Source organism: Nocardia sp. NPDC006630, from assembly GCF_040611495.1.
GTDB lineage: Bacteria > Actinomycetota > Actinomycetes > Mycobacteriales > Mycobacteriaceae > Nocardia.
Map to the genome: position 1 here is coordinate 460,244 of NZ_JBEXOK010000001.1, position 115,343 is coordinate 575,586.

The 115,343-nt window shown below is 67.5% G+C and carries 103 protein-coding genes, 1 tRNA gene and 1 pseudogene (2 of these 105 running past the window's edge); 44 read left to right on the forward strand and 61 right to left on the reverse strand.

All coding sequences use genetic code 11. The features are described 5' to 3' along the window. On the reverse strand, window positions 1-111 hold the start of the coding sequence (locus ABZX86_RS02085; protein WP_355119104.1) for a glycine betaine ABC transporter substrate-binding protein. 846 nt of this gene lie to the left of the window's left edge; the window shows 111 of its 957 coding nt (coding positions 1-111); its start codon is at window positions 109-111; its stop codon lies beyond the left edge, outside the window. Between the two features lie 314 nt (window positions 112-425). Here ABZX86_RS02085 and ABZX86_RS02090 point away from each other — a divergent pair, with 314 nt between their 5' ends. From ABZX86_RS02090 to ABZX86_RS02125, 8 genes are all read left to right on the forward strand, one after another. Then, entirely contained in the window at window positions 426-1,322 is an 897-nt protein-coding gene (locus ABZX86_RS02090) for an ABC transporter substrate-binding protein (RefSeq protein ID WP_355119809.1), read from the forward strand. 13 nt (window positions 1,323-1,335) lie between these two features. Continuing rightward, window positions 1,336-2,487, forward strand: a complete 1,152-nt coding sequence (locus ABZX86_RS02095) for an ABC transporter ATP-binding protein (RefSeq protein WP_355119106.1) — start codon at window positions 1,336-1,338, stop codon at window positions 2,485-2,487. Next, a complete protein-coding gene (locus ABZX86_RS02100; protein ID WP_355119108.1) occupies window positions 2,484-3,155 on the forward strand; it encodes an ABC transporter permease in 672 nt (223 codons plus the stop codon). The genes ABZX86_RS02095 and ABZX86_RS02100 overlap by 4 nt, the downstream gene beginning before the upstream one ends. After that, window positions 3,152-3,832 carry an ABC transporter permease gene (locus ABZX86_RS02105; RefSeq protein ID WP_355119110.1) on the forward strand — a complete coding sequence of 227 codons (681 nt, stop codon included), beginning with the start codon at window positions 3,152-3,154 and terminating at the stop codon, window positions 3,830-3,832. The genes ABZX86_RS02100 and ABZX86_RS02105 overlap by 4 nt, the downstream gene beginning before the upstream one ends. A gap of 77 nt (window positions 3,833-3,909) precedes the next feature. Further along, window positions 3,910-4,332, forward strand: coding sequence for a CBS domain-containing protein (locus tag ABZX86_RS02110; RefSeq protein ID WP_355119811.1), 423 nt, complete (start codon window positions 3,910-3,912; stop codon window positions 4,330-4,332). Between the two features lie 137 nt (window positions 4,333-4,469). Further along, window positions 4,470-5,144 (forward strand): response regulator transcription factor, encoded by a 675-nt coding sequence (locus ABZX86_RS02115; RefSeq protein WP_355119112.1) that lies wholly within the window; start codon window positions 4,470-4,472, stop codon window positions 5,142-5,144. Next, window positions 5,141-6,562: a HAMP domain-containing sensor histidine kinase gene (locus tag ABZX86_RS02120; RefSeq protein ID WP_355119114.1), complete on the forward strand. Its 1,422-nt coding sequence runs from the start codon at window positions 5,141-5,143 to the stop codon at window positions 6,560-6,562. The genes ABZX86_RS02115 and ABZX86_RS02120 overlap by 4 nt, the downstream gene beginning before the upstream one ends. A 378-nt stretch (window positions 6,563-6,940) precedes the next feature. Beyond that, window positions 6,941-7,267, forward strand: coding sequence for a hemophore-related protein (locus tag ABZX86_RS02125; RefSeq protein ID WP_327141919.1), 327 nt, complete (start codon window positions 6,941-6,943; stop codon window positions 7,265-7,267). 286 nt (window positions 7,268-7,553) lie between these two features. On the opposite strand, the gene ABZX86_RS02130 is transcribed toward ABZX86_RS02125, so the two are convergent. The 6 genes from ABZX86_RS02130 to ABZX86_RS02155 form a co-directional block, all read right to left on the reverse strand. After that, a complete protein-coding gene (locus ABZX86_RS02130) occupies window positions 7,554-8,258 on the reverse strand; it encodes a response regulator transcription factor (protein WP_355119116.1) in 705 nt (234 codons plus the stop codon). Beyond that, the gene (locus tag ABZX86_RS02135) at window positions 8,255-9,478 is read right to left on the reverse strand and encodes a histidine kinase (protein WP_355119118.1); all 1,224 of its coding nucleotides are present in this window, start codon (window positions 9,476-9,478) and stop codon (window positions 8,255-8,257) included. Before ABZX86_RS02135 ends, ABZX86_RS02130 begins: the two co-directional genes overlap by 4 nt. Window positions 9,479-9,957: 479 nt before the next feature. Continuing rightward, on the reverse strand, window positions 9,958-11,169 hold the full coding sequence (locus tag ABZX86_RS02140; RefSeq protein WP_355119120.1) for an NADP-dependent malic enzyme: 1,212 nt from the start codon (window positions 11,167-11,169) through the stop codon (window positions 9,958-9,960). A 672-nt stretch (window positions 11,170-11,841) separates the two neighbouring features. Beyond that, window positions 11,842-13,530: an FAD-binding protein gene (locus tag ABZX86_RS02145; RefSeq protein WP_355119121.1), complete on the reverse strand. Its 1,689-nt coding sequence runs from the start codon at window positions 13,528-13,530 to the stop codon at window positions 11,842-11,844. Window positions 13,531-13,581: 51 nt separating this feature from the next. Further along, the gene (locus ABZX86_RS02150; RefSeq protein WP_355119123.1) at window positions 13,582-13,848 is read right to left on the reverse strand and encodes a hypothetical protein; all 267 of its coding nucleotides are present in this window, start codon (window positions 13,846-13,848) and stop codon (window positions 13,582-13,584) included. Between the two features lie 76 nt (window positions 13,849-13,924). Then, window positions 13,925-14,779: a PHP domain-containing protein gene (locus ABZX86_RS02155; protein ID WP_355119125.1), complete on the reverse strand. Its 855-nt coding sequence runs from the start codon at window positions 14,777-14,779 to the stop codon at window positions 13,925-13,927. Window positions 14,780-14,857: 78 nt separating this feature from the next. Between ABZX86_RS02155 and ABZX86_RS02160 the strand changes: the two genes are divergently transcribed. After that, window positions 14,858-15,937: a magnesium and cobalt transport protein CorA gene (locus ABZX86_RS02160; RefSeq protein WP_355119127.1), complete on the forward strand. Its 1,080-nt coding sequence runs from the start codon at window positions 14,858-14,860 to the stop codon at window positions 15,935-15,937. 58 nt (window positions 15,938-15,995) lie between these two features. On the opposite strand, the gene ABZX86_RS02165 is transcribed toward ABZX86_RS02160, so the two are convergent. From ABZX86_RS02165 to ABZX86_RS02175, 3 genes are all read right to left on the reverse strand, one after another. Next, window positions 15,996-16,562 carry a suppressor of fused domain protein gene (locus ABZX86_RS02165; protein WP_355119813.1) on the reverse strand — a complete coding sequence of 189 codons (567 nt, stop codon included), beginning with the start codon at window positions 16,560-16,562 and terminating at the stop codon, window positions 15,996-15,998. 11 nt (window positions 16,563-16,573) lie between these two features. Next, a complete protein-coding gene (locus ABZX86_RS02170; RefSeq protein ID WP_297616525.1) occupies window positions 16,574-17,056 on the reverse strand; it encodes a general stress protein in 483 nt (160 codons plus the stop codon). A 72-nt stretch (window positions 17,057-17,128) separates the two neighbouring features. Next, window positions 17,129-18,055: a CoA ester lyase gene (locus tag ABZX86_RS02175; RefSeq protein ID WP_355119129.1), complete on the reverse strand. Its 927-nt coding sequence runs from the start codon at window positions 18,053-18,055 to the stop codon at window positions 17,129-17,131. Window positions 18,056-18,128: 73 nt separating this feature from the next. On the opposite strand from ABZX86_RS02175, the gene ABZX86_RS02180 reads away from it, so the two are divergent. The 9 genes and pseudogenes from ABZX86_RS02180 to ABZX86_RS02220 all read left to right on the forward strand — a co-directional run bounded on the left by ABZX86_RS02180 (window position 18,129) and on the right by ABZX86_RS02220 (window position 26,861). After that, entirely contained in the window at window positions 18,129-19,454 is a 1,326-nt protein-coding gene (locus ABZX86_RS02180) for a CBS domain-containing protein (protein ID WP_355119131.1), read from the forward strand. Beyond that, window positions 19,451-20,038, forward strand: a complete 588-nt coding sequence (locus ABZX86_RS02185; protein ID WP_355119133.1) for a DUF1003 domain-containing protein — start codon at window positions 19,451-19,453, stop codon at window positions 20,036-20,038. Before ABZX86_RS02180 ends, ABZX86_RS02185 begins: the two co-directional genes overlap by 4 nt. A 156-nt stretch (window positions 20,039-20,194) precedes the next feature. Beyond that, entirely contained in the window at window positions 20,195-21,598 is a 1,404-nt protein-coding gene (locus ABZX86_RS02190; protein ID WP_355119135.1) for a lytic murein transglycosylase, read from the forward strand. Window positions 21,599-21,962: 364 nt separating this feature from the next. After that, the gene (locus ABZX86_RS02195; protein ID WP_355119137.1) at window positions 21,963-22,799 is read left to right on the forward strand and encodes a lytic murein transglycosylase; all 837 of its coding nucleotides are present in this window, start codon (window positions 21,963-21,965) and stop codon (window positions 22,797-22,799) included. 56 nt (window positions 22,800-22,855) lie between these two features. Further along, window positions 22,856-23,992, forward strand: coding sequence for a P-loop NTPase (locus tag ABZX86_RS02200; protein WP_327141931.1), 1,137 nt, complete (start codon window positions 22,856-22,858; stop codon window positions 23,990-23,992). Between the two features lie 173 nt (window positions 23,993-24,165). Next, a pseudogene (locus ABZX86_RS02205) lies at window positions 24,166-24,435 on the forward strand (DivIVA domain-containing protein); the annotation flags it as partial. Window positions 24,436-24,836: 401 nt separating this feature from the next. Then, window positions 24,837-25,412: a DNA-3-methyladenine glycosylase I gene (locus tag ABZX86_RS02210; protein WP_355119139.1), complete on the forward strand. Its 576-nt coding sequence runs from the start codon at window positions 24,837-24,839 to the stop codon at window positions 25,410-25,412. A gap of 165 nt (window positions 25,413-25,577) precedes the next feature. Beyond that, complete coding sequence (locus ABZX86_RS02215) at window positions 25,578-25,745, forward strand: DUF3117 domain-containing protein (protein WP_006554284.1); 168 nt, start codon at window positions 25,578-25,580, stop codon at window positions 25,743-25,745. Window positions 25,746-25,766: 21 nt separating this feature from the next. Beyond that, on the forward strand, window positions 25,767-26,861 hold the full coding sequence (locus ABZX86_RS02220; protein ID WP_355119141.1) for a putative RNA methyltransferase: 1,095 nt from the start codon (window positions 25,767-25,769) through the stop codon (window positions 26,859-26,861). 1 nt (window position 26,862) lies between these two features. Here ABZX86_RS02220 and ABZX86_RS02225 read toward each other — a convergent pair whose 3' ends face one another. After that, window positions 26,863-27,759, reverse strand: coding sequence for a LysR substrate-binding domain-containing protein (locus ABZX86_RS02225; RefSeq protein WP_355119143.1), 897 nt, complete (start codon window positions 27,757-27,759; stop codon window positions 26,863-26,865). Window positions 27,760-27,828: 69 nt separating this feature from the next. On the opposite strand from ABZX86_RS02225, the gene ABZX86_RS02230 reads away from it, so the two are divergent. After that, entirely contained in the window at window positions 27,829-28,344 is a 516-nt protein-coding gene (locus ABZX86_RS02230) for a GNAT family N-acetyltransferase (RefSeq protein ID WP_355119145.1), read from the forward strand. On the opposite strand, the gene glgA is transcribed toward ABZX86_RS02230, so the two are convergent. Next, a complete protein-coding gene (glgA, locus tag ABZX86_RS02235; RefSeq protein WP_355119815.1) occupies window positions 28,341-29,498 on the reverse strand; it encodes a glycogen synthase in 1,158 nt (385 codons plus the stop codon). The genes ABZX86_RS02230 and glgA overlap by 4 nt on opposite strands. A 147-nt stretch (window positions 29,499-29,645) precedes the next feature. Between glgA and glgC the strand changes: the two genes are divergently transcribed. Both glgC and ABZX86_RS02245 read left to right on the forward strand, forming a co-directional pair. Continuing rightward, window positions 29,646-30,860: a glucose-1-phosphate adenylyltransferase gene (gene glgC, locus ABZX86_RS02240; protein WP_355119147.1), complete on the forward strand. Its 1,215-nt coding sequence runs from the start codon at window positions 29,646-29,648 to the stop codon at window positions 30,858-30,860. 133 nt (window positions 30,861-30,993) lie between these two features. Continuing rightward, window positions 30,994-32,193: a hypothetical protein gene (locus tag ABZX86_RS02245; protein ID WP_355119149.1), complete on the forward strand. Its 1,200-nt coding sequence runs from the start codon at window positions 30,994-30,996 to the stop codon at window positions 32,191-32,193. A 20-nt stretch (window positions 32,194-32,213) separates the two neighbouring features. Here the strand turns inward: ABZX86_RS02245 and ABZX86_RS02250 are convergent, their stop codons facing one another. The 6 genes from ABZX86_RS02250 to ABZX86_RS02275 all read right to left on the reverse strand — a co-directional run bounded on the left by ABZX86_RS02250 (window position 32,214) and on the right by ABZX86_RS02275 (window position 37,457). Then, complete coding sequence (locus tag ABZX86_RS02250) at window positions 32,214-32,690, reverse strand: hypothetical protein (RefSeq protein WP_355119150.1); 477 nt, start codon at window positions 32,688-32,690, stop codon at window positions 32,214-32,216. 60 nt (window positions 32,691-32,750) lie between these two features. Further along, on the reverse strand, window positions 32,751-32,960 hold the full coding sequence (locus ABZX86_RS02255) for a hypothetical protein (RefSeq protein WP_355119151.1): 210 nt from the start codon (window positions 32,958-32,960) through the stop codon (window positions 32,751-32,753). 319 nt (window positions 32,961-33,279) lie between these two features. Beyond that, entirely contained in the window at window positions 33,280-34,926 is a 1,647-nt protein-coding gene (locus ABZX86_RS02260) for an ABC transporter permease (protein WP_355119153.1), read from the reverse strand. Then, a complete protein-coding gene (locus ABZX86_RS02265) occupies window positions 34,923-35,897 on the reverse strand; it encodes an ABC transporter ATP-binding protein (protein ID WP_355119155.1) in 975 nt (324 codons plus the stop codon). Before ABZX86_RS02265 ends, ABZX86_RS02260 begins: the two co-directional genes overlap by 4 nt. A 40-nt stretch (window positions 35,898-35,937) precedes the next feature. Further along, a complete protein-coding gene (locus tag ABZX86_RS02270) occupies window positions 35,938-36,594 on the reverse strand; it encodes a TetR family transcriptional regulator (RefSeq protein ID WP_355119157.1) in 657 nt (218 codons plus the stop codon). A gap of 218 nt (window positions 36,595-36,812) precedes the next feature. Next, entirely contained in the window at window positions 36,813-37,457 is a 645-nt protein-coding gene (locus tag ABZX86_RS02275; protein WP_355119159.1) for an O-methyltransferase, read from the reverse strand. 236 nt (window positions 37,458-37,693) lie between these two features. Between ABZX86_RS02275 and sigE the strand changes: the two genes are divergently transcribed. The 5 genes from sigE (at window position 37,694) to ABZX86_RS02300 (ending at window position 41,746) form a co-directional block, all read left to right on the forward strand. Next, window positions 37,694-38,365, forward strand: a complete 672-nt coding sequence (sigE, locus tag ABZX86_RS02280; protein WP_355119161.1) for an RNA polymerase sigma factor SigE — start codon at window positions 37,694-37,696, stop codon at window positions 38,363-38,365. Window positions 38,366-38,436: 71 nt separating this feature from the next. Then, window positions 38,437-38,826 (forward strand): hypothetical protein, encoded by a 390-nt coding sequence (locus ABZX86_RS02285; protein WP_355119163.1) that lies wholly within the window; start codon window positions 38,437-38,439, stop codon window positions 38,824-38,826. Between the two features lie 70 nt (window positions 38,827-38,896). Continuing rightward, a complete protein-coding gene (locus ABZX86_RS02290) occupies window positions 38,897-40,414 on the forward strand; it encodes a trypsin-like peptidase domain-containing protein (protein ID WP_355119817.1) in 1,518 nt (505 codons plus the stop codon). Between the two features lie 13 nt (window positions 40,415-40,427). Beyond that, window positions 40,428-40,850 (forward strand): Sec-independent protein translocase protein TatB, encoded by a 423-nt coding sequence (gene tatB / locus ABZX86_RS02295; protein WP_355119165.1) that lies wholly within the window; start codon window positions 40,428-40,430, stop codon window positions 40,848-40,850. A gap of 59 nt (window positions 40,851-40,909) precedes the next feature. Then, complete coding sequence (locus ABZX86_RS02300) at window positions 40,910-41,746, forward strand: hypothetical protein (RefSeq protein WP_327141946.1); 837 nt, start codon at window positions 40,910-40,912, stop codon at window positions 41,744-41,746. A gap of 22 nt (window positions 41,747-41,768) precedes the next feature. On the opposite strand, the gene ABZX86_RS02305 is transcribed toward ABZX86_RS02300, so the two are convergent. From ABZX86_RS02305 to dapE, 6 genes are all read right to left on the reverse strand, one after another. Further along, window positions 41,769-42,692, reverse strand: a complete 924-nt coding sequence (locus ABZX86_RS02305; RefSeq protein WP_355119167.1) for a glucosyl-3-phosphoglycerate synthase — start codon at window positions 42,690-42,692, stop codon at window positions 41,769-41,771. Beyond that, complete coding sequence (gene folP, locus ABZX86_RS02310; RefSeq protein ID WP_355119168.1) at window positions 42,689-43,561, reverse strand: dihydropteroate synthase; 873 nt, start codon at window positions 43,559-43,561, stop codon at window positions 42,689-42,691. Before folP ends, ABZX86_RS02305 begins: the two co-directional genes overlap by 4 nt. A gap of 90 nt (window positions 43,562-43,651) precedes the next feature. Further along, complete coding sequence (locus tag ABZX86_RS02315; RefSeq protein ID WP_355119170.1) at window positions 43,652-45,421, reverse strand: long-chain-acyl-CoA synthetase; 1,770 nt, start codon at window positions 45,419-45,421, stop codon at window positions 43,652-43,654. A gap of 98 nt (window positions 45,422-45,519) precedes the next feature. Next, on the reverse strand, window positions 45,520-46,071 hold the full coding sequence (locus ABZX86_RS02320; RefSeq protein WP_355119172.1) for a TIGR00730 family Rossman fold protein: 552 nt from the start codon (window positions 46,069-46,071) through the stop codon (window positions 45,520-45,522). Further along, complete coding sequence (locus ABZX86_RS02325) at window positions 46,065-46,859, reverse strand: TIGR00730 family Rossman fold protein (RefSeq protein ID WP_355119174.1); 795 nt, start codon at window positions 46,857-46,859, stop codon at window positions 46,065-46,067. Before ABZX86_RS02325 ends, ABZX86_RS02320 begins: the two co-directional genes overlap by 7 nt. Window positions 46,860-47,046: 187 nt before the next feature. Next, on the reverse strand, window positions 47,047-48,150 hold the full coding sequence (gene dapE / locus ABZX86_RS02330) for a succinyl-diaminopimelate desuccinylase (protein ID WP_355119176.1): 1,104 nt from the start codon (window positions 48,148-48,150) through the stop codon (window positions 47,047-47,049). 61 nt (window positions 48,151-48,211) lie between these two features. On the opposite strand from dapE, the gene dapD reads away from it, so the two are divergent. Then, on the forward strand, window positions 48,212-49,168 hold the full coding sequence (gene dapD, locus ABZX86_RS02335; protein ID WP_355119178.1) for a 2,3,4,5-tetrahydropyridine-2,6-dicarboxylate N-succinyltransferase: 957 nt from the start codon (window positions 48,212-48,214) through the stop codon (window positions 49,166-49,168). Here the strand turns inward: dapD and ABZX86_RS02340 are convergent. The 4 genes from ABZX86_RS02340 to ABZX86_RS02355 form a co-directional block, all read right to left on the reverse strand. Beyond that, window positions 49,165-49,506, reverse strand: coding sequence for a hypothetical protein (locus ABZX86_RS02340; protein WP_355119180.1), 342 nt, complete (start codon window positions 49,504-49,506; stop codon window positions 49,165-49,167). The genes dapD and ABZX86_RS02340 overlap by 4 nt on opposite strands. Window positions 49,507-49,511: 5 nt before the next feature. Beyond that, complete coding sequence (locus tag ABZX86_RS02345) at window positions 49,512-50,240, reverse strand: hypothetical protein (protein ID WP_355119182.1); 729 nt, start codon at window positions 50,238-50,240, stop codon at window positions 49,512-49,514. 193 nt (window positions 50,241-50,433) lie between these two features. Continuing rightward, window positions 50,434-50,805 carry a PPOX class F420-dependent oxidoreductase gene (locus tag ABZX86_RS02350; protein WP_355119184.1) on the reverse strand — a complete coding sequence of 124 codons (372 nt, stop codon included), beginning with the start codon at window positions 50,803-50,805 and terminating at the stop codon, window positions 50,434-50,436. A 58-nt stretch (window positions 50,806-50,863) separates the two neighbouring features. Continuing rightward, window positions 50,864-52,291 (reverse strand): acyl-CoA synthetase, encoded by a 1,428-nt coding sequence (locus ABZX86_RS02355; protein WP_355119186.1) that lies wholly within the window; start codon window positions 52,289-52,291, stop codon window positions 50,864-50,866. 255 nt (window positions 52,292-52,546) lie between these two features. On the opposite strand from ABZX86_RS02355, the gene ABZX86_RS02360 reads away from it, so the two are divergent. Next, window positions 52,547-52,993 (forward strand): hypothetical protein, encoded by a 447-nt coding sequence (locus tag ABZX86_RS02360; RefSeq protein WP_355119187.1) that lies wholly within the window; start codon window positions 52,547-52,549, stop codon window positions 52,991-52,993. Window positions 52,994-53,224: 231 nt separating this feature from the next. Continuing rightward, window positions 53,225-54,082: an oxygenase MpaB family protein gene (locus ABZX86_RS02365; RefSeq protein WP_355119189.1), complete on the forward strand. Its 858-nt coding sequence runs from the start codon at window positions 53,225-53,227 to the stop codon at window positions 54,080-54,082. A 28-nt stretch (window positions 54,083-54,110) separates the two neighbouring features. Here the strand turns inward: ABZX86_RS02365 and ABZX86_RS02370 are convergent, their stop codons facing one another. Beyond that, window positions 54,111-54,743 (reverse strand): TetR/AcrR family transcriptional regulator, encoded by a 633-nt coding sequence (locus tag ABZX86_RS02370; protein WP_355119191.1) that lies wholly within the window; start codon window positions 54,741-54,743, stop codon window positions 54,111-54,113. Between the two features lie 145 nt (window positions 54,744-54,888). On the opposite strand from ABZX86_RS02370, the gene ABZX86_RS02375 reads away from it, so the two are divergent. Further along, the gene (locus ABZX86_RS02375; RefSeq protein WP_355119193.1) at window positions 54,889-55,755 is read left to right on the forward strand and encodes an oxygenase MpaB family protein; all 867 of its coding nucleotides are present in this window, start codon (window positions 54,889-54,891) and stop codon (window positions 55,753-55,755) included. 3 nt (window positions 55,756-55,758) lie between these two features. Here ABZX86_RS02375 and ABZX86_RS02380 read toward each other — a convergent pair whose 3' ends face one another. The 8 genes from ABZX86_RS02380 to ABZX86_RS02415 form a co-directional block, all read right to left on the reverse strand. Further along, window positions 55,759-63,255, reverse strand: a complete 7,497-nt coding sequence (locus ABZX86_RS02380) for an amino acid adenylation domain-containing protein (RefSeq protein ID WP_355119195.1) — start codon at window positions 63,253-63,255, stop codon at window positions 55,759-55,761. Window positions 63,256-63,374: 119 nt separating this feature from the next. After that, entirely contained in the window at window positions 63,375-64,394 is a 1,020-nt protein-coding gene (locus ABZX86_RS02385; protein ID WP_355119197.1) for a proline dehydrogenase family protein, read from the reverse strand. 31 nt (window positions 64,395-64,425) lie between these two features. Next, window positions 64,426-66,063: an L-glutamate gamma-semialdehyde dehydrogenase gene (gene pruA / locus ABZX86_RS02390; protein ID WP_355119818.1), complete on the reverse strand. Its 1,638-nt coding sequence runs from the start codon at window positions 66,061-66,063 to the stop codon at window positions 64,426-64,428. 60 nt (window positions 66,064-66,123) lie between these two features. After that, window positions 66,124-67,773 carry a GMC oxidoreductase gene (locus tag ABZX86_RS02395; protein WP_355119199.1) on the reverse strand — a complete coding sequence of 550 codons (1,650 nt, stop codon included), beginning with the start codon at window positions 67,771-67,773 and terminating at the stop codon, window positions 66,124-66,126. 291 nt (window positions 67,774-68,064) lie between these two features. Continuing rightward, window positions 68,065-68,138, reverse strand: a tRNA-Asp gene (locus ABZX86_RS02400). 76 nt (window positions 68,139-68,214) lie between these two features. Next, complete coding sequence (gene dapC, locus ABZX86_RS02405; RefSeq protein WP_355119201.1) at window positions 68,215-69,321, reverse strand: succinyldiaminopimelate transaminase; 1,107 nt, start codon at window positions 69,319-69,321, stop codon at window positions 68,215-68,217. Window positions 69,322-69,324: 3 nt separating this feature from the next. Next, window positions 69,325-69,648 carry a ferredoxin gene (gene fdxA / locus ABZX86_RS02410; RefSeq protein WP_327141967.1) on the reverse strand — a complete coding sequence of 108 codons (324 nt, stop codon included), beginning with the start codon at window positions 69,646-69,648 and terminating at the stop codon, window positions 69,325-69,327. 259 nt (window positions 69,649-69,907) lie between these two features. Continuing rightward, entirely contained in the window at window positions 69,908-72,511 is a 2,604-nt protein-coding gene (locus ABZX86_RS02415; RefSeq protein WP_355119203.1) for a bifunctional FO biosynthesis protein CofGH, read from the reverse strand. Window positions 72,512-72,755: 244 nt separating this feature from the next. Between ABZX86_RS02415 and ABZX86_RS02420 the strand changes: the two genes are divergently transcribed. From ABZX86_RS02420 to ABZX86_RS02430, 3 genes are all read left to right on the forward strand, one after another. After that, window positions 72,756-74,219 carry a hypothetical protein gene (locus ABZX86_RS02420; RefSeq protein WP_355119205.1) on the forward strand — a complete coding sequence of 488 codons (1,464 nt, stop codon included), beginning with the start codon at window positions 72,756-72,758 and terminating at the stop codon, window positions 74,217-74,219. A gap of 159 nt (window positions 74,220-74,378) precedes the next feature. After that, window positions 74,379-74,855, forward strand: a complete 477-nt coding sequence (locus tag ABZX86_RS02425; RefSeq protein WP_355119820.1) for a PH domain-containing protein — start codon at window positions 74,379-74,381, stop codon at window positions 74,853-74,855. A gap of 203 nt (window positions 74,856-75,058) precedes the next feature. Next, window positions 75,059-76,576: a PH domain-containing protein gene (locus tag ABZX86_RS02430; protein ID WP_355119822.1), complete on the forward strand. Its 1,518-nt coding sequence runs from the start codon at window positions 75,059-75,061 to the stop codon at window positions 76,574-76,576. Between the two features lie 96 nt (window positions 76,577-76,672). Here ABZX86_RS02430 and ABZX86_RS02435 read toward each other — a convergent pair whose 3' ends face one another. Continuing rightward, window positions 76,673-77,140, reverse strand: a complete 468-nt coding sequence (locus ABZX86_RS02435) for a carboxymuconolactone decarboxylase family protein (RefSeq protein WP_327141971.1) — start codon at window positions 77,138-77,140, stop codon at window positions 76,673-76,675. Between the two features lie 243 nt (window positions 77,141-77,383). Here ABZX86_RS02435 and ABZX86_RS02440 point away from each other — a divergent pair, with 243 nt between their 5' ends. Further along, window positions 77,384-79,339, forward strand: a complete 1,956-nt coding sequence (locus ABZX86_RS02440; protein ID WP_355119207.1) for a GMC family oxidoreductase — start codon at window positions 77,384-77,386, stop codon at window positions 79,337-79,339. A gap of 3 nt (window positions 79,340-79,342) precedes the next feature. Here ABZX86_RS02440 and ABZX86_RS02445 read toward each other — a convergent pair whose 3' ends face one another. The 9 genes from ABZX86_RS02445 to typA form a co-directional block, all read right to left on the reverse strand. Then, entirely contained in the window at window positions 79,343-79,717 is a 375-nt protein-coding gene (locus ABZX86_RS02445) for a DUF742 domain-containing protein (RefSeq protein WP_355119209.1), read from the reverse strand. Beyond that, entirely contained in the window at window positions 79,714-80,130 is a 417-nt protein-coding gene (locus ABZX86_RS02450) for a roadblock/LC7 domain-containing protein (RefSeq protein ID WP_355119211.1), read from the reverse strand. The genes ABZX86_RS02445 and ABZX86_RS02450 overlap by 4 nt, the downstream gene beginning before the upstream one ends. Then, window positions 80,127-82,487 carry a nitrate- and nitrite sensing domain-containing protein gene (locus ABZX86_RS02455; protein ID WP_355119213.1) on the reverse strand — a complete coding sequence of 787 codons (2,361 nt, stop codon included), beginning with the start codon at window positions 82,485-82,487 and terminating at the stop codon, window positions 80,127-80,129. The genes ABZX86_RS02450 and ABZX86_RS02455 overlap by 4 nt, the downstream gene beginning before the upstream one ends. A 224-nt stretch (window positions 82,488-82,711) precedes the next feature. Continuing rightward, window positions 82,712-84,016 (reverse strand): FAD-binding protein, encoded by a 1,305-nt coding sequence (locus tag ABZX86_RS02460; RefSeq protein WP_355119215.1) that lies wholly within the window; start codon window positions 84,014-84,016, stop codon window positions 82,712-82,714. A 125-nt stretch (window positions 84,017-84,141) separates the two neighbouring features. Next, window positions 84,142-84,657 carry a hypothetical protein gene (locus ABZX86_RS02465; RefSeq protein WP_355119217.1) on the reverse strand — a complete coding sequence of 172 codons (516 nt, stop codon included), beginning with the start codon at window positions 84,655-84,657 and terminating at the stop codon, window positions 84,142-84,144. Next, entirely contained in the window at window positions 84,654-84,812 is a 159-nt protein-coding gene (locus ABZX86_RS02470; RefSeq protein WP_327141978.1) for a hypothetical protein, read from the reverse strand. Before ABZX86_RS02470 ends, ABZX86_RS02465 begins: the two co-directional genes overlap by 4 nt. A 5-nt stretch (window positions 84,813-84,817) precedes the next feature. Continuing rightward, window positions 84,818-85,741, reverse strand: a complete 924-nt coding sequence (mshB, locus tag ABZX86_RS02475) for an N-acetyl-1-D-myo-inositol-2-amino-2-deoxy-alpha-D-glucopyranoside deacetylase (RefSeq protein WP_355119219.1) — start codon at window positions 85,739-85,741, stop codon at window positions 84,818-84,820. Then, a complete protein-coding gene (locus ABZX86_RS02480) occupies window positions 85,738-87,456 on the reverse strand; it encodes an ABC transporter family substrate-binding protein (protein ID WP_355119824.1) in 1,719 nt (572 codons plus the stop codon). Before ABZX86_RS02480 ends, mshB begins: the two co-directional genes overlap by 4 nt. A 261-nt stretch (window positions 87,457-87,717) precedes the next feature. After that, a complete protein-coding gene (gene typA / locus ABZX86_RS02485; RefSeq protein ID WP_355119222.1) occupies window positions 87,718-89,613 on the reverse strand; it encodes a translational GTPase TypA in 1,896 nt (631 codons plus the stop codon). A 150-nt stretch (window positions 89,614-89,763) separates the two neighbouring features. Between typA and ABZX86_RS02490 the strand changes: the two genes are divergently transcribed. Together ABZX86_RS02490 and ABZX86_RS02495 are read left to right on the forward strand one after the other, a co-directional pair. After that, window positions 89,764-89,940 (forward strand): hypothetical protein, encoded by a 177-nt coding sequence (locus ABZX86_RS02490; RefSeq protein ID WP_327141981.1) that lies wholly within the window; start codon window positions 89,764-89,766, stop codon window positions 89,938-89,940. A gap of 40 nt (window positions 89,941-89,980) precedes the next feature. Further along, complete coding sequence (locus ABZX86_RS02495) at window positions 89,981-90,274, forward strand: 4a-hydroxytetrahydrobiopterin dehydratase (RefSeq protein WP_355119224.1); 294 nt, start codon at window positions 89,981-89,983, stop codon at window positions 90,272-90,274. Here ABZX86_RS02495 and ABZX86_RS02500 read toward each other — a convergent pair. After that, window positions 90,216-91,463, reverse strand: a complete 1,248-nt coding sequence (locus ABZX86_RS02500; protein WP_355119826.1) for a mannosyltransferase — start codon at window positions 91,461-91,463, stop codon at window positions 90,216-90,218. The two genes, ABZX86_RS02495 and ABZX86_RS02500, sit on opposite strands and share 59 nt — an antisense overlap. 275 nt (window positions 91,464-91,738) lie before the next feature. On the opposite strand from ABZX86_RS02500, the gene ABZX86_RS02505 reads away from it, so the two are divergent. Together ABZX86_RS02505 and ABZX86_RS02510 are read left to right on the forward strand one after the other, a co-directional pair. Continuing rightward, a complete protein-coding gene (locus ABZX86_RS02505; RefSeq protein ID WP_355119226.1) occupies window positions 91,739-92,527 on the forward strand; it encodes a hypothetical protein in 789 nt (262 codons plus the stop codon). 98 nt (window positions 92,528-92,625) lie between these two features. After that, window positions 92,626-92,991, forward strand: coding sequence for a hypothetical protein (locus ABZX86_RS02510; protein ID WP_355119228.1), 366 nt, complete (start codon window positions 92,626-92,628; stop codon window positions 92,989-92,991). Window positions 92,992-92,998: 7 nt separating this feature from the next. Here ABZX86_RS02510 and ABZX86_RS02515 read toward each other — a convergent pair whose 3' ends face one another. The 4 genes from ABZX86_RS02515 to ABZX86_RS02530 form a co-directional block, all read right to left on the reverse strand. Beyond that, entirely contained in the window at window positions 92,999-93,724 is a 726-nt protein-coding gene (locus tag ABZX86_RS02515) for a DUF1906 domain-containing protein (RefSeq protein ID WP_355119230.1), read from the reverse strand. 287 nt (window positions 93,725-94,011) lie between these two features. Further along, window positions 94,012-95,223 (reverse strand): hypothetical protein, encoded by a 1,212-nt coding sequence (locus ABZX86_RS02520; RefSeq protein ID WP_355119232.1) that lies wholly within the window; start codon window positions 95,221-95,223, stop codon window positions 94,012-94,014. 160 nt (window positions 95,224-95,383) lie between these two features. Beyond that, window positions 95,384-96,040, reverse strand: coding sequence for a CHAP domain-containing protein (locus ABZX86_RS02525; protein ID WP_355119234.1), 657 nt, complete (start codon window positions 96,038-96,040; stop codon window positions 95,384-95,386). A gap of 212 nt (window positions 96,041-96,252) precedes the next feature. After that, window positions 96,253-100,131 carry a BTAD domain-containing putative transcriptional regulator gene (locus tag ABZX86_RS02530; RefSeq protein WP_355119236.1) on the reverse strand — a complete coding sequence of 1,293 codons (3,879 nt, stop codon included), beginning with the start codon at window positions 100,129-100,131 and terminating at the stop codon, window positions 96,253-96,255. A 148-nt stretch (window positions 100,132-100,279) separates the two neighbouring features. Here ABZX86_RS02530 and ABZX86_RS02535 point away from each other — a divergent pair, with 148 nt between their 5' ends. After that, entirely contained in the window at window positions 100,280-100,759 is a 480-nt protein-coding gene (locus ABZX86_RS02535) for a hypothetical protein (protein WP_355119238.1), read from the forward strand. A 7-nt stretch (window positions 100,760-100,766) separates the two neighbouring features. On the opposite strand, the gene ABZX86_RS02540 is transcribed toward ABZX86_RS02535, so the two are convergent. The 5 genes from ABZX86_RS02540 to ABZX86_RS02560 form a co-directional block, all read right to left on the reverse strand. Then, window positions 100,767-101,288: a hypothetical protein gene (locus tag ABZX86_RS02540; protein ID WP_355119240.1), complete on the reverse strand. Its 522-nt coding sequence runs from the start codon at window positions 101,286-101,288 to the stop codon at window positions 100,767-100,769. A 139-nt stretch (window positions 101,289-101,427) separates the two neighbouring features. Continuing rightward, window positions 101,428-102,102, reverse strand: coding sequence for a GNAT family protein (locus ABZX86_RS02545; RefSeq protein WP_355119242.1), 675 nt, complete (start codon window positions 102,100-102,102; stop codon window positions 101,428-101,430). A 241-nt stretch (window positions 102,103-102,343) separates the two neighbouring features. Continuing rightward, window positions 102,344-103,423 carry a redox-regulated ATPase YchF gene (gene ychF, locus ABZX86_RS02550; RefSeq protein WP_327141993.1) on the reverse strand — a complete coding sequence of 360 codons (1,080 nt, stop codon included), beginning with the start codon at window positions 103,421-103,423 and terminating at the stop codon, window positions 102,344-102,346. 78 nt (window positions 103,424-103,501) lie between these two features. Beyond that, the gene (locus ABZX86_RS02555) at window positions 103,502-104,770 is read right to left on the reverse strand and encodes an SGNH/GDSL hydrolase family protein (protein ID WP_355119244.1); all 1,269 of its coding nucleotides are present in this window, start codon (window positions 104,768-104,770) and stop codon (window positions 103,502-103,504) included. Between the two features lie 88 nt (window positions 104,771-104,858). Further along, on the reverse strand, window positions 104,859-105,485 hold the full coding sequence (locus tag ABZX86_RS02560; protein ID WP_355119246.1) for a TIGR03086 family metal-binding protein: 627 nt from the start codon (window positions 105,483-105,485) through the stop codon (window positions 104,859-104,861). Window positions 105,486-105,585: 100 nt separating this feature from the next. Between ABZX86_RS02560 and ABZX86_RS02565 the strand changes: the two genes are divergently transcribed. Next, window positions 105,586-106,554, forward strand: coding sequence for a WYL domain-containing protein (locus ABZX86_RS02565; RefSeq protein WP_355119248.1), 969 nt, complete (start codon window positions 105,586-105,588; stop codon window positions 106,552-106,554). A gap of 13 nt (window positions 106,555-106,567) precedes the next feature. On the opposite strand, the gene ABZX86_RS02570 is transcribed toward ABZX86_RS02565, so the two are convergent. Genes ABZX86_RS02570 through ABZX86_RS02580 form a run of 3 tightly spaced genes read right to left on the reverse strand, consistent with a single transcriptional unit; the run spans window position 106,568 to window position 109,643 of the window. After that, window positions 106,568-107,404 (reverse strand): carbohydrate ABC transporter permease, encoded by an 837-nt coding sequence (locus ABZX86_RS02570; RefSeq protein ID WP_355119250.1) that lies wholly within the window; start codon window positions 107,402-107,404, stop codon window positions 106,568-106,570. Next, window positions 107,401-108,399: a sugar ABC transporter permease gene (locus ABZX86_RS02575; RefSeq protein WP_355119252.1), complete on the reverse strand. Its 999-nt coding sequence runs from the start codon at window positions 108,397-108,399 to the stop codon at window positions 107,401-107,403. The genes ABZX86_RS02570 and ABZX86_RS02575 overlap by 4 nt, the downstream gene beginning before the upstream one ends. Further along, window positions 108,396-109,643 carry a sugar ABC transporter substrate-binding protein gene (locus tag ABZX86_RS02580; RefSeq protein ID WP_355119828.1) on the reverse strand — a complete coding sequence of 416 codons (1,248 nt, stop codon included), beginning with the start codon at window positions 109,641-109,643 and terminating at the stop codon, window positions 108,396-108,398. The genes ABZX86_RS02575 and ABZX86_RS02580 overlap by 4 nt, the downstream gene beginning before the upstream one ends. Window positions 109,644-110,083: 440 nt before the next feature. Between ABZX86_RS02580 and ABZX86_RS02585 the strand changes: the two genes are divergently transcribed. From ABZX86_RS02585 to ABZX86_RS02600, 4 genes are all read left to right on the forward strand, one after another. Beyond that, window positions 110,084-112,414 carry a carbon starvation CstA family protein gene (locus ABZX86_RS02585; RefSeq protein ID WP_355119254.1) on the forward strand — a complete coding sequence of 777 codons (2,331 nt, stop codon included), beginning with the start codon at window positions 110,084-110,086 and terminating at the stop codon, window positions 112,412-112,414. A gap of 4 nt (window positions 112,415-112,418) precedes the next feature. After that, window positions 112,419-112,670, forward strand: coding sequence for a YbdD/YjiX family protein (locus tag ABZX86_RS02590; protein ID WP_355119256.1), 252 nt, complete (start codon window positions 112,419-112,421; stop codon window positions 112,668-112,670). A 103-nt stretch (window positions 112,671-112,773) separates the two neighbouring features. After that, window positions 112,774-114,273: an AlkA N-terminal domain-containing protein gene (locus ABZX86_RS02595; RefSeq protein WP_355119258.1), complete on the forward strand. Its 1,500-nt coding sequence runs from the start codon at window positions 112,774-112,776 to the stop codon at window positions 114,271-114,273. After that, window positions 114,270-114,785, forward strand: coding sequence for a methylated-DNA--[protein]-cysteine S-methyltransferase (locus ABZX86_RS02600; RefSeq protein ID WP_355119260.1), 516 nt, complete (start codon window positions 114,270-114,272; stop codon window positions 114,783-114,785). Before ABZX86_RS02595 ends, ABZX86_RS02600 begins: the two co-directional genes overlap by 4 nt. 6 nt (window positions 114,786-114,791) lie before the next feature. Here ABZX86_RS02600 and ABZX86_RS02605 read toward each other — a convergent pair whose 3' ends face one another. After that, window positions 114,792-115,343, reverse strand: partial view of a dihydrofolate reductase family protein gene (locus ABZX86_RS02605; protein ID WP_355119262.1) — the 3' portion only. 93 nt of this gene lie beyond the right edge of the window; 552 of the gene's 645 nt are visible here — the last part of the coding sequence; its start codon lies off the right edge, out of view; its stop codon occupies window positions 114,792-114,794.

Sequence of the window (115,343 nt, forward strand, 5' to 3'; positions counted from 1 at the left end):
GCACGCGGCGGCCAGCGCCGCCATCATCACGGCCAGCGCGGAGCGCAGCAGAACCGCGCGGGAACGCCGGAGGCCGCGAATCAGCGCGCGGGAGTCTGTGCTGCCCAACATGCGCAACAGTCTGCCGCGCCGGAGGACTCGACGCGGGATCGGGTCGGCTCCAGCGTGTCTCACCGGCGCGGAGCGAGTGTCGGCGGACGGCGCATAAAGAAACCAACCCTGGGTAGGCAACGTTCGGAGAACAAAACGGGCAGTATGGACAACCAGGTTGGTTCTCCCGATGCGACCTTGTGCCGGAGAGCCCCGCATAACCCCCGCTCGGAAGGACGACAGTGCATTCGCTCATCACCACGCGCGCCGACGGCAGGCGCACCGCCCGCACCGTGCTACGCATCCTGGCCGCCGCAGTGGCACTCGCAGCGGCCATGGCCGCCTCCGCCTGCGGCGGCAATTCCGACAATCCCCTCGGCGGCAAGAGCGACTGCGGAGGCGGCACCGATAAGCTCACCGTTGGTTCGGCCAACTTCCCGGAATCGGAAACCGTCGCCGATGTCTATGCGGAAGCACTGCGCGCCAATGGCTTCCAGATCGACACCAAACTCAATATCGGCAGCCGCGAAGCCTATGTGCCGGCGCTGCGCCAGTGCGCCATCGACCTGATCCCGGACTACACCGGCAACCTGCTGCAGTACCTGGACAAGACCGCGACCGCCACCTCCCCCGCCGATGTGGACGCCGCGCTCACCAAGGCGCTCGGCGATCAGCTCGGTGTCGGCGCCTCCGCGCCCGGCGAGGATTCCGACGCGGTGGTCGTCACCAGCGGCACCGCCCAGCGCTGGAATCTCAAAACCATCGCCGATCTGGCCCCGCATTCGGCCGAGGTCAAATATGCCGCGCAGGCCGAATTCGCCGAGCGCCCAGGCGGTCTGCCGGGATTGAAGAAGGTCTACAACCTGGATATCTCGGCGGCCAATTTCGTGCCCATCGCCGACGGCGGCGGCCCGGCCACCGTGCGCGCACTCACCGAAGGCCAGGTGACGGCCGCCGACATCTTCACCACCTCCCCCGATATCGCCACCAATAATCTGGTGGCACTGGCCGATCCGAGCCACAACTTCGCGGCCCAGAACGTGGTGCCGCTGTTCAATACCGCCAAGAAGAGCGACAAGCTGCTCGCGGTGCTCAATGCCGTCTCGGCGAAACTCTCTACCGCCGAACTGATCTCGCTCAATACCGCCGTCTCCGGCTCCGCCAAAACCGAACCGGCCGCGGCCGCGAAGGCGTGGGTGCAGGCGCAGGGGCTGGCCAAGCCCATCGGATAGAAGGCGGAAAACGGTGTCCGACATCGAGTTCAGCGGAGTGACCAAGACCTACCCGGGCGGGACCACCGCCGTGCACGACCTCAGCCTGCGCATCGAATCCGGTTCGTTCACCGTATTCGTCGGCCCGTCCGGCGGCGGCAAGACCACCGCCATGCGCATGATCAACCGGATGATCGCACCCACCAGCGGCACGATTTCCATTGCCGCGAAGGATATTTCGACGATCAATCCGGTTCAGCTGCGGCTCGGCATCGGCTATGTGATCCAGAACGGCGGGCTGCTGCCGCACCGCACCGTGCTCGACAATGTGGCCACCGTGCCGGTGCTGCGCGGCACCTCTCGCCGCGCGGCCCGCGGCGCCGCCCTGGAACTACTGGATCGGGTCGGCCTGGATCGCGCACTGGCGCAGCGGTATCCGGCCCAGCTGTCCGGCGGCCAGCAGCAACGTGTCGGAGTGGCACGGGCGCTGGCCGCGGATCCGCCCATCCTGCTGATGGACGAACCGTTCAGCGCCGTCGATCCGGTGGTGCGCGCCGAACTGCAGACCGAAATGCAGCGACTGCAGGCCGAACTGCACAAGACGATCGTCTTCGTGACGCACGATATCGACGAGGCCATCAAACTCGGCGATCGGGTCGCCGTGTTCGGACCCGACGGGCATCTGCAGCAGTACGACGAACCGCAGCGCGTACTCTCCCAGCCCGCAACGGATTTCGTGGCCGGCTTCGTCGGCCGCGATCGCGGCTACCGGGAGCTGTCCTTCCGCAGTGCGTCCGCGGTGCCGCTGCACGAGCTCGCCGTCATCACGCCCGAACAGGTCGCCGGACTGCGGCTGAACAAGGGCGAATGGCGGCTGGTCGTCGATCCCGATCGGCGTCCGCTCGGCTGGATCGACACCACCGGGCTGGAGGGAGTACGCGCCGGCCGCGCCCTCGCGGACAGCATGGCCGCGGGCGGATCGCTCTACCCGCCGGACGGCGACCTGCGCCAGGCCCTCGACGCCGCCATCTCCTCCCCCGCCGAAATCGGTGTGGCCGTGGAACATTCCGGCGCGGTGCGCGGCGGCATCCTCGCCACCGACGTGCTCGAACAACTGACCCGGCAGCGCGCCGCCGAGGACGCCGAACGCAATCGCGCCTTCTTCGAGGAGGAGGCGGCCAAGTGAAGTATCTCCTCGACAATTTCGCGGAGATCGCCGGATACGCGCGCACCCATCTGTACCTGGCTCTGCTGCCGCTGCTCATCGGCCTGGTCATCGCCATTCCCGCCGGGGCCCTGGCGCACCGGCTGCGCTGGCTGCGCCGCATCACCACCACCGCCGCGAGCATCGCCTTCACGATTCCCTCGCTGGCACTGTTCGTGATCATTCCCCCGCTGGTCGGCATTGCCGTCATCGATCCGCTGAATGTGGTTATCGCACTGACCATCTACTCGGTGGCGCTGCTGGTGACGGCCGTGCCCGCCGCCCTGGATTCGGTGCCCGCCGCGGTGCTCGATGCCGCCGACGCCATCGGCTATACGCCGCTGCGCCGCGTGCTCACCGTCGACTTCCCGCTCGCCCTACCGGTTTTCCTCGCCAATCTGCGCGTGGTCGCGGTCACCAATATCTCCATGGTGACCGTCGGCGCGCTCATCGGCGTGGGCGGACTCGGCAAGCTCTTCACCCAGGGCTATCAGCGCGACTATCCGGACGAGATCGTGGCGGGCATCATCGTGGTGCTGGCGCTGGCGCTGATCATGGACCGGCTGCTATATCTGCTCGGGCGGCTGGCCACCCCGTGGCTGCGCGTCGGCGCGATACCCGGCCGCCGGGCGAAAGGCGCTGCGGCATGAACCTTTTCCTCGACGCCTGGCATTTTCTCACCGACGGCGCGAACTGGTCCGGGCCCACGGGCATCGAAACCCGTATCGCACAGCATCTTTGGTACAGCGTGCTCGCCGTGGGGCTCTCGGCGCTGATCGCGCTGCCGATCGGGCTGGTGGTCGGCCACACCCACCGCGGGTCCGCGGTCATCGTCGGCTTCGCCAATGCCATGCGCGCCCTGCCCACCCTGGGCCTGCTCACCTTCGTGGTGCTGCTGCTCGGCCTGGGGCTGTTCCCGCCGATCCTGGCGCTGCTGACCGTCGGGATTCCGCCGCTGCTGGCGGGCGCCTACGCCGGTATCGCCAATGTCGATCCTGCGGTGGTGGACGCCTCGCGCGCCATGGGCATGACCGAACGCCAGGTGCTCTTCCGCGTCGAACTGCCCAATGCGCTGCCCGTTCTGCTCACCGGCCTGCGCGCGGCCACCCTCCAGGTGGTCGCGACCGCCACCATTGCCGCCTACGTCAATCTGGGTGGACTCGGCCGCTACATCTTCGACGGCATCGGGCTCTACAAATACGACCGTGTGCTGGTCGGAGCCATCCTGGTGGCGGCCCTGGCCCTGGCGCTGGACGGCGTGCTCGCCTTCGCCGTCTGGCTGTCGGCCCCGGGCGCCGGGCGACTGCGCCGCCGGAACACGCATTGACCTCAGCTGTGATCCGAGTAACGATGTGACGTGGCCAATGCACCATCCGCATCAATGAGGAGGTCTGCGTGAAAGCCATGAAAGCCCGCGACATCATGCATCGCACGGTGGAAACCATCCCGGCCGACGAAACTCTGGACCGAGCCGCGCAAATGATGCGCAATGCGGATGTCGGAGCACTGCCGATCTCCAATAACGACCGCATGATCGGCATGCTCACCGATCGCGACATCGTGGTGCGGTGCATTGCCGAAGGCCACGACCCCAGCCGGGTGCGCGCCGGCGATCTCGCCCAGGGCACGCCGTACTGGGTCGATGCCGAAACCGACGTCACCGAGATTCTCGGCATCATGGAGCAGAACCAGATCAAGCGGCTCCCGGTCATCGACGTCAAAGACGGCAAACGCCTGATCGGCATGATCTGCGAATCCGATCTGGCCCGCAATGTCAGCGATAAGCAGCTCGCCGAATTCGTCGCCGCGGTCTCCATTCCACACTGACCGCGCGCCCGAGCGGGGTCTGCCCACATCAGGGCAGGCCCCGCGTCCATGTCCGGGGTGGCCCGCGGTCCATGTCCGGGACAGCCCGCGGGGCCGGATGCCAGCCGATTCACAGCAGGTGGAAGCACAATGTCCGGGTGCAACCGGGACGAATTCTTGTAGTCGAGGACGCCGAAGCCATCCGCACCGCAGTCGCGGCGGGGCTGACGGCGGCGGGTCACGAGGTGCTCGGGCGTCCGGACGGGGCGCGGCTGGAACAGGATCTGGCGCAATTCCGGCCGGATGTGGTGGTGCTCGACATCATGCTGCCGGGACGGGACGGCTTCGCACTGCTGGAGACCGTGCGGGCCCGGTCGGCCTCCGGGGTCCTCATGCTGACCGCGCGCGACGGTGTGGAGGATCGAGTGCGCGGACTGCGCGCGGGCTCGGACGACTATGTGGTGAAACCCTTCGATCTGAATGAACTGGTGGCGCGGGTGGACGCGCTGCTGCGCCGCATGGGTCGCGCGCAGCACCGCATTACCGTCGGCGACCTCGAGGTCGACGTCGAATCCGGGACCGTGTGGCGGGGCGAGACGCCCGTGCCGCTCACCGCGACCGAATTCAAACTGCTGTCCTATCTGGCGACCAATCGCGATCGGGTGGTCACCAAGACCCAAATCCTCACCGCCGTATGGGGATACGAGAGCTACGACCCCAATCTGGTGGAAGTCAATGTGAGTGCGCTGCGGCGCAAACTCGAGGAGCACGGAGAACGGTTGCTGCACACCGTGCGCGGGCTCGGCTATACGCTGCGGGTCGGCGACCGATGAAGACCGTATCCCTGCGCCGGCGCGTAACCCTCACCACCGCAGTGGTTTCCGGACTGGTGCTGATACTGGTCGCGATCAGTGTGCACACCCTGTTCGGACTGGTGGTCACGCGCAGTGAGAACACCCTGCTCACCGACCGGGTTCAGCTCGCGAAACAGCTGTCACAGGACGGGATCTCACCCACCGAACTGGTGGCGCGGGTCGACAACCGTTCGGCGCGGGCCCGGCTGGTGCTCGCCGACGGACAGAGCTTCGGCAGCCTCTCGCGACTGCACGCGGAGGACGATGTGGGCAAGACCCGCAGCCTGAAACTGACCGGGCCCGGCGAAATCGACAATGCCAGGCTCACTCTCGAGATCGACACCCCGCTGCTGTCCCGGGTACAGAAGCGGCTGGGCTTCCTGCTGATCATGGCCACCGCGAGCGCCATCGCGGTGATCGCCGCCGGACTCTGGTTCGGTGTCCCGCGCACGCTCGCACCGCTCGACGATATGACCCGGCTGGCCCGGGAAATCACCCGCGGCAGACTCGGCCGCCGCCTGAACCCCTCCAGCACCGACACCGAACTCGGCCGCACCGCAGCCGCTTTCGACGAAATGCTGGACGCACTGGAAGGGGCGCTGCGGGATACGACCGCCGCCGAGGCGCGGGCCCGCGCCTCCGAAGCGCGCATTCGCACGTTCGTCGGTGACGCCGCCCACGAACTGCGCACCCCCATCGCGGGCATTCGCGCCCTCGCCGAGGCGGTCGTCCAGCAACCCGCCGACGCCGACCCGGAGGACCGTCAGCGCATGCACCTGCTGCTGGTGCGCGAGGCTCATCGCGCCGGACGCCTCGTCGACGATCTGCTCGACCTGGCGCGTATCGACGCCGGTTTGGAACTGCGCCGCCGATCCGTAGATCTCCGCGAGCTCGCCGCCACCCAACTCGACCGGATGCGAATGCTGCACTCGGACATCGACTTCCGCCTCGAGGGTTTGCCGGTGACCACCGAGGTGGATCCCGAGCGCATCACTCAGATCCTCGCCAACCTGCTCACCAATGCCTGCCAGGCAGTGCACACCGACCCGCCTGCCCTGGTGGCACACGCCGATACGGCCGAAAACCTCTACCCCGCAATGGAATTCCGCACAGCCGCCGTCGCCGTCCATATCCGCACCACCACCGACAGCGCCGAGATCGCCGTCACCGACACCGGGTCCGGCGTCCCACCCGAAGACCGCGAACGCATCTTCGACCGCCTGGTCCGCCTGGACACCTCCCGCGACCACCGCACCGACGGCTCCGGCCTCGGCCTCCCCATAGCCCGCGGCCTCGCCCGCGCCCACGGTGGCGACCTGACCTGCACCGACCCGAGCGACGCCGTCGGCGCACGCTTCGTCCTGCGCCTGCCGCTGATCATCGACCCCGTGGAGTGACACACCGCCACAACCAAGTAGACCGAGGACGATCGCTTCCACGATCCTGTGCACCTACGCCCGGCACCGGCCGAGCGCACTCAGGGCCGGTTGCTGCACGTCCGAGAACACCGGACGGCGGGTCGCAGCACGACCGAGGACACCGAACGGCGGGGCGCAGCACGGCCAAGGACACCGAACGGCGGGGCGCAGCACGGCCAAGGACACCGAACGGCGGGGCGCAGCACGGCCGATCGGCATCGAAGGCATCGGTCGGGCCGCGGCCGCGGCGGGCGGGTTAGCTGAAGGTCTGCTGAAGATGGCGGGGCGATTCAGGGGTTCTTCAGGAACCGCGGGCAGATTCGGTGGAGACAAGTCCCCCGTCCCACAGGAGTGAGTATGAAGCGCACGATCGCCGCAGCATTGGCCGGAGTCGCCGGATTCGCCACCATCGCCCTGGCGGTGCCCGGCGTAGCGTCCGCCGACGCGCCCGACTGCAGCCAGGCCGCGCTGACCGCGGCGCGGGCCGACGCCAAGACCAAGGTGCAGGCCTACCTGTCCACCCATCCGGACGCGCAGGCCGAATTCGCGAAGATCAAGGCCCTCCCCAAGGACCAGCGCAAGGCCGAAATCCACGCCTACAAGCAGTCCCACCCCCAGGACGCCCAGGCCCTGCGCGACGCCCGCCAGTCGGTTCGCGACTTCCGCGCCGCCTGCCCGAAGTAGTCCGGCACCGTCATCCCGGTCGGCCGAACACCCTCGCAAGCCCGGTCGGCCGAACACCCCGATGAGCCCGGCCATCCGAACGCCCTCGTGAGCTCCGTCGGCCGAACACCTGTCATCCCGGCATGCTTTCGGCCGGGATCCACCGCAGCGGTGCAGCATCACCAGTGTGGATCCCGGCCGAAAGCGCGCCGGGATGACGGTATTCGTACGCCACGAACGTGTTTCGCACGCCTCGCTGCCATGGTTCGGCGGCCTGCGACGATGGGGTGATCGCAGACCGGGTCGGTCATTCCGGCGGGCGGTCCGCGCGGACCAATCCATGTCGGTAGGCGTAGACGACCGCGTGAATGCGGTCGCGGACACCGAGTTTGGCCAGGACGCGGGAGACGTGGGTTTTCACCGTCTCCTCGCCGACACCGAGTTCGGCGGCGATCTCGCCATTGCTGCGGGCATCGGCTACCAGGAGCAGGACCTCGCGCTCGCGGGCGGTGAGCTGGGTGAATTCCGGGGGCTCGACGGGCGGGGCGAGACCTTCGGCGAAACGCGCTGCGAGCCTTCGGGTCATGGACGGGTCGATGACGGCGTCGCCGCGCACCGCCACGCGGATGGCGGCTACGAGATCCTCCGGGGGCAGGCTTTTCAACAGGAAACCGCTGGCGCCGGCGGACAGTGCGCGGGAAAGGTTTCCGTCGCTGTCGTAGGTGGTCAGCACCAGGACGCGGGTACCGCCCGCAGCGACAATGGCTTCGGTGGCGGCCAGCCCGTCCAGCTTCGGCATGCGCACATCGAGAATTGCCACATCCGGATGCAACCGGGCGGCCGCCTCGATGGCCGCGCGCCCGTCGCCCACCTCCGCCACACATTCCAGATCCGATTGGGCGTCCACGACCGCTCGCAGCCCCGACCGGAACATGGTGTGGTCATCGGCGATCAGAATGCGCACGGGGCGTGGCGAATTCGGCCGAGTCGCCGCAGAGTTCTCGTCGTTCATGCCGCTCCGATCGGTACGGATACCACGATATCCCAGCGCTCCCCGGTCCGGGCCGGGCCGAATTGCGCAGTGCCACCGAACAATTCAGCCCGCTGCCGGATACCGTCCAAACCGCGGTGCACACCCTCGGATGCGAGCGGGGCGGCCGCGATGGGATTGGCGCCGCGGACCTCCACCCGCGTCGGGCGATAGCCGATCTCCAATCGCGCCGGTTCGCGCCCGTGCCGCAGCGCATTGGTCAGAATCTCCTGCACCACCCGGTAGAGCATGACGTCGAGCGATTCCGGCAGCACCGGCGGTTCACCCGAAATCTCCACCAGCACAGCAAGACCCGCCGCCCGCACCCGCTCCACCAGACCGTCGATATCGGCGAGCCCGGGCTGCCGCTGCCCGTCGTCCTCACGACCGTGCAGCAGATCCAGCTGCCGCCGCAGATCCACCATGGCGGCCCGGCTGCTGGTCTCCACCGCCGTCAGCGATCGCGCGGCCGCCTCGGCATCGGTGCTGGACAGCGACGAATCGGCCGTGGGCACAGCCGAATCCGACTCGGGCACAGCGCTATCGGCGCGTGACAATGCCATACGCGCGACCCCGGCATGAATTCCGATGGCGCTCACATGATGGGAGATCACATCGTGCAGATCCCGCGCGATCGCCGCCCGCTCGTCGGCGAGGGCACGATCGAGCGCGGCCCGCTGCTCCTGCTGCCGCAGGCGTTCCCGCTGCTCCAACTCGGCGATGTACGCGCCGCGCGCCGCAGTGTATCGGCCGACCAGCCACGGCACCACCCCGGCGGCGACGGCCATCAGCACCCACCGCCAGTCTCGCGAAACCGGCCCGCCGACAAGCACATTCGCGACAGCCGCACCGACGGCGAGCATGGCGACCGTAGCCAGGGACGTCGCACCGCCCAGCCACGCGCCCGCCCGGTAACCCACAACCAGGAACCCGACATCGGGCATACGCGCGGGCAGACCGTAGTGATTCACGAAACCGGCGATACCGACCTTCACCGCCACCTGCCCGACCGCCGCCACCGCGGCGGTCGCGGGCGGCGCGGCCAGCGCGAGATCCGCGATCACCACCGCCGTGAACAGCACGGACGCCAGTACCGGCGCCGCACCGAACGCACCGCACAGCACCAGCTGCATGCTGTCGACCAGTGCCGCCACCACCGCCACCACCAGCGACAGGCGGAACAGTGACCTGGTCACATCCATCACGGCACCACCCTCGTCGACTCGTCCGATCGCGTGCCGCCCGGCGCGGGCACATCGAGCGCGACGCTACCCGCGCACCCGCCCATCCCCCGTCTGGGGGACACGAAATCCCCCCGCCGAGCGACACTCCGCCACACCCGGCTCAGCAGCGTCGCCGCACAACATCCGCGCAGGTGATATAGGTGTTCGGTCGAGCCAGGCTGGACCGAACACCCGGCCGGTCAGCCCGAACCTCCGCACAATGCGACGCGCATGCGCGCCTCCACGCCGACCGCGGCCGAGAACCGCAGCACGACCAGGACCGGAACCGGGCAGCACCCGGCAGCACCCGGCAGCACCCGGCAGCACCCGGCAGCACCCGGCAGCACCCGGCAGCACCGGGCAGCACCGGGCGGACTGGAACAACACCGAACGCCTGGGCACAGCAAAAGGGGCGTCTCGTCATTGACGAGACGCCCCTTTTGCTGACGACTATGTGATTACGCGACACCCTCGGCGCGAGCGGCGGCGCCCACGGCCTCGGCGACGGCCGGGGCCACACGGGGATCGAGCGGGCTCGGGATGATCTTGTCCACGGCCAGCTCATCCGCCACCACCGCGAAAATGGCATCGGCCGCAGCGACCTTCATGCCCTCGGTAATGCGACGCGCGCCCACATCCAGCGCGCCCTTGAAGACACCCGGGAACGCGAGCACATTGTTGATCTGGTTCGGGAAGTCGCTGCGACCGGTCGCCACGATGGCGGCGTACTTGGCGGCCACCTCCGGGTGGATCTCCGGATCCGGGTTCGACATGGCGAACACGATGGACTCCGGCGCCATCGAAGCGATGAGCTCCTCGGCGATGGTGCCCGCCGACAGACCCAGGAACACATCGGCCCCGGCGAGCGCCTCGGCCGGACCGCCGGTGATCTTGCGCGGGTTGCTGCGCTGCGCCAGTTCGGCCTTCACATGGTTCAGGTCGCCGCGGTCGCTGCTGATAATGCCCTTGGAGTCCAGCACGACGATGTCGGAGACACCGGCGGCCAGCAGGATGTTCGTGCACGCCACACCGGCGGCGCCCGCACCCGAGACCACAACCTTCAGATCCGCGATCGGACGGCCCTGCACCGCGGCCGCACCCTTGAGCGCGGCCAGCACCACAATGGCGGTGCCGTGCTGGTCGTCGTGCATGACCGGGCAGTCGAGGGCCTCGATGAGCCGCTGCTCGATCTCGAAGCAGCGCGGCGCGGAGATGTCCTCCAGGTTGACCGCGCCGAAGCTCGGGCGCAGGCGGATCACGGTCTCGACGATCTCGTCGACATCCTTGGTGTCGAGCACGATCGGAATGGAATCCAGGCCGGCGAACTTCTTGAACAGCGCCGCCTTGCCCTCCATCACCGGCAGCGAGGCGCGCGGGCCGATATCGCCCAGGCCCAGCACGGCGGTGCCGTCGGAGACCACCACGACCAGGCGCTCGGCCCAGGTGTAGGTCTTGGCGAGCGACTCGTCCTTGTGGATGCCGCGGCAGACCTGCGCCACACCGGGGGTGTAGGCGATCGAAAGGTCGCGCTGGGTATCCAGCGGCGCGGTAAGTGCGACCGAGAGCTTGCCGCCCAGGTGGCCCGCGAAAATTTCTTCCGAGGTGATGTCGGAAAGGTTCGCAGTATTGGACTCGGGGCTTGCCTTGGTGGCATTCACTGCTTCAGTCACGGGTGACACGATTTCACTCCATCTCGGTGCGGACTCAACCGTTTGACGGTTACCGTTCGGTAATAGGTAAATGGGATTCTTGCTCTATATCGGGCGCACCGGCCACTGCGTTCCCGGCACTGCATGAACCCTCGCCACGGTCATCGGGGCGGGCGCCACAAAGTATTACGGTTCGCGGGGCAGCGTGTCTGGACAACACAGCGCGGCGGAGATCGTCGAGCGGAACCGGACGGGTGTGTCCGGGCGATGTCGCCGGGGTGATCCAGGGGTAACCCGCGCGTCGCGGATCGTGATCACCGAGTCTCCTGAGCCGGGCGGTCAGCGACGGCGGGAGATCGCAACATTCTGCCACCGGCAGCGACAACGCGCCAAATCGCCCCCGGCCCGTCGCGCTCGTTCACCATCCACGCAGCCTAGGCGCGCCGAATCACCCTCAGGTAAAGGGAAACTCGCACGTCGGGCCGTAACCGCGGTGAACAGTCACAACAGCCACCGCAAACGACGGTGAGCTGTCGCGCCTGGTTGGCAGCGCCGCGGTGAGGTCCGGGCGAGCCCGCGAATCCGATCGCCACAGAAGCACCCGGGACGCGTCACCGCGCGATTCAGGACGCCTCAGCGACGCGATTCAGGACGCCTCAGCGACGCTGATTCAAGATGCCTCAGCGATGCGATTCAAGATGCCTCGGGCGCGGCGGATTCGACGGGCCCGCGCATGGTCCGCGGCACGGCCGTGCGCTCCGGCCGCACCCACACACTGTCCAGACCGCCCGAGATCAACCGCACCCGCCAATCGCTGCCCGCGCCGGGGTGATCTGTGCGCCGATGCATTCCGCGCGTCTCCGTGCGCGCCAGGGCGCTGTACTTGGTCCAGCGGGCCACGGCCAGCAGCGCCGCCGCCTGCCGGGCGCGCAGGCGTTCCGCACCCGAACCGCCGAGATCGAATTCCGCGCCCGGCCACATGCCGTCCAGTTCGCCGATGCTGTCGCGCAGACTGCCGTCACTGCGCCAGTAGCTGCGCCGCAGCGGCAGCGTGTGCTCCTGCACCAGGCCGACGACCGCGCGCGGGTCGATGCGCGCGCGATCGCCCAGTCCCGCGCCGGGTACCGGCCGGGTCCGGCCGAGCCGTTTGCGGCCGCCCGCGAACCGGGCCGCCGCCTGGCCCGCCCACGCCCCGGAGGACACCGCCCAGGCCCCGTTCTGCCCGCCGACTCCGGAAACAGCGCCGGTCAAAGGCTCACGGGTGGTCACATCACCCGCGCCGTAGAGGCCGGGAACCGCAGTCGCGCAATCGGGTCCGGCCAGCCAGAGCCCACCGGTGCCGCGCACCGTGCCCTCGAGCACCGCGCGCACCGGCACCCGGCCGGCCGAATCCTGATGCCGCAGCAGCTCTTCGCGCAGTGAATCCACCTGGTCACCGTCGCGCAGCAGATCCTCCGGGCCACCGGTGCGCATCAGCCCGTCACGCGCGGCATCGGAGAGCTCGTCGAGCGCGGCGTAGACGCGACGGCCGCCGGCGATCGCGGTGAAGGCCTGCACCCGCGAGCCGCCGCCGTGCTCGTAGAGCACCGACCGCGATTCGTCGTACAGCGTGGCGAAGTGCATGACCTGCTCGGCCGAGAAGACCGTGGTACCGGCCGGGCGCTGGCCACTCATCGACGCCGGACCCGAATTGCCGATGGGCACCAGCGAATACGCGTTGGAGAACTCCATCCCGGACAGATCGGCCCCGGCCTCCGCACCCATGAGCAGGCCGTCGCCGGTATCGACATCGGTGCCCGCGCCGCCGGAGAGGAAGGCGCAACCGCCGGTGGCCAGCACCACGGCCCGGGCGCGCGCGGTCCAGCTGTGCGCCGCACCGCCGAGCGCCACGCCCGCCGCGCCGGAGACAATGCCGTCACCATCGGTGAGCAGCTGCAATGCCGGGTGGTAGTCGAGAATCCGGACCCCGGCGATCACCATGCTGCGGCGCAGGCGGCCGAGATATTTCGGTCCGTCCAGCCGGATCCGGGTCGGCTGTTCGGCGGCCACCATCCCGCGCCCGATGCGTTCTCCCGGCGACCGCAGACTGCCGTGCACCAGCTGTCCGATCCGCCGGTGGGTCTCGTCGAGCACGCGGTACATCCATTCCGGATCACCGAGGCCGCCGCCGTGCGCGAAGTTCTGCGCCACCGCCTCGTCACGCGCCGGGCCGGCCGGGATGTTCCAGAGGATCGCTCCGCCGCGCGCGGTGGGGCCGCTCGTTCCGCAGCGAGCCTTGTCGACGAGCAGAACCCGAGCACCGGCAGCGGCCGCGGCGAGCGCGGCCCAAGCCCCTGCCGGACCGCCTCCCAGCACAAGCACATCGGCGTCGAATTCGGTCATAACGACAAATGTTCGCGGACCGTTCAACTACCCGCAACCGTTACACGTATTTCAATTCCACCACTGCGCCCACAACAGCGTTCCGGCACCAACAAAAACGACCAAAACCCCGAAAAGTGCGGTAATTCCCTGACGTCTATCAGCAAATATTTGCGCGGCCACAACCAGTAATGCCGCGCACACATGCCAGGCCAGATCCGCGGTGCCCGGACCGGGAAAACCACGCAGGGCACCGATGATGGACGCACCGACAACCGTCGTCGCCAAAACCACCGTGCCGCCGGCGACGAGCCCGCTCAGACCCCGCAGCACCCTCACGCTGTCTCCATCTCCATTCGGTGTGAGCGGGGGACCTGCGTGGTTACGCGGACTTCCGCCTCCGGCCCCTGCCCGCTCACGCCGTGATCACCGGCACACCACTGGATTTGCCCACCAGTATCTCGAATTGTGCTGGGTCGGTGGTGAATTCGCCGAGCCTGATGGTCTTGTTGCTGCCGTGGTAATCGGAGGAGCCGGTCGTCAGCAAACCCAGCTCGTCGGCGAGCGATGCCAGGACCGCGCGATCGGCCGCACTGTGATCGGGATGATCGAGTTCCAGCCCGCCGAGCCCGAGCGTCGCCAGTTCCCGAATGTGATCCAGGGACAGCAGGCGGCCGCGCTTGCGGGCCCGCGCATGCGCCACCACACTCACACCGCCGGCCGCCGCGACCATTTCCACCGCGCGCTGCAGCGGCGTGTCGGCCTTCTCGACGTAGTACTTGCCGTTCGGAGCGAGCAGATCCTGGAAAGCCGCGTCCACCGAAGGCACCACACCGGCCTCGACAAGCGCCCGCGCCAGATGCGGGCGGCCCGCCGACGGTCCGGCCGAAGCCATGACCGCGTCCGGATCCACCGGCAGCCCGTCGGCGGCCATATTCTCGGCGATCGCGCGCAGCCGCACGGTGCGTTCACCACGCAACCGCTCCCGCTCCAGCGCGAAGGCCTCGTTCGCCGGATCGAACAGGTAGGCCAGCAGATGGACCGGAACCGGCCAGCCGTCATCACCGTCGCCGACACACGACATCTCCATGCCGCGCACCAGCGTGAGACCCGGGGGCAACGCCTCCACCGCCTCCGCCCAGCCCGCAGTGGTGTCGTGATCGGTCAGGGCGACCACGTCCAGGCCCGCGGCCGCGGCATAACGAATGAGCTCGGCCGGAGCGTCGGTGCCGTCGGAGGCATTGGAATGAGTGTGGAGATCGATGCGCACGGGGTCCATCTTGCCCGCGCGGCCGCGCCCGCCCCGGGCGCCCGGCGGTTACCGGCAGGGCAACCTAGACTTCGGCGCGTGTCCTCACTGCCCCCGCTCCCCGCATTCCACTGGCCCGGCCGGGCCGGTGACCGGCCGAAACCCGCCGAGAAGCGGCCCGGCGCAAACGTCGTCGTCGACTGCGCGGTCTATATCGACGGACACCGGCTGCTGGAGCACTGCTCCTATGAGGAGGCCCTCGGCGAAGTGCGCAAGCACGGCAAGGGATTCGTCTGGCTCGGCTTGCTCGAACCCAGCATCAGCCTGATGACCGATGTGGCGCGTACCTTCGGATTGCACTCGCTCGCGGTCGAAGACGCCGTGCAGGCCCATCAGCGTCCCAAACTCGAACGGTACGACGACATTCTTTTCCTGGTGCTGCGCACCGTGCAGTACCACACGCACGAACTCAATACGGTCAGTGAGATCGTCGACACCGGCGAGATCATGATCTTCCTGGGCCCGGATTTCGCGATCACCGTGCGGCACGGCGATCACAGCGGATTGGCCGGTGTCCGTACCGATCTGGAGTCGCAGCCGGAACAGCTGGCGCTCGGGCCGGGCGCGGTGCTGCATGCGGTGGCCGACCGCACCGTGGACTCGTACGTGGAGGTCACCGCGGCCATCGAGGAAGATGTGGACGCCATGGAGGAGGCGGTGTTCACGCCCTCCAGCAAGATCATTATCGAGGCGATCTACCAGCTCAAGCGGGAGGTGGTGGAACTGCGGCGGGCCGTGAAACCCCTCGCGCTGCCGCTGCAGCTGCTCTCGCACGACCCCAAACTGCCACTGCCCGTGGAGATCCGGCGCTATCTGCGCGATGTCGCCGACCACCACACCGCGGTGACCGAGCAGATCATGGACTTCAACGAATCACTCAGCGCGCTGATCAATGCCGCGCTCGCGAAGGTGAGCGTGCAGCAGAACACCGATATGCGAAAGATCTCCGCCTATGCGGCCATGGCGGCGGTGCCGACCATGATCGCAGGCGTCTACGGCATGAATTTCATCCATATGCCGGAATTGAACTGGACCTTCGGCTATCCGGCGGCCGTCGCCCTGATGGTAGGGCTGTGCGGCCTGCTGTACGTCAACTTCCACCGCAACGACTGGCTCTGAACTCCGAAATCCCGTGCCCCTTCGAAGTTTCGAAGGGGCACCGCGGGGGTTGAGCGGTTTACAGGGAGGCAGCTGCTCGATCCGCGTCGCGCACATCGATTTTCGCCTCGGTCCATGCCTCGCGGAGGGCCTCGGCGCCGCGAATGCGGACCCAGGCCGCCTCGGTCGCGGTGATCGGCGTCGCGGTCAGGAAGTGCACGGGCTCAGCGGGTTCCGGCAATTCCACCGCGGGAATCTCGCTGGCACCGAGCAGTACGGCGGTGAAGGGCGCGTTGAGCCACAGCGCTTCTCCCAGATCCAGCAGCGCATCGGCTTGCAGCACAATGCCTTCCACCGAGGGAGAGGCCGCCAGCATGCCGAGCGCCCGGGTCAGTCCGGCGCCCGCGCCGACGCCGCCGCGCAGCGTGAGCAGCAGTTCCGCGCGCGGCCCGCGCAGCGGATCGGCCAGCGCCGCAGTCGGATCCGTCATCGGATGCCGGGAACCGCCCAGCGTCACGTAGTGCACCAGATCGCCGTCCGGAATGCGCAGGATATCGATGGGTTCCAGCCCGAGGAACGTCACCGATGCCGCATCCGCGGACTCCACACCGAAATGGCCGAGCACCCCGGCCCGGACCTTATTGATCACATCCACGATCAGATTGCCAGCCTCGCCAGCATGTCCCGGGCCTGTTCGGCGGCCTTGGGATCGCACAGCACGTCGTAGCGGCCGGCCACCAGCTGCATGGTGGAGGCGAAATCGCGCTGCCCGCGGGTGGCCGCGTACGGGATGGAGGTGGACAGCAGGCCGAAGATGATGCCTCCCACCAGGCCGACGATGATCGCGCCGCCGCCGGAGAACATGCTCAGCAGCAGGCCGATGAACAGGCCCAGCCACGCGCCCGAAACCACGCCCCCGCCAAGGACTTTGCCCCACGTCAGCCGATACAGCACACGTTCGACCTGCATCAGATCGACGCCGACAATGGTCACGTTCTCCACCGGGAACTGGTTGTCGGCCAGATAGTCGACGGCCCGCTGCGCCTCGGCATAGGTCGGATAGGACCCGACGGGCCAGCCCGACGGAGGCGTCGGCAGGCCCGAACGGTTCCGGTTCGAGTTCCCCAAGGGATTCGTCATATCTCCATCATGCTATTTCGGTGTGTCGGACGGGGGTTCGCAGCGCCGCATTTAACGTGCGGTTCGCGTTTACTACGCGGTCCGCTGCATTTTCGCGGCTCGGCCCTTATCGGCGATGACCTGCGCCATCTTGGCACTGGCCTCATCGATCATCTCGTCGCCGAGCATGACCGCACCACGCGCCCCACCCTCGGCCGAGGTGTGGAAGGCATACGCGTCCAATATCTGCTCGGCGCGGTCGTAATCGGCCTGACGTGGGCTGAAGATCTCATTACCGGCCGCGATCTGGTCCGGATGCAGCACCCATTTACCGTCGAAACCCAGCGCGGCGGTGCGGGCGGCATTGCGGCGGAAGCCCTCGATATCGCGCACCGCGAGATAGGGGCCGTCGATGGCCTGCAGCCCGTGCGCCCGCGCTGTGAGCAAGATCGTCATATAAATGTGGTGATACGCATCACCCGGTTCGTAGCCCTCGGGCTGCTCCCCCACCACGAGGGTGCGCATATTGATCGACGCCATGAAGTCGGCCGGACCGAAAACCAGGGTCTGCACCCGGGGGCTGGCGGTGGCGATCTCGTCGATATTGCGCAGCCCGAGCGCATTCTCGATCTGCGGCTCGATGCCGATCCGACCGACCGGCAGGCCGTTGGCCTTCTCCAGCTGGGTGAGCAGCAGATCCAGCGCCCGCACCTGTCCGGCATCGGTGACCTTGGGCAGCAGCAGCGCGTCGACCTGCGTGCCGGCGCCCTCGATCACGGTGATGACGTCGGCGTAGGTGTGCTCGGTGGTCCAATCGTTGACCCGCACAACACGAATCTGATCGCCCCAGCCGCCGGAGTTGAGGGCCGCCACGATATTCGCCCGGGCCGCCGCCTTGGCCGCCGGTGCGACCGCGTCCTCGAGGTCCAGGAAGACCTCATCGGCGGCAAGTCCCTTGGCTTTCTCGATCATGCGCGGGTTGCTGCCGGGTACGGCCAGCACGGTGCGGCGGGATGTCACGGGTCACTCCTTCATACGTCCGCGCTCGTGGCGCGACATTTCGGCCTATCTGGACCCACTAGCCTTGTCACCTATGGCAGCGACGAGAGTTTTCGCCGCCCGGCTTGCGGGCTTGGTGGCATTGGGACCGGACGGGGAGTCTATCGGCCGCGTCCGCGACCTGGTGATCTCCATCCGCTATGACCGGCAACGACCGCGCATTCTCGGCATCCTCGTCGAACTGCCCACGCGGAAGCGGATTTTCGTGCCGATGCTGCGGGTGCAGACCGTGGACCCGGGCGCGGTGACACTGACCACCGGCACCATCAGCGTGCGGCGTTTCGAACTGCGGCCCGGCGAGATGCTCGCCGTCGCACAGCTGCTCGACTCCACCGTGCGGGTCGACGATCCGGAACTGCCGCAGCTGGCCACGACCGATGTGGTGGTGGTCGATCTGGGCATCGAGCAGACCCGCACCCGCGACTGGGTGGTCACCCGGGTCGCGGTGCGTGAACGCCGGCGCCTGGGTGTCGGATTCGGCCGGCGCGGCGCGGTGCACGTGGTGGATTGGGCGCAGGTGCGCGGTCTCACCCAGACCGAACTCAATCTGCCCGGCCAGGACGTCACCCAGCTGCTGTCGCAATTCGAGGGCATGCGGCCCGCCGATGTCGCGCACATGCTCCGCGAACTGCCGAGCAAGCGGCGCATCGAGGTGGCGGCCGCCTTCGACGACGAGCGCCTGGCGGACGTGGTCCAGGAGCTGCCGGAGGCCGATCAGGTGGAGCTGCTCGAGCAGCTCGGTGTGGAACGCGCCGCCGATCTGCTCGAGGCCATGGACCCCGACGACGCGGCCGACCTGCTCGGCGAGCTCCCTGAGGGCGAAGCGGAATCGCTACTGGCGCTGATGGATCCGGAGGATTCCGAGCCGGTGCGCCGCCTGCTCGAGCATGCCCCCTACACCGCCGGTGGTCTGATGACCTCCAAACCGGTGGTGCTCACCCCGGCCACCACGGTCGCGGAGGCGCTGGCGCGCATTCGCGATCCCGAGCTGACGCCGGCGCTGGCCACCATGGCCTTCGTGGTGCGACCGCCGACTGCCACACCGACCGGTCGCTATCTGGGCTGTGTGCACTTCCAGCAACTCTTACGCGAACCGCCCGCGAACATGGTGGGCGGCATCGTGGACGACGATCTGGTGCTGCTGCGCCCCGACGCGCCGCTCACCGCGGTGACCCGCTATTTCGCCACCTACAACCTGGTGTGCGGGCCGGTGGTGGACGCCGAGAATCATCTGCTGGGCGCGGTCACGGTCGACGATGTGCTCGACCATCTGCTGCCCGAGGATTGGCGTGAGCAGGACGACCACATTCATGATCTGAACGGCATTCCGCTGATCGACGGCACCGGAGGCAGGGCGTGACCGACCGCATCGACAAGCCCAACGCCCGGCAGCGCCTGGAGACGCCCGTCGAGAGCCGCTTCCGCGGATTCGATTGGGACGCAGAGGCTCTCGCGCGCAGCAGTGAGAAGCTCGCACGCTTCCTGGGCACCGGCCGCTATCTGGTCATCCAGACCGTCTTCGTCATCGTCTGGATCATGCTGAACGTCTTCGCGATTCGGCTGCAGTGGGATCCGTACCCCTTCATCCTGCTGAATCTGGCGTTCTCCACCCAGGCCGCGTACGCCGCGCCGCTCATCCTGCTGGCGCAGAACCGGCAGGACAATCGCGATCGGGTGGCGCTCGAGGAGGATCGGACGCGGGCAGCCCAGACAAAAGCTGATACCGAATTCCTGGCGCGCGAACTCGCCGCGCTGCGACTCGCCGTCGGTGAGGTCGCGACACGTGACTATGTCCGCCGCGAGCTGGACGATGTCAAGGACGCGCTGCTCAGGCTGGAGAAACTCGCCACGGACGGCGAGGTCGTCGGCGAGAAGAAAGCAAAGAAGAGTACCGATCGAAAGAGGTCTGGAGTCCCGATTTCGGCACAGAAAGATGGCGAGTAACCGCACAAGTTGTACCGAACAAGCTGACTGATGGGTAACCTGGATCACGTTGTTCCGAGCGACCGACCCAGACACTCCGATTTTGAGGCTGTCATCACGGGAGATCGGCCGCACGACTGAGGGGATTGTGTGGTGGCGAAGAGAATATCTGCACCCGTGACAGCGTCGGCTCTGCTGATCGCAGGCCTGGTCACCGCCGGTTCGGCCACCAATACAACAGTGCACACGGTGGCGCCGCAGGCCGCACCCGAGGCACTGCTGGCCGCATCGGCATCCAGCACCGGAGACGCCGCCTCGCCGGCGTCTGATCAGACCGTCGGCCTGGTCCCGGCCGCGCCCGACGCCCCCCGCAAACTCAGCGCAATGACCCCGCCCGCCGACGGCGCACTCGGCGCACTCCCGCTGCAGAACATCGCGCTGCCCGGCGGCACCGGCGTACTGGGCATCCCCGAGCTGGTGCTCGCCGCCTATCGCAATGCCGAACTGGCGCTGCAGTCCTCACAGCCCGGCTGTGGCCTGCCGTGGAATCTGCTGGCCGGTATCGGCCACATCGAGTCCAACCACGCCAGCGGCGGCAATACCGATGCCGCGGGCACCACCATCTCCCCCATCTTCGGCCCGTCACTGGACGGGACCCTGCCCGGCAACGAGGTCATCAAGGCCGCCAGCGGCGGCTTCGTGCGCGCTGTCGGTCCCATGCAGTTCCTGCCCAGCACCTGGTCGAGATACGCCTCCGACGGCAATGGCGACGGCGTCGCCGATCCGAACAATGTGTTCGACGCGGCGCTGGCGGCGGGCAAATACCTGTGCGACGGCGGACTGGATCTGCGCGATCCGGCGCAGCAGCTGCGCGCGGTGCTCCGCTACAACAATTCGATGACCTACGCGTCCAACGTGCTGAGCTGGTCGAACGCGTACAAGACTGGTGGCACGCCCGCCGCGGTGAGCATCTCCGCGGATATGATTCCGCCCGGCTCGTACCCGGTGAGCGGCCCGGATATGTCGCTGGCCTCCACCACGATTCCGGCCACCACGAGCACCACCACCGACGCCCCGGCGCCGGCCACCCAGGCCCAGCAGACCCAGGTGATGATCACCATTCCGGGTCTGCCGCCCATCCCCTGCGGCATCTTCTGCCCGGCGCCCGCACCCGTGAATCCCTGTGTGGAGGCCTCGGTTCCGGCCCCGAAGCCCGATCCGGCGAATCCGGTCGACGCCAAGCCGGAGGACGGCTCGCAGCCGGGCCAGGCGGACAAGGTCGATCAGAAGACCGATCCGAAGGCCGATCTGCAGTACGGCCCCGACGGCAAGCCGGTCCAGCAGCCCGCCGCCTGCACCCAGCCGGACCCGGCCGCACAGCAGCAGCCGCAGGGCCAGGCTCCCCAGGCCCAGGCTCCGCAGCCGCAGGGCCAGAACGAGCAGAACAGCCAGCCGGTCGTCACCACCGATCCGGCTCCCGCGGAGCAGGCTCCCGAGTCCGCGCAGCCGACCACGCCCGCGCCCGCCATCACCCTCCCGTTCGGCATCACCATCCCGCTGCCGGTTCCGGCGGCGCCGTAATCCGCCACCGCGGCGGCGGCGTGATTCGCCTCCGCAACTGAGTCCGGTTCGCCTGCGCCCCCAGCTTTTCGGGTCGCAGGCGAATCTGTTCGGGCGTGTCGTACTACCTCGCCCGGGCCTCGGAGTCAGTCTTTCCGAATCACTCAGAACTGCCCTACCTGCACCGTTGCCCCTCGGATGGCCACAGAGACCGGTCGGCCGGTTTCCGGCCTGTAATCGAAACGTCAAACATGGTCACGAAGCAGTAACGGAAAGATCTCGAATGCGGTAGCGTGGCCGTCACTACATCACCTGGTTGTTACGACCGACGGCAATGGAGGGTCACCGCACAGTGGGACGTCACCGTAAACCCCCGGTCCCGACAATGCGTCGCGGATCGGTAATCGCACTCACCGGTCTCGTACCCGCCGGACTCGCCACCGTCACCGGCGCCGCCGACGGCAGCTTCATCGGCAAGGTCACTTCGACTGTCCAGCACGAGTTCTCGCCCGACGCCAAGGAAACGGCGCTATCGAGACCGGAGGCGGCCCTACCGGCCGCCGCCCCGGAAGCTCTGCTGCACGAGGCGAAACAAGTTGTCCCCGTTGGCCCGCCGGTCGTCAAGACCGTCGCGAACCCCGGCGATCGGGTCCCCGCCGCCCTACCCGCGGGCCCACTCGGCATACCCGGTATCGCCACCAACGCTTATCAGAACGCGGAACGCATTCTGGCCGTGGAGAATCCGGCCTGTGCCATGCCGTGGTCCATGCTCGCCGGCATCGGCCGGGTGGAATCCACGCATGCCTTCGGCGGCAAAGCCGATGCGAACGGCGATCCCCTCGCCCCGATCTACGGCCCGGTGCTCGACGGCAGCCTCGCCGGCAACAATGTCGTCCGCGACGCCGATGCCGAGCTGAGCGGCCTGTCCTCCGGTTACACCCGCGCGGTCGGCCCCATGCAGTTCCTGCCCGAGACCTGGCGCAAATACGCCGCCGACGGCAATGGCGACGGTGTCGCCGATCCGCAGAACCTCTTCGACGCCACCCTCACCGCGGGCAAGTACCTGTGCTCCGGCGGCCTCGATATGCGCGATCCGGCCCAGCAGACCCGCGCCATCCTGCGCTACAACAACTCCATGGCCTACGTCGCCAATGTGATGGCATGGGAGGCGGCGTACTCCTCCGGAGTCACCCCCGCCGCCGCGCAATTGCCGCGCATCTGAGGTCCCAGCCGGTCCCCCGTCGCGGCGGGCCGGTCCGGCACTCCTATTCTTTGCGTATGCCAGTGGTAACGGAATCGGATGTGCGGGGCGCGCTCGCGAAGGTGAACGACCCGGAGATCAGGAAACCGATCACCGAATTGGGCATGGTGAAAAGCGTTGTGGTCGGCGCCGACAGCAGTGTCCAGGTCGAGATCTACCTGACGACGTCGGCCTGTCCGATGAAGGGCGCGATCACCGAGCGCGTCAGCAATGCCATCAACGATGTGCCCGGTGTCGGCAAGATCGACGTGACCCTCGACGTGATGAACGACGAGCAGCGCACCGAGCTCCGCAAGAAATTGCGCGGCGACAATGCCGAACCGGTCATCCCGTTCGCCCAGCCCGGCTCGCTGACCCGCGTGTACGCGGTCGCCTCCGGTAAGGGCGGTGTCGGAAAGTCCAGTGTCACCGTGAATCTCGCGGCCGCCATGGCCGCCAAGGGCCTGTCGGTGGGTGTGCTGGACGCCGATATCTACGGCCACTCGGTGCCGCGCATGCTGGGCACCGACGCCCGCCCCACCCAGGTGGAGCGGATGATCATGCCGCCGCAGGCGCACGATGTGAAGCTGATCTCGATCTCCATGTTCACCCAGGGCAATACGCCCGTGGTGTGGCGCGGCCCGATGCTGCACCGCGCACTGCAGCAGTTCCTCGCCGATGTGTTCTGGGGCGATCTGGATGTGCTGCTGCTGGACCTGCCGCCCGGCACCGGCGATGTGGCCATCTCGCTCGCGCAGCTGATTCCGAACGCCGAGATCCTGGTTGTCACCACCCCGCAGCTGGCCGCCGCCGAGGTGGCCGAGCGCGCGGGCTCCATTGCCCTGCAGACGCGTCAGCGCATCGTGGGTGTGGTCGAGAACATGTCCTGGCTGGATCTGCCCGACGGTTCGCGCATGGAGCTCTACGGCTCCGGTGGCGGACAGACCGTGGCGGACAATCTGACTCGCGCGGTCGGTGCGAATGTGCCGCTGCTGGGCCAGATCCCGATCGAGCAGCAGATGCGTGAGGCGAGCGACGACGGCACCCCGATCGTGCTCAGTGCCCCGGATAGCGCTTCCGGCAAGGCCCTGCTCGCGATCGCGGACAAGCTGGCGGTCCGCCGCCGCGGCCTCGCGGGCATGTCCTTGAACATCGACACCACACGCCACCTGTAGCGGAGTCGCTCCACCCCTGATCACAAGGCCCGTGCCCGTTGCCCTCGCAACGGGCACGAGCTTTTCCATGACCAGGAAACGATGAGAGGTGCTCGGCGACCGGCCAATTCGACGGCCGGATTCCGCCGGGGTGCGGGGCCTGCCGTGAGCACACTCCCCCTAAGCTCGGAGGCATGCTCACGCTGCTTCTCTATGTGCTGATCGTCGGTTTGGTGGCCGCGCTGCTCTTCCTCGTCGCCAGCGCGCTGTTCGGGCGGTCGGAAGAGCTCGGCCCCCTGCCCGAGGGCACCACGGTCACCGTGCTCCCCGCCGAGGCGATCAGCGGCAGCGATGTGCGCGCCCTGCGTTTCCAGCAGGTGGTGCGCGGCTACAAGGCGGGCGAGGTGGACTGGGCGCTGACCCGGCTCGCCGGTCGCATCGACGAACTGGAACGGCAGCTGGCCTACGCCCGCGCCGGACGGGCCGAGGCCGGAACCACACTCGCGCAGGGTGTGCCGCTGGCGTACAGCACCGGCACCTATGCTGCCGGGCAGGAGGCGCCCGCGGCACTCGGCGTTCCGCTGGCATCCCTCGGCGGCACGCCGGCCGTCCCCGTCGCCCCTCAGTTGCCCGAGGTGCTGCCGAGCGGGCCGTCGCAGTCCGCTCCCGAAGCCGAGCCCGCTGTGGCCGCAGCATCGGATCCGGACCCTGCGGCGGCGGCGCCCGGTACGGCCGCGGGCACACCGGATACAGCGCCGGCGCCGGACACGGGCGACACGCCGGACGCGGGCCTCGATACGAAACAGCAGGCGCCCTCCGACTGGGTGGCCGGTCCGGGTGGTCAGAGTTCCGGTCCGGGTGCGCGGTGACGGCGCTCGCCGCGGCGGGTGACGGCCGGGTGCGCTGCGGTTGGTCGGAGGCCTCGCAGCTGTACCGGGATTACCACGATCAGGAGTGGGGCCGGGCGCTGCACGGCGATGACGCCCTGTTCGAGCGGGTCTGCCTCGAGGCATTCCAGTCGGGCCTGGCCTGGATCACGATTCTGCGCAAGCGCCCGGCGTTCCGCGCGGCCTTCGAGGGGTTCGTGATCGAGCGCGTCGCGGGCTTCGGCGAGTCGGATGTGGCACGGCTCATGGCCGATCCCGGCATAGTTCGCAATAGCGCCAAAATTCACGCGAGCATCCACAATGCCCGGATCGCCCTCGACCTTCCGAAGAGCCTGGACGAGCTGCTCTGGTCCTTCGCACCGGCCACCGGAAAGCGGCCACGCACGCTCGCGGATGTGCCCGCCGTCACTGCCGAATCCACCGCTCTCGCAAAAGAACTGAAGCGGCTCGGATTCAAGTTCGTCGGACCCACTACGGCGTACGCACTCATGCAGGCGACCGGGATGGTAGACGATCACATCACCGATTGCTGGGTGAATGTCGGGACTGTCTGAACGCCGCATCGGTCGGTTTTTGGAACTCAGGTACCCGCCCCGATCCGCGATAGGGAAGAATGGGCGTGGTGCAGCCCGCCACATGCCGGCGGGCTGCCTGGTTGGTGACAACTGGAGTTCCATGAAAGTGCGCAGAAATTCGCGCAGATCTGGAGGGAGCAGAGGATGGCGGCCATGAAGCCCCGCACCGGGGACGGTCCCCTCGAGGCAACCAAGGAAGGGCGTGGAATCGTCATGCGGGTTCCACTCGAGGGTGGCGGGCGTTTGGTCGTCGAGCTCACGCCGGAGGAAGCTGCGGCACTGGGTGACGAACTCAAGAGTGTCACGAGCTAGTAGCCATACTTGCCCGTGCCGGTGAGCCGCACCGAACCGGTGGTTGACCCCGCTCTCGAGCCGCTCACCGGCACCCCGGTGCATTCCACGCACCCCCTCGGCGCAGCCGATCCCCTGATCGACTGCGCCGGGTTACTGTCCTGTCCGGAATGCGGGCAGGACCTCACGCCGCGCGACCACACCCTGCGTTGTCCGCGCGGCCACAGTTTCGATATCGCCAAGCAGGGCTATGTCAGCCTGCTGACGGGCGCGTCCACCAAAATGACCGGTGATACCCCGGCCATGCTCGACGCCCGGGCGACCTTCCAATACGCAGGCCATTTCACTCCCATTGCCGCAGCCCTCGCGGCCGCGGTAGCCGCCGCCTCCCCCGCCGCCGTGGATTCGCTGGCTCCCGCCCAGCAGCGAATCGCGGCATCGCGACACGCCGACGGGATCATTCGCCCGGGCTCGACCGTGACGGCGGCCTCCGCCGCCCGGCTCACCTCGACGCTGCTGCCCGCCGCGCGCGCCGGATTCGATATCCCGGCCCGCCCGGCGGGTGCGGCCGTGCTGGAAATCGGTGCGGGGACCGGTTACTACCTGAGCGCGGTGCTGGACGCCGTGCCCGGCGCCCGCGGTATCGCACTGGACGTGTCCAAACCGGCGGTGCGGCGCAGTGCCCGAGCACACGAGCGGGCCGGCGCGATACTCGCCGACGCGTGGCGCGGGCTGCCCGTGCGGGACGGAGTTCTGACCGCCGTGCTGTCGGTTTTCGCACCGCGAAATGCCGATGAGGTAGCGCGAGTGCTGGCGCCGGAAGGACGTTTTCTGGTCGTCACTCCCACCCCCCGGCATTTGGCCGAACTCATCGAACCTTTGGACATGGTGAGTGTCGATGCCGCGAAGCAGGATCGCCTCGCCGAATCTCTGGGCGCCCGTTTCGAATTATCCGAGCGCAATTCGGTCGAGTATCGAATGTCGCTCACACACACCGATATCGCGAATGTGTCCGCCATGGGCCCCTCCGCCTTCCATGCCGCGGCACAGCGCTCGGACCGTATTGCGGCACTGCCGGATCCGATGCCGGTGACCGCATCGGTCACCATCTCGGTTTATCGCCACCGCGAGCCGTAATTCAGCGCTGCGGATGATTCGGCAGCAATGCCAGCAGATTGCGGACGAGCGGGCGGGTGTCATCCGCGCGATGCGCGGTGTAGATCGTGGTGCTGGCGTCGGTGCCGGCCAGCGGGATGATGCGCACCGAGGCCGGAGCCGTGAAGGTGGCGCTGCGCGGCGCGACTGTCACGCCGAGCCCGGCGGCCACCAGATACAGCAGGATGGTCCAGTTGGTGGCCTCCTGGACGATGCGGGGGCGGCGGCCGGAGGTCAGCAGCGGGGACAGATTCTTCTCGTACGCGAGTGCGCCTGCGGCACTGGGAAAGAAGACCAGCGGGTGGTCGGCGAGTTCGGCGCCGGTAATGGTGTCGCGGCCCGCTTGCGGGTGGTCGGCGGGCAGCACCGCCACGAAAGGCTCGGTCATGAGCGGCACGGTCACGGTGCCGGGCTGCTCGTCCGGATCACGCACGATCGCCATATCCAGGCTCCCGGCGGCCAGCTTCGCCATCAGATGACTGGTGAATCCCTCCACGAGTTCGACCTGCACCAGCGGGAAGCGGTCCCGGAATTCCCGCACCCCGCGCAGCGGCTCCAGGGGTAGCACCGAGGGCACGAAGCCGAGATGCAGTGTGCCCTGGCTCCCCCGCCCGATGCGCGTGATCTCGGCCAGGTCGCGCTCGGCGTGCCCGAGCAGGGCGGTGGCCCGCTCGCGCAGTACCGCACCGGCCGCGGTGAGCGCGACGGTCCGGGAGGTGCGGTCGAAAAGCCTGGTGCCGAGCAGGGTTTCGAGGCGCTGGATCTGCTGGGTCAGCGCGGGCTGGGCAATGTGCAGCCGGGCGGCGGCGCGCCCGAAGTGCAGTTCCTCGGCGACGGCGAGGAAGTAGCGGAGATGCCGGAGCTCAACACCATCAACCATAAGATCATGATATTGATCCGAGCTATCAAGTATTGGACGCTATGGGTCGCGGCACGACATTCTGGCCTGGTGACGCAGACCGATTCCCTCGCCCCCGATACCGGCTCCCTCGTGGTCGCGCCGATGTCGACGGCCGCCGACGCCCGCGCCTTCAAAGACCTCAATCTGGAGTGGATCACCGCGTTCTTCACTCTCGAACCCGCCGACAGCGTCACCCTCGACAATCCGCAGCACATTGTCGAGGAGGGCGGGCAGGTGCTCATCGCCCGGGACGGTACGGACGCGGTCGGCTGCGTCGCCCTGGTCGCCGAGGGCCCCGGCGTCTTCGAACTCTCGAAAATGGCTGTGTCACCGCGATTTCAGGGCCGTGGCATCGGCCGCATCCTGCTGCGCGCGGCCCTCGACCACGCCCGCGAACAGCGCGCCACTTCGGTGTTCCTGGCCAGCAACGCGACCCTCGCCAGTGCCGTGCACCTGTACGAGTCCCTCGGTTTCGTCCACGTTCCCGCGACGGAATTGCGGCCGATCCCCTACGACCGCGCCGACGTATTCATGCGCTACGACCTGACCGCGCCTGCGAGTTAACTCTTGCGAACCAGGTCGTAGATGCGGGCGGTGCGGGACGCCATCTGGTTCCAGTCGAATTCGGCGACGGCCCGGGCCCGCCCGGCCGCGCCCATGGCCGCCGCGCCGACCTGATCGGCGGCGACCTTGTTGATGGCCCGCGCCAGACCGTGTTCGAAGGCGTCCGGCCGGGCCGGGTCGTAGTGCACGAGGCGGCCGGTCGATCCCTCCGCGACCACCTCCGGAATCCCGCCGACATCGGAGGCCACCACGGCGGTCCCGCAGGCCATGGCCTCGAGATTCACGATGCCGAGCGGCTCATAGACCGACGGGCAGATGAATACCGTTGCGGCGGCGAGCACCTGGCGCACCAGTTCGGTGGGGAGCATCTCGCGGACCCAGTGCACCCCGTCGCGGGTCTTGCCGAGTTCCCTTACGGCCGTGGCCACTTCGGCATCCATGGCGGGGGTATCCGCAGCGCCCGCGAGCAGTACCAGCTGAATGTCGGGGTCGAGGTGCCGGGCGGCGGCGAGCAGATGCGAGACGCCCTTCTGCCGGGTGATGCGGCCGACGAAGGCCGCCACCGGCCGGTCCATGCGCACGCCGAGTTCGCCGAGAATGTCGCGGGCGTCGAGCGCGGGCCCGCCCGGATGCCAGACCTCGGCGTCGATTCCGTTGTGCACCACATGCACTTTCGCGGGATCGATATCCGGATACGCGTCCAGCACATCGGTGCGCATGCCCGCGCTCACCGCGATCACGGCATCGGCGTAGGTCACGGCATTGTGCTCGGACCAGGAGGAGAGCCGGTAGCCGCCGCCGAGCTGTTCGGCCTTCCAGGGCCGCCGCGGTTCCAGCGAATGCGCGGTGAGCACGTGCGGAATCCCGTAGAGCTCGGCGGCCAGGTGCCCGGCCAGCCCGGTGTACCAGGTATGCGAGTGCACCACATCGGAGCCGCCGGCGGCATCGGCCATGCGCAATTGCGCGGACATCATCTGCAGCGCCGAATTGGCGGCGTAGAGCATCGAATCCGCCTGGTGCACCACCGCATCGGTGCGCGGCACGCCCATGCAGTGCACGGTCACATCGCACAGTTGCCGCAGTCGCGGGACCAGCTCGGTGACATGCACGCCCGCCCCGCCGTACACCTCGGGCGGGTATTCGCGGGTCATCATGGCAACGCGAAGTCCGCGGCCGCCATCCGCGCCGTAACTCACCGACTCAACCTAGACGCTCCGCTGTGACGCCACCAACCGGCGACGCGATCAACATGGAACCCTGCGGACATTCCGTGTTCCCTCCCAACCGGTAGTTTGGCTGATGTGAGGAGCCAGCCGCACGTACTCGGGATCGTGCTCGCCGGTGGCGAGGGCAAGCGCCTGTTTCCACTCACGAAGGATCGTGCCAAGCCGGCGGTCCCGTTCGGGGGTGCGTACCGCCTCATCGACTTCGTCCTCTCGAACCTGGTGAATGCCGGCTACCTGCGGATCTGCGTTCTCACCCAGTACAAATCGCATTCGCTGGACCGGCATATCTCGCAGACCTGGCGGCTGTCGGGTTTCGGCGGCGAGTACATCACGCCGGTCCCGGCGCAGCAGCGGCTGGGCCCGCGCTGGTACACCGGCAGCGCCGACGCGATCATGCAGTCGCTGAATCTGATCTATGACGAGGACCCGGAGTACATCGTGGTCTTCGGCGCGGACCACGTGTACCGCATGGACCCCGAGCAGATGGTGCAGGCGCATATCGCCTCCGGCGCGGGTGTCACGGTGGCCGGAATTCGGGTGCCGCGCAGTACGGCGAGTGCGTTCGGTTGTATCGACACCGACGAATCCGGCCGCATCACCGGCTTTCTGGAGAAGCCGGCGCATCCGCCCGGCACCCCCGACGATCCGAATGTCACCTTCGCCTCGATGGGCAATTACGTCTTCACCACCAAGGTGCTGGTGGACGCCATCCGCGCCGATGCCGAGGACAACGACTCCGATCACGATATGGGCGGCGACATCATTCCCGGCCTGGTGCGGTCCGGCGCGGCCGCGGTCTACGACTTCGGCAGCAACGAGGTGCCCGGCACCACCGACCGCAGCCGCGGCTACTGGCGTGATGTGGGCACCATCGACGCCTTCTACGAGGCGCATATGGATCTGGTGTCGGTGGATCCGGTCTTCGATCTCTACAACCGGCACTGGCCGATTCGCGGCGCCGCGGAGAATCTGCCGCCGGCCAAATTCGGCCGCGGCGGGCTGGCGCAGGAATCGATCGTCGGCGCGGGCAGCATTCTGTCGGCGGCGACGGTGCGCAATTCGGTGCTCTTCTCGAATGTGATGGTGGAGGACGGCGCGACCGTGGAAGGCAGTGTGCTCATGCCCGGTGTGCGAATCGGCCGGGGCGCGGTGGTGCGGCACGCGATTCTGGACAAGAACGTCATGGTGACCGAGGGCGAGATCATCGGCGTCGACCTGGACCGGGACCACGATCGATTCGCGGTCAGCAAGGGCGGCGTGGTGACCGTCGGCAAGGGCATCTGGGTGTGAGAATCGCCGCCACCCGGCGGACGCGCGGATAACGGCGGACCGCCGGGGACGGATAACGGTGGACAGCCGGAGTTCCGGGTCCGAAAATCGGTGGGTGGAGTGCCGTCCGCTGGGCGGCGCGGGAGGGATGATCATGAGCCGCGCAACGAGGGTTCTCACCGCTGTCGCCTGTCTGGCCCTGACGGCCACGCTGGCGGGCTGTGCCAACAAGGGCACCGCGGTCCCGGGCGAAATGGACGTCCGCACGCTGGATACCGGCACCTATCCGGTGAATCGGTTCACCTACGACCGCAATTCGAACGGGCACGGCCCGACGCTCGAGGGTATGCACATGGCCGATGCCGTGGTCCCGACGGTGAAGGTGGATCCGAGTCTGAAGGTCGGCCGCGGCGGCATCGTGCTGACCTCGGTCAAGGATGTGGTGAGCGTCAGCCACCTGTCCTCGTCCGCGACGCCGGTGCTGCAGAATCGCGGCTTCATCGCCGGATTCGCCGCGAGCGGTTCGGATCTGCCCGATCCGGCGGGCTCGGACAATCCGGACCCGGCCAGCACCACGGTGACCGTCCGGGTGCTGCGCTTCCCCTCCGTCGACAATGCCAAGCTGGCGGCCAAGGAGCTCGAGGACGCCGATTTCAATGTGGCACTGGACCAGAACAAGAAGCTGACGCTGCCGGACTATCCGGATGCCTTCTCGCACTGGCGGCCGACCTCGCCCACCATCGGGGTGACCATGCCGCGCAAGGAGTTCGTGATCTCGATCTTCGCCTCGCGCCCGCGGATCGATCAGGCCGATCTGCTGTCGTGGGCGAAGAAGGCCCTCGATGCCGAGGTCCCCGTGGTCGATGCCTTCCAGGGCACGCCCGCCGGCCAGATCGATCAGCTACCCGTCGACCCGGATCGTCTGCTGGCTCGAATCCTGGTGTCCGACCGCGACAATCACACACCCGATCCCGATAATTTCGCCGTGTACGGCCCCAATCAGCTGGTCACGCCCGCCGGTGACGAGGCCCTGCGCCAGCGGCTGGTCGATGACACCGGTATGGATGCCATGGCGCTGACCGAGGACGGCTACCTGTTCCGCACCCGGGACGCCAGGGGCAGTTCGGATCTGGTGAGCGGACTGATCAGCAGTCTGGGCGAGACCAGCCTCAGCCCGTCGGCGCCGGACAAGGTGCCGGATACCAAATGCGTGCAGCACACGTCGGACACCAGCACCTCCTACCGCTGCTATGTGGTCTACAAGCGGTATGTCGGCGTCGTCAGCTCCGACAATCAGGCCGATGTGCTGAAGAAGGGCACCGCGCAGTACGTGCTGCTGGTCAACAGCCTCTGACGCGTGCAGCGAACGAGCCTCTAACGCGTGAAGCGGATGGTGTCCGCGTCGAGGGCCTGCCAGGCGGCGGGCCGGTGGGCGCCGTGCCCGCCGCGCCCGGTCGCCTCGGCGTGGTCGTTCTCGGCGCACCGCACGCATTCGGAATCGCCTGCGGGCCCCGGGGTGTCGTGCCAGGGGCGGCCATGCCCGTTGCGCGGCAGGCCGTTCGCGCCGTGCGCGCCGGTGCGGCTGTCGTCCCGGAAGCGGTAGTCGCGAAATCCGAATGGCTGCAACAGCGCTCGCAGGAAGGCCGGGCCGTCGTCCGGCAGCACCGTGCGCTCCTCGCCGAGAATGTCCACGCCCTGGTGGTACCAGACCCGCGCGACCAGCCCTTCGACCGGATCGACCGCCCGGAAGCTGGCGTGACCGTCTGCGGTGAGCCGGAATTCGGCAATGCGGCGCCACTGCCGCGACTCACGCAGGTACAAACCCACCACGGCCGGAGGTCGCTGACCCATGGAAAACCTCACTCATCGAACTTTTCCCTGGAGTATCCGCATCCGGCCCGCCGTAACCCTCTAGGAGGGCGCCGGGGCTGTGGTGACGCAGGAAAATGGTGCGCACGAAACCGGCGTGGACGGCACCACATTCGGGTGATCGTCGAAGCGCGCACCGCCGACCAGCAGCAACACCAGCAGTGCCGCGAAGACCACCAGTCCGAAGAAGATCATTGCGGGCCATAGCCATCCGGACGGCAGATGCGTACCGAGTACCAGTGAATCGAACATCCCCCACCTCCTCTAAATCGGTCCCCCTACTCGTCTACCACCGGCGCTGCGGCTGAATCCACCCCCAACCCCTGCCCCAGCACTGCCCTCGACGGGGCGGAATACCACAGCGCACGGTTCCAGCATCCCGATGGATACCACGGAATCAATTGCAGCACAGTATGATCGGCCGCGCGAATCGTGAGGCGACAACCGATCTCGCAAGGCCGGGATAACTCACCGGGTACGGGCTGACCGACCCAGGTCGTGACCGCCGGTCCGCGACGCCACTTGCCGAGCACCCAGGTGCTCGGCAAAAGGTCCGAGGAGGCGGGTCGGCCTAGCGCAGGTCGCGGCGGCGGAATCCGATCAGCCCCACGGTGATCAAGGCGGCGGCGACAAGCAGCAGGATGATGAGCGGGGTGGCGGAGAAGGCTCCGCCGGGCACCTTCGGCGCGTGCTCGAACGGGTCGATATCCCGGAACCATTGCGGCGCACCGGAGATCGAACCGAGCAGGAATACGGCGATGGCGGCCGACAGCACACCCCAGGCAACCGGTGTCCAGCGCGGCAGCAGGCCGAACAGCGCGACGGTGACACCGGTGAAAACCCAGACCGCGGGCAACTGCACGGCCGCGGCCGCCATGACATCACCCAGCTTGCCGCCGATATCCCCGGCCGCACGCCCGTACATCAGTCCCGCGAGCACACCGGCGAACAGCAGCGCCGCCGCCGGACCGAGCAGTGCGAACACCAGATGTGAGGCGACCCAGCGGATTCGCGATACCGAACCGGTGAGCACGGTCTCCGCCCGATCGGCGGACTCCTCACTGCTCAATCGCAGCGCGGCCGAAATCGAGTAGGCGGCCGCGATCACCGCGAGCATGGTGAAGGCATAGGTGATGAGCGAATTCTCCAGTGACGCAGAGCCGCCCATGCGGGTGATCATGTCGCGGATCGACTGACTCGAGCCCAGTTCGTCGCCGATACCGTGCACCACACTGCCGATCAGCAACCCGTACAGGCCGAGCCCGACCGTCCAGGCGATGAGCGTGCCGCGCTGCAACCGCCACGCCAGCCCGAACGGACCGCTCAGCCCCGGCGCGGCGACCGCCGCGCCCGGACGTTCGGCAATGAGCCCGGCGCCGATATCGCGATTGCGCAGCAGTGTGAACGCGACCGCGGTCAGCACCAGCACGGCGGCCACGTGAATCAGCAGCACCCCGAAGTGATTGCCCGCGTACGGCCGCACCTGCAGCGACCATCCCATCGGCGAGAGCCAGCTCAGCGGACTGGTGGGCCCGGCCCCCGAGCGCACATCCCCCACGGCGCGCAGGGTGTAGGTGGCGCCCAGCACCGCGAAGGCGATACCGCGCGCCAGGCGCGCACTGCTGCTCAATTGCGCGGTCACCGCGGCCACGGAGGCGAACACCGCGCCGGATCCGGCCAGCGCCAGCCCGAAGGCCAGCGACCCCTCGTGCGGCACCGGCTCGTTGTAGAGACTGAGGAAGGCCAGCAGCCCCACCGCCAGCGAGGCGCCGTAGGCGAGCAGCAGCGCCGCCGTCAGTTCCGCGAACCGTCCCATCCGGGTGGCGGCCACCAGTTCGCCGCGTCCGGTCTCCTCCTCGGCCCTGGTGTGCCGGATGACGGTGAGGATGGTGGCGATGGCGATGATCAGGTAGAACATCCCCGCCTTCCAGATCCCCGCCGCGCCGAGGCTGCTGTTGTACACCGGCCCGTACATGGCCAGCTGGGCCGGGCTCGCGAGGATGGAGGCCGTGAACGAGGCCAGATCGGCCGGGGTCTTGTACACCTTGTCGATGCTGCCGATGTACACACTGCCGACCGGCAGGCCCAGCAGCACCACCCACAGCGGCAGCACCACGCGATCGCGGCGCAGGAACAGCCGCAGCAGCTGCCCGGTGCCGGTGAAATCCGCTGCGCGTACCGGTGATTCGAAGCTCCGGGGAGCGGCGATGGCGGTCATTTCGCGACCTTCTCCGACGCACGTGCGGTCCGCGCCGACTCGCGTGCGGCGTCCGCCGAATCCGCGGCGGCCTCGCCGTCGAGCGAATAGTGGCGCAGGAAAAGCTCTTCCAGCGTCGGCGGCTGGCTGATCAGACTGCGCACGCCGACATCGCCGAGCACCTTGATGAGGTCACCGAGATGCGCGCTGTCCACCTGGCAGTGCAGCGTATGGTCCTCGATGCTGATATCGCTGACGCCCGGGATGCGGCTCAGATCGCCTGGGTCCCCGATCATTTCGGCGCTGATGGAGGTCCGGCTCAGATGCCGCATCTCGGCCAGCGTCCCGGTCTCGACCGTCTTCCCGGCCCGGATGATCGTGACCCGCTGACACAGCTTCTCCACCTCCGAGAGAATGTGACTGGACAGCAGCACCGTGGTGCCGCGGGCCGAGGCCTCGGTGATGCATTCGCCGAAGGCCTGCTCCATCAGCGGATCCAGGCCGGAGGTCGGCTCGTCGAGCAGCAGCAGCCGCGCATTGGACGAGAACGCCGAGACCAGTGCGACCTTCTGCCGATTGCCCTTCGAGTAGGTGCGGGCCTTCTTGCGCGGGTCGAGTTCGAAGCGTTCGATGAGCTCCGCGCGCCGCGCCTGGTCGATACCGCCGCGCATGCGCGCCAGCATATCGATGGTCTCACCGCCCGACAGCGACGGCCACAGCGTGACATCGCCTGGGACATAAGCGATATCGCTGTGCAGAGCGACCGCATCGTGCCACGGATCGCGTCCGAGCACCACGGCCTCCCCGGAGGTGCGCGAGAGAATGCCGAGCAGGATTCGGATGGCAGTGGATTTGCCCGCGCCGTTGGGCCCCAGGAAGCCGTGCACCTCACCTTCGGCGACCTCGAGGTCGAGGCCGTCGAGGGCGTGCACCTGCCCGAAGTGCTTGTGCAGGCCTCGGACCGAAATGGCCGAGCTGGCCGGAACGTTCATCGAATCTCCTTGTAGGAAAACGATTTCTGAGGAACAGGGATTACTGCTGAGTCGATTTCCGGGTCGATTGCTGCGCAGTCATGGCATCGAAGATCGCCGAGTCGGCGAGCAGCCCGTGCGTGTAGAGCTCGACCGCGGGCAGCGTCATGACATCGGCGTACTCGCGCAAGGCTTTCCGAAAGTCCATCGGACCCTCGTTCCGTGCGCCGTACAGCTGCAGGAACATCATCATTCCGCCGCTGTTGGTGGTGGCGATATATCTGGCGGTGGCCTTCAAATCCCTTGGGGCCTTGAGTGTTCCGGCAGCAACACCGGCAGCGAGATACTGCTCGACATCGCCGACCATCTGCTCGAAGAAGGTCAGCATCAAGCTGCCGCCGGCCTGGAAGCTGCGCAGTACGTAGGCCATATACGGCGCGAAGCTCTCCACCTCCGCCACCGCCTGGATCCAGCTGTTGGGCGACGGATGCTCCATCGATTCCAGCTTGGCGGTCCGCACCACCTCCCGCACCTGCTCGTCGCAGGCTTCGCGGAGCCCCTCCTTGGAGCCGAAGTGATGGTTCACCAGCCCGGGTGACACCCCCGCTGCCGCGGCGATGGCCCGCACCCCCACCCCGAATCCCTGCTCCCCGAACACGATGATCGCGGCATCGCGAATCCGTGCCCGGGTGGTCAGATCCTCCTTGGCTGAACGCATGTTCAATACATTAAACACTCGTTCAACCACTTGGCAAGACCCCACGCGACACCGAATCCGTAAAGAATGCAGCGACGCCGCACCGCTACCGAATTACCTGGTCAGTAGCGCTTTCCAGTGCTCCCCGCAGGGACTTTCCGCATGCGGAAATCTGGGCGTCACCACAATATTGCGATGCGGATAATCCCCGCGAAAACTACCCGCGAGAGGCGCGGTACCTACCCCCGCGACGCACAGAGCAGCCCGTCGCCCACCGGAATCAGCACACTGGTGAGCAGCGGATTCTCCGCGATCGCCCGGGTCGCCGCCCGCACCGCCTGCGTCTGCGGATCACGCTGCGCCGGATCCGGCACCCGCCCGCCGAGCAGCGCATTGTGCAGCAGAATCGCCCCGCCCTCGCGCAGCAGGCGCACGGCCTGATCCACATACTGCGGATGCTCGAGCGGCGCGGCATCGATGAACACCAGGTCGTAGGCCCCATCCGCCAAGCGCGGCAACACATCCAGGGCCCGGCCGTTGATGAGCCGGGTGCGGGCGGGCGTGATCTCGGCGGAACGGAAGGCCTCCCGGGCCGCGCGCTGATGTTCGGGTTCGGAGTCGATGGTGGTCAGGGTGCCGTCCTCGCGCATGCCGTCCAACAGCCACAGTCCGCTCACGCCGGCCCCGGTGCCGACCTCCACCACCGCCCGCGCACCCAGCAGCTGGGAGTACATGCTCAGCAGTGCGCCGACCGAGGGCGGCACGGGCGCAGCGCCCAATTCGAGGGCGCGTTCGCGCGCCGCGACGAGGATCTCGTCCTCGGCGACGGATTCCTCCACGTAGGCGAGGTTGCGCTGCAGGTTCGTCGCGGGAGTGAGGCTCACGGATATGAGGCTAACGGCGCGGAGCCGCTATCGCGTGGCGGTGATCGACCGGTGTGGCGATTTTTCTCAGGTGTCCCTCAGCGTCCACATACGGCGAGCACATCAGGACCGGCGAGAGTATGGGCTACGTCAGGCCAGCGACCGTCGGCTCGGCGACCGGGAACACACGACCCACCAGGTCGGTTGTACCCGGCAGTCGGAACCGATGGTCCCGAGTAGGAGGTAATCCCATCCACATGGTCGACACGGCGCGTGAACCCGTCATCCTGCCCGCGCAGGACCTGCTGCTGACCAGCGAAACCCCGCTGGACGGCGATCTCAACGCGGAAGCCCTGTCCGGAACCGCTGTCTTCGATGCCACCGGTGACCGCACCATGATGCCGACCTGGGACGAGCTGGTCCGGGAGCACGCCGACCGCGTGTACCGCCTGGCCTACCGCCTCTCCGGTGATCAGCAGGACGCCGAGGATCTCACCCAGGAAACCTTCATCCGGGTGTTCCGCTCACTGCAGAACTATCAGCCGGGCACCTTCGAGGGCTGGCTGCATCGCATCACCACCAACCTTTTCCTGGATATGGTGCGCCGTCGCAACCGTATTCGCATGGAGGCGCTGCCCGAGGACTACGACCGGGTGCCGTCCGAGGGCCCGGGCCCCGAACAGCTCTACCACGACGCGAACCTGGACCCGGAGCTGCAGGCCGCACTGGATTCGCTGGCGCCGGAGTTCCGCGCCGCGGTCGTGCTCTGTGACATCGAGGGTCTGTCGTACGAGGAGATCGGCGCCACGCTCGGGGTCAAACTGGGCACCGTGCGCAGCCGCATCCACCGAGGACGTCAGGCACTCAAAGAGCACCTTGCGCATAATGGTGTGGAGCGGCGTTTCGCCGCCACCGAGAACGTCGGCTGAAGGTGCGGGCTCAGCGCCCGCTCACCGACATTCCCGATGTAGCCGAGGTGGCCTGGAAGGGTGTGCAGCTTATGAGTGGCGAGGACAGAACGCCGCGTCGACCACCTCGTTTCGCCCCCACCGAGCATCTGGCCAGTGAGGCCATCGCCGCGTATGTGGACGGTGAATTGCGGATGAACGCGTATCTGCGTGCCGCTCACCATCTTTCCGTTTGCCGTGAATGCGCGGCCGAAGTAGACGCACAGCAGCAGGCGCGCATTGCGCTGCGCCAGTCGTCGGATCAGATTTCCGCGCCTATGCGCCTGCACGATTCGCTGAGTCGTATCCCGCTGTCGGAACTCCCCACTGCGGAAAACACGCTGAATGCCGATCGCAGCACGTTCGCCCGTGGCGCGAACTTCGTCGGGCTGCGCGAAGATTCGTTCGACAGCAAACGGTGGACTTCTTGGTGGCGCAAGTAGAGTTCATCGCGTGACCACCGAATCGAAGAACACGGGCCCGATTCCGGGTGAGGGGCCCGCGGCGAACAACCTGCCGCAGTCTGCGCAGGCTTCGGATTCGGCGGCTGATCGGGGGAACCTGAGGCCGTCGGACGCACCGGTCCTGGGGCCGCGACCGGTGTATCGGCCGCATGTGGACAAACACACCGCGCGTGCCTTCCGCCGCCCGGACGGGCAGCGCAGTTCGTTCGCCCCGCGCACCGCCGCAGCCGCCACCGCCGCCGCATCGGACGGCCCGCAGGTGCAGAACCGGCCGCCGGACGCCGTGCTGGCCGAGGCGTTCGGACGCCCCGCCGGTTCCGATGAACTGCTGCAGCGTGATCCGGAGGCGAAGGCCGAGAGCGCGCCCGCCGCCGGTCCCGCCGATCCGTGGCGTGATCCCGAATCTCCCGCCCGGCTGGGTGCGCCCGCCGTGGCCACCGCGCAGCCGGCCGCACTCACCCAGGGCACGCAGCTGACCGCCCGGGAGGTGCTTTTCGGTGGCCGGGTGGCCCCGAAGGCGCTCATCATTCTTTCCGCCGTCGCACTGGTGATCGGGCTGGCGGGTGGCCTGGTGGGGCGGCTCACCGCCGAATCCACCTCATCGCTGACCTCCCGCAAGGTGGCGCTGCAGTCCGCCGATTCCACCAATCTGCCGCACGGCCAGATCGCGAAGGTGGTCGATGCCGTCATGCCCGCGGTGGTGACCGTGCGCGCGTGGGTCGGCGATACCGGGTCCACGGGTTCGGGCGTGGTGATCGACGGCGCGGGTTACATCGTCACCAATAATCACGTGGTCTCGCTGGCCGCCACCGACAAGACCGGCAAAGCCCAACTGCAGGTGGTCTTCTCGGACGGCACCCGGGTGCCGACCACGATCGTCGGCCGCGATATCAAGTCCGATCTGGCGGTGCTGAAGGTCGATGTGAAGAACCTGGCGGTGCTGCAGCTCGGCAATTCCAATGATGTGAAGGTCGGCGACGATGTCATTGCCATCGGTTCGCCGCTCGGCCTGGAGAAGACCGTCACCTCCGGTATCGTCTCCGCGCTGCACCGGCCGGTGAAGGTCGGCGGCGAGGGCACCGATACCGATGCCACGCTCGATGCCGTGCAGACCGATGCCGCCATCAACCACGGCAATTCCGGTGGCGCACTGGTGGATATGCAGGGCAAGCTGATCGGCATCAACTCGGCCATCAAGTCCGAGAGCGGCGGGTCGGTCGGCCTGGGCTTCGCGATTCCGGTGGATCAGGTGAAGCGGATTTCGCAGGCGCTGATCCGGGACGGCTCGGTGCATCATCCGCGCCTCGGCGTGAGCGCCAAGACCAAGATCGTCGCCAATGATGTGATGAGCGGCGCGGCGGTGGCCGATGTGCAGGCCGGTAGCCCGGCGGCCAAGGCGGGCATTGTGGAGGGCGACGTCATCGTCAAGGTCGGCGACCGCGATGTCTCCGGTCCCGACGAGCTGACGGTTGCCGTGCAGTCCAATCAGATCGGGCAGACGGTGACGGTTCGCCTGATCCGCGACGGCCGCGAGGTCGACGTCCCGGTCACCCTGGAATCGGACTAGGTAGTCTGAGGTCGTGTTCAGCAGTTTTGGCTTTGGCGAGTTGCTGATTCTGCTCGTCGCCGCACTCGTGATCCTCGGTCCGGAGCGCCTGCCCGGCGCGCTGCGCTGGGCGATGAACGCGCTCAAAACGGCCCGCGATTACGCGACCGGCGCGACGCAGCAACTCAAGGATGAGCTGGGTCCGGAATTCGAGGAGATTCGCAAGCCGCTGGAGCAGTTGAACGAACTGCGCAGTATGAATCCGCGCTCGATGGTCACCAAACATCTTCTCAATGGCGATGATTCACTGCTGAACGATCTCACCGATCTGACGAAGGGCAATTTCGACAAGCCCGTCACGCCTGCGAGCAGCAGTTTCGAGAACTACTCCATGCCGAAACCGCAGAAGCCGCTGGAGCGCAACGAACGTCCGCCGGTCGATCCCGACGCCACTTGATCTTCGGTTCGTCAAGCGGACTAGACACCTGCGGCTGTTCAGGTATCTAGACTGCGCTCATGTCGGCCGACGAGGTGGCACGGGTGTTCGCGATCGAAGATAAGGTCGAGCGCCTAAAAGCCGCCACCGAAGGCGTGGCGGCGGCGCAGCAGGCCATCAATGAGCTGACTCGCATCCGCCGCGCTGTGATTCGTGAACTTCATGCCGAGGGCTGGACGTTCGCCAGAATCGGTGCGGCGGCCGGACTTTCCCGGGCGCGCATCCATCAGGTCAGTACGCAGGGCCCGGTGCCGGAGGGATTGTTCTTCGGGCACGGACCGCTCACCATTCTCACGCCGGACGTGCGCAGCACCACCCGCACGCTGGCGCTGGTGGGCGCTCCCGATGCCGCGGCGCCGCACCGCCTGGTGGAACTGCTGCGCGAACTCGGCTTCACCGCGAATGTGCAGCGCTTCCTGCCGGGCCGGCCGCTCGATCTGGACCGGGACGGGCTGATCGTGCTCGGCGGGCCCGAATTGTCGCCCAGCCTGCGCTATCTCGTGGCCGCCGATCCCCGGCTGCGCCGCACGGTGGCGCGCGCGGGCCGGGTCCGGCGCGGTATCGAGGACCGGGCCGCACGGCGCGTCTACCGGCCCGGCGGCACCGAGCCGTACGACATCGCCTATCTGGCCAGACTCCCGCGCCCGGACGGCAAGGGCACTGTGCTGGTCATCGACGGTCTGCACCCGCCGGCGTCACTGGGCGCAATCCGTTTGCTGGCAACACGTTTGGCCACCCTGCACGAGCGCGCGGCCACCCACCCCTTCTCGGCGGTGGTGGGTGTCCGCTACGACCGCAATACCGGCGAACCGATCGAAGCGGATCTGCTCACCCCGATCTACCGCCACGACCGGTAGATCGTTCAGGCCGGTAGATCGTTCAGGCCGCGGCCCATTCGGGTCGCAGCGTATTCATCGGCGGCCGATCTGCCAAGGAAACTTCCGTCGACTGCGCGGTGAATTCGCCTCCGACGAGCGGGAACTGGGTCAGCGCCGCACCGGAGTCGGCGACGCCGACCCGGCCCAGCACGGTGCCGAGGATCTGCCGGCTCATGACGCCGAGTTCCGACAGCGGCCGGTTGCGATGCTGGCGCACACCGAGATTCACCTGGCCGATGGCGGACATCCCCAGCATGTCGTGGGTGTCCAGCAGCAGCCCGATCTCCACGCCGTAACCGGGCGCGAAGGGTACGGCGGTGAGCAGTTCCCGCGTGCCCGCGTATTCGCCGCCCAAGGGCTGCAGCACATTCGAGAGCTGCGGGCGCAGGGCGGCCAGCAGCGGTCGGGCCACCAGTTCGGTGACGCGGCCGCCGCCGTTGTCGTCGATGGTGGCGCCCTGCCGCAGCGGACGGCGGTAGTACGCCTTCACCAGGTGCATACCGTCCACGGTGAGCAGCGGGCCCAGCAGTTTCGGTACGAACATCGGATCCGGGTCGATCAGATCCGAGTCGACGAAGGCCACCAGATCACCGGTGGTGACGGCGAGTGAGCGCCAGAGCACCTCACCTTTGCCGGGGACCGGTTCGAGTTCGGGCACGGCCTGCTCCCGGGTCACCACCCGCGCGCCTGCGGCCTGTGCGCGTTCGGCGGTGGCGTCGGTGGACCCGGAGTCCAGGACGACGAGTTCGTCGACGAGCGTGCCGAGCAGGGGCCGAATGCTGGCCACCACGGCGGCGACGGTCTCCTCCTCGTTGAGCGCCGGCAGCACCACGGAGACGGTGCGGTCGCCCTTGGCGGCCACGAGTTCCTCGACCGTCCACTGCGGACGGTCCCAGCTGTTGGTTTTCACCCAGTTCTTGTTCATGCCAAACCTCGCAACGTGCGGGCGGGTGGGCGTAAGCCCTGAATCGCGGCGATCATGTCCACAACACGTCGGGTGGCTGCCACTTCGTGTACCCGGAAAACTCGAGCACCCGCGGCGGCCGACCATGCAGTCGCTGCCAATGTGCCCTCCAATCGCTCGGATAGCTCGACACCAAGAGTCTCTCCGATGAAATCCTTATTACTCAGCGCCATCAAGACAGGCCATCCGGTATTCACAAGAACGTCCACAGACCGCAACAATTCAAGCCCGTGATACGTGTTTTTGCCGAAATCATGCGTGGGATCTATAAGTATCGAATCTTTTGCCACTCCGGCGGCCGCCGCACTCTCGGCCGCCGCCACCACGGTTTCGGTGACCTCGGCCACCACATCGGCGTAACGCACCCGATGCGGGCGGGTTCGCGGTATCGCGCCGCCGGTATGACTGCACACGATTCCCGCGTGCAGTTCCGCCGCCACCCCGACCAGGTCGGGATCGGCCCCGGCCCAGGTGTCGTTGATCAGATCGGCGCCGACGCCGACGGCAGCCCGCGCGACATCGGCTCGCCAGGTGTCCACACTGATCAACAGGTCCGGAAACCGCGCCCGGATCGCCGCGACGAACGGGACCACCCGCCGGGCTTCCTCGGCGGCATCCACATCGCTACCGGGTCCGGCCTTGACGCCGCCGATATCGACAAGATCGGCGCCCTCGGACACGGCGCGGGCGACCGCGGCCATGGCGGCCTCGTCACTGAAGGTCGCGCCCTTGTCATAGAACGAGTCCGGCGTCCGGTTCACGATCGCCATCACGAGCGCCCGATCCGTCGCCACCGGCTTCCCGCACAATGTCGGCAACGGCGCACACATGCGCTCCAATGTACCGACCCCTGTCCCGCCCCTGCTGGGCAGCCGACCGGAACCAGCCGCTGAACGGGGCGCTCGCCCCGGCCGGTCGGATCAGGCGCGCGGCGCCTTCGCCGCGGCTACCTCGGCGGGATATTCGGGGTAGAAGGGGACGTAGCCGTCGGTTCGCCCGGCCAGGGCGTAGAGGGTGCTGCTGTCATCGGTGGTGAAGCCCTGATTGCGGAGCTCCACCTTCCGGCTCTTGTAGGTCGAGGTCTGCTCGAGCGCGGTGACCACCCGAATGAACAGGGGGACAGCGTAAGTGGGCAGCCGGTCGTAGAGCACCTTGGCGGCGGCCCTGCCGTCGAACTCGGCGCCGGCCGCGAGGGTCACGGCGGCCATGCCCGCTTTCCCGTCGGTGCCGGGGATCTCGACGCCGTAGACCACCGCCTCGTCGATGGCGTCCACACCACCGAACGCACCCTCGACCTCGGTGGTTGCCACGTTTTCGCCCTTCCAGCGGAAGGTGTCGCCGAGGCGGTCGACGAAGGCGATATGACCCCAGCGCTGATCGCGGACCAGATCACCGGTGTCGAACCAGCAGTCACCGGCGGTGAAGCCGTCCCGGACCAGCTTGGATTCGGTTGCGGCACTGTCGGTATAGCCGTCGAAGGGGGAACTGTTGGTGACCTTGGCGAGCAGCAGGCCGACACCGCCCGGGTGGACGCGGCGGAGTTTGCCGTCGGATCCGCGCTTGGCCCTGCCGGTGCCGTCGTCGTACTCGACGATGGCGAACGGCAGCGGGGTGAATCCGGCGGTCTTGTCGAGGCTGAACGCATTGATGAAGGCGATGTTTCCCTCACTCGCGCCGTAGAACTCGACAATGCGCTTGATGCCGAAGCGATTACGGAATTCGTCCCAGAGTTCCGGGCGCAGGCCGTTGCCGACGGCCAGGCGCACCTTGTGCATGCGGTCGGTGCGCTTGGGCGGCTGATTGATCAGGTAGCGGCAGAGTTCGCCGATGTAGATGAAGGCGGTGGCCTGGGTGGCGATGGCCTCCTCCCAGAAGCGGGAGGCCGAGAACTTGCGCCCCAGTGCGAGTGTCGCGCCGCCGGCGATGACCGAGGACAGCGCCACCGTGAGCGCGTTGTTGTGATAGAGCGGCAGGCAGCAGTAGAGGGTGTCGCTGCCGTTGAGCCGGACGCCGAGGCCGCCGATGCCCGCCATGCTCTTGGTCCAGCGCAGATGCGTCATGACGCTGGCCTTGGGCAGTCCGGTGGTACCGGAGGTGAAGATCAGATAGGCGCGTTCCCGGGCCGTGATCTGTTCGCACACAGGCGGATTCATGGCGTCCGCGGTGCGGGCGGCGGCCTCCAGATCCTTCGACCACAGCAGGCTCGGGCGCAGTTCGGTGAGCGTGTCGAGGGCTTCGGCGCACTCCTCCCCCACCACGTCGAGCACCGAGTTCAGCAGTCCGAAACTGTGCTGCAGCACGGACTCTCGCTGATTGTGGTTCAGCAGTCCGGCGGTCGCACCGAGTTTCACCACGGCCAGCACCGTGAACAGCGCCTCGGGCCGGTTGGCCAGCAGGATGCCGACCACATCGCCGCGCTTCACCCCGCGTTCGGCCAGCACGTGCGCGTACCGGTTCACCTCGGAATTGGCTTCGCCCCAGCGGTATTCGCGGCCCTCGAAGCGCAGGAAGGGCCGGTCCGGATGTTTGGCGGCCGCGCGCTGGAAGAACAGTCCGATCGATGCCTTCGAATCGGATTTCACCAGCATGTGCACGGCATTGCGCAGCATCCCTGGTCCCTGCACTGCCATACCGGGCAGGCTGCGGACCAAATCCATCAGGCCGACCGTCGATTGGGCGTCGGTATTCACTTCGCTGGGCTCCTCACCGGGTTGTGCTGCTGACCACACCCTGACGGAAGTACCCCGGGTTGTCGAGCAAAACCCACTGGACCGGTCGGTTCTGCGGGTCAGTCCTCCGGCGCGAGCGCCTCGAACGCCTCGGCGAAATCGGCGGTCACGATCACGCGGTCGAGGGCGGCCCGTCCGGCGAATCCGCGCTCGGCCACCTCCTCCAGCCAGTCGAACAGGCCGCGATAGTGGCCGTCGGGATCCAGGACCACCACCGGTTTGTCGTGCATGCCCAGGTAGGCCCCGGTCCAGGTCTCGAAGAGCTCCTCGAGCGTGCCGAGCCCGCCGGGCAGGGTGAGGAAGGCGTCGGCGCGGTCGTCCATGACCTGTTTCCGCTCGCGCATGGAATCGGTGACGATCAGCTCGTCGGAGTCCACATCCGCCATTTCGCGGTGCACCAGCTTCTTCGGGATGACGCCGACGGTTTTCGCGCCCGCCTCCCGCGCCGCCGTCGCGACCGCGCCCATCATGGACACGTGTCCGCCGCCGGAGACCAATTGCCAACCGCGACGGCCGATTTCGGCGCCCACGCGGCGGGACAACTCCAGCACCGCCGGATCGTCGACGCTGGCCGAGCAGTACACGCACACCGAATACGGCCGGCTCACCACTGATCTCCCGTTCCGGCGGCGGCGTCCATCTGGGCGCGGGTGTCGGCGGCCTGCTGCACCAGGGCGATGACCTCGTCCACACTGTCGGTGACGTGGATCAGGTTCATATCGCCGGGCGCGATCTTGGCGGAGCCGAGCAGTGAATCGCGCAGCCAATCCACCAGTCCCGCCCAGTATTTGGTGCCGAACAGGATGATCGGGAACTGGTTGATCTTGTGCGTCTGCACCAGGGTGAGCGCCTCGAACAGCTCGTCCAGGGTGCCGAAACCGCCCGGCAGGCAGACGAAGGCCTGCGCGTACTTCACGAACATGGTCTTGCGCGCGAAGAAGTACCGGAAATTGATGCCGAGATCGACCCATTCGTTGAGGTGCTGCTCGAACGGCAGCTCGATGCCGAGCCCGATCGAGTACCCGCCGGCCTCGGAGGCGCCGCGATTGGCGGCCTCCATGGCGCCCGGCCCGCCGCCGGTGATGACCGCGAACCCGGCGCGCGCGAGCGCACCGCCGATGGCCATGCCCGCCTGGTACTCCGGTGATTCCGGGGCCGTGCGCGCCGATCCGAACACCGCGACCGCGCGCGGCACCTCCGCCAAAGCCCCGAAGCCCTCGACGAATTCGGCCTGGATGCGCAGCACCCGCCACGGATCGGTATGCACCCAATCCGCAGGTCCCCGCTCATCGAGCAGATGCTGATCGGTCGTCCCGATCCCGACCTTCCGGTCCCGCCGCAGCATTATCGGACCGCGATACTGCGGCGTCCTGGCACTCGGCTCACCCTCAGCAGACATGCAGCCACCTTAGCTGTGTTTGATTTGCCCTCCGCTTCGCTCCGGGCGGGGTCGTGGCCCTGTTACCCGGTTCTTCCCTCCCTGCGCTCGCCGCTGCGCGGCATTGCTCCGCTCAGTCCAGAACCGGGCGGGCCACGACCTTGGGGCGGATGTCCCTGGGGGCGACCGTTTCTCGGGCGGGATCACCTCAGGCCTTGTCGCCCCGGAGATAGCTGCGAAGCATCGAGGTGACCTGGGTGATCTGGTCTACGGGGAGGTGTTCGTCGCGCTTGTGGGCGAGGTTGGGGTCGCCCGGGCCGAAGTTGACGGCGGGGATGCCGCGGGCGGCGAAGCGGGAGACGTCGGTCCAGCCGTATTTGGCGCGGACGCCGCCGCTGCCGTGTGCGTGCACGATTTCGATGAGGTCCTTGGCGGCCGGGTTGGACAGGCCGGGCAGGGCGCCGGGGGCGCCGTCCGTGCGTTCGAAACCCAGGTCCAGGCCCGAGAAGACCTCGCGCACATGCTCGGTGGCCTCATCGAGGGTGCGATCGGGCGCGAAGCGGAAGTTCACATCGACCTCGGCCACATCGGGCACGACATTGCCCGCGACGCCGCCGGAGACGCGGACCGCGGACAGGCCCTCGCGGTACACGCAGCCGTCGATCTCCACCTCCCGCGCCTGGTATCCGGCGAGGCGCTCCAGCACGGGCGCGAGGCGGTGAATAGCATTGTCGCCCAACCAGGCTCGGGCGGTGTGCGCACGCACGCCGGAGGTGGTGAGCCGAATCCGCAGGGTGCCCTGGCAGCCCGCTTCGATCCATCCGCCGGAGGGCTCACCGAGAATGGCGAGGTCACCGGCCAGCCATTCGGGCAGTTCGCGTTCGATGCGCCCGAGTCCGTTGAACTCGGCGGCGATCTCCTCGCAGTCGTAGAAGATGAGCGTCAGATCATGCACCGGATCGGCGACGGTGGCGGCCAGGTGCAGGAATACCGCATCGCCGGATTTCATATCGACACTGCCGCAGCCCCACAGCTCCCGCTCGCCCTCGGCCCCGACTTCGAACCGGCTGGGCACATTGTCGGCAATCGGCACGGTGTCGAGGTGCCCGGCGAGAATCACGCGCGTGGCCAGACCGCGATTGGTGCGGGCCAGCACGGTATTGCCGTGCCGCAGAATTTCGAACCCGGTGGTCTGCTCGCGTACGGCCCGCTCGACGATATCGGCGATCACCGTCTCGTCCTTGGACACACTGGGAATATCCACCAGAGCAGCGGCGAGGTTTATGGGATCGGCGCTCAGATCGATGGTCACCCACTCCACCCTAAAGGAGGGGTTCCCTACTGCACAGTTGCTGAAGGTAACCTTGACGGCCGTGAGCACTCAGGGAGCAATAGCAGTCGGCCTTGCCACGATCACCGCCAATGGAACGGTCCTGGACACCTGGTACCCGTACCCCGAGCTGAGTGACGTGACCGATACCGGGTCGAAGCGCCTGGACGCCTCCGATATCGAGTACGCCAAGTTCGCCGAGGTCGCCGGGGTCGATGAGGCCCGCCGGGTCGAGGTTGTCGTGGTGCGCACCAGCATTGCCGACCTGTCCGCCCCGCCGATCGACACCCATGACGTCTACCTGCGGCTGCACCTGCTCTCGCACCGCCTGGTCCGCCCGCACGGCCTGAACCTGGACGGCCAGTTCGGTCTGCTCGCGAATGTGGCGTGGACCAACCACGGCCCGTGCTCGCTCGAAGAGCTGGAGCTGACCCGCCTCAAGCTGCGCGCCCGCGGCCCGGTCACCGTGTACAGCGTGGACAAGTTCCCGCGCCTGGTGGACTACGTGGTCCCGTCGGGTGTGCGCATTGCCGATGCCGACCGGGTGCGCCTGGGCGCGCATCTGGCCTCGGGCACCACGGTCATGCACGAGGGCTTCGTGAACTTCAATGCCGGTACGCTCGGCAATTCCATGGTGGAGGGCCGTATTTCGGCCGGCGTGGTGGTCGGCGACGGCTCCGATGTCGGCGGCGGCGCGTCCATCATGGGCACCCTGTCCGGTGGCGGCAAGCAGGTCATCTCGCTCGGCGAGCGCTGCCTGCTCGGCGCGAACTCGGGCCTGGGCATCTCCCTCGGCGACGACTGCGTGATCGAAGCCGGCCTCTACGTCACCGCCGGCACCAAGGTCACCCTGCCCGACGGCGCGGTCATCAAGGCCGCCGAACTCAGCGGCAGGGACAACCTGCTGTTCCGCCGCAATTCCGTCACCGGCGCCGTAGAAGTGGTGCCGCGCAAGGGCACCGGCATCGAACTGAACGCCGCCCTGCACGCCAACGACTAGGTTTCGCCGAGAACCTCGCGGATGAGTGCGGCGATATCGCGAAGCCAGGCGGCCGCCGCGGCGTCGGAGGTGTCGTCGTCGAGTACCCAGTTACCGTCGGCGGCGACCATCCAGGACAGCGTGCCCGGTGGCTGGGGCGTGTCCAGTACCGCGTCGATGGCTGCCAGCTCGCGGCGGATACCTCGCTGATTGCGCTGCGCGATCCGGAGCAGATGATCGCGTAATTCGTCCAGGCTCTCGCAGTCGGCGACGAATGCGCGCAGGAAATCCCGAACCTGATCCAGCGCGGGCGGCAGCGGCCGATTCGCGTGTGCGCGCAGCTTTTCGGGAAGCTCCATATCTATCAGCGTAGTAGGCCGGCCGGGTACGCGGAGATGACCACGAACGACGGCGGGCGGCCCGGAACCAGGTTCAGGACCACAGTGGCGAAGCTGGTTCGGTTGGCGCGCGCCGACTTCGGCCCGAGCCCGTTCATGCCTTCGTTGTAGAACCCCTCTCCGGTCAGGTGCCCGGTGTCGAAGGTGGCCTTGTGAAATTCGTCGAGGGCGAGGTCGCTGCGAACGGTCTCCCAGTTCGCCCGGAGGTAGTCGTTGATCGTCCGGCTCATCGTCGAAATATCCGGCCAGCGGTAGGACCAGTTCTGCGCGTGGGCCCACGGCGGATCGCCGTAGATCCGGCCCTCGATGGTCCGGTCCCCCGGCGCGGCATCGTCTCGGTGCAGCGGCACCTCCGGCCCGTGCCGATCGATGGTGTGCGCACCGTCGGCCGCATGGGCGGCATCGTTCTCGCCGATGTTCACCCGAGGCGGTGCTGCGCCCAGCGCATCGTAGATCTCGGTGGCCTTGCGCACCGCCGGGTCGGGTGACGCGCCCCCGCCCCCTGTGCTGTGGGGTGTCTCGTCCAGGTGGCCGAGCACGTTCGAATGATCCACCCCGACATACGTATCCGTGACGCTGCGCAGCCCGGCGGCTCCCGACCGACAGGGTCCGGCAACCGCGACAGTCTCCTGCTCGGGGCCCAGCAGGTCGATCAGCCGTCGACCGACTCCGATCAGGGCTTCGCTCGGGTTCATCGACCCGAGCAGGCATCCACTGCCGGGACCACGCCGGAGAAGCGGCGTCGAAATCGGCAGGCGGGGACCACCGTCACCTCCGTTGCGCTGCGCGACTCTCCGACCCAGTGTGCCGGAGAACGGATCTGGGCACGGTCGAGTCATCCCAGCAGTGGGAACACCCGTTTCGGCGGAGAGGTGCGGCGGCGGTCGCTCAGTCGATGCCGAAGGCGATGATGCGCTCGGGGGTGATGCGGATCAGTTCCGGGGAGCCGCCGGGGATGTAGGTTTCGACGTCGCGCAATGCCTGTGCGGTGCCGCGGATTTCGAGGCAGCGGACGGTCCAGGGGTGCACCGAGGGCACATCGTCGACGACGAAGGCGACGCGCTCCTCCTTGCTGAGATTGCGGAACTTCTGGGAGGCGCCCATATTGTGGCCGGCGATATCGATGGTGCCGAGCGCCTCGTTGTAGCGGAAGCCCACCGGATTGTTCTGCGGTGAGCCGTCCGGGCGAATGGTGGCGAGCCGGCCGAGCCGCTGACCGGCGAGGTATTCGAGCTGCGCGGGCGACAGTGTTGCGATCATGTAGGCGACGTTAGGACCTCGAGTGCGGTTCAGGTCAAGCGCAACGCCCGCTGTTCACTCAGAGCAGCAGTTTCTTCTGCACCTTGCCCATGGCATTGCGGGGCAGTGACGGCACCACCCGCACCTCGCGGGGCCGCTTGTGCGCCGAGAGTTCCGCTCCCACATGATCGATCAGCTGCTGCGCCACGGAATCGCCTGCGCCGTCCCGCAATACGACATAGGCGACGATGCGCTGCCCCAGATCGTCGTCGGGCAGTCCGACGACCGCGGTCTCCGCCACGGCGGGATGCCCCAGCAGCGACGTCTCGATCTCCCCGGCTCCGATGCGATATCCACCGGATTTGATGAGATCCACCGACTCCCGCCCGACAATGCGATGGAAGCCCTCGGCGTCGATGACGGCGACATCACCGGTCTTGAACCAGCCGTCCCCGGTCCAGTTCTCGGCCGTCACCTCCGGCTTGTTGAGGTACCCGTCGAAGAGCATGGGCCCGCGCACCTGTAGCCCGCCGACGCTCTCACCGTCGTGCGGGAGCGGTGCACCGGCCTCGTCGACCAGCCGCGTCTCGACTCCGGCGACGGTGGTGCCCACCCAGCCGGGCCGGCGTTCCCCGCCGGGCCGGGTGGAGAGCGTGATCATGGTTTCGCTCATGCCGTAGCGCTCGATGGGGGCATGCCCGGTGAGGGCGCGCAGCCGCTCGAAGACCGGGACCGGCAGCGGCGCACTTCCGGAGATCAGAATGCGCGCATTCGCCAATTGCTTTGCCGCATCCGGTTCTTCGGCGATGCGGGACCAGACCGTCGGCACGCCGAAGTACATGGTGCCGGGCGCGGCGGCATACGCCTCGGGCGTGGGCTTGCCCGTGTGGATCAGCGGGCTGCCGACCCGCAGCGGTCCCAGCATGCCGAGGATGAGCCCGTGCACATGGAACAGCGGAAGTCCGTGCACCAGCACATCGTTCGCCGTCCAGCCCCAGGCCTCGGCGAGGGCGTCGAGTCCGGCGGCGATGGCGCGCCTGCTGAGCATCACGCCCTTGGGCGCACCGGTGGTCCCGGAGGTGTAGAGAATGAATGCCGTTGCCTCGGGCGGGGGTTCGGCATAGGTGTGCCAGGACCGCGCATGCGTGCGCACCGGCACCACGGGCAGGTCGCTGCCCGCCGGGGCCTCACCCAGCCAGGCCTGCGCACCCGAATCACGCAGGATGTGCGCGAGTTCCGCACTGCCCGCATCCGGCGGCACCGGCACCACGGTGACGCCGGCGATGAGGCAGCCCACCACCGCGAGCACCGTGCGCACCGTCGGCCGGGCCAGCACCGCCACCCGATCGGCCTGGGCGATCCGCTCGGCGACCGAGGTGGCCCCGCCCAGCAGATCGCTGCGCGAGAGCGTCACGCCGTCGATGGTGACGGCGTCCGGAATATCGGCTCCGGCGGCCACGGCGGCCGGATTCAATGAGCTCAGCAAAAGCGGCGACCTGTACGACACGGTGCTCACGCTACCGAATTGCTGGCCGGACACCGATTTCCGCTCCCGGTACGGCGATCGAATCATCCAGATCGCAAATCTTCCATCGGGTATTCGGGCACCGCACAATCAAGATCACACGTTAGTCGAGGTGTTGGTAACTGCCCGTTTGCGTCCCGTTCATTCGGGGGACGCTGCCAGCAAATCTCGTGTGATAGACAACCAGTCGACGTCATAAAACGTGGCGATCAAAGCTTTTACGGAAGAAGAGCATCAATGAGCAAGCTTCGTGCATTCGGCGTGGCCGTCGCGGCCGCCGGTATCGTTTTCGCCGGTGCGGGTTCGGCCCTGGCCGACACCGTCGCCGTCACCCCCGCGAGTGACGTCGCCGCCGACAACACCGGATCCGCCACCGGTTCCTCGAACTTCAGCACCCTGCTCACCAAGCTGCTGTCCTCCGGTTCGGGCCAGCCGGGCAAGCTCCCGGGCGCCGTCGCCGCCGACAACTCGGGTTCGGCCACCGGTTCCTCGAACTTCGGCACCCTGCTCACCACCCTCCTGAACTCGGGCTCGGGCCAGCCGAAGGCGCTCCCGACCGCTGACGAGTCCCCCATCGCGGCCGACAACTCCGGTTCCGCCAACGGCGGCGCCAACTTCTCCACCCTGCTGGCGAAGCTGCTGTCGAGCGGCTCCGGCCAGCCGGGCAAGCTCCCGGGCGCGTAACCCCCGGACCGGTGTCGCCCCTCTCGGATACGGACCGGGGCGACATCCGAAACACGAAGCGGCCCGGAACTCTCCGGGCCGCTTCGCTGTTCTCCGGGGGCAATGGCGGCCATGGGCGATGGCCGCGACCGGGACACGAATAGGGTGCGAACCCGCCAAGTCGGTTGACAGGTGAGCCGAGTGGGTAAGAAAGTTTGTGCATAACCTTCTCACCCGAGGATGTGGTCAACGATGACCAGGCCGCTCAGCGCTCTGCCGCAAACGCCCCCGACCGCCGAACCACCCATCGATATCCGGCAGTTCCTCGACGGCGCCGTCGGACTGCTCGGCGGGGCGGCCAATGTGATCATGCAGCTCTCCCTCCGGCCCGTCGGCTACGGCGTGGTCGAGAGCCCGGTGGAGAGCGGGAACGTCATGATCCACCCGATCAAACGCCTGCGCACCACCGTCACCTACCTGGCCGTGGCGCTGCTCGGCACCGATTCCGATCGCGCGGCCTATCGCGCGGCGGTCGACACCTCGCACCGGCAGGTGCGGTCCCGCCCCGGAAATCCGGTGAAGTACAACGCTTTCGATCCCCGGCTGCAGCTCTGGGTGGCGGCCTGCCTCTACTGGGGCGCCAAGGACCTCTACGAGCGCATGCACGGCGAGATGAAACCGGCCGATGCCGACGCGTTCTACCGGTACTCCGCCCGGCTGGGCACCACACTGCAGATGCGCCCGGAGATGTGGCCCGCCGATCGTCCGGCGTTCGAACGCTATTGGACCGAGAATCTGGCCGTCACGGTCATCGACCCGAAGATTCGCGCCTATTTCGAGGACCTCATCGATCTGAAGATGATGCCCGCGCCGGTGCAGCTGGCGTTCGGCGGCATCCACCGCTTCTTCGTCACCGGCCTACTGCCGCAACATCTCCGGGACGAGATGGGGATGACCTGGTCACCGCGTCAGGATTGGCTGCTGGCCCGCACGCTGCGTGCGATCGGCGCGGCCGAGGCGGTGGTCCCGACCCCGGTACGCAGCTTCCCGCTCAATGCCTATCTGCTGGATATGCGGCTGCGCCGGCGACTGGGCCTTCCCCTGGTATAACCCGCCGTTCATCTGAAGGCGTTGCGCGTCAGTAGATCCGGAATCCCGGCACGACGTGATCGATGGCGAATCGGCGCAATGCCGCTTCGTCATCGAGCGGAATAACCGTCTGCGGGGTCAGCGCCAGCGAGAGTGCGCTGCGCGCAATCATTTCCGCGAGCGGCAGCGGATCGTATTCGGGAAGTTTGCCTTCCGATTGCAGGCGCGTAATGAATTCGGCGACATAATCGCGGCCCAGTTCGATGACGGCCGCGCCCTGCACGGTGAGATAGGGCAGTACCATCTCCGGCTCGGTTTTGAGCAGTCGCTCCAGCAGTACATTGCCGCGCAGTCCCTCGATGCAGGCGACGAACAGGGCGACGATCTGCTCCTGGGCGTCGGCGTCCCGCTCGCTCTGCGAGTGCACCGCGGCATCCACATCGGCGATGAACTGCCGAGCCTGCCGCAGCCCGACGGCCTGGATCAGATCGGATTTGCCGGCGAATCGCCGATAGAGTGTGGCGAGTGACAGGCCGCCGCGGCGGGCGACCTCGACCATGCTGGTGCGTTTGATTCCGAAGTCCAGGAAGGCCACCAATGCGGCATCGAGCACCTTGGCCTGATTGCGGTCCTCCGGACCGGATCCGCGCACGAGCGGCAGGAGTTTGGCCAGCTTGGCCATGGTCCGGCCCCTTTCGAGTCGCGAAGATACGATGAGGCACCAATCATCGCACATTGACAGTGCGGCACCTCGATGAGAAGGTGAGAGCAAGAGTTTCTCACACTCTCCTCATTGGTGAGGAATGACGACGAGGATCGAGTCAACGATGACCGCCCCCCTGCGCAAGTCTTTCGATGATGCCTCCGGCCTGCCGGAACCACTGACTCCGGAAACCGTCCGCGCGCATATCGACGGTGTTGCCGCCTTCCTCGGCGGCGCGGCCAATGTCATCATGCAGCTGTCCCTGAAGCCCGTCGGCTACGGCGTCATGGAGAGCGATGTCCGCAGCGGCAGCGTCATGGTGCGCCCGATCAAACGGCTGCGCACCACCCTCACCTACATCGCGGTCGCCATGATCGGCAATGACGAGGATCGCGCCGCCTACCGCGAAGCCGTCAATACCTCGCACCGCACCGTGCACACCAAGCCGACCAGCCCGGTGAAGTACAACGCCTTCGATCCGAAGCTGCAGCTGTGGGTGGCGGCCTGCCTGTACTGGGGCATCGACGATCTGTACCACCGCATGCGCGGTCCGATGGATCCCGAAGTGGCAGAGGCCTTCTACCGGTACGGCGCCCGACTGGGCACCACGCTGCAGATGCGCGCGGAAATGTGGCCGCCCACCCGCGACGCGTTCTACGCGTACTGGGAGGAAACCCTCGCCACCCGCCATATCGACGAGCCCACCCGGGCGTACTTCAATGCCCTCACCGATCTCAAGATGCTGCCGTATCCGATGCAGTTCCTGTTCGGCGGACTGCACCGCTTCATCGTGACCGCCCTACTCCCCCAGCATCTTCGGGAGGAGATGGGGATGACGTGGACGGCGCGCGACGAACGCTTCTTCGGGCGCCTGCTGCGGCTGATCTCCGCGGTCTGGACCCGGATGCCGCAGGTGATCCGGATCTTCCCGTACAACTTCTACCTCGCGGATATGCGCCTGCGCCGGCGCTTCGGACGGCCGCTGGTCTAGCCGTCACCTCGCCAGGCCGGGCAGCGCGACCAGCGGAATCGGTCTCCACCGCTCCGGTACGGTTCCGGCATCGGCGACGACGGCCCGCAGGTCCGGTAGCGCACCGGGATCCAGGTCGGCGAGCCACGCGGGTTCGGCCAGCAGGTGCGTGACCCACTCCTCGGCGAGCGCGGTATCGAGGTCGATAGCGTTGCCGGGCAATACTATCGACGCGCCCGCCATACCGGCGGCCACCAGTTCGAGCACCGCGAGCGGGCCGTCCGTGCGACCCAGGTGGTAGGTGCGGGATTCGAAGGTCAGCTCGGCTTCCGACCGCACTCGATCGGCCATGGCGGCCAACTCGTCATAGGTCACCGCGCGGGCGCCCGCGGTGGCGAATGCCGTATCGCCGCCGCGCAGAACAGCTTTTCGATGTGCGTAGGTCACCGGGCGAGCGGACTGGGCCGAGACCTCGGCGGCGATGGCCGTGTCGTCCAGGCACAGCCAGTCGATGCCCGGCGCCGAGACCGCAGCGCCGAGGGTCAGGCCGACCTTCACATCCAGTCCGGCCGGCGGTAGCGAGTCGACGGCCCGCAGCGGGACCAGCACCGCACCGGTCTTGAGCACCGCCCAGGAGGCCACGGCCAGCTCGACACCACGGTCGAGGCAGACCGCGACGCCGGCCCCGGGGCCGCTGCCGCGCTCGACCAGCGTTCGTGCCAATCGTGAAGAGCGCGAGTCGAGTTCGGCATAGGACAGTGCCCCCGCACTCCACACCACGGCCGGGTCGTCCGGATCGTCCTCGACCACCGCCAGGAGGGATTGCGGCAGCTCCGCGCCCCGCGCACCCGCCCGGAGCAGCAGGACATCCGTATTCGGCTGGGCGCGTGGGTATTCGGTCCTCTCCGGGAGGCCGATATCGCCCACCGGCAGGTGCGGGTCGGAGGCGACGGCGGTAAGTACGCGGTTCAGGTGACTACCAAGCGCAACGATGGTGTCCCGATCGAAAAGGTCTGTGGCATAAGAGAACACTACGGCCAGCTCGCCTGGGGTCCCGTCCACCGCGCGCAGCGGTTCGACGCCGATCTGCAGATCGAACTTCGCCGCCGCCAGCTCCGTATCCCAGGCCGCGACGGTCAGGCCCGGCAGCTCCAGGACGGCGGTTTCGGTGTTCTGCAGGGTCAGCACGACCTGCAGTAGTGGATTCGCCGCGGTACGTCCGGCGAGATCGGCGACCACCTCGAACGGCACATCGGCATGCGCGAAGGCGGAAAGGTCGGTATTGCGGGCCGATTCGATCAGATCGTCGAAAGAGGCCGAGTCGTCCACGGTGGTGCGCAGCGTCAGCGTATTGACGAACATGCCGACCAGATCGTCGAGCGCCCGTTCCCCGCGCCCGGCAATTGGCGTGCCGATCACAATGTCGGACCCGCCCGAGATACGAGCCAGCAGCACCGCGACCGCGGCGTGCACCACCATGAAGAGTGACGCATTATGGCGGCGCGCGATGCGGTTCAGTGCGGCATGGATGTCCGCGCCGACCGTGAAATCGACAATCGCACCCGCCAGGGACGCGACCGCCGGTCGAGGGCGATCGAGTGGCAGCAGCGCTGTTTCAGGCAGATCGGCAAGTTGTCCGCGCCAGTACCCCAGCTGTTGCGCCGCAAGGGAATCCGGATCGGTGACCGAGCCCAGAACGCCGCGCTGCCAGATGGCGAAGTCGGCGTACTGCACCGGCAGCGGCGTCCAGCCCGGTGTTTCGCCGCCGGAGCGCGCCAGGTAGGCGGTCATCAGGTCGCGGGCGAGCGGGGCCATGGAGGCGCCGTCCGCTGCGATGTGATGCGCCACCACAACGAGTAGGTGGTCGCCGGGGGTGTCACCGGTCAGGAGTCCGAGCCGCACGGGACTCGCCGCGGCGACATCGAATCCACCTTCGACCAGCTGGGCGATACGAGCACGCACCGCATCCGGCGTCGCTCCGGGTGATCCGGCCGGTGCATCGAGCTGTTCCACCTGCAGACCGCCGGGCAGTACCGCTGCCACCGGCAGGATCTCTTGGAAAGGCGTGCCGCCGGGGCCGGATTCGGGATAGCGGGTGCGCAGCACCTCGTGCCGGGCCAGCACGTCCTCGGCGGCGCGGCTCAGCGCGTTCGTATCCAGCCCGCCGGTGAGCCGGATGACCATGGGGATGTTGTACGCCGGTGAGTCGGTGTCGAATTGGTTGAGAATCCACATGCGCTGCTGGGCCAGTGACAGTGGCGGCCGGTCGGCGTCTTCCCGCGGGTACGGGAGCAGCGCCGGTCGCGCACCCGCCCGCCCGGCGGCGGCCGCGCCGGGCACGATGCGTGCCGCCAGTTCGGAAACCCTTGCGGTCTCGAACAATTCGCGCACCGTGAGAGCGCCGTCGAGAGCCTCGTTGATCCGGGACACCGCGCGCGTGGCAATCAATGAATTGCCGCCGAGAGCGAAGAAGTCGTCGTCCGCGCCGATGCTGTCGGCGCCGAGCAGGTCGCCGAAGACTCCGGCCACGATCTCCTCGACAGGCGTCGAGGGGGCGCGAAAATGCTCGACCTCGAATACCGGAGCCGGGAGGGCTTTCCGATCGAGCTTCCCGGAAGCGGTGAGCGGGAACGCATCCAGCTCCACCAGGGCGGACGGAACCATATAGCTGGGCAGCACGTGTGACAGCGCTGCCTTCAGATCGCCGATTGTCACCTCGGCGCCGGACTCGCGCACGAAATAGCCGACGAGTTGATCGCCGATATGAATGTCCTTGCGCACCAGGGCCACCGACTGAGCCACGCACGACTGGGCGAGCAGTGCGGCCTCGACCTCACCGAGCTCGATGCGCAGGCCGCGGAGCTTCACCTGGAAATCGTTGCGCCCCAGGTATTCCAGTTCACCGGCCGGACTCCATTTGACCCGATCGCCCGTGCGATACATGCGTGCACCGGGCAGCCCGCGTTCCCCGAACGGATTGGCCACGAACCGATCCGCGGTCAGATCCGGCCTGCCCAGATACGCGGTCGCCAGCTGCGCCCCCGCCAGGTACAGCTCACCGGCGATTCCGGGAGCCACGGGATGCAGACGCGAATCCAGCACGTAGACCTGGGTATTCCACACCGGCCGCCCGATCGGCACCGACCGCACATCGGCATCGATCACCTCGTGACAGGTGACATCCACCGCCGCCTCGGTCGGCCCGTACAGGTTGTGCACAGCCGCCCCGGTCAACTCCCGCAACCGCTGCGCAGTCCCCCCGGGCAGCGCCTCCCCCGAGGCGAACACCCGCCGCAGCGCCATCCCCGCACCGTCCCCGCCCGGCACCACCCCCTCGTCATCCCCGCCCAGCAGCACCCCCCGGTCATCCCCGCCCAGCAACACCCCCCGGTCATCCCCGCCCAGCAACACCCCCTCGTCATCCCGGCGTGCTTGTGGCCGGGATCCACCGCCCTCGAGCTCGGCAACAAACGCCGCCAGCATCGACGGCACGAAATGAGCTGTGGTGATCCCCTTCTCGGCGATCAAGCGCGCGAGATACGCCGGGTCCCGGTGCCCGCCGGGTTTGGCAACGACCAGCTGCGCACCGATCTGCAACGGCCAGAAGAATTCCCATACGGACACATCGAAGGTCGCCGGAGTCTTCTGCAGCACCACATCATTCGTGGTGAGCCGGTACTCGGCCTGCATCCAGAGCAGCCGATTGACAATGGCCGCATGGGAAACAGCCACCCCTTTGGGGCGGCCGGTGGAGCCGGAGGTGAAGATGAGGTACGCGGTGTTCCCGGCCCGCAGCGGTTGCGTCCGTTCATGATCCGCGATGGGCGCACCACCGGGGTAGGCCGTCTCCTCCGGCTCGTCGACAGGGAGTACCGGAATCGCGCCGGAGCTGAACCCGTCCCCCGCCGCTGTCAGGACCAGGCACGGCTGCGCGATATCGAGAATGTACGCGTTGCGATCGAGCGGCTGATCCGGGTCGAGCGGCACATACGCAGCTCCGGCCTGGAGCACGGCATAGATCGCCACGACCAACTCGGTGGAGCGCCGTATAGCCAGCGCGACAGTCGATTCCGGCCCGGCGCCCGCGCCGATCAGGCGGCGCGCCAGGCGATTGGTCCGCTCCGACAACTCGCGGTAGGTGAGCCGCTCCTGTTCGAAGGTCAATGCGGTCGCCTCGGGCGTAGCCGCCACCTGGGCCTCGAACAGCGAAACCAGCGTCGCCGCGGCACCGTTCGGCAGATTCGCCACGGTGGTCACGTCGAAGCCGGTGGCATTCCAGTCACCGAGCACCCGCTGCCGGTCACCGTCGGTGAGCAGATCGATATCCCCGACCGCGAGATCCGGGTCGGCGGTCACCGCCGCCAGTACCCGCTGGAAACGCTGTGCGAAGGCCGCGATCGTCGGCTCGTCGAAAAGATCCAGGGCATAGGAGAATTCGGCCGCCATCCCGATGGCCGCACCGTTCTCATCGTGCGATTCCTGCATGGTCAGCTGCAGATCGAACTTGGCGAACGGTATCCGCAGATCCGCGCCCGCCACGGTCAGCCCCGGCAATTCCAGCCGGGTGGGCGCCATGTTCTGGAAGGCCAGCATGACCTGGAACAGTGGGTTGCGCGCCTGGGAGCGGGCCGGATCGAGCAGATCGACCAGCCGCTCGAACGGCACCTCCGTCTGCCCGAAGGCACGGGCGTCGGCCGTGCGCACCTGCCGCAGCAGCTCCTCGAAACCCCCGCCCGGGTCGATATCGCTGCGCAGCACCAGCGTATTGACGAACATGCCGATCAGATCGTCGAGTTCGGCCGCGCCGCGACCCGCCACCGGCGTGCCGATGGCGATATCGCGGGTGCCGGACAGCCGCGCGAGCAGCACGGCCAGCGCGGCGTGCACGACCATGAACAGCGTCGTATTGCGGGACTCGGCGAATGCCGTTGTCGCCGCGTAGATTTTGTCGTCGATACGGAACCCGAAGGTGCCGCCCCGGTAGGACGCGACCGGCGGCCGCGGCCGGTCGAAGGGCAGGACCAGCTCGTCGGGCAGATCCGCCAGATTCTCCCGCCAGAAGGCGATCTGCTGCGCCAGCGGCGATTCCGGATCGTCCTCGCTGCCCAGGGTTTCCCGCTGCCACACCGTGTAGTCCGCGTACTGCACGGCCAGCGGCTCCCAGGCCGGTTCCCCGCCCCGGGCGCGCTGGGCGTAGGCGGTGACCAGGTCGCGGGTGAGCGGGCCCATCGACACCCCGTCCCCGGCAATGTGATGGATGACCGCGACCAGTACATGGTCGTCGGCCCCGATCCGCAACAGCCGCAAACGAATCGGCGGTGTGGCGGTGATATCGAAACCCGCTCCGGCCACCTCTCCCACCCGCGAGGCGATGGCGGCCGGGTGCACCTCCTCGAGCGAAAGGTGCGGCACGGCGCGGGGATCACCGAGCGGCAGGACCAGCTGATAGCCCTCGCCGTCGACCTCCGGATAGATGGTGCGCAGCACCTCGTGTCGCACAACCAGATCCCGCGCCGCCGCACGCAAGGCCTCGATATCGATGGCCCCCGTCAACCGCACCGCCAGCGGAACATTGTCCACCGCGCTGTCGGGATCGAACCGGTTCAGGAACCACATGCGCTGCTGCGCGAAGGACAGCGGAATTCGTTCCGGTCGCGGCAGCGCACCCAGCGCCGGACCGGCGGCGGACGCGGCATCCCTCGAAAGTTCTTGTGCGAGTGCGGCTACCGAGGATGCCTCGAACAGGAGGTGCACCGGCACCCGCAGGCCCAGCTCATTGCCGATACGCGCCGCCGCCTGCGCCGCGAGCAGCGAATTGCCGCCGAGTTCGAAGAAATCGTCCTCCGCGCCGACGCGCTGATCGGGTCCGTTCCGCAGCAGCAGAATCTCGAACACCTTCGCGATCACCACTTCCACGCGCGTGGCGGGCGCGCGGAACTCGCGGGCCGCGAAGACCGGTTCCGGCAGGGCGTCTCGATCCAGCTTGCCGACCGGTGTCAGCGGAATCTCCGCCAGCACCACAATGGCCGCGGGCACCATGTAGTCGGGCAGCGACGCTCCGGCGAAGGCCGCCAATTCCGCTGTGTCGATGACACTTCCGGCGCGTGGCAGCACGTAGGAGACCAGCCCGGTCACTCCCGACGGCAGCGTTCTCCCCAGTGTCGCCGCATAATCCACCTCTGGATGCGCCGTCAGCGCGGTGTCGATCTCACCGAGTTCGATCCGCAGGCCGCGAATCTTCACCTGGTGATCAGCGCGGCCCAGATACTCGATGGTCCCGAATTCGGTGCGCCGCACCAGATCTCCGGTGCGATACAACCGCCGTCCGGCACCCCCGTCGGCGAACGGGCTGGCGACAAACCGCTCCGCCGTCAGATCCGGCCGCCGGTGGTAGCCCTGCGCCAGCGCCGGACCCGACAGATACAACTCGCCGATCACGCCGTCCGGCACCAGCCGCAACCGCGGATCCAGAATGAACGCGCCGACCCCGGGGACGGCAGAACCGATGACGATGGGGTCGCCGGGGACCAGCGCCGCGGTGCTGGTGACGAGAATCGTTGCCTCGGTGGGCCCGTAGGCGTTGTAGATCGAGCGCTGCGGCGCGGTCCAGCGCTGCAGGAGTTCCGGCGGAAAGGCCTCGCCGCCGACGATCACGGTGGTGACCGTGTCCAGTCCCGCCGGATCCACCGATTCCAGCGCGCCCGGTGTGATCGGCACATGGGTGACGGCTTCCCGGCGCAGCAGTTCGGCCAGATCCGCGCCGCCGAAGACCGCAGGGGGTGCGATCACCAGCGTCGCCCCGGCGGTGAAGGTCAGCAGCGTGATGAGCACCGAGAAATCGAAGCTGGGCGAGCTGGCGTACAGCACCCGGGAGCCGGCGGTAATGCCGTAGTGCTTGCGTTCGGCGGTGATCACTCCGGCCAGACCGGTGTGGGTGACCACCACGCCCTTGGGCATTCCGGTCGAGCCGGAGGTGTAGATGACATAGGCCGCATGCTGTTCGGTCAGCGTGCGCACCCGGTCGGCGTAGGAAACCGGATGTGCCGGATGCCGGGCGATGCGCGCCGCCGCCGGCGGATCATCCAGTTCGATCCAGGAGGTGGCGGCTCCGAGCGCCGCCCGGAACTCCCCGAGGGTGAGACCGAGCACGGCGCCGGAGTCGTTGAGCAGATAGTCGATCCGATCAAGCGGATAGGCCGGATCGACGGGCACGTAGGCCGCGCCCGTCTTCACCACGGCCCACACCGCGAGCACCGATTCGATGGATCGCGTGATGCCGATCGCGACGATATCGCCGGGACCGACACCGCGCGCGATCAGCTCACGAGCGAGCCGCGAGGATCGCGCATCCAGGTCGCCGTAGGTTATCTCGCGCTGATCACCGGGTTCGCCGGTCGGGTTGAACCGGATGGCAATGACGTCTGCCGCGGATTCGACCGTGGCGGTGAGCAGTTGGCCGTAGAGCGGGCTGCCGGACCGCCGCCGGCGATTACCACGCGCGGTACGCGGAACGCTGTCCATGGCGCTGAAGGTATCCGCGCCGAAATCCGCTCACGAGCCGAAAGATCCGGTGCCATCGACAATGGGGGCATGTGGCAGGCCCCCATTTCACACCACCTCTTCCTGCGAATTCGCCGATCCTAACCGCGCTCGGTGAGCGCCCGGAGGAAGAAACCGATATTGGCGGGACGCTCCGCCAGCCGCCGCATCAGATAGCCGTACCACTGGGTGCCGTACGGAATGTAGACGCGCAGCGCATGCCCGTCCTCGACCAGCCGGCGCTGTTCGGCATCACGAATCCCGTAGAGCATCTGGAATTCGAAATCACCGGGGCTGCGCCGATGTTCGGCCGAGAGCGCGAGCGCGGCCTCGATCATGGCCGGATCGTGCGAGGCGACCATGGGATACCAGCCGCCCCGCAGGAGCACGTCCAGGCAGCGCAGATAGGACGAATCCACCTCGGCCCGCCGCTGATAGGCGACGGTCTCCGGTTCCTGATAGGCCCCCTTGCACAGCCGAACCCGCGTGCCCGAGGTCGCCGCGTCCCGGCAATCGTCCTCGGCGGTGCGCAGATAGGTCTGCATTGCCACTGCCAGCCAGGGGAATTCGGCGCGCGCCTGCCGCACCGCGTGCAGCGTATCGCCGGTGGTGGTGTGATCCTCCGCGTCCACCGTCACCCACACCCGCGATTCGACGGCCTTGGCGCACAGCTTGTGCAGATTCTCGGCGGCGATGGCGGGCCCGTCAACCGCGATCGACTGCCCCAGCGCGGAGAGTTTGACCGATACCTCCACGCGCGGCACCGCATCATCCGCCCGCGCGGACGCGGGCGCTCCGGCGGGACCGGGCGGCGAGGTGGTCGGGCCGCCGGCCGTCACCGGCACCGCCCGATCCAGTTCGGCCAGCTGGTCGATGAGCGAAATGTATTCCGCCACAGCGGCATCCGCCATCGACCGCTCGGTGGTGTACTCACCGAGGAAGTCGACGCTGACCGATCGCCCGCTGGCCAGCAGTGCCCGCACCACCGGCCCGAGTTCGGTGCGGGTCTCCCCCGCCACGAACCGCCGCACCACCGCGGCGGTGATCGGGGTCGCGGTCACCGCCCGCTTCATCCGCGGCGAACCCGCCGCGGCGAGAATCAACGGCCGTAACGGATTCATCGGCACCTCCTGCTCGAAGCGGCCGCCGGCTTCACGGCGTATCCATATGCGGGTAGCGGTAATCGGCAGGGGCGACGAAGGCTTCCTTCACCGTGCGCGGGGCGACCCAGCGCAGCAGGTTGAGATACGACCCGGCCTTGTCGTCGGTGCCGGAGGAGCGCGCACCGCCGAAGGGCTGCTGGCCGACCACCGCGCCGGTGGGCTTGTCATTGACATAGAAGTTCCCGGCCGCGAATCGCAGTGCGGCGGCGGCCTGTTCGACGGCCTGGCGATCGCGGGCGAAAATGGCTCCCGTCAGGGCATAGGGCGAGGTCGAGTCCACCACGGCCAGCACATCCGCATACCCGTCCGGACTGCTGTCGTCGTAGACGTGTACCGACAGGATGGGCCCGAAGTACTCGGTGGCGAAGGATTCGTCACCGGGATCATCGCTGAACAGCACCGTGGGCCGCACGAAGAAGCCCTCACTGTCGTCGTAGACGCCACCGGCCGGGATGCCGACGCCCTGGTCCCGGGCCCGCTCGACGGCCGCGACATTCTTGTCGTAGGAACGCCGATCGATCACCGCCCCACCGAAATTCGACAGATCCGCGACATCGCCGTAGGTGAGCTCATCCACCTCGGTCAGGAAGTCGTGCCCCATCTTCTGCCATACCGACTTGGCGATATAGGCGCGCGAAGCCGCCGAGCACTTCTGCCCCTGATACTCGTACGCGCCGCGAATCATGGCGGTGCGCAGGGCATCCGGATCGGCGGAGGAGTGCGCGACAATGAAATCCTTGCCGCCGGTCTCGCCCACCAGACGCGGATAACCGTGGTACCGGCTGATATTCGCCGCGACGCGCTGCCACAGGGACTGGAAGGTCGGGGTCGACCCGGTGAAGTGGATGCCCGCCAGGCGCGGATCCTCCAGCGCCACGTCCGAAACCCGCCTGCCGTCACCGGTGACCAGATTGATCACGCCCGGCGGCAGGCCCGCGGCCTCCAGCACCTGCATGGTGTAGTACGCCGAAAGCGTCTGTGTCGGTGAGGGTTTCCAGACCACGGTATTGCCCATGAGCGCCGGGGCGGTGGGCAGGTTTCCGGCGATGGCGGTGAAATTGAACGGCGTGATGGCGTAGACGAACCCCTCGAGGGGCCGGTAGTCCATCCGATTCCAGACACCCGCTGACGATTGCGGCTGCTGCTCCAGAATCTGCCGGGCGAAGGCGACATTGAAGCGCCAGAAGTCGACCAGCTCGCAGGGTGCGTCGATTTCGGCCTGCTGCACCGATTTCGACTGTCCGAGCATGGTCGCGGCGGCAATGGTCTCGCGCCACGGCCCGGCCAGTAGGTCCGCCGCCCGGAGCAGGACTGCCGCGCGTTCGTCGAACGGCAGCGCCCGCCAGGCCGGGGCGGCGGCGTTCGCGGCTTCGACGGCCGCGCTCGCCTCCTCGTGTGTGGTGTCGGTGAAGGTGCCGAGCACATGGTGATGCCGATGCGGCATGACTATGTCGGCACGTTCACCGGTACCGGGTTGATGTTTGCCGCCGATCACCAGCGGCACGTCGACGGATCCTGCGGAGATTTCGGCGAGCCTGCCCGTCAGCAGTTCACGTTCTCGACTACCCGGTGCATAGGTGTGCACCGGTTCGTTTGCGGGGGCAGGGACAACCGTGACAGCGTCCATATCCCAGGCTATCGCGAACAACACGACCGCTGGGGTGCAGACGCACCGAAACTTCTGCGGTTACTTCAGATCTGTCGCGATGATTTTCTCGATATTGCGCTCTGCCAGCGCCGTAATGGTGACAAACGGATTCACCGTGGTCATGCCCGGAATGAGCGATCCGTCGATGACGTACAGCCCCGGATAGGAGGTGAGCCGCCCGTAGTTGTCGGTGGACTGGTTGATCACGCAGCCGCCGAGCGGGTGGTAGGCGAAGTCGTCGCCCCAGGTCTTGTACGTGCCGAACAGGTCGGTGCGGTAGATCGTCCCCTCCTTGCTGTTGATCTTGTCGAAAATGCGCTTGGCCGCATCGATACCCGGCTGATTCCAGGCCGTCTGCCAGTTCAGGTCCACCCCGCCGCTGCCGGAGTTGTAGCTGAACGTGCCGCGATTCGGGTTCTTGGTGATCGCCAGGTAGAGGCTGGCGAAGGTCTCGATCCCGGCCGGGAACGGCGATACCTCGGCGAACGCCGGACCGCCGGCATCGGCCCAGTTGTCGATGCCCAGACAGGGAATACACGATTGCAGCGCGCCCGTCGCGTCCCAGGCCTGATTCTGCCGCGCCACCATGACATTGCCGTTGTTGCCCCAGCCGGTGCCGACCGAATCCGGCAGATTGGGCAGCTTGCCCGTGGCCTTCTGGGTGACCAGCAGCTTGCTGGTGCCGACACTGCCCGCCGCGAAGAAGACCCGCTGCGCCACAATGTTTTTGGTGGCCACGGTATTGCCGCTGGTATCGATCTGCTTCATGGTCACCTGGTAGCCGCCGGTGGTCGGCGCGACCGCGGTGACCATGTGCTGCGGCGTGATGCCGACCTTGCCGGTGGCGACGGCGGCGGCGAGGTAGGTCTTGTCCAGCGACTTCTTGCCGAAGTTATTGCCGTAGATGACCTCGGCATTGAGCGCCGACCGGGTGACGGTGTTCGCCTGCTCCTGCTTCATGTAATTGAAGTCGTAGACGTTCGGCACGAAGGTGTACGAAAACCCGGACCGCTGCGCCTGTTTGCGGCCCACCCGCGCGAACTGATAGCAGTCCGCAGTCTCGAACCAGGTCTGGTCGATCTGATTGACCCCGAGCGCGGTATTGGCGCGCGGGTAGTAGGTGCCGTACATCTCGCCCGCGTCCACCGACGGCAGGATGCTCGCGAAGTTCTCCTGCTTCGGCGTCACCGCCATGCCGCCGTTGACCAGTGAGCCGCCGCCGACGCCGCGGCCCTGATAGACCCGAATCCCGCTGAACTGCTCGGAATCCAGCACACCGGTGTAGCTGCTGATGGACTTGTTGTAGGGCGCGCCCATGAAGTGATTGACCGGCTGATCGGTCTCGGTGCGCAGCCAGAACGACCGGCCGTCCGGATTGAGCATGTTGCAGAAGACTTTTCCGTCGGAGCCGGCCTGCGACCACGACATGCCCTTCTCCACAATCGCGACATCGACCCCCGCCTGGGCCAGCCGCAGTGCAGCAACCGCTCCGCCATAGCCCGAACCGATGACCAGCACCGGAACTTTGTCCCCATCGGCCAGCTGCTTGGTCGGCAGCGCCTGCGCCGGGGCCTTCGTGGCGAGTACCGCGGCGCCCAAAATGACACCTGTTGCAGCTAGAAAACCCCGACGGCTGACATTACTGCCGAACTGGCTGCTACCAGCGTTTTCATAGACAAATCCGCGCATGGATCGGCTCCTCATCGAGACCTAGGTGGGAACCTGTTATACGAACTGTGAAGTGCCTGTGTGTCACTTTTGCGCAAAACTGAACACTTCGATCGGCGAGTCGACAAAGCGTGTCGCGCAACACATCAGCGAATACAAAACCGGGGTTCTAAAAGGCGACAACTGATTTCGCGAGGTCCGGGTAACTCACCGGGTACGTCCAAAATGGTTTCGGCTCTCAACCGCAGGCACGCGTGCCCAACGGGAAACGGCTCCAAGGCCGTGCGCAAAAGTTCCAGAGAGGTGGAACAGCGACCCTGACGGGACTCGAACCCGCGACCTCCGCCGTGACAGGGCGGCGCGCTAACCAACTGCGCTACAGGGCCATGCTTGATGTCGAAGCAAAACCACCGGGCCTTGCAACGCGGTAGACGTTAGCACGACCCGGTGGGCAAGAGTAAATCAGCTGGTCAGGCGTTCAACCGCCGCGGCGATGCGTTCGTCGGTGGCGGTCAGCGCGATCCGCACATGCTGTGCACCACGCGGGCCGTAGAACTCGCCGGGCGCGGCCAGAATGCCGCGTTCGGCCAGCCAGTCCAGGGTGGTGCGGCAGGGCTCGTCCCGGGTCGACCAGAGGTACAGTCCGGCCTCCGAATCGTCGATCCGGAACCCGGACTCCAGCAAGGCCTTTCGCAGCAGCTCGCGGCGGGCACGGTAGCGCTCGCGCTGCTGCGCCTCGTGCGTATCGTCGCCGAGGGCCGCGGTCATGGCGGACTGGATCGGGAAGGGCAGCATCATGCCGGAGTGCTTGCGCACCTCGAGCAGTTCCGCGATCAGCGCCGGATCACCGGTGACGAAACCGGCGCGATAGCTGGCCAGATTGGAAGTCTTGGACAGCGAGTGGATGGCGAGCAGTCCGGTGTGGTCGCCGTCGCACACCTCGGGATCGAGGATCGAGACCGCGCGGCCCTCCCAGGCCAGGCCCAGATAGCACTCGTCGGAGGCCAGGACCGCGCCCCGCTCGCGCGCGAACTCGACCACCTTGCGCAGATGTTCGACGCCGAGCACCTTGCCGGTCGGATTGGACGGCGAGTTCAGGAAGATCAGCGCCGGGCGCTCCGGGCCGATCTGAGTCACGCTGTCCGCCCGCAGGATTCGCGTGCCCGCCAGCAGCCCGCCCACCTCGTAGGTCGGATAGGCCACCTCGGGAATCACGACCAGATCGCCGGAGCCCAGCCCCAGCGTGCGCGGCAGTCCGGCGATCAGCTCCTTGGTGCCGATCACCGGAAGCACCGCCTCCGGCGCCACGCCGGTGATCCCGAACCGCCGCTTCAGTGCTGCGACAACAGCTTCGCGCAATTCGGGGGTGCCGTGCGTGGTCGGATAGCCGGGCACCGCGGCCACCGCGGCCAGGGCCTGCTGGATCAGCGGGTCCACCGGATCGACCGGTGTGCCCACGGAAAGATCCACCAGGCCGCCCGGATGCGAAGCTGCCTTCGCCTTCACGGAAGTGATGGTGTCCCAAGGGAAATCGGGTAGTAGCGCACTCACCCGGCCACGCGCGACCAAGACCTACTCCGCGGCCATCGGGGGTAGCGCCGCGATGAACGGCACGTCGAAGTCCACCTTGCCGACCTTGGTCGCGCCACCCGGCGAACCCAGATCGTCGAACCACTCGACATTGGCGCTGATGTAACCGCTCCACTGATCCGGAGTGTCGTCCTCGTAGAAGATGGCCTCTACCGGGCACACCGGTTCACATGCACCACAGTCCACGCACTCGTCCGGTTGGATGTAGAGCATGCGCCCACCCTCGTAGATGCAATCTACGGGGCACTCCTCGATGCACGCCTTATCCTTCACGTCAACGCACGGTTCAGCGATGATGTACGGCACTGCCGTTCTCCTAGTCTGTCCTCACATGCGGGATAGTCCGCCCCGCCGAAACATTATCCCGGCGGGTACACGTTACTACTGGTCAGCCTGTCCTAACTTCTGGTGACCATTGTGCTGTATCTTCTGCCTCCGCTTCGCTGCGGCGGGGTCGTGGCCCTGTTACCCGGTTCTTCCCTCCCTGCGCTCGCCGCTGCGCGGCATTGCTCCGCTCAGTCCAGAACCGGGCGGGCCACGACCTTGAGGTTTATACCCCTGGAGCTCAGCCGACCGTGAGTGCGACCGGGGGGCGGTGCGGCGGGACACCGTAGGTGGTGGTGCGCTGGCGGGCGGGGCGGCCGATGCCGGTGGCGATCTCGGTGAGTTCCTCGATCGTTTTGGCGGAGCCGTGTTCGGAGCCGGCCATGCGGGAGATGGTCTCCTCCATGAGGGTTCCGCCCAGATCGTTGGCGCCACCGTTGAGCATGAGCTGGGTTCCCTTGGTGCCGAGCTTGACCCAGCTGGTCTGAATATTGTCGATGCGGCCGTGCAGCATGATGCGCGAGAGCGCGTGCGCGGCCCGGTTGTCGCGCACGGTCGGGCCCGGGCGCGAGGCTCCCGCCAGGTACAACGGCGCGCTCTGATGCACGAACGGGAGCAGCACGAATTCGGTGAAACCACCTGTCTCGTCCTGGATTCCGCGCAGCACGCGCAGATGCCCGACCCAGTGCTTCGGATTGTCCACGTGGCCGTACATCATGGTCGAGCTGGAGCGGATGCCCAGTTTGTGCGCGGTGGTGATGACCTCGATCCAGGCCGAAGTGGGCAGCTTGCCCTTGGTGAGCACCCAGCGCACCTCATCGTCCAGAATCTCGGCGGCGGTGCCCGGAATGGTGTCCAGCCCAGCCTCTTTCAGAGCCGCGAGCCAGTCGTGAATGCTCTGCCCGCCGCGTGAAGCACCATTGACGACCTCCATGGGGCTGAAGGCGTGCACATGCATGCCGGGGACCCGCGCCTTGATCGCGCGCACCAGATCCGCATAGCCGGTGACGGGCAGCTCGGGATCGATGCCGCCCTGCATGCAGATCTCGGTCGCACCCTCGACATGCGCCTCCCAGGCGCGGTCGGCGACCTCCGAAGCGCTCAGCGTGAAGGCGTCGGCATCACCCTTGCGCTGCGCGAACGCGCAGAAGCGGCAGCCGGTGTAGCAGATATTCGTGAAGTTGATATTCCGGTTCACGATGTAGGTGACATCGTCGCCGACCGTATCGCGGCGCAGCTGATCGGCCAGCGCGGTAATGGCTTCCAGAGCCGGGCCGTCGGCGGTGGCCAGGGCCAGGTACTGATCGTCGGTGAGCCCGGCCGGATCCTTCTCGGCGGCGTGCAGCGCGGCCAGCACGTCGGAGTCGAAGCGTTCGGGCGCGGCAACCGCGAGCTCCTTGACCTGCTCGCGAATGGTCTCCCAGTCGCCGAACGCGCCCAGGCCGTCACCGGCCAGCGCGGAATCGCTGCGCGATTCGGTATTGCGGCCCTCGGAGTCGATGGCGGTATTGAGATCGACCCGGCCGACCGACTCCCAATCGTGGTCCGGCTCCTGCCAGGGCAGCCCGACCGGATTCACATCCCGGGCCAAGCCCGTCGCCGGATCGGCCAGCGCCGCCACATGCCCGGAGACGCGCGGATCGATCCACGGGTGGCCCGCCTGGACATACTTCGGGTGCACCGTGAGGCGCTGGGTGAGCACAAAACCCGCATCGGCGGTGACCTGCTCGAGGGTCTCCAGATTCGGCCAGGGCCGTTCCGGATTCACATGATCGGGGGTGAGCGGCGAGACGCCGCCCCAGTCGTCGATGCCGGCATCGATGAGCGCGCGGCATTCGGCGAGCGATACCAGATTGGGCGGGGCCTGAATCCGCATCTTCGGGCCGAGCAGCAGCCGGGCCACGGCGATGGTGGCGCAGAACTCCTCGAGCCCCGCATCCGGGGTATCGCGCATGGCGGTGTCGCGCTTGGCCAGGAAGTTCTGCACGATCACCTCCTGCACATGCCCGAAAGCCTTGTGCGACTTGCGAATCGCCATGATCGACTCGGCGCGCTCGGTGAGGTTCTCGCCGATGCCCACCAGAATGCCGGTGGTGAACGGCACCGAGAGCCGGCCCGCATCGGTCAGCGTGCGCAGCCGCACCGCCGGATCCTTGTCCGGGCTGCCGTAGTGCGCCTGGCCCGGCTCGGTGAACAGGCGGGTGGAGGTGGTCTCCAGCATCATGCCCATGGACGGGGCCACCGGCTTGAGCCGCGACAGTTCGGCCCAGCTCATCACGCCCGGATTCAGGTGCGGCAGTAGGCCGGTTTCCTCGAGTACCCGGATGGACATGGCGCGCACATAGTCGAGGGTGGAGTCGTAACCGCGCTCGTCGAGCCACTGCCGGGCCTCCGGCCAGCGCTCCTCCGGGCGGTCACCGAGGGTGAAAAGCGCTTCCTTACAACCGAGTTCGGCGCCCTGGCGGGCGATCTCGAGAACCTCGTCGGGCTCCAGGTACATGCCCTTGCCCGCGGCGCGCAGCTTGCCGGGCACGGTGACAAACGTGCAGTAGTGACACTTGTCCCGGCACAGATGAGTGAGCGGGATGAATACCTTGCGCGAGTAGGTGATCGGCAGCGTCTCGCCCGCATAGCCGGTCTCGCGCAGTCCCGCATCGCGCACCCGGGCCGCAGATCTGCTCAGATCTTCCAGGTCGGCGCCGCGCGCCTGCAGCAGCACCACCACCTCGTCGAGGTTGAGCGTCGCGCCGTCGCGCGCCCGCCGCAACGCCCGGCGCATCCCCGAGGGGCTGGGCGGAGCCGGTGGGGTACTCGGGTTCGGTAGATCCGTCACGCTCTCGATCATGCGCCATCCATCCGGCTGATCCGACTCGGGTGCCATAAGGGTTGGCAACCGGGCGCCACGGCAGGCTATTCCACCGTCGCCCCCGCATATCCTCGCGCACCGCGGCGATGATCGCCGGATGTGACATGGCCGATGGGACAAAACCTTGCGGGGGCCTGGCGGCTCTTCTAAGGTCATCCGCCACGATTACTCGCATCATTCGATTCGAATATTCGCACTGGACGTTTACAGAAAGCGGGAATCCGTGTTCGAAAGACTCAGCCGCGCCACCGTCGTCGCCGCGGCCGGTGCGACGCTCCTGCTGACCGTCGCCACGAGTCCGGCCTCGGCCGCCTTCGGACCGCTACCACCCGCCAACCCGTATCTGGGGCCGGTCGGCACCGCGACCATGCACGGTGATGCCGAATCCTCCGACTCGACCCCGCTGCCCGGACCCGGCACCGGCGGTATCAATGCCGACTTCCACGAGGAGGCCGCCGCCTGCCCGACCATCCTGCAGGGCGCGGACGGTTTCCCGCAGGCGCTGTGCACCAAGATCACCGACCGCTCGCCCGAGGTGCTGCTGCTCGACCCGAACAGTGGAAATACGCTCGCCACACTGGATCTCACCAAGGGCAGCCTGCTCGGCGGCGTGTATGCCTACCTGGACGAGCAGAACCGCATGGTCACCGTCGACGGCAGCGGCAATCTGCTGCGCATCGGGCACCAGCGCGGCGGCGACGGGTCCTGGACGCTGTCCATCGCATCGAAAACACCTGTGTCGCAGGCGGTTACCGCGCACTGCGGCGGCGGATCCTGCGATGAGGTCGCCGCGGTGACGCCCGACTACGACGGGCGCGTCTGGTTCGCCACCGACAATGGCGCCGCCGGTTACGTGGATCCGGCCACCGGCGCGGCCCGCGCCATCGAACTCGCGCCCGGCGAAACGGTGGCCAACTCCATCTCCTCGGCGCCGCAGGGCGTCTCCATCGCCACCGATCACGCGCTCTACCAGCTGAACACCGACTCCTCGGGCAATCCGCAGATCCTGTGGCGGCAGCCCTACGATCGCGGCCCCGCGCGCAAACCCGGTCAGCTGAGCTGGGGCACCGGCGCCACCCCCACCTTCTTCGGACCCGGCAGCGGCACCGAATACGTCGCCATCACCGATAACGCGGCGCCCAAGGAAAACCTGCTGGTCTTCGACACCGCCACCGGACACAGCGTCTGCTCGGTACCGGCCATCGACGGCACCGAGAACTCCCCCATCGGCTCGGGCAACAGCCTCTTCGTCGCCAGCACCTACGGCTACCCGTACCCGCAGCTGCCCGCGAACGCCGGCCCGAGCCAACCGGCCAGCGCATCCTTCACCGGCGGCATGACCCGCATCGACGTCACCGGCTCCGGCTGCTCGGTGGTGTGGACCGATACCGTTCCCTCGGCCGCGGTCCCCCGCCTCTCGGTAGCCGACGGCAAGATCTATACGGTCGCCCGCTACGGCGCACTCGGCTCCGGCAGCGCCGGCCTGCTCCCCAGCGGCAGCGCCGGCGGCGTAGCCGACACCTACAAATTCACCGTCATCGACGCCGCCACCGGCACCGTCGACAGCGCACAATCCCTGGGCGCCACCACAGTTCAGGACACCCTCCAAATGGTCGGCACCATCGCCCCCGGCCGCGTGCAATACCAAGGCACCCTGAGCGGCCTCTTCCGCATCACCCCCCGCTAGCCCCCGCCACGGGTGTGCGGTGTCGATGGGGGGTGTGGGTGCGGCAACTGCCGCGCTGGGGGGCGGAATCGTGAAAGCATGGCGGGTATGTCCGATCGTCCCGCCTCAGGCGACACCCGCACCGCCTCCGGCGAGCTTCGCACCGCCCCGGGCGGCATCATGGCGGACCCGGCCTGGCATCCGAGTCCGCGGGCCAAACTGCTGTGGGCAATCAGTGCCACGCTGTCGTGGATCTTCCCGTTCATCGCGCTGATCATCTGGATGATCGTCGATCCGCCGCGGCGCACGGCGCAGGTGTGGATCCTCGGAATCGCGGTGGTGGCAGCCGCATTCAGCATTGTGGCGGTGCCGCTGTGGCGGTATGCGGTGCATCGGTGGGAGATCACCGATGAGGCCGTGTACACGCGGACCGGGTGGTTCACGCAGGAGAGCCGGGTCGCGCCGATCAGCCGCGTGCAGACGGTGGACACCTACCGGGGACCGCTGGAGCGGTTGCTCGGACTGGCCACCGTCACGGTGACCACCGCGTCCTCCGCCGGGGCCGTGCACATCAGCGCCCTGGAGACCGAGGACGCCCGGCGCACGGTCACCCAGCTCACCGAAATCGCGGCCCGGCATCGCGGAGACGCGACATGAGTCATCCGCCCGGCCCCGATCCCGCACCGTCCTATGCGCCATCTCCCTATGCGCGTCCGTCCGATGCGCAACCGACCTATGTGTCCCCGTCCGATGCGCAGCCGTCCCATGCGCAGCCGTCCCATGCGTCCCCGGCATTCCCGAGCTCGGCGGCCGCACCCGGCGCTCCGGAGGCCGAGTCCTGGCAGCGGCTGGATCGGCGCATGCTGCTGGTGCATCCCATCACCGAACTCATCCGCTATATCCCGGTGCTGCTGGCGACCTTGATCGCCGGTGCGCGCAGCGACAGTCCGGTGTGGAGCCTCGGCGTGGTCGGGGTCATCATCACCTTCGCGCTCACCCGCTGGTTCACCACCACCTACCGCATCACCCCGGACAATCTGGAACTGCGCACGGGATTGTTTCAGCGCAAACGGCTTTCGGTGCCGCGCACTCGGGTGCGGTCGGTCGATGTGGAGGCCGATCTGCTGCACCGGGTGCTGGGATTGGCGGTGCTGTCCATCGGCACCGGCCAGCAGGCCGAGCGCAAGGACCGGTTCCGGCTCGACTCCCTCGACGCCCGACTGGTGCCCGCGCTGCGCACCACACTGCTCGAGCACACTCAGATCGGATCGGAACCCGCTGCCGGACAGCAGGTTACGGAATCAGGTGAGCACCACACCGTCGTGCTCGGGAAATCGGCCACCCCGGCCCCCGAGGCCAGGCCGCCGGTGGAAATCGCGCACTGGCAGCCGGACTGGGTGCGGTACGCCCCGCTGTCCCTGACCGGATTCGCGATCATCGCCCCGATCCTCGGCCTGGCGTTCCAGTACGGCTTCGCGAAGGTCATCGTCAATTCCGACGCCGTACAGGGATTGGAAGACGGTGGCGCACAAGCCATTGCGCTGGCGATCGCCGCGCTCCTGGTCTTCCTGGTGCTGTTCGTCAGTCTCACCGCCTGCGCCCGCTACCTCGCCACCTACTACGGGCTGCGCGTCATCGACGACGGCAGCACCCTGCACATTCGGCACGGCCTGTTCACCACCCGTCAGATCACCCTCGATCTGGCCCGGCTGCGCGGTGTCACCGTCAACGAGCCCCTGCTGCTGCGCCTGGCCGGGGCCGCCGAACTCGAAACCATTATGACCGGCACCAAATCTCGCCAGAAGATTCTGCCGCAGGCGCCGCGCACCGCGATCGATCGCACCGTCGCGCATCTGCTCGACTCGGGCGCCGATCTCGACGCCCCCAGCCCCGCCGCGCCACCGCCGGTGACCGCCGCGCTGCTCCCGCACGGACCGGCCGCACAGCGGCGGCGCTTCACTCGCGCCTTCAGTCCCCTCGCGCTGATCGCCGTCGCCCTGATCGCGGCATCGCTTGCGGGCGTGGATATTCCGGCCTGGCCGTGGGTGCTGCTGGCCGTGGCCGCCGTCCTGGCCGCCGCGCTGGCCTGGGATCGCTACCGCGGCCTCGGCCATGCGGTGATTCCCGCCGCACACGGCAATCCCACCTGGCTGATCACTCGCAGCGGCTCCCTGGATCGCGACCGCGATTGCCTGGAGGGCCCGGGCATCATCGGCTGGACGGTCAAGCAATCCTGGTTCCAGCGCCGGGCCGGGCTGGCGACCATCACCGCCGCGACGGCCGCGGGCAAGAAGCGCTATCACGTGATCGACATCCCCTTCGAGCAAGCGTGGCCGCTGATCGAGGCCGTCACTCCGGGTCAGCTCGGAACGCGCTGAGCCACAATGCGCAGAACACGAACGAGGCCCGGCACAGGATCGAATGATCCACTGCCGGGCCTTGATTCGCGCTAGGAGGTGCTTCGGTTCAGCCGTTCACCACTGGCCGGGGACGTAGTCGCCGCCGGCCATCCCCGCGATCACATTGAGACGGTTCCAGGCATTGATCGTCGCGATGAGGGAGATGAGCGCGCCGATCTGGTCGTCGTCGTAGGACTTGCGCACCTGCGCCCAGGTGTCCGCGCTGATGCCGCGGCTGTTGTCGGCCAGCCGGGTGCCCTCCTCGGTCAGCGCCAGGGCGGCGCGCTCGGCCTCGGTGAAGACATTGGACTCCTGCCAGGCGGCGATCAGGGCCAGACGCACCGGGGTCTCACCGGCGTGAACGGCATCCTTGGTGTGCATGTCCAGGCACATCCCGCACCCGTTGATCTGGGACGCGCGGATCTTCACCAGCTCCTGGGTGGCCTTGTCCAGCGGGGATTCGTCGATGACCCGGGCCGCGGTCACCAGGCGCTTGTTGAACTTGGCGGCGATCTCGTTCTCGTACAGGGCGAAGCGGGTCATGGTCTGCTCTTTTCTGGTTCGTTGTGCGGCTACAACAGGTCGACGGCGCAGCCTGCCGAGGTGTGACATCGGCAGTAATGTGGGCGTGGTCACACCTGCGATCGAAGCGTGCGACCCCTCCGCGATGTAACTGCCAATTCACCTGCCATCCAGAGACTTTGACCAGTTGACAGCGCCCAAAAGTGAGCGCACATTCCGGTGCTGTGGTAGAAATCACCGAGAATTACGAAGGGTGGATTCGTCATGGAACCAACAGCCGAACAGCGGGCCGCGCTGGGCCTGATCTGCGATACGTTCCTGCCCGGAGACGGGCTGACACTCCCCGCGGCGACGGAGCTCGGGGCGGTCGACACCATCTTCCGGATCCTGGGCCGCAATCCCCGCGAGGCGGAGCAGAAGCAGCTCGCCACCCTGCTCGGACTGTGGGACTCACGGCTGACGGGCCTGCTCACCGGCAATGGCCTGCGGCGCTTCTCGACCCTGACCCAGGAGCAGCGGGAGGCGGCGCTGCTGCGCCTCGGCGACTCCCGGCTGGCACCGGTCCGCGCCGTCTTCCAGGCCCTCAAGGGTGCGTCACTGCTCGCTTACAACGTCACCCCGGGCCCGACCGGCACCAACCCGCTGTGGAAGGAAATCGGCTACCCGGCCCCGGCCGGCCCCCTGCAGACCGCGCCGCAGCCCGCCCTGACTCCCCTGCGCTTCACCGAAACCACCACGCTCACTTGCGATGTCGTTGTCATCGGCTCCGGTGCGGGCGGCGGTGCGGCGGCGGCGGTGCTCGCCGCGGCCGGGCTCGACGTGGTGGTGCTGGAGCGCGGAAACTATTACGACGACCGGGATTTCGGCGGCGGTGAGCTCGATGCCCTGGCCAGTCTCTACGCACCCGGCCCCGCGGGCTCGGCCGAAGGCCAGATCACCCTGGTCGCGGGCAGCTGCCTGGGCGGCGGCACGGTCGTCAACTGGAGCACCTCGCTGCCCACCCCCGACAGCGTCCGCCAGGAATGGGCGGAGCTGGGCGCGAAACAGTTCGCCGAGGACGAATACGGCGATGCGCTGGCGGTGGTGCAGCAGCGGCTGGGAGTCAACAGCAACCACTCGCCGCTGTCGGCGCGGGACGGCGTGCTGGAGCGCGGCGCACAGGCGCTCGGCTGGGATATCGATACCCTGCCCCGCAATGTCACCGACGCCTGTGATGCCGGAATCGAGTGCGGTCGTTGCGGTTACGGCTGCCGACTGGGCGCCAAACAGTCGGTCAACAAGACCTGGCTCGCCGACGCCGCGACCAAGGGCGCACGCTTGGTGGTCGATGCCGATGTGCGCCGGATCGAGGTGAAAAACGGTCGCGCCGAGACGGTTTCGGCACGCACCGCGGGCGGCGCCGAGATCACCGTGCAGGCCCGCGCGGTGGTGGTGGCGGCCGGCGCCATCCAGACGCCCGCGCTGCTGAAGCGTTCCGGGTTGCGCAACAAGAACATCGGCCGCCATCTGCGCCTGCATCCGGCCGCGGCGGTCTTCGGCGTCTTCGACGAGGAGATCCGGCCGTGGGAGGGCGGGCTGCAGACCCGCATCAGCCGGCACCACGCCGATCTGGACGGTAAGGGCTACGGCGTCATCTACGAGACCGGGCCGATCCATCCGGGCCTGGGCACCGGTTTCATGAACTGGCGCGGCGCGGCCGATCATCGAAACACCATGCTGGACTTCGCACGCTCGGATGCCATCGGCATCATCACCCGGGACCGCGATTCGGGCACCGTATCGGTGGGCGGCGACGGCGAACCCATTGTGAAATACCGGCTCTCGGACTACGACGCCGCCCACCTGCACACCGGAATCACCGGCGCGGCATCGATTCTCGAAGCCGCGGGCGCGCGCCGCATCTTCTCCGGACATCAGGCCGGGGTGTCCTACGAGCCGGGCGTGCGCGGTTCGCACGCCGAGTTCGACGCCGCCTGCAAGCGCGCCGGTTACGGTCCGGGGCAGTGCGCGATGGGCGCACTGCACATTATGGGCTCGGCCCGCATGGGCGGCTCCCCGGAATACTCGGCCACCAACCCCGACGGCGTCACCTGGGATGTCGCGAATATCGTCGTCGCCGACGGCTCCAGCTTCCCGACCGCACCCGGTGTCAATCCGATGGTGTCCATCGAGGCCATCGCCTATATGAACGCCACACGACTGGCGGCACAGTTGATATAGCGATCAGAGCGATCTGATGCCCGCCAGCACCGCGTGCAGCAGCCCCATATCGGAGCTGTTGCCCGTGGGCACCGGCGGTGACCGGTACACCAGCCGCCCGTCGTCGACCAGATCACCGAGCAGCACCTTGGCCATGGTCACCGGCAGCCGCAGATGCGCCGCCACCTCGGCCACCGAAAGCGGTGTGCGGCACAGCCGGACGATGACGGTGTACTCGGGTTCGGTGCGCCGCAGCGCCATTCCCGGATACGCATCGGCCACCAGCGTGGTCAGATCCAGCTCCGGTCGTTCGACCCGGCCGCGGCCGCGGGTCACGGCGTAGAGGCGGACCAGCGGTCCGGCATCCTCCTCGTACCAGTGCTCTCGCGGCTCGTTCATGGCCGTTGCGGACTGCCCGCATGATGACGCGGGTCCACCGACAGGTGCGTGCCGACCCGCTGCACCGTCTGATTCATCCCGTAGGCCACCAGGCCCATATCAGCCGTCTCCGCGGCCAGCAGCGCCAGGCAGGCATTCTCCCCGGCCGCGGTGATGAACAGCACCGCCTGATCGAGTTCCACCACGGTCTGGCAGACCCCGCCGGCCCGGAAGTGCTGACCGGCGCTGCGCGCGAGACTGTGCAGCGCCGAGGCCATCGCGCCGAAACGCTCGGCATCGGCACGCTCCTGGCCCTTCGAGAAGCCGAGCAGCAGTCCGTCGGTGGACAGCAGCACCGCCGCCTGCGCGTCGGGCAGTCCGCTCACCAATTCATCGAGCAGCCAGCCGAGGTCGATTCGCTGGGAGGTGGTCATTGTGGTCCCTTCTCGGATTCCGGGCGCACCTGGCGGCCCTGCCGGGTGCCCTTCGCAATGGCGCTCATGAGATTGCGCGCTTCGTCGGGAGTGCGCTGGCGCGGCGGCGCGGAAACCGGGGGTGCGGACACCGGCGGCAGTGCATCCTCCTGCGGGCCGCCCGGACGGTTCCGGCGCGGCAGATGCGGCCGGTCGCCCAGCTCCTGCGGGAGCAGCGGTACCGGCGGCAGTGCGACCGGGGCGGGAATACCCACGAGGGTGGAAATCGTCGCCAGGCTCGGATCGGTGATCGGGCTGCTGGGCACCGGCGCCCGCAATGCCGGGAAGTGGTCCGAGCGCACGGCATTCGACCACGCGGGCGCCACCTCCAGCACGTTCGGACCGCCGCCGGGTATCTCGGCGCGCGGACCCGCGACCTCCATGAGCACGGACGGAATCAGCACCACCGCCCGCACGCCGCTGTACACGGACTCGGCCAGGCGCACCGTAATACTGTGCCGCCCAGCAAGTTTCGCGACCACGAACAGTCCGAGCCGGGTATTGCCGGACAGCGTCGCCACGCTGAAGTCGGGCGGATTCGCCAGCACCGCATTGCGTTCGGCGTATTCGGCCTCCGTCATACCGAGACCCTGATCGATGACCTCGACGGCCAGACCCCGGCCGACCACCACCGCCGACACCGTGACATGCGATTCCGGCGGGGAACAGGCCGTCGCATTGTCCATGAGCTCGGCGAGCAGGTGAATCACATCGGCGACGGCATGGCTGGCAATGCGCACCTCGGGCAGCCGCCCGGTCTGAATCCTGGTGTAGTCCAGGCTTTCCGCCACCGCGCCCCGGACCAGATCGAGCAGCAGCACCGGATTACGCCAGCGGCGGCCGGGCTGCTCGCCACCGAGAATGATCAGATTCTCGGCATTGCGGCGGGCCCGGGTCGCGAGATGGTCCAGCTGGAACAGCAATTCGAGCTGATCGGCGTTCTGCTCCTCGCGCTCGGCCCGGTCCAGCAGGGTGAGCTGCCGATGCACCACCACCTGGCTGCGATGCGCGATATCGAGGAATACCGCATTGCTGCCGGCCCGGGTCTTCGCCTCGGCGACCGCCGCCGACACCGCCGCGATATGGGCGCGGTTGAAGGCATTCGCCACGTGGCCGAGCTCATCGGTGCCGAAGTCCAGCCGCGACACCTCGGCATTGATATCGACGTCCTCGCCCTCGCCCAGTTTGCGAATCAGCTCGGGCATGCGCTCATCGGCCAATTGCAGGGTGTCACGGCGCAATCGGCGCATCCGCGCGATGAATCGGTTGGCAAGCAGCAGGGCCGCCACGAAAGCGATAGTCGCGATGAGCAGTACGGCCGCACCGCCGAGCAGCGAATTGCGGGTGGCGTCATCGCCCTGCTTGCGGGCGATGACGTGGGCGTCGCGGCTCTGGTCCTCCCACAGCTTCTGCAATGCCGCATTGATCTGCCCGGACGCCGTCTGCCATGCGGCCACACCGAGGGGCAGCGGGGTGGCGGCCTTCGGCGTCGTCCGGTCGTGGGGTTTCGCCGAACTGTCGGCAGTGCTGTCCGCGTCGGCATCGGTCACCGGGCCGCGCAAGATCAGCGCATCCTGCATGGAGGTGACCTGCTGCCACGCCGGATCACCGGTGATGGCGGTCAGCTGCGCGAGCCGCCTGCCCTTCAGTACTGACGCGGAATAGGCCACCTCACTGCGGAATTCGCCCACCCGATTGCTGAATTCGAGCAGCTGGGCCGCGGGCATCTCACCGGTCGTCAGGGCCACCGCGCCGATGGTGTCGGCCTGCGAGAGCGCCTCCGCCGCGCGCAATTGCTCGACGGCGTAGCCCAGCTCGATGCCGATCTTGGCCTCCGGCGCCACCCGGGCCGCCACCATGGAGGCGGCGACAATGGTGCCGATCACCTGCGTGAAGAACCCGAAGACCTGATCGGCCGGCATCTGCCGCGAATCGACGCCATTGCGCAGGACCGGCACCATCTCGAAGAGCTTCTGGAAGCCCGCGATTTCAGCGGCGGCGCCATCGGGATTGAGTGCGCGGGCCGCATCGCCCTTGGCGACCATTGCCGCCAGCGCCGCATCGGAGTGCTGACGCGCGCCGACCAGGGCCTGCACGGCGTCATCGTCACCGGCCAGCAGCAGCGCGGACAACCGCCGCTCCTCCTCCAGCGCCGACACCATGAGAATCGCCGGAGCCGTGGTGCTGCTGGCCAATTCGGCCCACTGCTTCGATTCCCGAGCGGATTTCACCAGATAGACGGCCGCGCCGCCGCCGATGGCCAGCAGCGTGACACTGGAGATGAGCACGATCCCCATCAGCCGGACCCGGACGCTCACCCAGCCGCGAACACCGCGCCCGCCCGAATCAGATGTCCTGCCCAGGGAATTGCGCAGGTTCCGCCAGCTGCCCACAGTGATACTTCCCGCTCCCGAACGCCGTGGCGCCCCACTTCATGCCACACCGCCGGAAATGAGCGATACGTCACGCTTCCTCGTCGAGAGAGTAACGGAAACATCCCGAATCGACTACAGGTTCAAATCATCTCGACAAACTGTTGACTTCACACGCCAAAGTTTGCGCGAATCACCGTGTGCGGGTCGCGCTCTCGCTTGACCGCCCGCAGCCGATCGACGGTTACCGCATCGAATGCCGAGGTGGCGGACTCCCCCGCGGCGAGGAACGTATAGGGCTTCGCGCCGCTCACGTGCGCCCCGAGCGCTTCGACCACCGCATCCTGCTTGGCGGACACCGCATCTCGCAACTGCGGAATGCCGAGGCCCAGCAGGTACAGCAGATACGGTTCGGCTACCGGCCCGCGCGCACCCGAACCCGGCCGGCTCAGCGCGCCGCCCAGATGCCGCACCTGAATATTGAGCAGCGGCGCAACCGGCTCGGCCAGAATCACTTTGAGCGTCGCCTCGTCGAGGTCCGTGAGCAACTCGGCCCGGGAGACGGAGGGGCTGGGCGTGGTCGGCTCGGCGGAGATATCACCGAGGTTTCCCGTGGACATGGCGGCGCGGGTATCGGATGCGGCCCCACCCAGCCGGTCGATGACCGCCACCAGCTCACGGCCCTGCTCGGCGGCACCCAGGTAGGCGACATCGAGCGCCACCATTTCCGGGGCGTTCGGGAACTGGAAGCGGTGGAACCACACCGTCAGCTCGTCCGGAGCCTGAGAGGTCAACTCGCGGAACGCGTCCCAGACCTCCGGCAGGCGCTCGCCCGGCCACACCACGCGACCGCCGTACAGCTGCGGCGCCGGGAACAGTTCGAATTCGAGTGCGGTCACCACCGCGACATCACCGCCACCGCCGCACAGCGCCCAGAACAGTTCCGGATCGCTGCTCAGCGTGACCCGGGCCGGCTCGCCCGCGGCATCCACGATCTCGAAGGCGCGTACCGCATCCGAAGCCCAGCCGTATTTGCGGCCGAACCAGCCCAGACCGCCGCCCAGCGTGTAGCCCGTCACGCCCACCACCGGATTGCTGCCCGCCAGACCGGTCAGGCCGTGCTCGGCGGCCGCCGCCTGCACCTGCCCCCAGTTCGCGCCCGCGCCGACCCGGGCGAGCCGCTGCGCCGCATCGATCCGCACGGTATCGAGCCGCCCGGTGCGCAGCAGGATCGCGGTATCGATATCGCCGGTCGCGCCGTGCCCGGTCGGCTGGGTCGCGACGGCCAGTCCCGATGCCCGCGCGAACCGCACCACCGCGGCCACGTCATCGGCGTCGGCGGCCTCGACCACCACCGCCGCCCGCTGCGCGATCGCGGTATTCCACGGGGTGACCGCCTGCTCGAAATCCGCGTCGCCGGGCGCCAGCACCCGGCCTCGGACCGCACTGCGCAATTGTTCGAAAGCCATGGTCATTCCTCGTTCCTGATCAGCGTGCCGTCTCCGAGCGCTGCGGCGCACGGCCGGTTCAGCGCGATTCGACAGGCTGACGACGCAGGCCCGAAAAGTGTGACACCGGCCTACGACAGAAACGGCGACCGCTAGCGAGCGGCCGCGATCTCGTGCGCGTAGCGCGAGGTGGCCCGCCAGTACAGGTACAACCCCGCCGGCAGCAGCCCGCAGATGAGCAGCGCCATGGTCGGCCAGTCGCTCATGAGCATGATGTCGCCGCCCGGACCGGAGCTGGCGCACACCAGGAAGCCGAGGGTCCACACGGTCAGCGGCATGATCATGACGGCGGTACGCGTACTCACCACGGACATGCCCGCCACCAGCAGCACATTCACCACCGCCGCCGCCAGCGCCGTCAGCGGCAGTGCGATGGCGCCCGCGGTCGTACTGGTCGAAGCCAGCGGCGCGGCGGCCGCCAGCAGCGGCGCACTCTCGTGCACGGTCGCGTGCCCCGCGTAGAGCGGCAGGTAGAGCACCTCGAGCACCAGCGTGATCAAGGCATCGACAGTCAGGAACAGCGCGATGGCCGCGCCCACCCACCTATCGCTCGTGCGCAGTCCGACGCTCGCGTCATCACCGGTACGAGCGCTGACGGCGGCCGTCACGACACCGGCGGGAAGCCGAGCAGGGTCAGCAACTGGCTCTGCATATCGACGAAGCCGTACAGCACCGTCAGATACAGATCGTGCTGTGCCTGGAAATTGGGGCGCTGGCTCTCGACGAACGCCGCGATCGCATTCTGCAGATCCCAGTTGTACATGGAGGTCAGTGTCTCATCCCGGTCGACTGTGAAACATACGTGTCGGACAATCCGGCGAACAGGTCGTGCTCGCGGCCGTCCGCGCCGGGCTCACCGCGCCGGCCGCGGACCAGGATGTAGTGCTCCTCCGGGAGGACGGGCTGGGCGATATCGTTCGACAGCGCGAACTCGCGGCCGGACGGCGCCACCGTCACCTGGGTGGCGTGTGCGCGCAGGGCGGCCCGCTTGGCGGCCAGGGCATCCGCGATGTCCACCGTGGTGGTGACGGATTCGTGTGGCACACAAGCCAATTCGCCCTCGTGCGGCAATCGCCAGCCGGGCGGCAGCGCGCCCGGCAATTGATCGACGGTGCGGCGCTTCAGCGCTTCGGTATGCATGGCGAGGGTGGCGCTGTCGGTGACGGTCCAGTAGACCTTCGGCACCTCCCACCCCAGCTCGACAGCGGAATCGACTGCGGCCATGGTGATTTCGTGCGCGCGAATATGGTCCGGATGGCCGTATCCGCCGCGCGGGTCGTACCCGACCACCACGCTCGGGCGCAGCCGAAGAATGATCTGGACCAGTGCCTGCACCGCCCTGTCGCCGGAGTTCACGAAGGCTCGGGGATTGCTCGCCGACGGCGTCCCGGCCATACCGGAGTCCCGCCAGCGGCCCGCACCGCCCAGCAGTAGCGGCGGCGCCGCGTCCAAAGCGGCCAGGGCCCTGGTCAATTCGAGAATGCGATAGCCGCCGAGCTGATCGGCCTGACCGGCGACCAGTTGCGCCCACTGCTCCCCGATGACCTCACCCTCTTCGCCCAGGGTGCAGGTCACCACGGTGACCGGCACACCGCGCCGGCGATAGTGCGCGATGGTGCCGCCGGTGGTGATGGATTCGTCATCGGGATGGGCGTGCACCAGCAGCAGCCCACCGGTTTCCGGCGCGGTCACGGCAGCCGGTGCCAGTTCGCGGCGTCGGCGAAGATGCCGATCTGGATGGCGCCGCTGAGCGAGGCCCCGTCCACCCGCGGTCCGGCCGCCGCCACCTGGGTGTCCTGCACGATGGGCAGCACGGTCGCCAGATCCCACAGCTTCGGCTCCGAATCCCCGATCACCTTGCCGACATCGACACCGCGCAGGGCGGCGTCGATACCCGGCTGCAGCGTCGGATCACAGACACCGGACAGATTCGAGGGCGACTTCTTCGCCGCATCCGCGACGGCGGTATCGCTGCCGGGGGCATCGGGCGCCACCACCGGCGGGCAGCCGTAGCGCGAGGCCAGCACGGTCGCCGGATCGGCGCCCGCCCGCTCCCAGCCCACAATGGCGTCCACGCCGGGATCGGTATCGTCCTTGCCGTACAACTGCGCGGCCGCGATGCTGCGCACATTGACATCGATTCCGGCACTGCGTAATTGGTCGGCGGCGGTATTGGCGACCGCGAGCGTGGAATCGTCGCCCTCCACCGCGCCGATCCGAATCGTCAGCGTCTTACCGTTCTTGGCGATCGGACGCGGTTGCGGCGCAGGCGAAGTCGGCGACTGGGTGGCGGGAGTCTCGGGCGCGCGGCCGTATCCGGCCTCGTTCAGCAGCCCGAACACCTCGTCGGTACCGAGCCGCGGCGGCGAGGTCGGCACATAACCGGGATCCGACGGCGCCAGCACCTGGGCGCGCACCGGCTCCACCCAGCTGCCGGTCTGCGCGCCGACGGTGGCCAGCAGCACCGGATCCAGCAGGCCGAGCACGGCCCGCCGCACCCGGATATCGGCCAGATCCCCGACCCGGCCGTTGAGCACCAGCTGCATTTCCCGCGATTGCGCCATCACGGCGGTCCGCACCGACGGGATGGCCGCCAGCTGCGATTGCAGCGCGACCCCGCCGTGCACGAGCGCCATCTGCGCATCCCCGACCCGCAGCGATTCGGCCACCTGCGCGGGAGTTCCACCGCGCCGCAACAGAATCTGATCCGGCACCGCGGGCTTGCCCCAGTACCGGTCATTGCGTTCGAGCAGAATCTCCTCGCGACCGCGATCGGCCTGCTTGATGCGGAACTGCGCGCCGGACACCCGAATGGTGTCCATCAGGCCCTGCTCGAATCCGGAATCCTTGACCAGATGCTGCGGCAGCAGATCCGCGAACAGCTGCCGCCAGGCCGGGTACTCCTCGCGCATGGTGACGGTGACGGTCTTACCGCCCGCCGAGGAGCTGATATCCGAAATGAGCCGGTACCCAGCGGGATCCACCACACCGGGCTGCGTGATCATCTGCTGCCAGAGGTATTTGAAATCCTCCGCCGCGATGGGGGCGCCGTCGGACCAGGACGCCTCGTTCTTGATCTGATACGTGATGGTGAACGGTTCCTGCGAGGTGACATCCGCGGACACCATGAGCGCCGGATCCAGCACCCAGTCGGTACCGCCCGGCACCGCCGGCGTGGGCGCCGGCCGGAAGGGGCTCGGCAGCACCATCGACGACACCGCGGCCGCCGCCGGCGACTGCTGCGAGCGCAGATGCGGATTGAACCCGATGCCGATGTCGTCCACCGCCACCACCACGGAATTGCTCCCCGGCTTGGCAGGCTGCGTCTTCGGACTGTCGGTGCTCTCGATGGGCGGAGGCGGATTCGCGGTGCATCCGGTCGCGACCGCCAGCAGGGTCGCAACCATCACCAACACCGCCCGCAACGATGCGCGCACCCGGGGCCCCGTCTTCACGTTCGGCACTCTACTGGACCCACTTCTCTCCACCTGTCCACCGACCCCACCAGAGATCTGGCCCTCCCCCGAACGCCCAAAATCCCCCCGCCCCAAGTTCGCGGCCCGCCCCGTTCTGGACTGAGCGGAGCGATGCCGCGAAGCGGCGGGCGGAGGGAGGGAAGAACGGGGTAACAGGGCCGCGAACCCGCCGGAGCGGAGCGGAGGCAAATACTATTGCGCGCCGCGGTCGCGGGCCTTCTTGCGAGACAGCTCGCGGCCACGCTCGGTGGCGCCGAGGACGACCTTGCGGACGCGGACGACCTCGGGTGTCACCTCGACACACTCGTCGTCGGTGCAGAACTCCATGGCCGCTTCCAGATCCAGGTGCAGCGGCTTGGCCAGGGTCTCGAACACATCAGCCGTGGCGGACCGCATATTGGTCAGCTTCTTCTCACGGGTGACATTGATGTCGAGATCCTCGGCGCGCGGGTTGATGCCCACGACCATGCCCTCGTAGGTGTCGGCGCCCGGCTCCACGAAGAACTGGCCGCGATCGGACAGCTGGATCATGGCGAACGGGGTGACCGAACCGGCGCGGTCGGACACCAGCGAACCGGTGTGGCGGGCGCGGATCTCGCCGGCCCACGGCGCGTAACCGTCGAACACGGCATTGGCGATACCGGTACCGCGGGTGTCGGTGAGGAAGTCGGTGCGGAAACCGATCAGGCCACGCGACGGCACGATGAACTCCATCCGCACCCAACCGGCGGAGTGGTTGCTCATCTGCACCATCTTGCCCTTGCGGGCGGCCAGCAGCTGCGTGACGGCGCCCAGGTACTCGTCCGGGCAGTCGACGGTCAGTTCTTCGAAGGGCTCGTGGATCTTGCCGTCGACGGTCTTGGTGACCACCTGCGGCTTGCCGACGGTCAACTCGAAGCCTTCGCGGCGCATCTGCTCGACCAGGATGGCCAGCGCGAGCTCACCACGACCCTGCACCTCCCAGGCGTCCGGGCGGCCGATGTCGAGCACGCGCAGCGAGACATTGCCGACCAGTTCCTGGTCCAGGCGCGCCTTCACCTGACGGGCGGTGAGCTTGTGGCCCGACACTCTGCCGACCAGCGGCGAGGTATTGGTGCCGATGGTCACCGAGATGGCCGGCTCGTCAACGGTGATGCGCGGCAACGCAACCGGGTTGTCCACATCGGCGAGGGTGTCGCCGATCATGATGTCCGGGATGCCCGCGATGGCGACGATGTCACCGGCGATGGCCTCCTCGCCGGGCTTGCGCTCGACGCCGATGGTCTGCAGCAGCTCGGTGATCTTGACGGTCTTGGTGCCCTCGGGGGTCATCCACGCCACGTTCGAACCCTTGCGCAGGGTGCCGCTGTAGATGCGAACCAGGCCGATACGGCCGAGGAACGGGGAGGCGTCGAGGTTGGTCACGTGCGCCTGCAGCGCCGCGTCCTTATCGCCCTTGGGGGCGGGGACGTGCTTCATGAGCACGTCGAACAGCTCGTCGAGATTGTCCACGCCGGGGGCCTGGCCGTTCTCGGGGCGGGTGGTCGAGGCCTTGCCCTCACGGCCGGAGGCGTAGACGACCGGCAGATCCAGCGCCAGCTCGGCGGCCTCGGAGGCCTCGTCGTCCAGATCGGAGGCCAGGTCCAGCAGCAGGTCGTGGCTCTCCTCGACGACCTCTTCGATACGGGCGTCGGGGCGGTCGGTCTTGTTGACCACCAGGATCACCGGCAGCGAGGCGGCGAGCGCCTTGCGCAGGACGAAGCGGGTCTGCGGCAGCGGGCCCTCGGACGCGTCCACCAGCAGCACAACACCGTCGACCATGGACAGACCGCGCTCGACCTCGCCACCGAAGTCGGCGTGGCCGGGGGTGTCGATCACATTGATGACAGTGAGCGAACCATCGGCGTTATGCCTGTGCACCGCGGTGTTCTTGGCGAGAATGGTGATGCCCTTCTCGCGCTCCAGATCACCGGAGTCCATCACCCGGTCGACCAGCTCGGCGCGTTCGGCAAACACGCCGGACTGACGCAGCATGGCGTCGACCAGTGTTGTCTTGCCGTGGTCGACGTGCGCCACAATGGCGACGTTACGGAACTCGACAGACGACACGTTAGATTCCTCCTGGTGCAAAGGGTTGGCCCGACCCGGCGGGTCATGCATGGGGAAACTCGAGATTCCACCGGGCATGCGGCGAGCTATACATTACCGTTCGCCGAAGTCACACGTTTAACCCGCCCGACTTAGGTTAAGCTAACCAACATGGGCAAGGTGAAGGCGAAGGACGTTTCACGTCTGAAGCCGAAGAAGAAATGCTGCCGCAAGAAGACGCGGTGCGTGAAATGCCCTGTCGTCATCATGCGCATGAAGAAGCTCGAGGCCGCGGGATGCTGCGGCAAGGAGCTCAAGAAGGGTCTCAAAGCCGCCCGCGCGGCCTGAAACCCGAGCGCGGCAGCGCAACCGGGAGTACACCGGAACCATGAGCCCCGCGCCGCTGTCCGAAGAAGAGATCACCAAGGCCCTCACCGATCTGCCCGGCTGGACCCGCACCGGGGACACCATCGCCCGCACGGTCGAGGCCGCCTCGTTCCTGGCCGGTATCGAACTGGTGCGCCGCGTCGCCGTCGCCGCCGAAGCCGCGAATCATCATCCGGATATCGACATCCGTTGGCGGCGAGTCACTTTCACACTCTCCACCCATGACGCCAAGGGCCTCACCGCGCTGGATGTGGCTCTTGCGCACGAGATCGATCGACTGCATCGGCAGGGCTGATCCGGCCCACCCGAATCACCCAGAGGTAGAACACCAGTACACCGGCCGTGTACACCGTGCCGAGCCAGGACAGGATGCCCGGCCGGGAGATGGTCCAGATGGTGGGCTGGAAGAACATGAGCACCCACGGCACCCCGATCAGCGTGACGACCAACCAGTATCCGGCCAGGATGCGCGCGCCCGCGGCCGCGCGCAGCGGGCCGTAGCACAGCCACAGAATGGTCGGAATCAACCAGATCCAATGGTGTGACCAGGAAATCGGCGAGGCCAGCAAGCCGAAGAACTGCACGATGATGAGCGTGCCCAGGCGGTCACCGGAGCCCAGTGCACGCCAGGCCAGCACCGCGAGCACTGCGGTCACCAGCACGGCCGCGATCCACAGCGGCCCGGTCTGCACATCGTGACCGAGGATGCGGCTGAGCGATCCGCGCAGCGATTGGTTCGACGCCGTGGCGACCGGGCCGATCCGGGTGGCGTCGCCGAGCAACTCGCCGAAGTACTTCCGGGTCTCGCCGGGCGAGATCAAGAAGGTCAGGCCGACGGTCCCGGCGAAAACGATCGCCGACCACACCGCCGTGAGCCAGCGCCGCTGCGTCAGGAAGTACAGCCCGGTGACGGCGGGCGTCAGTTTCACCCCGGCCGCGACGCCGATCAGCGTGCCCGACACCCACCAGCGGGTACTGCGCACCGCCAACATGGCGAGCAGGACCAGGAAGACATTGACCTGGCCGTAGTCGAGCGTGGTGCGCACCGGTTCCAGCCATAGGCCGACCGCCGTCCACGCGACCGCCGCCGTGCGCCAATGCTGTTCGCGCAGCGCCTCTTTCCCGAGGATCAATTCCAGCGCGATCCACACCACCCCGTACAGCGCCGCCATGGTCGCCAACAGCCAGGCGAGGGCCACCAGCGTGAACGGCAGGAAGTGCAGCGGATAGAACACCAGCGCGGCGAACGGCGGATACGTGAAGGGCAGCGGGAAATCCGGGGTTTTGCTGGCGTCGGTGTAGTCGTACAGAGTGCCGCTGCCGAGGCCGGCCGACCCGTCCATATAGACATGCAGGTCGACGAAATTCATACCGTTCGGGAGCAGCAGCACCCAGGCCAGACGGGCCAGCACCGAAAGCACCAGTGCCGCTACGGCCAGGCGGAAGTGTCGATTCACGGCACAGACTTTCAGCTCGGGCGGCAGGGTTTCCGGTCGGGCTTCACCGGTGGGCGTGCGGGCGACGACAAGACTAGTCCCAGAAGGAAATGTGCCGGGAAACGCACACCCTCTGCTGTAACATTCGCATCACTGACCCCACCAGTAACACCATTTCTGGTCGGACGTTCGATAGCGTTGCCGAATAGCGGACAGCAAGATCACACCGTGGCTGTACAACCGGGCAGCACGGTCCCTAGAGTGGCGCGGAGCGATGTCTCCATCGCTGCTTGATGTACCCGAAGGTAAGGACGGCTACACCAGTGCTTCGCACCCGAGGATCGCGATTCGCAATTTCAGCGCTGGCCCTGGCGGCCTGCGCCACTGTTGCCGTGCCGAACACCGCGTTCGCCAAACCCGCACCGGCACCCCAGCAGGCCACCGCGACGATTCCGATGGTCCCGGAAGGGGTTTCGGTCGACGCACTGGCCTCGCTGATCCCGGCCATCATCGGAGCGGCCACCGGTCCGGCCGATATCGCGGCGCCCGGTCCGCAGACCGCAATCCTCGATCAGGCCAAGCAGATTCTGGCCGGTCTGAACCTGCCGCCGCAGATCAAGACCACGCTGAACTCGATCATCACCTTCCTCGACGGCAGCGGCGGTGGCGGCCCCGACCTGCCGCAGGACGGTCCGGTCATCGCCCAGTTCCTGTGGCCGACAATCGGTAAGGGCTGCATCGGCTCCGGCGCCGACTCGGTGGGCACCGCGCTCGCCGTGCCCGGCCCGGCCACGCTGCCGCCGCCCGGACCCGCCGCCGGTCAGGCCGGATTCGTCTTCACCGCCCTGGGCACCAAGAGCCCCAGCGCGATTCAGAATCCGCCGATGACCGTGCAGTGGCTGAATCTGGACACCCGCCAGAGCGGCGTGCAGAACCTGACCGACGAGGCCAAGATCAATCCGGGCGGACCGGCCACACTGTCCGCCATCGTCAATACCGGTGCCGGTCGTGTTGTCGCCGTGGTCTCCGGCTCGCTGACCACCCAGGCCGATCCCGAGACCCAGCCGATCAGCTGCTCGTTCCTGCCGACGGTCGGATTCTTCACCGTCTGATTGCCGAGAATTCCGCCCCTGTTCCATTCCGCGAACCGCGGTCCGGAACAGGGGCGAAATCATTTCCGGGGGTGGATCAGTGTGGTAGACCGCTAGGTATGGCCGCTGTGAACGCTCCCCTGGGGAGTCTGAAATCGCGCCGATCGATCCTGTCGATTCGTTCGGAAGGATCGATCCTGTCCATTGGATCGGCGTATTCGATCCTGTCCATCGGCAGTGTGGGATCGGTGCTGTCGATCGGATCGGCGGGATCGTTCGGATCCCTGATCTCGTCCGCATCCTTCGGAAGTATCGGTTCGGCGTTCTCCGGATTGTCGCGCTGGTCGCTGTTCTCCTGGCAGGGCAACCGCCAGGCCTTTTCACAGGGCGACGACGACGAAATCCGGGACCGGCACCTCACGCTGCGGGTGGTACCGGACGAGCCGGACCTGCGTGACGATCCCACCTGCCACTGCCAGACCTAACCGGGAATTACCACCACTGGCCGTACTGCGGCGCGAGCACCGCGTTCACGTCCACCCCGATGCCGCTGACCGAGCGCTTGTCGATCTCGAACTGGTGCAGGTGCGCATCGGGGTGCACGTAGCCCTTGGGCGAGCCCCAATTGTGTTGCCAGAAGTAGGAACCCAGGCCCGCGCCGCGGATGGAGTCGATGGTCGGCGAGTTCGCGTACACACCGGTCCGCTCGTGTCCGATGACGGTTTCCCAGCCGCGCAGATACGGCTCGATGAGATTGTCGAAATCCTCATCGCTGGGGTTGTCGTCGATGGAGGCGTAGATGGGGGCGGTATCGGGACCACCCGCCGCCTTGTGCAGCACCAGCCCGCGGGTGGCGTGCTGGATGCCGGCCGCCAGGCCGCCGCGCCAGTCGGCGGTAGGCCCCTTGCCGAACTGGTAGCAGGACACGACCGAGAGTCCGGCCGCGGACAGCGCGTCGACTTCGCGCGCCAGCAAGGGCTTTCCGGCCATCCACTCCGCGCCGGGCCGGCGATCGGAGACGTAGCGGATGACACCCATATGCCCGTCGGCGCTGATGGCGCCGGCATCGGGCACGCCGCCCGCGTAATCGAGCAGGGTGCCGAGTTGTTGCCGGGCAGCGGCATTGGGGGCGGGCAGTGTCAATCCGGCGGAGATACCGGTGGCGATTGCCGCGCCCCCGAGTAGGAAAGCCCGGCGGTTGACATGGAGGGAACGCATCGCGGAACTCCTTCGCACACTCGCTGATCGAACATGCCGATGACGGTGCAAAACCGAAAAATTGCCCGTGACCGGTAGAACTATTGCGGCGTGCCCGGCGCACCTTCCCCGATGGTCCGAAGATCATCTGCGCGCCGGGAGCCCTGAACGTGCCCTCATTCCACCATATTCACAGGGGAATCTCCAGGCTCACAGGGCCCATAAGCACCAACAATCCCACAAGTCCTAAAACGGACGAACAGGATTTTCATCGATCAAGCCCCCGGGTCGATCGAACCCCGGGTCGATCAGACGCGAGTGCCGTCGAGACGCGCCGTCACATCGATGGTGCGGCGGGAAACATCCGCCACCTCGGTGCGCACCACGGAAGCCACCTGGATCGCGATCTGTTTGCGAATACCCGCGAGCTTGCCGAGCGCGGCGGCCCGCAGCCCCTTCGCCTTGAACTCGAGCTCGATGTCCTCGGCGGCGGGCGGCGCGGCGTCGATAATGATCAGCAGCGGATCAGCGGCACGAGCGGTGAGGGCCACGGGCACCTGCACCTCGGCGCGATAGCGATTGGACTGCAGCACATCCACGGTGATGTCGAGACTCACCGGGATCATCAGATCGAAGGTCACCAGATCCTTGGTGTCGGCTCCGACCAGCTCCGGCTCCGAAACCTCTGCGAGACTGGGCAATTCGGCGATGACGGGCTCGGGTTTCGGGGCCGCGGCGAGATGCGTCGACGCCACGACCCTGGGTAGTCGCACCGTACCGCGCACGGTCACCTGCGCCTTGTTGCCCGGCCCGGTGCGCAGCGGGCCGACCTCGATGGGTTTGCCCGCCAGCGATTCGACCACCTCCCGCACCCGGTCGGCGGTCACGATGCGCTCGAAGAAGCGATGCCCGAATTCGTCGTAGCCGATCCATTCATGGGTCGGCCGCCCGCGATACGGCGATTTACTGCTGTTGAGGATGGCTTCCACATCGAAGGTGCGCCCGCGCTGCGAATCCGGATCGTCGAGAATGCCGTTGATCCGATTGGCGACCTCGCGCTGCACCAGCTTGGCAATGGGATCGAGCAGCAGTTCCCAGGCCGCGCCGACGGCCTGCGCCCGCATGACGAAGCTGACATCGCGACTGGTGACCGGCGGAATATCGATGACGATGAGCAGCGGGTCGGCGGTGCGGGCGTGCAGCTTCAGGTCGATGTCGACCACCGCCTCCAGGCGCAGCCGCTGCCCGCCGAGCGTGACGTCCACCCGGAGCTTCACCGGCAGCGCCACATCGAAGTGCACCTGCGGACCGCGGCGAATAACGGTGGGTTTCCCGACGCTGCCCTTGGCCACGAAGCGCGCCAGACCGGCGGGCCCGATGGAGAACGGGCCGATGGTGATACCGCGGCCGGCGATACCGGAAACCGCCGCTTCGATCCGGGATTCCGTTACCGCCGCCGCTACGAAACGTTCGCCGAATTCGGCGTAATCGATCCACATCGGCTCGTCGGACGGCGTCATCCAGCTACTTTCGTCGGGCGGGGATCCCTGCCCTGCCGATGAGGGGGCAGCAGGGCAGGGATCAATCGGCGACGCTGCCGGGCGCCGCCGACAACCATGGTAGGCGGAAGTACCAGCAAGTCCCACCCTCCCGCGCCAGCTTTTCAATAATGTGGAACTGCTATGTTCCCAATCTGCCGTACCCGACCACGCCGGGTACGTCGGCCGGACGGAATTCATGAATGCTGATTCGGCCGAATTCATTGCCTCCCACCGTGGTCAGCGTGCCCGCGACAGCGGAGATCACAATATTCGTGTGCTGGCCGAACGCGCTTCCGGGCGCGTACATCACCACATCACCCGGATGTGGCTGATATCCCGGCTCTTCGAAACGGTGCTGTTCGCGGTAGAACTGCTCCAGGGTGGCGACGCCGGGAATTCGCCAGGACCCGGAATTCGGATTCTCCAGCGGCTGCCCGGCGTCCCGCATGACCCAGCTGACGAAGTCCGCGCACCATGCCTCCTTGATGCCCTCGGAGTAGGTGGTGCCGTCGTGCTGCTGCCCGTATTCGCGCTTAGCCACATCCAGGACTCGCAGCTGGAAGTCATCGAGACCGGTGCGGTCGACCGCCGGGAACTCCTGCAGGCGCTTCCCGGCCAGCGCGCGATCGTTCGAATGTGCTTGCCACCAGCGAACTCCCACCACACCACCGGTCGCCAGCACCGCGAGCACCACGACCAGCACCAGCCAGCGCACCCTCCCCCGGCTGCTACGACTCGCTCGTTCGCCCTGCAGCTGTTGTTCGTCGTGCAACGCTTCTTCGCCGTGCAACGTCATGCGGATCCTCCCCAGCATCCCGGCCGGTATTCGGCCACTACATATTCGACGTCCCGCGATGATCACCGGTTCCCGTCTCCACAGGATCTCCACGAAATCCGCACGCCGCACCCATCCGAGCACCGCCGACACCGGCCGCGGGTGGTGCCGCAGTGCGCTCAGGTCACCGAGCCGAGCCACAAGGCAATCAGCGGGAGCGGCCCGGCTGCGGGTCAGTCGGAGGGGTCCGGGACACGGCAGGACTGGCTCAGTGAGACTTCCCGGACCTGGTGGGTGCGCACCGGAACGCGGCTGGGGGCGGCACGTTCGTCGAGCAGGGCGAGGTCCAGGGTGATGCGCTCCCGCAGCCGGACCGCGGCGATGCGGTGCGCGGCAGCACGTTCCGGGTCGCCGAGGAATTCGGCCAGTTCGGCCAGCGTGAGATCCATCGGTCCCAGCACGGTGGCGCCGCTCTCCAGTCCGGCGATCGTGCCGGCGTAGGGCAGCAGCTGGTCGTACAGCTCGTGCGCCCAATCCCGATCGGCGAGGCCGATGGCCAGGCGCGCCCGCACCGAGGTGAAGGTGGTCCAGAACTGCGGGGCGAGCGGCGGAGATTCGCGGAGCACACTCCGCGCCTCCTCCTCCTGGCCGGAGTGCAGCAGGGCGAGCGCGTAACCGTAGACGAACAGTTCGGGTTTGATCACCGCCCGCTCGCGCAGCTCGTCGACGAACTCGGACATGTCATTACGCGCCCACGCCAGCGAGATGGCAATGCCGATGTGCAGGGCATTGGGCTCACGGGACGGTTCGGCCGCGCCCTCGGCCGAATGCGCCACGATCGCATCGGCGGCCGCCGGTTCGACGGCGAGCATGAGCGCCACGCCTTCGGTATTGCCGCGCAACAGTTCCAGCACCATATCGAAGGGCGCGAGGGCGTCGAGCAGATGGCGGAGCTGGCCGTCGGTGGCGTATTCGCCCGCACTGCGGGCATGTTCGGCGGCGGCGACCAGGTCGGCGTCGGCGAGGGTGGCGCGGAAGAGCAGATAGTGCGCGAGCGCGCGGAACTCGGTGAGTTCGGCCTCGGTCGCGATGCGGAGCATGCGGGTCGCATGGCGTCTGAGATCGTCGGCGCGCAGAAAACCCTTGCGCGCGAAGGCCGCGAACGCCTGCGCGTTCAGCACCGTACAGAGCAGTTCCGGATCGGCACTGGGAGCGGCCAGCGCACTGGCCGCCGCGGCGGCGGCACCGGTGGCCGCGATATCCTCGAGCGCCCGGTCGAAAACCGTATTGACCTGGATCCGAACGCGCGTGGACACCGGCAGGCGCGGGTCCGCCAGCGTAATGCGCAGCGGTTCCCGAAGACGCGGATCGGGGGTGTGCCAATCGTGCACCGACCAGATCAGCGGTGTCGGCCAGCAGGTCGCGGCACGCGCCAGAAACTCTGTGCCACCGAGTGATTCGGCAAGATCCAGGGCCTGCTCCCGGGCGGCGCGAGCAGCGATGTGCTGCCCGTCGTAGGCGAGCGCCGTCACCAGCTCACAGCGCGCCTCCAACAGCGCGACCCGATCGGCCCGAGCCGCCGTGTCCGCGCTATGGCCCGCCATATCGTGCAGCGCCAGCACCGAACGCCACCGCCGCACCGCATCGGCCCGCATCCGCCGCTCCACACATCGCCGCGCCGCCGCCCGCACGAATACCAGTGCACGCGAGGCAGTTTCGGCATTCGCCCCGAGCGAGGCATGATGCGCGAGCGCGTCGATATCCGCCACGGGCGACGCCGGCGCGGCCGCGGGCGACGCATGAACGAGCGCATCGATCGCCGTGCGAGCGGCCGCCGGTCGCGAACTACCGGCCGCTCCGGCATAAATTGCATTGCCGGACAGCGCTATTCGCGCAGCATCTCCCTCCCCCGGCGTCTCCAGAGCAATATTCAGCGCCTCGATGACATTGCTGGACAGCGATTCCGAGGCAGTCGACCCATCCGCCGATTCGCCCACCACACCCGCGAACGCCTCGACCACATCCCCGGGCGAGAACCCACGCCCGCCCGATATTCCCACGACATCGGCAAGCGCCTCGATAACATCCCCCGGCACCGCCCCGTGATCACCCGATCCACCCGGCGAACCGGCAAAAGCATTGCCGGAGAAGGACGCCGCGATAGCCGCCGAATCCCCATCACTCGAAGGCGCCGCGATTGCTTTCGATACGGCTGCCGAATGGGCGAGGGCGTCTATGGCGGTGACGGCGGGTGCGGTGGGGGTGTGCGAACAGAGGAGTTCGAAGGCGGCCCAGTGCATTCGGGCGCGGCGCAGGACGGGGATGTCGTAGTAGACGGTTTCGCGGACCAGGGCGTGGTCGAAGGCGATGCGGCCGCTGCGTTCGGTGCGCAGCAGGCGCGCCGATTCAGCGGCGGCGATCAGGTCGATGACAGTGTCGGCGGTGTGGCCGGCGGAGGCGGCGAGGGTATTGACGTCGCTGTGCTCACCCCAGACCGACATGTGCCGCAGCAGTTCTGTCACCTCGTCCGGCAGCTGTGCGATGCGCCGGCCGAGCAGATCGCGCACGCTGTCCGGCAGACCGTCGGTGCTGCCCTGTCCGGCAACAAGTTTCGCGAGCTCGCGGACGAACAGCGGATTGCCGCCGGTACGGCGGCGCAGCAGTTCCACGGTGCGGTCGTCCAGGGTGGTGAGCCCGGCCGCGACCGCGGCCCGCCGCGTCCCGGCCAGATCGAGGCCGTCGAGTTCGATGCGATCGGCGGTGAACAGCGCGAGCGCCGCGGCGGTATCCCGCACTCCGGGACCGGCTTCGGTGCCGCGCAGGGTGGCCACGATGAGAATGGGCCGGTCCCGCAGCCAGTTCACCACCTGCCGCAGCACCTGCAGGGTGGCGGTATCCGCGCCGTGCACATCCTCGAGCACAATGGCCACCGGTCCGGTGGCCGCGCGTTCCCGGCAGGAGCGCACCACCCGCCGCGCCAGCGTGAAAGCATCGGCGGCGGTATAGCTTTCGGGATCGGCGGCATCGAGCCCGGTGAGCACCTCGGACCACGCCCAGGCGGGCGGTGCGCCCTCCACCTCGGGGCAGCGCCCGAAGACGGTGGTCCAGGACCGTCCGGCCAGCTGCGTGACAATGGTGGCGGCGAGCGTGGTCTTGCCCGCTCCTGCCTCACCGGAGAGCCAGACCAGCCGCACCTGTCCGGCGGCGGCCGAGTCGGCGGCGGCCAGCAGTCCGGCCCGCTGCTGGGCATATCCGCTGTCCCGCATCGGATCCTGCGGCAGCAGTGCCTCCGGTTCGGCCGTTCGCACGGTGATCGGCGGCGCGGGCGCATCGGTTTCCACCGAGTGCGTGAGGATGGCGGTCTCCAGATCACGCAGTCCCGGACCGGGATCCACGCCGAACTCCAGGGTGAGGAATTCGCGACTGTGCCGCACCGTGGCCAGCGCGTCCAGCGATTGTCCGAGCCGGTACTGCGCGAGCGCCAAAAGCCGCGCGCATTCCTCGCGACCAGGGAACTCCTCGAAGATGGGCCGCAGCGCCAGCACCACTTCGGCGGGCCGGTTCATCTCCAGCGCCGCCTGCGCCCGCAGTTCGGCGGCGGTCAGCCGCAGCGCCGCGAGGCGGGCGGTTTCCTGTGCGGCCCAGGTCATTCCCGCGAAGGATTCGAAGGCGCTGCCGTGCCAGCAGCCCAGCGCCGCGTCCAGGACGCGAACCTGCTCCAGCGGATCGGGCCGCCCGGCCGGATCGCGCATGGCCGATTCATGTCCGTGCAGCAGCTGTTCGAAGTGCCACGAATCCACCTGCTCCGGTTCCAGATTCAGTGCGTAGCCGTGGGATTCGGAGACGATGACGCGCGACTGACCCCGCCGCGGCCGGTCGGGCTCGAAGACCCGGCGCAGATTGTGGATGTACACCTGCAGGGCGGCAACGGCTTTGGTCGGCGGATCGCCGCTCCAGAGATCGTCGATGAGCCGGTCGGTGGGCACCACCCGCCCGCCCGCCGCGACCAGCCTGCCGAGCACCGCGCACTGCATGGGCGCCCCCGGTGGCACCCGCTGATCGTCGATGCTGATGTGCAATGGACCCAGCACACCGATTCGCGTGACCGCCATCGAGCCGAGCCACCCCCAATACCCACTACGAACAAAAACCAAACCGAGTGTCCAATATGGCAGAAATTCTGCGGTAACACCCAGTCTTGTGATCCGGCTTAACTCGATACGAAGTGGATCCGAAGAGTTGTACCGCACACTGCCTAGGGTGTCCGACCCCTCCCGGCTTCCGCCCGCCGATCTCGCGGTGCTGCACAGCCTCCCGTATCCGGCGTGCCTGCATGACGGCGCCTATGACGTGGTGGCCGCGAACAGCGCCTTCGATGCGATCTTCCCGGGCACCGGACCCGGCGCGAACCTGCTGACCGCCATCATGCTCGAACCCATGTCCCGCTACCGCCTCGGTGACTGGGAGGCGGAGGCCCAGATCATGGTCTCCACCTTCCGAGCGCTGGCGCCGGACCTGATCAGTCCGGAACGGCGTGAGGAGATTCTCAATCTGTGCCGGCGCGCACCGGAGTGGGATCGGCTCTGGCACAACCAGGACGCCCCCGACGAGGAGCGCGAGCGGACGCTGCTCATGCACGAGCCAGAGACCCGCGCCGAGATCCGCCTGCACGTGCAGACCTTCCACTTCCAGGCTCCGCGCCGGCCCTGGTCGCTGCTGACCGTGGTGCCGTTCAACTGAGCCGGGCTCAGGCCTGCGCGGCGGGCTCCTCGAACCAGCCGTCCTCGGGTTCGGCGAACCCGTGATAGACGAGCGGAATGCGCCGATCCACCCCGAAATGCCGGTAGACCGCGAGCATGGCATCGCGCACGGCCCGATCGTGGAAGTCGTCGATGCGCCGCGCCCCGAGATCGTGTTCGGGTAGCAGCGCCAGCCGCAGCATTTCCGCGGGATCGTCGATATCCAGGCCCATCGGGGCGGGATCGGCGATGAAGTGATCGTGCAGCACGGCACGCGCCCGGCCGGGATCGTGAATACCCGGCCCGAAGGCCCGGAATCGGGTGCGGACGGCGGGTGAGCAGTGCACCTGCAGCCAGTCCACGAGAACGGCATTGCGGCGCGGAATGCGGCCGGTGAGCGGCGTCTGCTCGAGCAGATGCAGCATGCCGCCGCCGGGGACACGTGGATCGGGTACGAGGAACAGGGTCAGCGCGGGAGAACCGGACAGCCTGTCCGAGAGATAGACCTTGGTGGTCATGGGGTCGGGCATGCGCTTCTCCTTCGAGAAAAAGGGACCGCAACGCCGAGAAGTATAGTCGCCCAGAGTTAACCGGACCGGTCGGTTCCAGACAGGTCCGTTGTTTTTCCGGCCGGTGCCGACACCCGTCGGCACCGCCCGAAACGATCGATCAGGCGTCGATGAGCCGATTGCGCACGGGCAGTGCGCTGAACTGCCCCTCGATAGTGGCCCGGACAGTCGGCCACTCGTCCTCCAGGATCGAGTAGAAGGCCGTACTGCGAACCTCGCCGTCCAGTCCGCGCGAATGCGCCCGTCTGACCCCGTCGCTGGTGGCGCCGAGTCTCTCGATTGCCAAGCGCGAGCGGTGATTTCGCACATCCGCCCGGAAGGTGATGCGCCGCACCCGCCAGGTCTCGAAGGCATGCTGCAGCAGCAGCATCTTGGACTCCAGATTGATGCCGGTGCCACGCGCCTCCGGCGACAACCAGGTATTGCCGATCTCGGCCGCGTCCGGCACTGCCATCAGGGCATCCCCCGGTGGCAATCCGTGCACCAGCGGCCACACCATCGGCCCCTGCCAGTAGTCGAATCGGGTGAACCTGGTGGAGCCCAGTATCCGGCCACTGGCGACGGCGATGATGGCGAAGGCGAGCGAGGTTCCGCCAGCATGCCCGGATAGCGCTTGCGCCACATAGTCCAGCGCCTCGTCCACACCGTGTGGGACAGGCGTGAACGCGAAATCGTCCCGATTGCCCGCTGCTGCTTCCGATATACCCGAAGCATGGTGCGGTGCAAGGGGTTCCAGCCGTACCAGACGGCCGTTCAGAGAAAGGGGTACAGGCACGTTCCCTCGATCTTTCGGATACGGTCGGGGGCTCGCTCAGACAATGCCGCACCGGCCGTGTGCTCCGGAAACGACGAATCAGCCTAGGCGCGCCAGTAGCAGCATCGAACAGTGCGATGAACGATAGCGGAACACGGGCGCACAACAAGGCAGGCGGCGCGCAAATTTACTTCGCCGCCACGCGTGTCGCGCCTACGGGATGTCGTGCCGCGTAGGCGGGTTCGTCAGATCAGGTAACGATCTAGACGTTGAATCGGAACTCGACCACGTCGCCATCTGCCATGACGTAGTCCTTGCCCTCCATCCGGACCTTGCCGGCGGATTTGGCGGCGGCCATGGAACCGGCCGCGACGAGGTCGTCGAAGGCGACGATTTCGGCCTTGATGAAGCCGCGCTCGAAGTCGGTGTGGATGACGCCGGCCGCCTTGGGAGCGGTATCGCCCTGGTGGATGGTCCAGGCGCGCGACTCTTTCGGGCCGGCGGTGAGATAGGTCTGCAGGCCGAGGGTGTGGAAACCGGCGCGGGCCAGCGAGTGCAGGCCCGGCTCGGTCTGGCCGATGGATTCCAGCAGCTCGACGGCGGATTCCTCATCCAGCTCGATGAGCTCGGATTCGACCTTGGCGTCCAGGAAGACGGCGTCGGCGGGTGCGACGGCGGCCGCGAGCTCGGCCTTCTTCGCCTCATCGGTGAGGATCGCCTCGTCGGCATTGAAAACGTAGAGGAAGGGCTTGATGGTGAGCAGCGAAAGTTCCTTCAGCAGCTCGACATCGAGTTCCTTGCGCGCCGCGAACAGGGTGCGACCGGCATTGAGGATCTCCTGCGCCTGCTTGGCGGCGTCGGCGACCGGCTTGCGGTCCTTCTTGACGCGCGCTTCCTTGTCGAGGCGGACGACCGCCTTCTCCAGGGTCTGCATATCGGCGAGGATCAGCTCGGTCTCGATGACCTCGATATCGGCGAGCGGATCGACCTTGCCGTCGACGTGGATCACATCGTCGTCGGCGAAGACGCGCACCACCTGACAGATGGCGTCGGCCTCACGAATATTGGCGAGGAACTTATTGCCCAGGCCCGCACCCTCGGAGGCGCCCTTCACAATGCCGGCGATGTCGACGAAGGACACCACGGCGGGGAGCTGGCGCTCGGAGTGGAAGATCTCGGCGAGCTTGGCCAGCCGCGGATCGGGCAGCGAAACGACGCCGGTGTTCGGCTCGATGGTGGCGAAGGGGTAGTTCGCCGCCAGCACGTCGTTGCGGGTCAACGCATTGAACAGCGTCGATTTTCCGACGTTGGGCAGGCCGACGATTCCGAGGGTGAGACTCACGAGAACAAGACTCTACCTGCGCACTTCCGACGGAACGGACTCGGGCCGGACAGTTCGGGCCGTTCGCGCCCGCGCGGGTCAGTCGAGCACCGCGGCGACGGCTGCCGCCAGGGCCACATATCCGGCGTCTCGCAGGTGCAGATGGTCGCCGCTGTCGAAGGCGGGGGCGAGCCGCTCGGGATCGGCCGGATCGGCGAGTACGGCAGCCGAATCCACCACGGCGTCGTATTCGCCCGAGGTGCGAATCCAGTCGTTCACGGCCCTGCGGACGCCCTCACGATCGTCGTAGCGGGCTCGATCACCGTCACCGAAGGTGGAACCCGCGGCGGGCGGAATGGTCGCGCCGATGGCCCGTACGCCCGCCGCGCGGGCAAGCGCGATCAGGGACCGATAGCCCGCGATCAGTTGCTCGGCCGAGACGCCGGGGCCCGGACCTCCGGTCGCCAGATTGCCGCCGCCGAGCCAGATGTCGTTGATGCCCTCCAGGATCACCACGGCGCCGACCCCCGGCTGGTCGAGGACGTCGCGGCGGAAGCGGGATATCGCACTCTCCCCCATCCACTGCGAATCGGCGGTCACACAGTTGCCGCCGATGCCGAGATTGAGTATCGGGCGCGGTTTACCCTGTGCGACAAGACTTTCGGCGAGTACCTCCGGGTAGGTGTGGTGGGCGTCCATGGTGGAGCCGACACCCTCGGTGAGGGAATCACCCAGCAGCGCCACCCCGGAGGGACGCGGCCGCAGCTGCTGGGTCTCCACCGCCGCCAGGTAGTAGTAGGACGAGGAGGTAACAGTGAATGCCGTTGGGGCGGTGTCGGATCGATGGTCGCCCCAGGCCAGGTACGAGGTGCCCAGCACCTGTGCGTGATACGTCCCTGGTCCGGTCGGATCGGCGAAGAACAGCGTCACCGTCAACAGCTCCAGAGGATCGACCGGCATGGTGATCGGATCGGTGACGGCCGTGGTCCCCGGCGCGATTCGGAACGCCGATTCGGAGCCGATCAGCAACTGCCGCAGGCTATCCGGATGCACCGCTGCGCCGCCTGCACTGCGCGCCACGGTCGCGCCGGTCACCTGCAGGGGTTTCGTGCCGAACTGGTTCGACAATCGCACGCGCAGTTGCGTTCCCCCGTCGCTGACCCGAATCACCTGGCGCACCGATTGATTCCCGAATCCGACCATCGACCAGTTGGGCACGAAACTGTTGTCACCCGGCCGCTGTGTTCCGGTCGCCCACACCGCCTGCCACCCCGGTGCGGAGACCGGGGCGGCGGCGGTGGCAGCGGCGAGAACAACCAGCAGTGCGAAGAGGGCGGCGAGGATGCGCACGACAGGGATCGCCTTCATCGGCCTCCTGCCGACCGGACCGCACCCGCAAGACCGAGTTCATGCACGCACCCAGCTTGGCACTGAGTGGCCGATTTATCGCGGCGGTTCAGGCGCGCGGGTCGCGGCCCAGGTAACCGAGCAGCTCATCGGCCACGGGAGTGGCGCTCGCGGAATCGGATTCGACGACCGCGGCGTAGGCGCCCCACTGGCGCAGCGGTTCCACCAGACCCGTTGCGGCGGTGAGCAGGTGACCGGCCAGCTCCTCGGTCAGCGGCGACGGCTGCCCGGTCGCGATGGCGATATCCCAGGCGTGCACCGCCGCGTCGAGGGCGCACATGACGGCGGCGACCGGGGTCGGCAGCGCGCCGTGCGGCAGCGGGGTGGGGACGGTTTCGGCCTCACCGGTGACGGTGGCCCAGGCGGCGGCGGTCTCTTCGACTGCGGCGGCGACCAATTCGGCCGGAGTGCCGTCGACGGTGCCGGAGGGCGAGAACGGGTCGTAGGCCGGGCCCGCGCCGACGCCGAGGGACAGGGCGTAGGCCAGCTGGTCGGCGGCGGCGTGCTGCACGACCTGGGTGACGGTCCACTCCGAGCACGGGGTGATCAGCTGCCACTGGTCGGCGCCGACACCGGCGACCGCGGTGGTGAGTGCGCTGTAGGAGGAGGCGAGCACATCCCGCCAGACGGGGGCGAGGGCGGCGGCGGGGGTGGCGGTCTGCGAGTTGGTGCTCATTGTTCTTGCCTCTCAGGTTGTTTCGATCCGTTGAGATAAAGATACGAGTCAATTAGGCTGGTTTTCTTCCCAATTGTGAGAGCCCAGCGAAAGGCACTCTGTGACCTCGACCACAACCCGGCTGCTGCGCCTGCTCTCACTTCTGCAGGACCACACCTATACCGGCCGTGACCTGGCCGAACGCCTGTCCGTCACCGACCGCACACTGCGCCAGGACATTGCCCGCCTGCGCGAACTCGGCTATCCGGTGCACGCCGAACGCGGCCCCATCGGCGGGTATCGCCTGGGTCAGGGCGCGAATATGCCGCCGCTGCTGCTCGACGATGATGAAGCGGTCGCGGTGGCCGTCGCGGTGGGCCTGGCCGAGGACGGCGCCACCGGCATCGCCGATATCGGTGAGAGCATGACGCGGGCCTGGGCCAAGCTGGAGCGCATCATGCCGAAACGCCTGCAGCGCAAGGTGACCGCGCTGCGCGGCGCCACCGATATCGGCCAGGCCGTCACCGGTTCCATCGAACCCGACGCGCCCGTCCCCGCCGCCACCCTGTCCACGCTGGCCGCCGCCATTCGCGCGACGACCACCCTGTACATCGACGAGGCCGAACTCGAGCCCTACCGCCTGATCAGCTGGCAGCGCCGCTGGTACCTGGTCGCCTACAGCCTGGAAACCCACACCTGGCAGGCCCTGCCCGTATCGCGCATCGATCAGCTTTCCCCAGCCACTCGCCATTTCGCTCCCCGCCCCCTCCCCGCAGACGACCTGGCCGCCTTCGTGCTCCGCGAAATCGCCTCCACCGGTTGGGAAGTCCACGCCCGAGTCACCGTCCTCGAGCCCGCGGAAACCGTGATAGCCCGCATCAACCCCACCGTCGGCGTTGTAGAACCGATCGACGCCCACGCCTGCCAACTGCTCACCGGCGCAGACAGATTGGAAACCATAGCCATCTACCTGAGCATGCTCATGATGGACTTCCGCGTGGACAGCCCGCCCGAACTCGTCGACCACATCCGCACCCTCGCCCACCGCTACACCGCCGCAACTCCGCCGTTCACCACTACCGGCGCATAGGCCGGAGCCGCGATCAGCGGCCGCCGAGGCCCGACATGGCGATGCCCTTGACGAAGGAGCGCTGAGCCAGCGCGTAGAGGAGCAGCAGGGGCAGGAGCAGGAGGATGGCGGCGGCCATGAGGAGGGGCCAATTGGTGGAGTACTGGCCCTGGAGGCGGATCAGGCCGAGGGTGGCGGTGGCGTATTCATTGCGCTGGATCATGATCAGGGGCCAGAGGAAGTCGTTCCAGACGGTGATCCAGGTGAGGACGGCCAGGACCATGACGGCCGGGCGGGCGTGCGGGAGCAGGACGCGCCAGTAGATCTGCCAGGGGGTGCAGCCGTCGAGGGTGGCCGCCTCCTCCAGTTCGGTGGGCAGGGTCTGGAAGAACTGGCGCATGAGGTAGGTGCCGAAGGCGCTGCCGAACAGGCCGGGAACGATCATGGACCAGGGGGTGTCCATCCAGCCGAGGGCCCGCATGAGCAGGAATTGCGGAATGACGGTGACGGTCAGCGGCACCATGAGGGTGGCCAGATAGGCGAGGAAGAGCGCCTCGCGGCCCGGAAAACGCAGGCGGGCAAAGGCGTATCCGGCCAGTGAGCAGAAGAAGACCTGACCTGCCGTCACGCAGCCGGCGTAGATGACGGTATTGAGCAGCATGCGCCCCAGCGGAATGGCGTCGAAAACATCGGCGTAGTTGGACCATTGGGGATGCGCGGGCAGCGGAGTCGCGTCGAGCAGTTCGCCCTCGGACTTCAGCGAGGCCGAGACGGCCCACAGGATCGGCAGCAGTGCGCACCAGGCCACCGCGATCAGGGCCAGGTAGATCAGCGCGCCGTTCAGGACGCGACGACCGGGAGTACGCCTCACAGGTCCGCCTCCGCACGCCGCGAGAGCCGCAGCTGAATCAGGGTGAGCACCAGCAGAATTGCGAATATCACCCAGGCCAGCGCCGAGGCGTAACCGACCTCGTAGAAGCGGAAGGCGTTCTGGAACAGCATGATTCCGAGCACGTAGGTGCCCGTCTCCGGCCCGCCATTGCTGCCCGTCAACGCGTACGCCTGATCGAACGCCTGCACCGAATTGATGATCGTGATGACAAAAACGAAGGACAGCGCACCGCGAATCAGCGGCACGGTAATCGACCGGAAGCGCCGGAACGCACCCGCACCGTCGATTTGCGCTGCCTCGTAGAGGTTTTCGGGCACACCCTGCATGGCGGCCAGCAGAATCACCGTCGCGAAGGGCACGCTCTTCCACACCGTGACCAGGCTGAGCGATACCAGCGCCCAATCCGGATCCGTCAACCACGGCACCGGTCCGAGGCCGATCCAGCCCAGCATGCGATTGAGCAGCCCGTCATCGCTGGCGAAGATGAAGCGGAAGACCACCGCCATCGCCACCGTGGAGGCCACCAGCGGCAGGAAGGCGATCGTCCGGAACACCCCGATCCCGGCCAGTTTTCGGTTCAGCAGGGCAGCGATGGCGAGGCTGATCACTACGGTCGGCACCAGCGTGAGCACGGTGAATACCGCCGTATTGCGCAGCGCGATATAGAACAGCGGGTCGGCGGTGAACAGCAGTCGATAGTTGTCCACACCCGCAAACCGCGGTGCGCTGAACAAGTCCCACGAATGGAAGCTCAGATAGAGCGAGAAGCCCAGCGGGAACAGCAGAAACACGGCTACGGCAGCGAGATTCGGCGCAATGAACAATGCTCCGGCCCGCGCCCGCCGCCGGGCCAGCGCCGTCGCACCTGCCCGGCCGCGACCTCGGCCGCGCTCGACAATGGGCGGCCGCGCCTCGTCTCCGGCGGCAGGCTCCCCGCTCAGCACCCCCGTCGCTCCCCGCTCGAGCCCGCTCATGTCGCCGCCCGCAGGACGGCGTCGATATCGGCGGCGGTCCGGCCGCCGAGCGAATCCGCGGTCGCCGCACCGCGCAGCACCCGATTACAGCCACGTTCGAGCAGCGCCTCCACCTTTCCCCACTGGGGCGTGACGGCCATTTGACGCGAGTTCGCGGGCCCCTCGGTGAACACCTCCAGATTGCGAATGCCGCGATGGGCATCGGCGAAACCCGTGGTGTGCATGGCGGATTTGAGCACCGGCACGAACAATCCGGACGCCGCGATCAGAGCTTGGCCTTCCGGCCCGGTCGCGAATTTCACGAATTCCCAGGCCTGTTCGCGGCGCGGGCTGGCGGCGGCGATGGCGAGTCCGGTACTGCCGACGTCGGTAATCGCCCCCGGTCCCCCGTGCGGTCCGACCGGCAGCACGGTGACATCGAAGTCGAGCCCGTCGTGCCCGGTGAATTCCGAATACAGCCAGTGCCCGCCCATGAGCATGGCGGCCTCACCACTGCGGAACAGGTCCTGTGCCGAAACCGATTGCCGGTCACCGACACTCGGCGCCACCCCGTGCCGCACCGCGAGGTCGGCATAAAATTGCAGCCCTTCGGCGAAACGCGGATCCCCGATATTGGTCCGCACCGGCTGTACCGGCGGGCTGAACCATTCGGCCCCATTGTTCATGCCGAAGCAGGCGGCCGAGAAGTACGGCACCCAGGCGTCCACAAAACCCCACTGCTGCGTGCGGCCACCGGAATCGCGGCGGGTGAGCGCGGTGGCCGCCGCCAGGAACTCGGCGTAGCTCCAGGCCTCCGACCAGCGGGCCGGTGGCTGAATTCCGGCTTCCTCGAACAGTTTTCGGTTGTAGTAGAGAAATACCCCCGACCATTGCTCCGGCAGGGCGTACTGCCCGCCCCGCCACAGGAAGGTGTCCCGCAGCGGCGCGTACCCGTCCTCGTGCAGCTGCGCCGCGTACTGCGGATCACGGTTCAGGAATTCCCGCAGATCCACCAGTACCCCGCGTTCGGCGAGTCCGGCGTAGAGCAGCTCCCACGACATCAGCACGTCCGGGCACTTGCCGCCCGCGCAGTAGGTGAGCATCTGCTGCAGCGGATCGGGCCCGGACATGATCGTCCGGATCTTGATATCCGGTCGCCGCCTGCGGAATTCGTCGATGATCTGCAAGCGCGAGCGCGCCTCCTCCGGGCGCGCCTGGAAGAAGAAGGTCACCGCGTCGTCGTCACCACCATCGCAGCCGCTCATGGCCGCGGCCAGCGCTGCCGCTGCCGCCGAACGGAGCACGGTGCGGCGAGTGATGTTGCTGTTCACGGTGTGTCGAGCATGCGTAGCTCGGCGCCGACGAGAGTCATCGCAGTCTCCTCTGTCGTGGAAACACGGATCCGGGGCCACGTGACGCAGGTCTCGAGCCAGCATGGCAGCATACGGAGAGCAACCTGCGACACGCGGAGAACACGCAGACTCGCGGGACCCACGCCGGATCTCGTCACCCGCGTTCTCCGGCGCACACGTCCGCCGGGCCACCCATACCTGTCGGTACGACACTTGGTGAACGGCTGGAGAAAGCCGGGGCCCAGGTGTGCCGAGTCGGCTACGTTTGTCCCATTTCGTTTAGATACACAGCACGTAGATCCACAGCATTCAGATCCGCAGTACTCAGATACGCCGCACGGGAGGGTTGTCGCATGGCGACCATCGAATACCTCCGGACAGACCCCGACCTCCCCCCGGTCGGCGTCGTGGACCGGACGCCCATGACCCCCGCGAAGAAGGGCATCTTCTTCGCCGTCGCCGTTCTCGGCGCCATCGCCTGGACGGTCCTCGCGATCGCGCGCGGCGAGGACGTCAATGCGGTGTGGATCGTGGTGGCCGCCCTCTGTACGTATGTGCTGGCGTACCAGTTCTACTCGCGGCTGATCGAATGGAAGATCACCAAACCGCGCGATGATGTCGCCACTCCGGCCGAGGAGCTGGAGAACGGCCGCGACTACATGCCGATGGACCGGCGCGTGCTCTTCGGGCACCACTTCGCCGCCATCGCCGGCGCGGGACCGCTGGTCGGTCCGGTGCTGGCCGCGCAGATGGGTTATCTGCCGGGCACCATCTGGATCATTGTCGGCGTCGTGTTCGCCGGTGCGGTGCAGGACTATCTGGTGCTCTGGGCCTCGGTGAAACGCCGCGGCCGCAGCCTCGGGCAGATGGCCCGCGATGAGCTCGGCGTGGTCGGCGGCGTCGCCGCCATTGTGGCGGTGCTGGTCATCATGATGATCCTGCTCGCGGTGCTCGGCATCGTGGTGGTCAATGCGCTCGCCGCCACCCCGAACGCGAAAACCGGTGTGCTGGAGGGCGGTAGCCCGTGGGGCGTGTTCTCCATCGCCATGACGATTCCGATCGCCCTGTTCATGGGCGTGTACCTGCGCTTCGTGCGGCCGGGCAAGGTCGGCGAGATTTCCCTCGTCGGCTTCGCACTGCTGCTGCTGGCCATCATCTCCGGCAACTGGGTGGCCGGATCCAGTTGGGGCCGTGACTGGTTCACCATGTCCGGCACCAGCATCGCCTGGATGCTGATCATCTACGGCTTCATCGCCTCGGTGCTGCCGGTGTGGCTGCTGCTCGCCCCGCGCGACTATCTGTCCACCTTCATGAAGATCGGCACCATCACCCTGCTGGCCGTGGGCGTGCTGGTCACCATGCCGGTGCTCAAGGCCCCCGCCATCTCGCAGTTCGCGGGCAACAGCAACGGTCCGTCGTTCGCGGGCAATCTGTTCCCGTTCCTGTTCATTACGATCGCCTGTGGCGCGCTGTCGGGATTTCACGCACTGGTGTCCTCGGGCACCACGCCGAAACTGCTGGAGAAGCAGTCGCAGGCCCGCATGATCGGCTACGGCGGCATGCTCATGGAGTCGTTCGTCGCGGTCATGGCGATCATCACCGCCAGCATCATCGACCAGCACCTGTACTTCGCCATCAATGCCAGCCCGGCCCTGACCGGCAATAGCGCCGACAAGGCCGCCACCTACGTGAACGGCCTGGGGCTGAGCGGGAATCCGATCACGGCGGCGGATCTGAATTCGGCCGCGGCCGGGGTCGACGAGGCCAATATCGTCTCCCGCACCGGTGGCGCGCCGACGCTGGCCATCGGCATGTCGGAGGTGCTGCACAAGCTCATCGGCGGGTCGGGCCTGAAGGCGTTCTGGTACCACTTCGCGATCATGTTCGAGGCGCTGTTCATCCTCACCACCATCGATGCGGGCACCCGCGTGGCGCGCTTCATGCTGTCGGATTCGCTGGGCAATCTGCCCGGGGCCAAGCGCTTCAAGGATCCGTCCTGGCTGCCCGGCGCCTGGATCTGCTCGGCCATCGTGGTCGCGGCCTGGGGTTCGGTACTGCTCATGGGCGTCACCGATCCGCTGGGCGGCATCAATACGCTCTATCCGCTCTTCGGCATCTCCAACCAGCTGCTGGCGGCCGTGGCGCTGACCGTGGTGCTGGCCATCGTGGTGAAGAAGGGCCTGGTGAAATGGGCCTGGATTCCGGCGGTGCCGCTGGTGTGGGATCTGATCGTCACCATGACGGCGTCGTTCCAGAAGATCTTCTCGGGCGATCCGAAGATCGGGTACTGGACGCTGCACAACAACACCGTCCGCACCCACGACGCCTATGTCGCCGCGCGCGACTCCGGCCAGCTGCCCAAGGGCGTGGCGAATATCGCCGCCCTGAATACGCAGATCTCCAACCTGGACAAGACGATTCGCAATACGTTCATCCAGGGCACGCTGTCGATCGTGTTCGCGGTGCTGGTGCTGATCGTGGCGCTGATCGGGCTGTGGGTGTGCATTCGCGCGCTGCGCAAGGGCGGCGGCGAAACCACCGAATCGCCGGAGCAGCCGTCCAAGATCTTCGGGCCGAGTTCCTTCCTGGCCACCAAGGCCGAGAAGGAAGTGCAGAAGGAATGGGACGACCTCGTCTCACAGGGCAAGGTGCGTGCGAGCGGGGCCGCGGCGCACGCACACTGATGTGGTGACCTCCGCTATGACCGACCCGGCCGCCCCGTCCTCCGCAGGCTTCCTGCGGACGGCGGGGCGCGCTGTTCTCCGGGCCGCACGCGCGCTGATCTGGTGGTTCAACTCGATCCTCGGCGGCAATGACTACCAGCGCTATGTCCAGCATCTACAGCTGCAACACCCGGACGCCCCGATCCCCAGCGAACGCGGCTACTGGCGCGACCGCCACGACGCGGCAGCCCGAAACCCGGCCAACCGCTGCTGCTGAGGACCTACCGGCGTCGCCTCACTCCCGGCGTGTCGTTTTTCCGCTGATAGTGGTGTCCTATTTCCGCTAGCGGAGTCGGCCGCATCCTGCGATCGTGGATCTTGTGAGTGCGAACGAGCTGGACTTCGAGCGGTGCTACCGCGCCGTGGCAACCAAGGATGCCCGCTTCGACGGGCAATTCGTGACTGCGGTGCGCACCACCGGAATCTATTGCCGCCCTTCATGTCCCGCCATAACCCCGAAACCTGCCAACGTCACCTTCCTGCGCACGGCCGCTGCGGCCCAGCAGTCCGGATTCCGGGCCTGCCGCCGCTGCCTGCCGGACGCGGCCCCCGGCTCCCCGCTGTGGAATACCCGTGCCGACCTGGCCGCCCGCGCCATGCGCCTGATCGCCGACGGTGTGATCGAACGCGGCGGCGTGCCCGCCCTGGCCGATACCCTCGGCTATTCACAACGCCAGCTCACCCGGGTCCTCACCAGCGAACTCGGCGCCGGACCCCTGGCACTGGCCCGGGCGCACCGGGCGCATACCGCCCGGCTGCTCATCCAGACCACGCCGCTGTCCATGTCGGATATCGCGTTCGCCGCCGGTTTCGCGAGCATCCGGCAGTTCAACGACACCGTGCGGGAGGTCTTCGCGGTCAGCCCGACCACGCTGCGCGATGAATCCCGCCGCCGCAACGGCGATACGCTGCCGGCCACCAATGGCCTGCTGACGCTGCGGCTTCCGTACCGGGAGCCGCTCGACAAGCCCTGGCTGGAGTGGTTCCTGTCCTCGCACGCCGTGCCCGGGCTGGAGCTGTGGGAGGACGGGGTCTACACCCGTAGTCTGCGAACCCCGCACGGCCACACCACCGTTCGCATGTCCGTGCAGCCCGGGCACGTCCGCGCCTCGCTGGCGCTGCACGATATGCGCGATCTCGCGCCGACCGTCGCCCGACTACGCCACTTCCTCGACCTCGACGCCGATCCCGTCGGCATCGACGAGGCGCTGGCGGCGGGCATGGCCGGAAACAGAGCGGGCGTGGTGCTCTCCCACGGCATTCGGGTGCCCGGCTGCCTCGACGGACCGGAACTGTTGCTGCGCACCATGATCGGACAGCAGATCTCGGTAGCGGCGGCCAATACCCACAGCGCCCGGCTGGTTCAGAACCTGGGCGAATCCATCCCCGGACCGGTCGCGCACCTGTTCCCCACCGCCGCGGCCATTGCCGAACACGGCGCCGAGGTGCTGACCGGCCCGTCCAAGCGCGTCGAAGCCATTGTGGCCGCCGCCCGCGCCCTCGCCGACGGTGACCTGGTCCTGCACTCCGGGCGCACCGCCACCGAACTCCGGCGCGATCTGCTGGCCCTCGACGGTGTGGGCCCGTGGACCGCCGATTACGTCACCATGCGGCTGCTGGCCGATCCCGACGTGCTGCTGCACACCGATCTGATCGTCCGCCGCGGCGCCGGTCTGCTCGGCATCGATCTGACCGATACCGCCCGCTGGGCGCCCTGGCGCTCCTATCTGACCATGCATCTGTGGAAGCACGCCCTGGCCCACCCTGCCACCGTCCCCGATGGCGCCCCCGGCGCCCGGAAAGCGAGAACAGTACCGTGACCCGATCCACCTCTGCTGCCGCCGATTTCGCCACTGTGACCACCCCGGCCGGCCCCTTCACCGCCCTCGTCGACCCCGACGGCGCGGTGCTGGCCGCCGGCTGGACCGCCGATGCGGAGAACCTCCGCCAGCTCATCCACACCACCCTGCGACCGGCCGAAATCCGCGAACGCGATTCACTCGGCGCGGTCACCAAGGCCGTCGTGGACTACCACGCGGGCGATATCGCGGCCATCGACGCCATTACCGTCCGCCAGCTCTCCGGCCCGTTCCTGGTGCACGCCTGGGAGGTGCTGCGCAAAGTGCCCGGCGGAGAACCGATCACGTACACCGATTTCGCCGCCGCCTCCGGCCGCCCCGCCGCCACCCGGGCCGCCGCCAATGCCTGCGCGCGCAACGCCGCGGCCCTGTTCGTCCCCTGCCACCGCATCATCCGCACCGACGGCACCCTCGGCGGCTTCCGCTGGGGTCTGCCGGTCAAGCGCTGGCTGCTCGACCACGAGGCGCACTGACCTCGGCTACCGCCGCCAGAACAGGTGGTGCACAACCCCGCTCGGGCTCGGGATCCGCTCCAGATGGAAGCGGTCGGTGAGTTCGGCGGGGTCGGTCCACAACCGTTCACCACCGCCGAGTTCGACCGGCGATACGGCGCAGTGCATCTGGTCGATCAGATCGGCCTCGAGAAAAGCCCGGACCGTGGCCACGCCGCCGCCGATGCGCACATCCTTGCCGTCGGCGGCGGCGAATCCCTGCGCCAGCGCCTCTTTCGGGGACGCGTCCAGGAAGTGGAAAGTGGTCTCCCCGCGCGTGATCGAGGGCCGGACGTGGTGGGTCAGGACGAAAACCGGTGTGTGGAAAGGCGGTTCGTCGCCCCACCAGCCCTCCCAGTCGTAGTTCTCCCAGGGTCCGCGCTGCGGTCCGAACTTATTGCGCCCCATGATCTCCGCGCCGATATTGTTCGCGAAATCGCGCGTCAGGTAGTCGTCGAGACCGTAGCTCCCACCCGGGTCGGTCCGGTTGACCCAGTGCGCGGTGGCGCCCGCCCAGGAGAAGAGCGCACTCGGATCGGC

Coding starts and splice junctions, on each gene's coding strand:
- ABZX86_RS02430 (WP_355119822.1), top strand. CDS start 75,059: ATGCTGCTGGTGCATCCCATCACCGAACTCATCCGCTATATCCCGGTG.
- ABZX86_RS02360 (WP_355119187.1), top strand. CDS start 52,547: ATGAGCAAGCTTCGTGCATTCGGCGTGGCCGTCGCGGCCGCCGGTATC.
- ABZX86_RS02325 (WP_355119174.1), bottom strand. CDS start 46,859: ATGTCTGCTGAGGGTGAGCCGAGTGCCAGGACGCCGCAGTATCGCGGT.
- ABZX86_RS02305 (WP_355119167.1), bottom strand. CDS start 42,692: ATGAACAAGAACTGGGTGAAAACCAACAGCTGGGACCGTCCGCAGTGG.
- ABZX86_RS02380 (WP_355119195.1), bottom strand. CDS start 63,255: ATGGACAGCGTTCCGCGTACCGCGCGTGGTAATCGCCGGCGGCGGTCC.
- ABZX86_RS02135 (WP_355119118.1), bottom strand. CDS start 9,478: ATGGATGTGACCAGGTCACTGTTCCGCCTGTCGCTGGTGGTGGCGGTG.
- sigE (WP_355119161.1), top strand. CDS start 37,694: ATGGTCGACACGGCGCGTGAACCCGTCATCCTGCCCGCGCAGGACCTG.
- ABZX86_RS02105 (WP_355119110.1), top strand. CDS start 3,152: ATGAACCTTTTCCTCGACGCCTGGCATTTTCTCACCGACGGCGCGAAC.
- ABZX86_RS02470 (WP_327141978.1), bottom strand. CDS start 84,812: ATGTACAACTGGGATCTGCAGAATGCGATCGCGGCGTTCGTCGAGAGC.
- ABZX86_RS02525 (WP_355119234.1), bottom strand. CDS start 96,040: ATGACGTTGCACGGCGAAGAAGCGTTGCACGACGAACAACAGCTGCAG.
- ABZX86_RS02460 (WP_355119215.1), bottom strand. CDS start 84,016: ATGACCATGGCTTTCGAACAATTGCGCAGTGCGGTCCGAGGCCGGGTG.
- ABZX86_RS02375 (WP_355119193.1), top strand. CDS start 54,889: ATGACCGCCCCCCTGCGCAAGTCTTTCGATGATGCCTCCGGCCTGCCG.
- ABZX86_RS02490 (WP_327141981.1), top strand. CDS start 89,764: ATGGGCAAGGTGAAGGCGAAGGACGTTTCACGTCTGAAGCCGAAGAAG.
- ABZX86_RS02415 (WP_355119203.1), bottom strand. CDS start 72,511: ATGATCGAGAGCGTGACGGATCTACCGAACCCGAGTACCCCACCGGCT.
- ABZX86_RS02575 (WP_355119252.1), bottom strand. CDS start 108,399: ATGAGCGGGCTCGAGCGGGGAGCGACGGGGGTGCTGAGCGGGGAGCCT.
- pruA (WP_355119818.1), bottom strand. CDS start 66,063: ATGGACGCTGTCACGGTTGTCCCTGCCCCCGCAAACGAACCGGTGCAC.
- ABZX86_RS02200 (WP_327141931.1), top strand. CDS start 22,856: ATGCCAGTGGTAACGGAATCGGATGTGCGGGGCGCGCTCGCGAAGGTG.
- ABZX86_RS02170 (WP_297616525.1), bottom strand. CDS start 17,056: ATGACGAATCCCTTGGGGAACTCGAACCGGAACCGTTCGGGCCTGCCG.
- ABZX86_RS02480 (WP_355119824.1), bottom strand. CDS start 87,456: ATGGTTGCGACCCTGCTGGCGGTCGCGACCGGATGCACCGCGAATCCG.
- ABZX86_RS02520 (WP_355119232.1), bottom strand. CDS start 95,223: ATGACGCCGTCCGACGAGCCGATGTGGATCGATTACGCCGAATTCGGC.
- ABZX86_RS02395 (WP_355119199.1), bottom strand. CDS start 67,773: ATGCGCGGATTTGTCTATGAAAACGCTGGTAGCAGCCAGTTCGGCAGT.
- ABZX86_RS02090 (WP_355119809.1), top strand. CDS start 426: ATGGCCGCCTCCGCCTGCGGCGGCAATTCCGACAATCCCCTCGGCGGC.
- ABZX86_RS02225 (WP_355119143.1), bottom strand. CDS start 27,759: ATGGTTGATGGTGTTGAGCTCCGGCATCTCCGCTACTTCCTCGCCGTC.
- folP (WP_355119168.1), bottom strand. CDS start 43,561: ATGTGTGCGCCGTTGCCGACATTGTGCGGGAAGCCGGTGGCGACGGAT.
- ABZX86_RS02560 (WP_355119246.1), bottom strand. CDS start 105,485: ATGAGCACCAACTCGCAGACCGCCACCCCCGCCGCCGCCCTCGCCCCC.
- ABZX86_RS02435 (WP_327141971.1), bottom strand. CDS start 77,140: ATGACCCGCTTCGCCCTGTACGAGAACGAGATCGCCGCCAAGTTCAAC.
- ABZX86_RS02130 (WP_355119116.1), bottom strand. CDS start 8,258: ATGAACGACGAGAACTCTGCGGCGACTCGGCCGAATTCGCCACGCCCC.
- ABZX86_RS02555 (WP_355119244.1), bottom strand. CDS start 104,770: ATGAAGGCGATCCCTGTCGTGCGCATCCTCGCCGCCCTCTTCGCACTG.
- ABZX86_RS02285 (WP_355119163.1), top strand. CDS start 38,437: ATGAGTGGCGAGGACAGAACGCCGCGTCGACCACCTCGTTTCGCCCCC.
- ABZX86_RS02350 (WP_355119184.1), bottom strand. CDS start 50,805: ATGATCGCAACACTGTCGCCCGCGCAGCTCGAATACCTCGCCGGTCAG.
- ABZX86_RS02145 (WP_355119121.1), bottom strand. CDS start 13,530: ATGACCGAATTCGACGCCGATGTGCTTGTGCTGGGAGGCGGTCCGGCA.
- ABZX86_RS02125 (WP_327141919.1), top strand. CDS start 6,941: ATGAAGCGCACGATCGCCGCAGCATTGGCCGGAGTCGCCGGATTCGCC.
- ABZX86_RS02245 (WP_355119149.1), top strand. CDS start 30,994: ATGAGCCGCGCAACGAGGGTTCTCACCGCTGTCGCCTGTCTGGCCCTG.
- ABZX86_RS02255 (WP_355119151.1), bottom strand. CDS start 32,960: ATGTTCGATTCACTGGTACTCGGTACGCATCTGCCGTCCGGATGGCTA.
- ABZX86_RS02495 (WP_355119224.1), top strand. CDS start 89,981: ATGAGCCCCGCGCCGCTGTCCGAAGAAGAGATCACCAAGGCCCTCACC.
- ABZX86_RS02365 (WP_355119189.1), top strand. CDS start 53,225: ATGACCAGGCCGCTCAGCGCTCTGCCGCAAACGCCCCCGACCGCCGAA.
- ABZX86_RS02300 (WP_327141946.1), top strand. CDS start 40,910: ATGTCGGCCGACGAGGTGGCACGGGTGTTCGCGATCGAAGATAAGGTC.
- ABZX86_RS02450 (WP_355119211.1), bottom strand. CDS start 80,130: ATGACCACCTCCCAGCGAATCGACCTCGGCTGGCTGCTCGATGAATTG.
- ABZX86_RS02110 (WP_355119811.1), top strand. CDS start 3,910: ATGAAAGCCCGCGACATCATGCATCGCACGGTGGAAACCATCCCGGCC.
- ABZX86_RS02265 (WP_355119155.1), bottom strand. CDS start 35,897: ATGAACGTTCCGGCCAGCTCGGCCATTTCGGTCCGAGGCCTGCACAAG.
- ABZX86_RS02425 (WP_355119820.1), top strand. CDS start 74,379: ATGGCGGACCCGGCCTGGCATCCGAGTCCGCGGGCCAAACTGCTGTGG.
- ABZX86_RS02580 (WP_355119828.1), bottom strand. CDS start 109,643: ATGAGCGGCTGCGATGGTGGTGACGACGACGCGGTGACCTTCTTCTTC.
- ABZX86_RS02530 (WP_355119236.1), bottom strand. CDS start 100,131: ATGGCGGTCACGCGAATCGGTGTGCTGGGTCCATTGCACATCAGCATC.
- ABZX86_RS02195 (WP_355119137.1), top strand. CDS start 21,963: ATGCGTCGCGGATCGGTAATCGCACTCACCGGTCTCGTACCCGCCGGA.
- ABZX86_RS02540 (WP_355119240.1), bottom strand. CDS start 101,288: ATGCCCGACCCCATGACCACCAAGGTCTATCTCTCGGACAGGCTGTCC.
- ABZX86_RS02120 (WP_355119114.1), top strand. CDS start 5,141: ATGAAGACCGTATCCCTGCGCCGGCGCGTAACCCTCACCACCGCAGTG.
- glgA (WP_355119815.1), bottom strand. CDS start 29,498: ATGATGACCCGCGAATACCCGCCCGAGGTGTACGGCGGGGCGGGCGTG.
- ABZX86_RS02270 (WP_355119157.1), bottom strand. CDS start 36,594: ATGCGTTCAGCCAAGGAGGATCTGACCACCCGGGCACGGATTCGCGAT.
- ABZX86_RS02260 (WP_355119153.1), bottom strand. CDS start 34,926: ATGACCGCCATCGCCGCTCCCCGGAGCTTCGAATCACCGGTACGCGCA.
- ABZX86_RS02180 (WP_355119131.1), top strand. CDS start 18,129: ATGGCAGCGACGAGAGTTTTCGCCGCCCGGCTTGCGGGCTTGGTGGCA.
- ABZX86_RS02440 (WP_355119207.1), top strand. CDS start 77,384: ATGGAACCAACAGCCGAACAGCGGGCCGCGCTGGGCCTGATCTGCGAT.
- ABZX86_RS02340 (WP_355119180.1), bottom strand. CDS start 49,506: ATGGAGCTTCCCGAAAAGCTGCGCGCACACGCGAATCGGCCGCTGCCG.
- ABZX86_RS02215 (WP_006554284.1), top strand. CDS start 25,578: ATGGCGGCCATGAAGCCCCGCACCGGGGACGGTCCCCTCGAGGCAACC.
- ABZX86_RS02445 (WP_355119209.1), bottom strand. CDS start 79,717: ATGAACGAGCCGCGAGAGCACTGGTACGAGGAGGATGCCGGACCGCTG.
- ABZX86_RS02370 (WP_355119191.1), bottom strand. CDS start 54,743: ATGGCCAAGCTGGCCAAACTCCTGCCGCTCGTGCGCGGATCCGGTCCG.
- ABZX86_RS02515 (WP_355119230.1), bottom strand. CDS start 93,724: ATGCGTTCCCTCCATGTCAACCGCCGGGCTTTCCTACTCGGGGGCGCG.
- ABZX86_RS02510 (WP_355119228.1), top strand. CDS start 92,626: ATGGCCGCTGTGAACGCTCCCCTGGGGAGTCTGAAATCGCGCCGATCG.
- ABZX86_RS02385 (WP_355119197.1), bottom strand. CDS start 64,394: ATGAATCCGTTACGGCCGTTGATTCTCGCCGCGGCGGGTTCGCCGCGG.
- ABZX86_RS02345 (WP_355119182.1), bottom strand. CDS start 50,240: ATGAACCCGAGCGAAGCCCTGATCGGAGTCGGTCGACGGCTGATCGAC.
- ABZX86_RS02585 (WP_355119254.1), top strand. CDS start 110,084: ATGGCGACCATCGAATACCTCCGGACAGACCCCGACCTCCCCCCGGTC.
- ABZX86_RS02250 (WP_355119150.1), bottom strand. CDS start 32,690: ATGGGTCAGCGACCTCCGGCCGTGGTGGGTTTGTACCTGCGTGAGTCG.